This is a genomic window from Plantactinospora sp. KLBMP9567 (genome assembly GCF_033446045.1).
Lineage (GTDB): Bacteria > Actinomycetota > Actinomycetes > Mycobacteriales > Micromonosporaceae > Plantactinospora.
The window spans coordinates 55839-170248 of sequence record NZ_JAWQRR010000041.1 but is presented as its reverse complement, the minus strand read 5'-3'; the positions used below and the strand labels follow the sequence as shown (position 1 = coordinate 170248).

General features: G+C 72.0%; 94 protein-coding genes and 6 pseudogenes (1 of these 100 only partly in view). 50 read left to right on the top strand and 50 right to left on the bottom strand.

Going from position 1 to position 114410, the window contains the following annotated elements:
• Positions 1 to 516: 516 nt before the first annotated feature.
• Positions 517 to 888, top strand: a complete 372-nt coding sequence (locus tag R6Y94_RS31040; RefSeq protein ID WP_318399402.1) for a hypothetical protein — start codon at positions 517 to 519, stop codon at positions 886 to 888.
• A gap of 90 nt (positions 889 to 978) precedes the next feature.
• Here the strand turns inward: R6Y94_RS31040 and R6Y94_RS31035 are convergent.
• Positions 979 to 1250 (bottom strand): annotated as a pseudogene (locus R6Y94_RS31035) (hypothetical protein); the annotation flags it as partial.
• Between the two features lie 498 nt (positions 1251 to 1748).
• Here R6Y94_RS31035 and R6Y94_RS31030 point away from each other — a divergent pair.
• The 4 genes from R6Y94_RS31030 to R6Y94_RS31015 all read left to right on the top strand — a co-directional run bounded on the left by R6Y94_RS31030 (position 1749) and on the right by R6Y94_RS31015 (position 6040).
• The gene (locus R6Y94_RS31030) at positions 1749 to 2468 is read left to right on the top strand and encodes a VOC family protein (RefSeq protein ID WP_318399401.1); all 720 of its coding nucleotides are present in this window, start codon (positions 1749 to 1751) and stop codon (positions 2466 to 2468) included.
• A gap of 277 nt (positions 2469 to 2745) precedes the next feature.
• Positions 2746 to 3402 (top strand): hypothetical protein, encoded by a 657-nt coding sequence (locus tag R6Y94_RS31025; RefSeq protein WP_318399400.1) that lies wholly within the window; start codon positions 2746 to 2748, stop codon positions 3400 to 3402.
• 412 nt (positions 3403 to 3814) lie between these two features.
• On the top strand, positions 3815 to 4777 hold the full coding sequence (locus R6Y94_RS31020; RefSeq protein WP_318399399.1) for an aminoglycoside phosphotransferase family protein: 963 nt from the start codon (positions 3815 to 3817) through the stop codon (positions 4775 to 4777).
• A 606-nt stretch (positions 4778 to 5383) separates the two neighbouring features.
• Positions 5384 to 6040, top strand: a complete 657-nt coding sequence (locus R6Y94_RS31015) for a hypothetical protein (protein WP_318399398.1) — start codon at positions 5384 to 5386, stop codon at positions 6038 to 6040.
• A gap of 134 nt (positions 6041 to 6174) precedes the next feature.
• On the opposite strand, the gene R6Y94_RS31010 is transcribed toward R6Y94_RS31015, so the two are convergent.
• Positions 6175 to 8442, bottom strand: a complete 2268-nt coding sequence (locus R6Y94_RS31010; protein WP_318399397.1) for a S8 family serine peptidase — start codon at positions 8440 to 8442, stop codon at positions 6175 to 6177.
• Positions 8443 to 8613: 171 nt separating this feature from the next.
• Positions 8614 to 11274: an MGH1-like glycoside hydrolase domain-containing protein gene (locus R6Y94_RS31005; protein ID WP_318399396.1), complete on the bottom strand. Its 2661-nt coding sequence runs from the start codon at positions 11272 to 11274 to the stop codon at positions 8614 to 8616.
• 145 nt (positions 11275 to 11419) lie between these two features.
• Here R6Y94_RS31005 and R6Y94_RS31000 point away from each other — a divergent pair, with 145 nt between their 5' ends.
• From R6Y94_RS31000 to R6Y94_RS30985, 4 genes are all read left to right on the top strand, one after another.
• On the top strand, positions 11420 to 13354 hold the full coding sequence (locus tag R6Y94_RS31000; RefSeq protein ID WP_318399395.1) for an amylo-alpha-1,6-glucosidase: 1935 nt from the start codon (positions 11420 to 11422) through the stop codon (positions 13352 to 13354).
• Positions 13355 to 13500: 146 nt separating this feature from the next.
• Positions 13501 to 14817, top strand: coding sequence for a glycosyltransferase family 4 protein (locus R6Y94_RS30995; RefSeq protein WP_318399394.1), 1317 nt, complete (start codon positions 13501 to 13503; stop codon positions 14815 to 14817).
• Positions 14818 to 14985: 168 nt separating this feature from the next.
• Positions 14986 to 16932 carry a serine/threonine-protein kinase gene (locus tag R6Y94_RS30990; RefSeq protein ID WP_318399393.1) on the top strand — a complete coding sequence of 649 codons (1947 nt, stop codon included), beginning with the start codon at positions 14986 to 14988 and terminating at the stop codon, positions 16930 to 16932.
• Between the two features lie 287 nt (positions 16933 to 17219).
• Complete coding sequence (locus R6Y94_RS30985) at positions 17220 to 18029, top strand: metal-dependent hydrolase (RefSeq protein ID WP_318399392.1); 810 nt, start codon at positions 17220 to 17222, stop codon at positions 18027 to 18029.
• 46 nt (positions 18030 to 18075) lie between these two features.
• On the opposite strand, the gene R6Y94_RS30980 is transcribed toward R6Y94_RS30985, so the two are convergent.
• The gene (locus tag R6Y94_RS30980) at positions 18076 to 18939 is read right to left on the bottom strand and encodes an SDR family NAD(P)-dependent oxidoreductase (RefSeq protein WP_318399391.1); all 864 of its coding nucleotides are present in this window, start codon (positions 18937 to 18939) and stop codon (positions 18076 to 18078) included.
• 164 nt (positions 18940 to 19103) lie between these two features.
• Here R6Y94_RS30980 and R6Y94_RS30975 point away from each other — a divergent pair, with 164 nt between their 5' ends.
• Positions 19104 to 19691, top strand: a complete 588-nt coding sequence (locus tag R6Y94_RS30975; RefSeq protein WP_318399390.1) for a TetR/AcrR family transcriptional regulator — start codon at positions 19104 to 19106, stop codon at positions 19689 to 19691.
• A 146-nt stretch (positions 19692 to 19837) separates the two neighbouring features.
• On the opposite strand, the gene R6Y94_RS30970 is transcribed toward R6Y94_RS30975, so the two are convergent.
• Both R6Y94_RS30970 and R6Y94_RS30965 read right to left on the bottom strand, forming a co-directional pair.
• Positions 19838 to 20437: an NTP transferase domain-containing protein gene (locus R6Y94_RS30970; RefSeq protein ID WP_318399389.1), complete on the bottom strand. Its 600-nt coding sequence runs from the start codon at positions 20435 to 20437 to the stop codon at positions 19838 to 19840.
• A gap of 119 nt (positions 20438 to 20556) precedes the next feature.
• Positions 20557 to 22299 (bottom strand): bifunctional 3'-5' exonuclease/DNA polymerase, encoded by a 1743-nt coding sequence (locus R6Y94_RS30965; protein ID WP_318399388.1) that lies wholly within the window; start codon positions 22297 to 22299, stop codon positions 20557 to 20559.
• 534 nt (positions 22300 to 22833) lie between these two features.
• Between R6Y94_RS30965 and R6Y94_RS30960 the strand changes: the two genes are divergently transcribed.
• A complete protein-coding gene (locus R6Y94_RS30960) occupies positions 22834 to 23685 on the top strand; it encodes an alpha/beta hydrolase (RefSeq protein WP_318399387.1) in 852 nt (283 codons plus the stop codon).
• 109 nt (positions 23686 to 23794) lie between these two features.
• Here R6Y94_RS30960 and fxsT read toward each other — a convergent pair whose 3' ends face one another.
• The 11 genes from fxsT to R6Y94_RS30905 form a co-directional block, all read right to left on the bottom strand.
• Positions 23795 to 27685 (bottom strand): FxSxx-COOH system tetratricopeptide repeat protein, encoded by a 3891-nt coding sequence (gene fxsT, locus R6Y94_RS30955; protein ID WP_318399386.1) that lies wholly within the window; start codon positions 27683 to 27685, stop codon positions 23795 to 23797.
• Complete coding sequence (locus R6Y94_RS30950) at positions 27682 to 28920, bottom strand: TIR-like protein FxsC (RefSeq protein WP_318399385.1); 1239 nt, start codon at positions 28918 to 28920, stop codon at positions 27682 to 27684. The genes fxsT and R6Y94_RS30950 overlap by 4 nt, the downstream gene beginning before the upstream one ends.
• Positions 28917 to 29612, bottom strand: coding sequence for a TIR-like protein FxsC (locus R6Y94_RS30945; RefSeq protein ID WP_318399384.1), 696 nt, complete (start codon positions 29610 to 29612; stop codon positions 28917 to 28919). The genes R6Y94_RS30950 and R6Y94_RS30945 overlap by 4 nt, the downstream gene beginning before the upstream one ends.
• 46 nt (positions 29613 to 29658) lie before the next feature.
• Complete coding sequence (locus tag R6Y94_RS30940; RefSeq protein ID WP_318399383.1) at positions 29659 to 30498, bottom strand: AAC(3) family N-acetyltransferase; 840 nt, start codon at positions 30496 to 30498, stop codon at positions 29659 to 29661.
• Positions 30488 to 32854: an FxsB family cyclophane-forming radical SAM/SPASM peptide maturase gene (locus tag R6Y94_RS30935; RefSeq protein ID WP_318399382.1), complete on the bottom strand. Its 2367-nt coding sequence runs from the start codon at positions 32852 to 32854 to the stop codon at positions 30488 to 30490. The genes R6Y94_RS30940 and R6Y94_RS30935 overlap by 11 nt, the downstream gene beginning before the upstream one ends.
• Positions 32855 to 32858: 4 nt before the next feature.
• On the bottom strand, positions 32859 to 33035 hold the full coding sequence (locus R6Y94_RS30930) for a hypothetical protein (protein ID WP_318399381.1): 177 nt from the start codon (positions 33033 to 33035) through the stop codon (positions 32859 to 32861).
• A 155-nt stretch (positions 33036 to 33190) separates the two neighbouring features.
• Positions 33191 to 33787 carry a GNAT family N-acetyltransferase gene (locus R6Y94_RS30925; protein WP_318399380.1) on the bottom strand — a complete coding sequence of 199 codons (597 nt, stop codon included), beginning with the start codon at positions 33785 to 33787 and terminating at the stop codon, positions 33191 to 33193.
• 239 nt (positions 33788 to 34026) lie between these two features.
• Positions 34027 to 34947 (bottom strand): carbohydrate ABC transporter permease, encoded by a 921-nt coding sequence (locus R6Y94_RS30920; protein WP_318399379.1) that lies wholly within the window; start codon positions 34945 to 34947, stop codon positions 34027 to 34029.
• Positions 34948 to 34960: 13 nt separating this feature from the next.
• On the bottom strand, positions 34961 to 35869 hold the full coding sequence (locus R6Y94_RS30915; RefSeq protein ID WP_318399378.1) for a sugar ABC transporter permease: 909 nt from the start codon (positions 35867 to 35869) through the stop codon (positions 34961 to 34963).
• 20 nt (positions 35870 to 35889) lie between these two features.
• Positions 35890 to 37392, bottom strand: a complete 1503-nt coding sequence (gene ngcE / locus R6Y94_RS30910) for an N-acetylglucosamine/diacetylchitobiose ABC transporter substrate-binding protein (RefSeq protein WP_318399377.1) — start codon at positions 37390 to 37392, stop codon at positions 35890 to 35892.
• A gap of 249 nt (positions 37393 to 37641) precedes the next feature.
• Positions 37642 to 38604, bottom strand: coding sequence for a MurR/RpiR family transcriptional regulator (locus tag R6Y94_RS30905; RefSeq protein ID WP_318399376.1), 963 nt, complete (start codon positions 38602 to 38604; stop codon positions 37642 to 37644).
• A 304-nt stretch (positions 38605 to 38908) separates the two neighbouring features.
• Here R6Y94_RS30905 and R6Y94_RS30900 point away from each other — a divergent pair, with 304 nt between their 5' ends.
• Positions 38909 to 39901: an N-acetylglucosamine kinase gene (locus tag R6Y94_RS30900; protein WP_318399375.1), complete on the top strand. Its 993-nt coding sequence runs from the start codon at positions 38909 to 38911 to the stop codon at positions 39899 to 39901.
• A 123-nt stretch (positions 39902 to 40024) separates the two neighbouring features.
• Positions 40025 to 40193, top strand: a pseudogene (locus tag R6Y94_RS30895) (IS5/IS1182 family transposase); the annotation flags it as partial.
• Positions 40194 to 40281: 88 nt separating this feature from the next.
• Here the strand turns inward: R6Y94_RS30895 and R6Y94_RS30890 are convergent.
• From R6Y94_RS30890 to R6Y94_RS45360, 3 genes are all read right to left on the bottom strand, one after another.
• Entirely contained in the window at positions 40282 to 41091 is an 810-nt protein-coding gene (locus tag R6Y94_RS30890; RefSeq protein ID WP_318399374.1) for a permease prefix domain 1-containing protein, read from the bottom strand.
• Positions 41088 to 41420 carry a PadR family transcriptional regulator gene (locus tag R6Y94_RS30885; RefSeq protein ID WP_318399373.1) on the bottom strand — a complete coding sequence of 111 codons (333 nt, stop codon included), beginning with the start codon at positions 41418 to 41420 and terminating at the stop codon, positions 41088 to 41090. The genes R6Y94_RS30890 and R6Y94_RS30885 overlap by 4 nt, the downstream gene beginning before the upstream one ends.
• 98 nt (positions 41421 to 41518) lie before the next feature.
• The gene (locus tag R6Y94_RS45360; protein WP_412102926.1) at positions 41519 to 42136 is read right to left on the bottom strand and encodes an Imm21 family immunity protein; all 618 of its coding nucleotides are present in this window, start codon (positions 42134 to 42136) and stop codon (positions 41519 to 41521) included.
• Positions 42137 to 42249: 113 nt separating this feature from the next.
• Here R6Y94_RS45360 and R6Y94_RS30880 point away from each other — a divergent pair.
• A pseudogene (locus R6Y94_RS30880) lies at positions 42250 to 42790 on the top strand (alpha/beta hydrolase).
• 585 nt (positions 42791 to 43375) lie between these two features.
• Here the strand turns inward: R6Y94_RS30880 and R6Y94_RS30875 are convergent.
• The gene (locus tag R6Y94_RS30875; protein ID WP_318399372.1) at positions 43376 to 43867 is read right to left on the bottom strand and encodes a MarR family winged helix-turn-helix transcriptional regulator; all 492 of its coding nucleotides are present in this window, start codon (positions 43865 to 43867) and stop codon (positions 43376 to 43378) included.
• A 94-nt stretch (positions 43868 to 43961) separates the two neighbouring features.
• Here R6Y94_RS30875 and R6Y94_RS30870 point away from each other — a divergent pair, with 94 nt between their 5' ends.
• Positions 43962 to 44786: an SDR family oxidoreductase gene (locus R6Y94_RS30870; protein ID WP_318399371.1), complete on the top strand. Its 825-nt coding sequence runs from the start codon at positions 43962 to 43964 to the stop codon at positions 44784 to 44786.
• Between the two features lie 53 nt (positions 44787 to 44839).
• Positions 44840 to 45463 carry a flavodoxin family protein gene (locus R6Y94_RS30865; RefSeq protein WP_318399370.1) on the top strand — a complete coding sequence of 208 codons (624 nt, stop codon included), beginning with the start codon at positions 44840 to 44842 and terminating at the stop codon, positions 45461 to 45463.
• Between the two features lie 121 nt (positions 45464 to 45584).
• Here the strand turns inward: R6Y94_RS30865 and R6Y94_RS30860 are convergent, their stop codons facing one another.
• The 3 genes from R6Y94_RS30860 to ngcE (R6Y94_RS30850) form a co-directional block, all read right to left on the bottom strand.
• The gene (locus R6Y94_RS30860) at positions 45585 to 46499 is read right to left on the bottom strand and encodes a carbohydrate ABC transporter permease (protein WP_412102925.1); all 915 of its coding nucleotides are present in this window, start codon (positions 46497 to 46499) and stop codon (positions 45585 to 45587) included.
• Positions 46496 to 47404 carry a sugar ABC transporter permease gene (locus R6Y94_RS30855; RefSeq protein WP_318399369.1) on the bottom strand — a complete coding sequence of 303 codons (909 nt, stop codon included), beginning with the start codon at positions 47402 to 47404 and terminating at the stop codon, positions 46496 to 46498. Before R6Y94_RS30855 ends, R6Y94_RS30860 begins: the two co-directional genes overlap by 4 nt.
• A 102-nt stretch (positions 47405 to 47506) precedes the next feature.
• Positions 47507 to 48919: an N-acetylglucosamine/diacetylchitobiose ABC transporter substrate-binding protein gene (gene ngcE / locus R6Y94_RS30850; protein WP_318399368.1), complete on the bottom strand. Its 1413-nt coding sequence runs from the start codon at positions 48917 to 48919 to the stop codon at positions 47507 to 47509.
• A 343-nt stretch (positions 48920 to 49262) separates the two neighbouring features.
• Here ngcE (R6Y94_RS30850) and R6Y94_RS30845 point away from each other — a divergent pair, with 343 nt between their 5' ends.
• Positions 49263 to 50618, top strand: coding sequence for an acyltransferase (locus R6Y94_RS30845; RefSeq protein WP_318399367.1), 1356 nt, complete (start codon positions 49263 to 49265; stop codon positions 50616 to 50618).
• A 133-nt stretch (positions 50619 to 50751) separates the two neighbouring features.
• Here the strand turns inward: R6Y94_RS30845 and R6Y94_RS30840 are convergent, their stop codons facing one another.
• Positions 50752 to 52074, bottom strand: a complete 1323-nt coding sequence (locus R6Y94_RS30840; protein WP_318399366.1) for an aspartate aminotransferase family protein — start codon at positions 52072 to 52074, stop codon at positions 50752 to 50754.
• A gap of 138 nt (positions 52075 to 52212) precedes the next feature.
• On the opposite strand from R6Y94_RS30840, the gene R6Y94_RS30835 reads away from it, so the two are divergent.
• Complete coding sequence (locus R6Y94_RS30835; protein WP_318399365.1) at positions 52213 to 53562, top strand: hypothetical protein; 1350 nt, start codon at positions 52213 to 52215, stop codon at positions 53560 to 53562.
• A 22-nt stretch (positions 53563 to 53584) separates the two neighbouring features.
• Here the strand turns inward: R6Y94_RS30835 and R6Y94_RS30830 are convergent, their stop codons facing one another.
• Positions 53585 to 55273 carry a PucR family transcriptional regulator gene (locus tag R6Y94_RS30830; RefSeq protein WP_318399364.1) on the bottom strand — a complete coding sequence of 563 codons (1689 nt, stop codon included), beginning with the start codon at positions 55271 to 55273 and terminating at the stop codon, positions 53585 to 53587.
• A gap of 92 nt (positions 55274 to 55365) precedes the next feature.
• Positions 55366 to 56175: an RNA methyltransferase gene (locus R6Y94_RS30825; RefSeq protein ID WP_318399446.1), complete on the bottom strand. Its 810-nt coding sequence runs from the start codon at positions 56173 to 56175 to the stop codon at positions 55366 to 55368.
• Between the two features lie 127 nt (positions 56176 to 56302).
• Here R6Y94_RS30825 and R6Y94_RS30820 point away from each other — a divergent pair, with 127 nt between their 5' ends.
• Genes R6Y94_RS30820 through R6Y94_RS30810 form a run of 3 tightly spaced genes read left to right on the top strand, consistent with a single transcriptional unit; the run spans position 56303 to position 57532 of the window.
• Positions 56303 to 56680, top strand: coding sequence for a VOC family protein (locus R6Y94_RS30820; protein WP_318399363.1), 378 nt, complete (start codon positions 56303 to 56305; stop codon positions 56678 to 56680).
• Positions 56673 to 57077: a metalloregulator ArsR/SmtB family transcription factor gene (locus R6Y94_RS30815; RefSeq protein WP_318399362.1), complete on the top strand. Its 405-nt coding sequence runs from the start codon at positions 56673 to 56675 to the stop codon at positions 57075 to 57077. Before R6Y94_RS30820 ends, R6Y94_RS30815 begins: the two co-directional genes overlap by 8 nt.
• Entirely contained in the window at positions 57074 to 57532 is a 459-nt protein-coding gene (locus tag R6Y94_RS30810; RefSeq protein WP_318399361.1) for an SRPBCC domain-containing protein, read from the top strand. The genes R6Y94_RS30815 and R6Y94_RS30810 overlap by 4 nt, the downstream gene beginning before the upstream one ends.
• A gap of 223 nt (positions 57533 to 57755) precedes the next feature.
• Here the strand turns inward: R6Y94_RS30810 and R6Y94_RS30805 are convergent, their stop codons facing one another.
• From R6Y94_RS30805 to R6Y94_RS30795, 3 genes are all read right to left on the bottom strand, one after another.
• Entirely contained in the window at positions 57756 to 58535 is a 780-nt protein-coding gene (locus tag R6Y94_RS30805) for a hypothetical protein (protein ID WP_318399360.1), read from the bottom strand.
• A 285-nt stretch (positions 58536 to 58820) separates the two neighbouring features.
• On the bottom strand, positions 58821 to 59933 hold the full coding sequence (locus R6Y94_RS30800) for an SPFH domain-containing protein (RefSeq protein ID WP_318399359.1): 1113 nt from the start codon (positions 59931 to 59933) through the stop codon (positions 58821 to 58823).
• Positions 59934 to 59938: 5 nt separating this feature from the next.
• Positions 59939 to 60412, bottom strand: coding sequence for an NfeD family protein (locus R6Y94_RS30795; protein WP_318399358.1), 474 nt, complete (start codon positions 60410 to 60412; stop codon positions 59939 to 59941).
• A 181-nt stretch (positions 60413 to 60593) separates the two neighbouring features.
• On the opposite strand from R6Y94_RS30795, the gene R6Y94_RS30790 reads away from it, so the two are divergent.
• A complete protein-coding gene (locus R6Y94_RS30790) occupies positions 60594 to 61967 on the top strand; it encodes a serine hydrolase domain-containing protein (RefSeq protein WP_318399357.1) in 1374 nt (457 codons plus the stop codon).
• A gap of 73 nt (positions 61968 to 62040) precedes the next feature.
• Here the strand turns inward: R6Y94_RS30790 and R6Y94_RS30785 are convergent, their stop codons facing one another.
• Positions 62041 to 62859 (bottom strand): DUF3097 domain-containing protein, encoded by an 819-nt coding sequence (locus R6Y94_RS30785; protein ID WP_318399356.1) that lies wholly within the window; start codon positions 62857 to 62859, stop codon positions 62041 to 62043.
• A 100-nt stretch (positions 62860 to 62959) separates the two neighbouring features.
• Between R6Y94_RS30785 and R6Y94_RS30780 the strand changes: the two genes are divergently transcribed.
• A complete protein-coding gene (locus R6Y94_RS30780) occupies positions 62960 to 63751 on the top strand; it encodes a hypothetical protein (RefSeq protein WP_318399355.1) in 792 nt (263 codons plus the stop codon).
• Between the two features lie 46 nt (positions 63752 to 63797).
• On the opposite strand, the gene R6Y94_RS30775 is transcribed toward R6Y94_RS30780, so the two are convergent.
• From R6Y94_RS30775 to fabG, 4 genes are all read right to left on the bottom strand, one after another.
• The gene (locus R6Y94_RS30775; RefSeq protein WP_318399354.1) at positions 63798 to 64577 is read right to left on the bottom strand and encodes an HAD-IIA family hydrolase; all 780 of its coding nucleotides are present in this window, start codon (positions 64575 to 64577) and stop codon (positions 63798 to 63800) included.
• A 224-nt stretch (positions 64578 to 64801) separates the two neighbouring features.
• Entirely contained in the window at positions 64802 to 65830 is a 1029-nt protein-coding gene (locus R6Y94_RS30770; protein WP_318399353.1) for a ferrochelatase, read from the bottom strand.
• A 78-nt stretch (positions 65831 to 65908) separates the two neighbouring features.
• On the bottom strand, positions 65909 to 66682 hold the full coding sequence (gene fabI / locus R6Y94_RS30765; protein WP_318399352.1) for an enoyl-ACP reductase FabI: 774 nt from the start codon (positions 66680 to 66682) through the stop codon (positions 65909 to 65911).
• Between the two features lie 115 nt (positions 66683 to 66797).
• The gene (gene fabG, locus R6Y94_RS30760) at positions 66798 to 67502 is read right to left on the bottom strand and encodes a 3-oxoacyl-ACP reductase FabG (protein ID WP_318399351.1); all 705 of its coding nucleotides are present in this window, start codon (positions 67500 to 67502) and stop codon (positions 66798 to 66800) included.
• Between the two features lie 158 nt (positions 67503 to 67660).
• On the opposite strand from fabG, the gene R6Y94_RS30755 reads away from it, so the two are divergent.
• From R6Y94_RS30755 to R6Y94_RS30735, 5 genes are all read left to right on the top strand, one after another.
• Entirely contained in the window at positions 67661 to 68941 is a 1281-nt protein-coding gene (locus R6Y94_RS30755) for a sensor histidine kinase (RefSeq protein WP_318399350.1), read from the top strand.
• A gap of 130 nt (positions 68942 to 69071) precedes the next feature.
• Positions 69072 to 69737 carry a response regulator transcription factor gene (locus R6Y94_RS30750; RefSeq protein WP_318399349.1) on the top strand — a complete coding sequence of 222 codons (666 nt, stop codon included), beginning with the start codon at positions 69072 to 69074 and terminating at the stop codon, positions 69735 to 69737.
• Between the two features lie 186 nt (positions 69738 to 69923).
• Positions 69924 to 70871 carry an alpha/beta hydrolase gene (locus R6Y94_RS30745; protein ID WP_318399348.1) on the top strand — a complete coding sequence of 316 codons (948 nt, stop codon included), beginning with the start codon at positions 69924 to 69926 and terminating at the stop codon, positions 70869 to 70871.
• On the top strand, positions 70868 to 72148 hold the full coding sequence (locus tag R6Y94_RS30740) for an acyltransferase (RefSeq protein ID WP_318399347.1): 1281 nt from the start codon (positions 70868 to 70870) through the stop codon (positions 72146 to 72148). The genes R6Y94_RS30745 and R6Y94_RS30740 overlap by 4 nt, the downstream gene beginning before the upstream one ends.
• 368 nt (positions 72149 to 72516) lie before the next feature.
• A complete protein-coding gene (locus R6Y94_RS30735; protein ID WP_318399346.1) occupies positions 72517 to 72738 on the top strand; it encodes a hypothetical protein in 222 nt (73 codons plus the stop codon).
• 149 nt (positions 72739 to 72887) lie between these two features.
• Here the strand turns inward: R6Y94_RS30735 and R6Y94_RS30730 are convergent, their stop codons facing one another.
• Genes R6Y94_RS30730 through R6Y94_RS30720 form a run of 3 tightly spaced genes read right to left on the bottom strand, consistent with a single transcriptional unit; the run spans position 72888 to position 75933 of the window.
• Positions 72888 to 73838: a VWA domain-containing protein gene (locus R6Y94_RS30730; protein WP_318399345.1), complete on the bottom strand. Its 951-nt coding sequence runs from the start codon at positions 73836 to 73838 to the stop codon at positions 72888 to 72890.
• On the bottom strand, positions 73835 to 74791 hold the full coding sequence (locus R6Y94_RS30725) for a DUF58 domain-containing protein (protein ID WP_318399344.1): 957 nt from the start codon (positions 74789 to 74791) through the stop codon (positions 73835 to 73837). The genes R6Y94_RS30730 and R6Y94_RS30725 overlap by 4 nt, the downstream gene beginning before the upstream one ends.
• Positions 74788 to 75933: an AAA family ATPase gene (locus R6Y94_RS30720; protein ID WP_412102924.1), complete on the bottom strand. Its 1146-nt coding sequence runs from the start codon at positions 75931 to 75933 to the stop codon at positions 74788 to 74790. Before R6Y94_RS30720 ends, R6Y94_RS30725 begins: the two co-directional genes overlap by 4 nt.
• Before the next feature lie 283 nt (positions 75934 to 76216).
• Between R6Y94_RS30720 and R6Y94_RS30715 the strand changes: the two genes are divergently transcribed.
• The 3 genes from R6Y94_RS30715 (at position 76217) to R6Y94_RS30705 (ending at position 78491) form a co-directional block, all read left to right on the top strand.
• Complete coding sequence (locus R6Y94_RS30715; RefSeq protein ID WP_318399343.1) at positions 76217 to 76474, top strand: hypothetical protein; 258 nt, start codon at positions 76217 to 76219, stop codon at positions 76472 to 76474.
• A gap of 137 nt (positions 76475 to 76611) precedes the next feature.
• Positions 76612 to 77091, top strand: a complete 480-nt coding sequence (locus R6Y94_RS30710; protein WP_318399444.1) for a PH domain-containing protein — start codon at positions 76612 to 76614, stop codon at positions 77089 to 77091.
• On the top strand, positions 77088 to 78491 hold the full coding sequence (locus R6Y94_RS30705; protein WP_318399342.1) for a PH domain-containing protein: 1404 nt from the start codon (positions 77088 to 77090) through the stop codon (positions 78489 to 78491). Before R6Y94_RS30710 ends, R6Y94_RS30705 begins: the two co-directional genes overlap by 4 nt.
• Here the strand turns inward: R6Y94_RS30705 and R6Y94_RS30700 are convergent.
• Entirely contained in the window at positions 78475 to 79611 is a 1137-nt protein-coding gene (locus R6Y94_RS30700; RefSeq protein WP_318399341.1) for a phosphatase PAP2 family protein, read from the bottom strand. The two genes, R6Y94_RS30705 and R6Y94_RS30700, sit on opposite strands and share 17 nt — an antisense overlap.
• Positions 79612 to 79771: 160 nt before the next feature.
• On the opposite strand from R6Y94_RS30700, the gene R6Y94_RS30695 reads away from it, so the two are divergent.
• The 3 genes from R6Y94_RS30695 to R6Y94_RS30685 are packed head-to-tail and all read left to right on the top strand — an operon-like array spanning position 79772 to position 83288.
• Positions 79772 to 80326 (top strand): PadR family transcriptional regulator, encoded by a 555-nt coding sequence (locus R6Y94_RS30695; RefSeq protein ID WP_318399340.1) that lies wholly within the window; start codon positions 79772 to 79774, stop codon positions 80324 to 80326.
• Positions 80323 to 81000, top strand: coding sequence for an ABC transporter ATP-binding protein (locus tag R6Y94_RS30690; RefSeq protein ID WP_318399339.1), 678 nt, complete (start codon positions 80323 to 80325; stop codon positions 80998 to 81000). Before R6Y94_RS30695 ends, R6Y94_RS30690 begins: the two co-directional genes overlap by 4 nt.
• A complete protein-coding gene (locus R6Y94_RS30685) occupies positions 80997 to 83288 on the top strand; it encodes an FtsX-like permease family protein (RefSeq protein ID WP_318399338.1) in 2292 nt (763 codons plus the stop codon). Before R6Y94_RS30690 ends, R6Y94_RS30685 begins: the two co-directional genes overlap by 4 nt.
• Before the next feature lie 276 nt (positions 83289 to 83564).
• Here R6Y94_RS30685 and R6Y94_RS30680 read toward each other — a convergent pair.
• The 3 genes and pseudogenes from R6Y94_RS30680 to R6Y94_RS45355 form a co-directional block, all read right to left on the bottom strand.
• A pseudogene (locus R6Y94_RS30680) lies at positions 83565 to 83732 on the bottom strand (DUF397 domain-containing protein); the annotation flags it as partial.
• A 17-nt stretch (positions 83733 to 83749) separates the two neighbouring features.
• Positions 83750 to 83980: a Scr1 family TA system antitoxin-like transcriptional regulator gene (locus R6Y94_RS30675; RefSeq protein WP_318399442.1), complete on the bottom strand. Its 231-nt coding sequence runs from the start codon at positions 83978 to 83980 to the stop codon at positions 83750 to 83752.
• 91 nt (positions 83981 to 84071) lie between these two features.
• Positions 84072 to 84557 (bottom strand): annotated as a pseudogene (locus tag R6Y94_RS45355) (Scr1 family TA system antitoxin-like transcriptional regulator); the annotation flags it as partial.
• Positions 84558 to 84797: 240 nt separating this feature from the next.
• Between R6Y94_RS45355 and R6Y94_RS30665 the strand changes: the two are divergent.
• Genes R6Y94_RS30665 through R6Y94_RS30655 form a run of 3 tightly spaced genes read left to right on the top strand, consistent with a single transcriptional unit; the run spans position 84798 to position 87341 of the window.
• Positions 84798 to 85277: a thioesterase family protein gene (locus R6Y94_RS30665; protein WP_318399337.1), complete on the top strand. Its 480-nt coding sequence runs from the start codon at positions 84798 to 84800 to the stop codon at positions 85275 to 85277.
• An 8-nt stretch (positions 85278 to 85285) separates the two neighbouring features.
• A complete protein-coding gene (locus R6Y94_RS30660; RefSeq protein WP_318399441.1) occupies positions 85286 to 86116 on the top strand; it encodes an MBL fold metallo-hydrolase in 831 nt (276 codons plus the stop codon).
• A gap of 22 nt (positions 86117 to 86138) precedes the next feature.
• On the top strand, positions 86139 to 87341 hold the full coding sequence (locus tag R6Y94_RS30655) for a low temperature requirement protein A (protein ID WP_318399336.1): 1203 nt from the start codon (positions 86139 to 86141) through the stop codon (positions 87339 to 87341).
• A gap of 28 nt (positions 87342 to 87369) precedes the next feature.
• Here R6Y94_RS30655 and R6Y94_RS30650 read toward each other — a convergent pair whose 3' ends face one another.
• Positions 87370 to 88308: a carbohydrate kinase family protein gene (locus tag R6Y94_RS30650; protein ID WP_318399335.1), complete on the bottom strand. Its 939-nt coding sequence runs from the start codon at positions 88306 to 88308 to the stop codon at positions 87370 to 87372.
• A 596-nt stretch (positions 88309 to 88904) separates the two neighbouring features.
• Here R6Y94_RS30650 and R6Y94_RS30645 point away from each other — a divergent pair.
• Complete coding sequence (locus R6Y94_RS30645; RefSeq protein WP_412102923.1) at positions 88905 to 89990, top strand: lytic polysaccharide monooxygenase; 1086 nt, start codon at positions 88905 to 88907, stop codon at positions 89988 to 89990.
• Positions 89991 to 90070: 80 nt separating this feature from the next.
• Here the strand turns inward: R6Y94_RS30645 and asnB are convergent, their stop codons facing one another.
• Positions 90071 to 92029 carry an asparagine synthase (glutamine-hydrolyzing) gene (gene asnB / locus R6Y94_RS30640; protein ID WP_318399334.1) on the bottom strand — a complete coding sequence of 653 codons (1959 nt, stop codon included), beginning with the start codon at positions 92027 to 92029 and terminating at the stop codon, positions 90071 to 90073.
• A gap of 213 nt (positions 92030 to 92242) precedes the next feature.
• On the opposite strand from asnB, the gene R6Y94_RS30635 reads away from it, so the two are divergent.
• From R6Y94_RS30635 to R6Y94_RS30625, 3 genes are all read left to right on the top strand, one after another.
• Entirely contained in the window at positions 92243 to 93760 is a 1518-nt protein-coding gene (locus R6Y94_RS30635) for an aminopeptidase P family protein (RefSeq protein WP_318399333.1), read from the top strand.
• 154 nt (positions 93761 to 93914) lie between these two features.
• A complete protein-coding gene (locus tag R6Y94_RS30630) occupies positions 93915 to 95648 on the top strand; it encodes a RyR domain-containing protein (RefSeq protein WP_318399332.1) in 1734 nt (577 codons plus the stop codon).
• 20 nt (positions 95649 to 95668) lie between these two features.
• Positions 95669 to 96151, top strand: a complete 483-nt coding sequence (locus R6Y94_RS30625) for a hypothetical protein (protein WP_318399331.1) — start codon at positions 95669 to 95671, stop codon at positions 96149 to 96151.
• Between the two features lie 20 nt (positions 96152 to 96171).
• Here the strand turns inward: R6Y94_RS30625 and R6Y94_RS30620 are convergent, their stop codons facing one another.
• Positions 96172 to 97158, bottom strand: coding sequence for a winged helix-turn-helix domain-containing protein (locus tag R6Y94_RS30620; RefSeq protein ID WP_318399330.1), 987 nt, complete (start codon positions 97156 to 97158; stop codon positions 96172 to 96174).
• A gap of 230 nt (positions 97159 to 97388) precedes the next feature.
• Between R6Y94_RS30620 and R6Y94_RS30615 the strand changes: the two genes are divergently transcribed.
• The 3 genes from R6Y94_RS30615 to R6Y94_RS30605 all read left to right on the top strand — a co-directional run bounded on the left by R6Y94_RS30615 (position 97389) and on the right by R6Y94_RS30605 (position 100765).
• On the top strand, positions 97389 to 99023 hold the full coding sequence (locus R6Y94_RS30615; RefSeq protein ID WP_318399329.1) for an ABC transporter substrate-binding protein: 1635 nt from the start codon (positions 97389 to 97391) through the stop codon (positions 99021 to 99023).
• Between the two features lie 165 nt (positions 99024 to 99188).
• On the top strand, positions 99189 to 99653 hold the full coding sequence (locus R6Y94_RS30610) for a hypothetical protein (RefSeq protein WP_318399328.1): 465 nt from the start codon (positions 99189 to 99191) through the stop codon (positions 99651 to 99653).
• Positions 99654 to 99754: 101 nt separating this feature from the next.
• On the top strand, positions 99755 to 100765 hold the full coding sequence (locus tag R6Y94_RS30605; RefSeq protein ID WP_318399327.1) for a phosphotransferase: 1011 nt from the start codon (positions 99755 to 99757) through the stop codon (positions 100763 to 100765).
• Between the two features lie 153 nt (positions 100766 to 100918).
• Here R6Y94_RS30605 and R6Y94_RS30600 read toward each other — a convergent pair whose 3' ends face one another.
• From R6Y94_RS30600 to R6Y94_RS30590, 3 genes and pseudogenes are all read right to left on the bottom strand, one after another.
• Entirely contained in the window at positions 100919 to 102718 is a 1800-nt protein-coding gene (locus R6Y94_RS30600) for a glycoside hydrolase family 15 protein (protein WP_318399326.1), read from the bottom strand.
• A gap of 231 nt (positions 102719 to 102949) precedes the next feature.
• Positions 102950 to 105375: pseudogene (locus R6Y94_RS30595) on the bottom strand (alpha-1,6-glucosidase domain-containing protein).
• 162 nt (positions 105376 to 105537) lie between these two features.
• On the bottom strand, positions 105538 to 106434 hold the full coding sequence (locus tag R6Y94_RS30590; protein WP_318399325.1) for a dihydrodipicolinate synthase family protein: 897 nt from the start codon (positions 106432 to 106434) through the stop codon (positions 105538 to 105540).
• Between the two features lie 71 nt (positions 106435 to 106505).
• Between R6Y94_RS30590 and R6Y94_RS30585 the strand changes: the two genes are divergently transcribed.
• Together R6Y94_RS30585 and R6Y94_RS30580 are read left to right on the top strand one after the other, a co-directional pair.
• The gene (locus R6Y94_RS30585; protein WP_318399324.1) at positions 106506 to 107399 is read left to right on the top strand and encodes a LysR family transcriptional regulator; all 894 of its coding nucleotides are present in this window, start codon (positions 106506 to 106508) and stop codon (positions 107397 to 107399) included.
• A 308-nt stretch (positions 107400 to 107707) separates the two neighbouring features.
• Positions 107708 to 107968: an ankyrin repeat domain-containing protein gene (locus R6Y94_RS30580; RefSeq protein WP_318399323.1), complete on the top strand. Its 261-nt coding sequence runs from the start codon at positions 107708 to 107710 to the stop codon at positions 107966 to 107968.
• Here R6Y94_RS30580 and R6Y94_RS30575 read toward each other — a convergent pair.
• Positions 107928 to 108614, bottom strand: coding sequence for a hypothetical protein (locus R6Y94_RS30575; protein WP_318399322.1), 687 nt, complete (start codon positions 108612 to 108614; stop codon positions 107928 to 107930). The two genes, R6Y94_RS30580 and R6Y94_RS30575, sit on opposite strands and share 41 nt — an antisense overlap.
• The gene (locus tag R6Y94_RS30570) at positions 108611 to 109348 is read right to left on the bottom strand and encodes a hypothetical protein (RefSeq protein ID WP_318399321.1); all 738 of its coding nucleotides are present in this window, start codon (positions 109346 to 109348) and stop codon (positions 108611 to 108613) included. The genes R6Y94_RS30575 and R6Y94_RS30570 overlap by 4 nt, the downstream gene beginning before the upstream one ends.
• Before the next feature lie 54 nt (positions 109349 to 109402).
• Here R6Y94_RS30570 and R6Y94_RS30565 point away from each other — a divergent pair, with 54 nt between their 5' ends.
• The 4 genes from R6Y94_RS30565 to R6Y94_RS30550 form a co-directional block, all read left to right on the top strand.
• On the top strand, positions 109403 to 109615 hold the full coding sequence (locus R6Y94_RS30565) for a hypothetical protein (protein WP_318399320.1): 213 nt from the start codon (positions 109403 to 109405) through the stop codon (positions 109613 to 109615).
• Positions 109616 to 109931: 316 nt separating this feature from the next.
• Positions 109932 to 112736 (top strand): aconitate hydratase, encoded by a 2805-nt coding sequence (locus R6Y94_RS30560; protein WP_318399319.1) that lies wholly within the window; start codon positions 109932 to 109934, stop codon positions 112734 to 112736.
• A gap of 141 nt (positions 112737 to 112877) precedes the next feature.
• The gene (locus R6Y94_RS30555) at positions 112878 to 113789 is read left to right on the top strand and encodes an NADP-dependent oxidoreductase (RefSeq protein ID WP_318399318.1); all 912 of its coding nucleotides are present in this window, start codon (positions 112878 to 112880) and stop codon (positions 113787 to 113789) included.
• Between the two features lie 165 nt (positions 113790 to 113954).
• Positions 113955 to 114410: the 5' portion of a TIGR03089 family protein gene (locus R6Y94_RS30550; RefSeq protein WP_318399317.1), read on the top strand. 327 nt of this gene lie beyond the right edge of the window; the window shows 456 of its 783 coding nt (coding positions 1-456); the start codon lies at positions 113955 to 113957; its stop codon lies off the right edge, out of view.

The following is a 114410-nucleotide window of genomic DNA, read 5'->3' as shown; positions in this document are numbered from 1 at the left end:
CCACGCTCCCGGTCACCACCGGACGGCAGACCATGGCGGCGAGCCGACCCGCAGCCAGCCTGAGGGTGGCTCGATGCCGTCGAGGCCGGCGCGTGGCGCTGGTTGGTCTCGTGGTTGGATCCGCGCCGGCCTGACCTCCACGGTGGCCAACTTCGCGCGGACGCTGGCCAGCCCGGTGGCCAACTTGGGTGTCCGATCCGCGGCAACTGGCCAACCGTCACTTCGCTGAGCGGCGGCTGACTAAGTCGACGCGAACGGATGGTCCCGTCGGTGTCCGGAGCTAGTTGGCCACTTCTGCGGTGACTCCGGCTCAGGTGAACGACGGGTCGGAGTACTGCACTGAGTACCCGGACGGACGCACGGCGTCGGGGCCAGTGCTTCTCTGACATCATGCCACGACACATCGTCGCTGCCCAATGGACGCTCGTGCCGGCTCGACGCAGGGCGGCAGGCGTCGGCGGGCGGCTGGCCTGCCTCGTCTTGCTGTTGTCTACGGGTTGCTCTTACTCCCATAACGTGGCACGGAAGCAGGTGATGGCGCGGGCCGAGCAGATAGCCCACGAGACCGAGCCCTGGGCGACCGACTCGCACAACCTGGAGGGCTGGGCGAGCAACCAGGCGATGCTCAACCGGCTCGTCTCCCAGACCGAGGGCGAGCGGCTCACGTCCGTGGTCCACAACCCCGGCGAGCATGGGGTGGGTCTGTTGGCCACGGTAGAGGTCGTGATGGTGGGCGTGACGGGCAACCATTGGATGGGTGGGGAGCAGACGGACTACAACGTCTGCGTGCGCTTCGAGGTCCGTCGGGAGTCCAGCGGTCCTCGCGAGGTCACGGCTGAGGCCATCGACTGCCCGCCCGGGGTTCCAGCCACCCGGGCACCGAGGTGACGTCGACGGCGACTGGTGCGGTACGGCGCTTCTGGTCTGCCGGTAAAAGGCGAGCAGCCAAACCGTTCCCGAGCCGGGACCGTTGCGTCATCAACGCCCCGACCCAGCCGCCAGCCACTCCAAATTTGCGGCGCGCTCTCGACGCTGGGCGCAAGGACGTCTGGGTGGTGGGCTTTGGCGTTGCGCCAGCGCAGGTGGGCGTGAAGCGCCCGGGTCTGCGCGGGGTGGTTGCGGTGGTTGGAGTTGGCAACGGTGAACTGCCGCAGCGGCTCGAAACGGGCCTCGATCGGATTGGCCCAAGACGCGTAGGTCGGGGTGAAGCAGAGCTGGACCCGGTTCTTCTTCGCCCAGCGCCTGATGGTGTCGTAGCGCACCGAGTTGGTGCTGCCCCGGCGCACGATCTGCTCGAGTCTCTGCCCCTCCTGGTCGGTCAACCTACGCACACGGACAGGCTCTGCCACCACACCCCCAGCCATCGGACGGACGTCTCCGCACATCCAAGCGCCAGAACCGCCGACCCGGCCAAGGGGTTGCTGGTCTTGCTCGCGGGTTCCGGCGCCAGATGTCGCTGAGTTCGGGCGCCAGCGAGACCTCATCACTTTCGATGTCCGTGAGTTTCGGCGCCACCGTCCGGGTCGGCTGGCCACGCCTGTCACCGAAAAAAACCGCTTACCCAAGGTGATGAGCTACTGAGGCGCGCGTGCGTTGTCGGCGACAAATGAGGGTGACGCTGCGGAAGCATACGCGCCCCTGGCCGAGCCGCACGCCGACTGCGGTCGCATCGGCCGATCGGATGGGGCCAGGCGATGATCGGCTATTTCCATGTGCGACGGACCGTCCGCAACGCCTAGGAAAGAGCCATGACCAACGAGGTAACCGTCCCCCTGCTGCCCTGCGCGTCGATTGACGACATCGAAACCTTTTACGGGGTTCTCGGCTTCAGCACCACGTATAAGCAGCGCAAACCCAACCCCTGCGTGGCACTGCAACGTGAAGACCTGCACCTGCAATTCTTCGAAATTGCCGGGTTCGACCCAGAGCAGTCCTACGGCTCCTGTCTCGTGCTCACCTCGGACATCGCGGAACTGCACCGGGCTTTCGCCGCCGGCATGCGGGCCGCATACGGCAAAGTCCTGGTGTCCGGAATACCGCGGATGACCCGACCCAGGGTTCGAAAGAACGCCGACGGGCTGGGCGGATTCAGCGTCATCGACCCGGGCGGCAACTGGATCCGCGTCTTCCAGAACGCCGCCACGATGCCCACACCAGCACCCGCACCCGCCGGACGACTCGCCAAAGCGCTGGCGAACGCCATCGTGCTAGCCGACTCCAAGGGAGACGTCGGCCAGGCAGTCCGCATCCTCGACAGCGCGTTGGCTCGCCCGCAGGCCGACGATGACCCCGTCACACACGTAGAGGTTCTGGTGTACCGCGCAGAACTGGCGATGACGCTCCATGACCGGGAAACCGCAACGGAGATGCTGGCCCGCGTCGAGCACATCGCGCTGAACCCAGACGAGACCGGAAGGGCGGCACCGACCTTCGAGATCGCTGCCGACCTCACAGCGGCGCTGCGATGAGTTCGGGGTGCAGTTCAGGTGTAGGCGATGCTTTCTCATCGGCTAGAGGCGCGCCTCGACGTTTGGTCCAGCATCACGATCGGCGTCTACGCAGGGTGACGTAGCGGCCGACTGTGTCAATCTGGCCGCCGACTCCCGATGGTCAACAAGTGGCGCTCGTTCTGACGAACATCCGCGGGGACCGGGAGCGCGAGGTGGCGCCGAAGTGGCGAACATCTGGCTCCGGTGCTCGCGGACAAAATCAGGTTGCCCTCCTCCCTCGCGATACGGTGCTGCCATGTCTCGATCAGTCGAAACCGGATCAGTCTTGTCTCCCGTCACCGCGGACGACGTCGCACTTGCCGTGCGGCTCGCCGTGGGCATCCTTCGGGACGCACCCCCGGAGGGGTGGGGCGGTAAGGCCGGTTCGCTGGAGTGGGACTGCTGGGAGACCGCCGAGCACCTCGCCAACGACCTGTTCTACTACGCGGTGCAGCTGGGGCCGCAGAGCCCGCCGCTGGACACCCATGTGCCTTTCGCGTTGAGCCGGAAGAGGCCGGCCGGACCCGCGAAATTCCTCTTCGCGGACCGTGATGCGGGTCCGGCCGGCCTGGTGCAGGTGCTGGAGGCGTGCGGCGCGCTGCTGGTCGCCATGGTGCGTACCACGCCGCCCCGGGTCCGCGCCCACCACGCCGCCGGGGTGTCGGACCCCGAAGGCTTCGCGGCGCTGGGGATGCAAGAGACGCTGGTACACATGCACGATCTGGCGGAAGGCTTCGGGCTTGCCTGGACCCCGCCCTCCGCTCTCTGCTCGCGGGTGCTCGCCCGCCTGTTTCCCGAGGCTCCGGGCGGCGCGGATCCCTGGCTCACCCTGTTGTGGGCCACCGGCCGCGCCGAACTGCCGGGGCACCCTCGTCTCACCACGTGGCGCTCGGACAGCACACCGCGGTCATAGGAGGAGATCGGCTTCAGCCGCGGCGAGGCCGATGATCGTGCCCCTACCGCGGCGAGAGCGCACCGGGCCACCCGTCCCAACCGGCAACCCGGCGAACCTATGCGGTCACGGCACTACGTCCGGACGCTGGCCACACATTGGCCAACTCCCGTGGACTTGGCCAACTGGCCGTGGGCCGGACAACCGATATGTCGCGTCCGGTTCAAGGTTGCGGATGATCACGGCACCGGCCAGCGACTCGTAGGGTAGGTCCGGACGGCGCCGGGTGAGAGTGTCCGGATTTACCTTGAGGTTTCCGGGCTCGGCGGTGTCTGTGGGTTTCCCTCCGCGTCGAACGTCCTGCTGGCGAAGATGTAGTGGCGTGGCTTGACGGGCGTCGCGCGCGCCGCCCTCCGGATGATGAGGTGGCACGGTGACCAACCACGATGAGGCGGCGGATGTCCGACCGTTGACATTGGCTTGGGTGAGCCGGCATCTGGAGGTCGGCGAACGGATCGTCAGGATCGAGGTGCTGCACGGTGGTGTTACTGCCGAAATGCGTAGGCTGACCATCGGCACGCAGGATGGCACCACCCGTGACCTGGTGCTGCGGAGCTTCGTCGACCCGTTCTATTTGGGACACGCCGAGGACTGGCTGAACAGGGAGGCCGACGCCCTGTCCCTGCTCACGGGGACCGGCGTGCCGGCTCCTGGACTGGTCGCGGTTGATCCGACCGCTGGGCATTGCGAGTATCCATCGCTGCTGATGACACATCTGGCCGGCCGGACGGTCCTCGACGATGCGGGAGTGGAGACGCGCGTTCCTCTGCTGGCCCGTCAACTCGTGGCGATCCACGCGTTGCGACCCGCCGAGCGGCCCCGGGAGTATGTGGGGTTGACGACCGCCGACACCGTCGTGACTCCGAAGGGCGCCGACGAGGCGGCATGGGCCACGGCGATCGGCGTGATCCGCAGGTCCGCGCCGCCCTATGAAGGGCGATTCCTGCACCGGGACTTCCAACCCGGCAACGTGCTGTTCGACGTGCCGCCCCCGGTGCCGGCGGGTGCCCGGATCACCGGCGTCGTTGACTGGGCAGCGACCTGCTGGGGCCCAGCGGATCTCGATGTGGCGCACTGCTCCACCAATCTCGCGCTGCTGCACGGCCCGGCGTGGGGCCCGCGGTTCGCTCAGGCGTATGAGGAGGCCGGCGGAGGGCTGGCCGCGGCCGCGAGCGAGCGGCTGTACTGGCAGGTGCGGGACGCGCTGGCGTGCTCAGAAGAAGTGCAGTTGGTGGCGCAGCCATGGCGGAAGGCAGGCAGGACAGAGCTGACGACGCGAGCCGTGGAGGAGCGGCTGGATGCCTATGTCACCGCCCTGATGGACGCGCTGGGCTGAGCCAAGGCGGTCCGGGGCGCGGCTTTGACCTCATCGTTCACCGCTCAACCAAGCGAAGAATCGAGGTTCGGCAGCGGCGGCGTCATGATCGGCGGGCCACCTCGGCGGCATAGGCGGCTCTGACAGCGCCTTGCGGCGCCCGGTGCCGAACAGATCGGCCGGGCGTCGCCGGACACATGAGCCGGAGCAGCAGCGACCGCCGCCTCCCCGGCGTACCCGGGCGGTCTCAGCGCGGAACGGGCGGCGGCCGCCGCGATGTCGCGCCACTCCTCGCTCGTCAGCCGAACATGCACACGGTACGGCCGACCGGAGGTCCGTTCCCGGTTCCGAGCAACCGGCCGTACCACCCCTACATCCATCGAGGAGTCGACGGTCATGCCGCGGGATCTTTCACTCCGTCGATGCCCGCCTTGCGTTACCAACTCGGCACGTACCGGTGAACCCGCAGCCTGAATCCGGACTCCGCAAGATCATCCGCAAGGTAGGTCCTGACTCGCGAAGTTCGCGCGAACGCGACAACCGATACGACCCTTTTGGGCTGGGCGGAGCGGCAGCAATCAATTAGAATGTGTGTACTAAAACGGCTTCTGAACTGGGAGGACAGCCGTGCCAGAGTCTGTCGCCACCGCGCCTACTGCCGCCCCCCTCCCCTACGCCACCCTGCTCGCCTTCACCCGCTACGTCGACCGCACCGGCCCGGCCAAGGCGACGTTCGTCGGCGGCCTGCGCAAGCAGCGCGCGAGCCGCTCCGGCTTCAACCCGCACGGGCAGCTCGTCAAGGCGCTCAAGACCGACATCGCGTTCCGGACCGGCGGCCGTCACCTGGCCGAGATCGCCGGGGTGGTCAAGCCGCGCTGGCGCCCGCTCTACGAGGCGCTGGTCCCGGGCGCGGTGAGCTACCTGCACTCGCTCGGCGACCTGTCGACGGTCGAGCTCGCACAGACGCACGACGCGCTCGGGATGGTCGGCGACCTGCCGGTGAAGGTCAACCCGCACCTCGGCCTGCGCTACGACGACGGCCGGCGGGAGGCCGTCCGGCTGCACTTCGACGAGCAGCCGCCGAGCCAGGAGGCACTGCTGGCCACCCTGCACCTGATGGGTCGGCAGATGGACCAGGTGCTGCCCGGTGCCGAGCCGGTGTTGGTCGACGTACGCCGGGGCGTCGCACACCACTGGGACGCCGCCGTCCGCTCCGACCAGGTCGAACGCTGGCTTGCCGGCGAGGCGGCCGCCTTCACCGCCATCTGGTCCACCGCCGCCTGACCGAGGCGTGGATCGCGCTGTGTCCCGGAAGTAGCGCTGTCGGACAGCCGTGGATTCCGGTTCGCTGAAGTAGCGCGATCTTGAGGCCGGACCCTGCCCCGGCGTGCCCGGCACGCCGGGGCAGCTTCGTCCGGTCAGATCGTCAGTGACCAACCGTCCAGGCGACCGCCGTACGGGGCCGCGGCGTCCTGCACCCGCAGGCGCCAGTTGCCGTTGCGGGCCTCCGACGAGAGGTTCACCAGGTAGACCGCGTTCAGCGGCGACCCACCGATGACCCGGTTGCGCAGCAGGTAGGAGCTACCGTCCGGGGCGACCAGCCGCAGCACGAGGTCGGCGACCCGGCCGTGCGAGATCCGCACGGCGATCACGCTGGTCGTCGAGGCATTGCCCGAGCAGCCGGCGAGGATGATGGGGCTCTGCACCGTGCCGAGGTCCGGAATGGCCACCCCGGTGGCGTTGCTGCCGGCACAGGCCGTCGGCGTGCCGGCGGTCAGGTTCAGCGTCCAGATGTCGAGCTGGCCGACGTCCAGCGGTGCCGCGTCCTGCACCCGCAGCCGCCACCGGCCGTTCGCCGTCTCGCTGGACAGGTTGACCCGGAAGGTCTGGTCGATGTTGTCCTCGCCACCGCCCGTCCGGTTGTGCAGGACGTACGCGCTGCCGTCCGGCGCCACCAGGCTGACCACCAGGTCGGCGCGGAACGTGTGCAGGATCCGCACCCGCAGGGTGCTCGACGCCGACGCCCGGCCGGGGCAACCGGAGATGGTCACCGCGCTCTCCACCGTCGACAGGTCCGGGATCCCGACGTCGGTGTTGTTGGTGCCGGTGCAGCCGCCGGGGTTCGTGACGGTCAGCGTGTACCGGGCGGTCCGGGTCGCGTACGGTCCGGTGCCGGTGACCGTCACCGGGTAGCTTCCGGGCAGTACCGCCGGACCGACCCGGATCGTCAGCACCGACGACCGACCGGCGACGACGGAGGCCGGGCTGAACGTGGCGGTGGCACCCCTGGGCAGTCCGGCGGCGGTCAGCGCGACCGTCTGCGCCGAACCGGCCGTGACCCGGGTGCGCACCGTCGCGGTGACCGCGCCGCCCGGGCCGGCCGAGCCGCTGCCCGGGGTGACCGTGAGGGCGAAGTCGTGGGTGGGCGCCGGCACGTCGGCGACGTAGAGCAGGACGTTCGGCGAGCCGGGGCCGGGATTGGTGACCAGCCCGGGGGTGCCGCCGCCGACCAGCAGGTCACGCACCTGTTGCGGGGTGTACGACGGGTTCTGCGCCAGCACGAGCGCGGCGGCGCCGGCCACGTGTGGTGAGGCCATCGAGGTGCCGTCCGCCGGCCCGCTGGAGGTGTCGGTGGCGATGGTGGACGAGACGATCGCCACTCCGGGGGCGAAGATGTCGACGCAGGGGCCGTAGTTGGAGAAGCTGGCCCGGGCGTCGGTACGGCCCGGGCCGCCCTGGAGGCCGCCGGTGGCCGCCACGGTGATCGCGGCGGGGACGCTCGCCGGTGAGCCGCCGCAGGCGTCCACGTTCTCGTTGCCGGCCGCCACGGCGTAACTGACGCCGTCGGCGATCGAGTTCGCCACCGCCGTGTTGGCGGCGCTGTTCGCCGGCCCGCCGAGGCTCATGTTCGCCACCGCGCGCTCGCCGGGGTCGTGGTCGCCGGTGACCCAGTCGACGCCGGCGATCACCTGGGCGTAGGTGCCGCTGCCGGTGCAGTCCAGCACCCGTACCGCGACCAGGGTCACGCCCTTGGCGACCCCGTACTCGGCGCCGCCGACGGTGCCGGCGACGTGGGTGCCGTGCCCCTGGCAGTCGCTGGCTGGTCCGCCGTCGATCGCGTCGAAGCCGGAGACCGCCCGGCCGCCGAAGGTCTGGTGGGTGAGCCGGATCCCGGTGTCGATGACGTAGGCCCGGATCCCGCTGCCGGTGGTCGGGTAGGTGTAGCTGTTGTCCAGCGCCAGTGGGCGCCGGTCGATCCGGTCGAGACCCCAGGAGGGCGTCGGGGTCTGCGTACCGGTGAGCCGGACCCGGTGGTTCTGTTCGACGTACGCCACCGACGGGTCGGTGGCGAGCCGGCGGGCAGCCTCGGCGGAGCCGGTGAACTCGAACCCGCGCAGCGCATGCCGGTAGGTGCGGGCCACCTTGCCGCCGGCCCGCGCGGCGAGTACGCCCGCCCGGTCGGTCACCGAGTCTGCGCCGACGGACGCCTCCTCGAGGACCACCAGATAGCTTCCGGTGACCGCGGTGGCGCCACCGGAGTGCCGGATCGTGCCGCCGGCCGGTGCCGCGGCCGCAGGTGCCACCATCGCCGTGCCGAACAGCCCGGCGGTCACCGCGACGGCCAGTCCGGCGGCGAGTCTTCTCGTCCGCCGGTGACCTGATGTGCTGGCAATTCTCATCGCCATTCTTCTCCCCTCCTGCCGATGGCCGGGGCTCGCGCGACGGTGCCGCGACGCCGTCCCGGAAAACGGCTAACGGGACACTACGAGGGGTATTTGAATACTGGCGGACAGTAACCGACAGCAGGTCAGTCGGTATCTGGACCGGGCCCGGCCGTTACCTTCGGGCGGCCGGGACTATCGGCGGAGGGTCAGGATCAGGTCGGCGACCAGCGCCGTCCAGCCGGTCTGGTGCCAGGCACCCAGCCCGGCCCCGTTGTCGCCGTGGAAATACTCGGGAAAGGCGATCAGGTCCTTCCAGTCCGGATGGGTCTGGAAGAGTTCGGCGACGCCGTAGATCGGGCGGCGCCCCCAGGCGTCCGGCACGAAGAGCGCGATCAGCCGGGCGGAGAGATCGTCGGCGATCTCCGTCAGCGTGTGCTTGTTCCCGGACCGGGTCGGGTACTCGACCAGCAGATCGTCGCCGAAGAACGCCGCGTGGTCCCGGAGTGCGGAGATCAGCATGAAGTTGGTCGGCATCCAGATCGGGCCACGCCAGTTGGAGTTGCCGCCGAAGAGCCCGGAAGTCGACTCGGCCGGCTCGTAGCCGACGGTGAACTCCTGCCCGCCCAACTCCACCGCGAACGGCTGCTCCAGATGCCGGCGGGAGAGCGTACGCAGCCCGTACGGGGAGAGGAACTCCTCCTCGTCCAGCATTCGGGCGAGCAGCCGGACCACCTGGTCCGGGCCGACCATGGAGAGCAGCCGCTGCTGCCGCCCGTCACCACCGAGCCGGCGACCGCCGATCACCCGGGCGTACTCCGGCTTGTTGGCCAGGAACCAGCGGAGCCGGGCCGTCAACTCGGGCAGCCGGTTCAGCGTGACGGTGGTCAGCCGGGTGATCGCGGCCAGCGGCAGCAGGCCGACCACCGAACGCACCTTGAGCGGGGTGCTGGTCCCGTCCGGCAGCCGCAGCACGTCGTAGAAGAAGCAGTCCTCCTCGTCCCAGAGTCCCTGGTCGTAGGCGGCCGCCGCGATGTACGCGAAGTGCTCGAAGAACTTCGTCGCGATGTCCGAGTACGTCGGGTCGTGCACCGCCAGGATCAGCGCCATGTCGAGCAGGTTGAGCGCGTACATGGCCATCCAGCCGGTGCCGTCGGACTGCTCCAGCACCCCGGCCACCGGCAGCGCGGCCGACCGGTCGAACGGGCCGACGTTGTCCAGCCCGAGGAAGCCGCCCTCGAAGACGTTGTTGCCGCCGATGTCCTTGCGGTTGACCCACCAGGTGAAGTTCAGCAGCAGCTTGTGCATCATCCGGGCCAGGAAGTCGAAGTCCCGGCCACCGTCGATCTCGAAGACCTTCAGCGCCGCCCAGGCGTGCACCGGCGGGTTCACGTCACCGAACGCCCACTCGTACGCCGGGATCTGCCCGTTCGGGTGCAGATACCACTCGCGGAGCAGCAACAGCAGTTGCGCCTTGGCGAACCCGGGATCGACCCGGGCGATGGTGACGCAGTGGAACGCCAGGTCCCAGGCGGCGTACCAGGGATACTCCCAGGGATCCGGCATCGAGATGACGTCGAAGCTGTTCATGTGCCGCCAGGAGCTGTTCCGGCCGTACCGGTGCCCGTCCGGCGGCGGCGCGGCGGCCGGGTCGCCGGTCAGCCACTGCTGCACGTCGAAGTGGTAGAACTGCTTGCCCCACATCAGTCCGGCGATCGCCTGCCGGGCCACCAGCGCCTCCTGCGGGGAGGCGCCGCCCGGGATCAGCCGGGCGAAGAACTCGTCCGCCTCGGTGCGCCGGGCCGCCATGACCGCGTCGTGCTCCGCCCCGAGGTCGAGCGGGGGCGCAGGTTCGCTGGCCGGCGGCGGGGCGGTCCGGGTGAGCCGCAGCCTGATCGTCGCCTCCGCCCGGGCCGGTACGTCCAGCACGTAGTGCAGCGCCCCCTTGGTGCCCTCACCGGCCGGGTTGACCGTGTCGACGCCGTTCACCACGTGGTCGTTGATGCCGTCCTTCGGGTACGCGCTGCGTCCGGGCAGCCCCCACAGCCGCTCGGTGTTGGTCTCGTTGTCGCAGAGCAGCGCGGCCGGCTCGCCGTCGCCTTCCAGCACGAGCTGGCCGAGCACCCAGTGCTCGCCGACCAGCCGGCCCGGGGTGCCGTGCAGCTTCGGCACCTGGTCGCGGCCCGGCAGCCCCCAGGACCAGGTGTTCCGGAACCAGAGGGTGGGCAGCACGTGCAGGGTGGCCGGCTCGTCTCCCCGGTTCGCCACGGTGATCGAGACGCACATGTCGGTCGGGGACGCCTTGGCGTAGTCGACGGTCACCGCCCAGTACCGGTCGTCGTCGAAGATGCCGGTGTCGACCAGCTCGTACTCCGACTCGTCCCGGCCGCGGGCGGCGTTGACCGCGACCAGTTCGTCGTAGGGGAAGGCGGCCTGCGGATAGTGGTAGCGCCAGCGCATGAAGGAGTGCGTGGGCGTGGAGTCCAGGTACCACCAGTAGTCCTTGACGTCCTCGCCGTGGTTGCCGCCGTCGCCGCCGAGCCCGAACATCCGCTCCTTGAGGATCGGGTCCGCGCCGTTCCACAACGCCAGGCCGAAGCAGAAGGTCTGCCACTCGTCGCAGATCCCGGCCATCCCGTCCTCGTTCCAGCGGTAGGTCCGGGACCGGGCGTGGTCGTGCGGGAAGTAGTCCCAGGCGGTGCCGTGCTCGCTGTAGTCCTCCCGGACCGTGCCCCAGGCCCGCTCGGCCAGGTATGGCCCCCAGGCCCGCCACGGCTCCTCGCCGGCATCGGCCTCGGCCAGTCGAGCACGCTCCGGGTCCAGTCCGGCACGCTCCGCATCCCGCCCGTCAACCATTCGACTCCCGCCCGTCATCCGACCGATCCGTTACGGTCATCCTTCCGATCATTGTGATCGGTCCCGGCTCACCCGGCCAACGATCGCGGTGACCGTCACCACCGCCCGTGTGCGGCGGGTCACCAGAGCGGGCATCATGAGCGCCATGCTGCCGATCGAGTTCGGGCCGCGGGTCTGCGGTCACCTGGAGGCCGGCGTCGACCGGGAGTGGTTGGTCCCGGACGGCCTCGGTGGATACGCGATGGGCACGGTGAGCGGGCTGCGTACCCGGCGCTACCACGGGCTGCTGATGGTGGCCGGACAGACCCCGGCGGACCGCCGGCTCGGGCTGGTCAGCCTGGATCCGGAGCTGATCCTGCCGTCGGGCGCGGTGGTCCGGCTCGGCGCGCACGAGTGGCGCTCCGGCGACGTCGACCCGCGCGGCTTCGAGCTGCTGGAACGCTTCGACCTGGTCGACGGGCTGCCGCGGTGGCGGTGGCGGATCGGCGACCTGGTGCTGGAGCGCGAGCTGGCGATGGCGCACGGCCGGTCCTGCCTGGCGGTCCGGCACCGGCTGGTCGCCGGTGGCCCGGCCCGGCTCGGCCTGGCCGCGGCGGTGACCTGGCGGGACGGCCACGGCGAGCGGCGGGCGGACGGCCCGGCACCGACGGTGGAGCCGGCGGCCGGCGGAGCGGTGGTCGAGGACGCGTTCCGGCTGGTCGGGCCGGAGTGGGTGGCCGAGGGGCAGTGGTGGCACGGCGTGCATCACCGGGAGGAGGCGGCCCGGGGGCTCGCCCCGGACGAGGACCTCTGGTACGCGGGCCGGTTCACCGGCACGCTCGACCGCCCCGGAGACAGCGTCTCGGTGCTCGCCTGGGCCGGCGACCTGGCCGAACAGCCGCCGCCGGCCGACGAGCTGATCGAGGCGGCCCGGCGGCGCAACCGCCGGGTGGTGGCGGCCGGTAGACCGGCGGACGCGGTGGCGGCGACGCTGACCCTGGCGGCCGACGCGTTCGTGGTCGGTACCGGCTCGGGGCCGGACGTGGTGGCCGGATATCCGTGGTTCGGCGCCTGGTCCCGGGACACGATGATCGGGTACGAGGGGCTGTTCCTCGGCACCGGCCGCGCGGACGAGGGCCGAGAGCTGCTCCGGGCGTACGCGGGGACGCTCTCCGAGGGGATGCTGGCGAACACCGCCGACACCGGGCGGGTGGAGTACAACACCGTGGACGGGACGCTGTGGTTCCTGCACGCGGTGGCCCGGCACGTGGCGGTCGCCGAGGACACCGACCTCGCCGCCGAGCTGCTGCCGGCGCTGCGCGCGGTGGTCGACGACCACCTGCGGGGCACCCGGTACGGCATCGTGGCCGACCCGGCCGACGGGCTGCTCACCCAGGGCCGCCCCGGGGCGGCGCTGACCTGGATGGACGCCCGGGTGGACGGCGAACCGGTGACCCAGCGGGCGGGCAAGCCGGTCGAGGTGAACGCGCTCTGGGTCAACGGGCTGGCGGCGCTCGCCGAGTTGGCCGGGCGGCTCGGCCAGGACCCGGGTGCCGCCCCGGCCGCGCACCAGAGGGCCCGGGCGGCGTTCCGGCGCCGCTTCCCGGCCCCGAGCGGCTGGCTCTACGACGTGGTCGACGCCCCGCCGCCGGCCTATCCGCGCGGCGCGGGCGACCGGCACGACGACGACCTGCTCCGGCCGAACCAGCTCCTCGCCTGGTCGCTGCCGTACCCGCCGCTGGACCCCGATCCGGCGGTGCTGCGCCGGATCGGCGCGGCCCTGCTCACCCCGCTCGGCCCGCGCAGTCTGGCCCCGGAGAGCCCCGGCTACGTGCCGCAGCACCGGGGCGGCCCCGCCGAGCGGGACTCCGGCTACCACCAGGGCACCGTCTGGCCCTGGCTGATCGGCCCGTACGCCGACGCCTGCCGCCGGGCCGGGCTCGGTGTCGACGAGCTGTTCGCCGGGCTGGCGGCGCACCTGCCCGAGTACGGGCTCGGCTCGGTGAGCGAGACCGCCGACGCGGTAGCGCCGCACGGTGCCACCGGAGCGCCCTTCCAGGCCTGGTCGGTGGCGGAACTTCTACGGGTACGGCGGAACTGACCGGGCGGCGTTACATGCCCGCAACGGCCACGTCTTCGCCGGTTTTCCCGCCACCGGCAGTATTGGCACCAACCAATGACGCGTAGGCACCCGTAACAGGTGTCTCCACGCGCCTGCGTTGAAATCAACTAAAAGGGGGCTGGGCCATGTCACCGAACGCCGAGGTCATCAACTTCCCCGCGGCCCGCCCGCTCAAGGTGCTCATCCTCTCCTGGGAGTACCCGCCGGTGCTGGTCGGCGGGCTCGGCCGGCACGTGCACGCGCTGGCCACCGCACTCGCCGCCGCCGGGCACCAGGTCACGGTGGTCACCCGGCACGGCGAGGGTGCACCGGTGGAGGCATACGTCGATCGCGTGCACGTGCTGCGCGCCCCCGAGGACCCGGTCGGGTTCCCGCTGGCCACCCCGAGCCTGCTGGCCTGGACGATGGCGTTCAACCACACGCTGACCCGGACGGCGCTGCGGGCCGCCCGGACCGGCGACTACGACGTGATCCACGCCCACGACTGGCTGGTCGCGCACACCGCGATCAACATCGCCGATCACCTGGACATCCCGCTGGTCACCACGATCCACGCCACCGAGGCGGGCCGGCACCAGGGCTGGCTGCCGGACGAGATGAACCGCACCATCCACTCGGTCGAGCACTGGCTCAGCCACGAGTCGCACCGGGTGATCACCTGCTCCGGCTACATGCGCGACCAGGTGAACGCCCTGTTCGGTCTGCCGGCCGGGCACGTCGAGGTGGTGCCGAACGGGGTCGACGACCGGGCCTGGTCGGCCCAGCCCCGGGCGGTCGCCGCCGCCCGCAAGCGGTACGCCGGAGCCGGGCCGCTGATCGGGTTCGCCGGCCGGCTGGTCTACGAGAAGGGCGTACAGCACCTGGTGCACGCCGTGCCGAGGCTGCGGGAGCGGCACCCGGAACTGCGGGTGGTGATCGCCGGGGACGGGCCGTACCGGCAGGAGTTGCAGGACCAGGCGCAGCGGCTCGGGCTGGACCGCAGCGTACGGTTCGCCGGCTTCATGACCGAGCGGCAACTGCCGGCGGTGCTGGCCGCCACCGATGCCACGGTGGTGCCGAGCCTCTACGAGCCGTTCGGGATGGTTGCCCTGGAGGCGGCCGCCGCCGGGGCGCCGCTGGCGGTCGCCGCGACTGGTGGGCTGGCCGAGATCGTCGAGCCGGGGGTCACCGGGGTGACCTTCCCGCACAGCGACCCGGAGGCGCTGGCCGGTGCGGTCGACTCGCTCCTCGGCGACGAGGTCTTCGCCCGCCGGGTGGCCCGCCGGGCCCGGACCATGGTCGCCGAACGGTACGGCTGGACGAGCATCGCCGCCCGCACCGCCGCCGTGTACGCCAGCGCGGCGAACGCCGGCCCGGCGCCGCGTACCCGGGCCGGGAGCGGGGCGGGGCGGATCGTCGTACCCGAGGGGAACCTGCTGGCCCTCGACGGCGCCGCCTGCTGACCCGCGCCGGCACCGCCGGGCCCGCCGTCGGACGGGTCCGGCGTTCGGCGATTCGGTGAATTCTTTTCGGATCAAGGTTGCGAGCAGTGCCTGCGCCGCCGGATTTGATGCGGGAGGCGATGCCGGCTCGCTATCGTGTACCGCGGGTAGCAGAGAGGGACACCGCCGGTGCACCAGGGACGGATCGCTGATCGTTACCTGCTGCTGCACACCATCGGCACCGGCGGAATGGGGCGGGTCTGGCTGGCCCACGACGAGACACTGCGCCGCCCGGTCGCGGTCAAGCAGGTGGTGCCGCCGGGCTGGATGACCCCGGACGAACGCGACGAGTTGCGCTACCGGACGCTGCGCGAGGCGCGCACCGCCGCCCGGCTCAACCACCCCAACGTGGTCCGGGTCTACGACGTGGTGCACGACGACGACTCCCCGTGGATCGTGATGGAGTACGTCCCGTCCCGCTCGGTCCAGCAGATACTGGAGACGGACGGGCCGCTGTCGCCGGTGCGTACCGCCGAGGTCGGACTGGCGGTGCTGGCCGCGCTGCGCGCCGCGCACGCCTCCGGGGTACTGCACCGGGACGTCAAGCCGCACAACGTGCTGATCGCCGACGACGACGGCCGGGTGGTGCTCACCGACTTCGGGCTGGCCACCGTGGACGGCGGGGACGGTGCGCTGACCCGGGACGGCGTGGTGCTCGGCTCACCTCAGTACGTCTCGCCGGAGCGGGCCGCGGACGGCGCATCCACCGTCGAGTCCGACCTCTGGTCCCTGGGCGCCACCCTGTACGCCGCGGTGGAGGGCCGGTCGCCGTACCGCCGACCGACCACAATGGCCACCCTGACCGCGCTGGCGGTGGCGCCGCCGGATCCGACCCGACTGGCCGGTCCGCTCCGCCCCGTGCTGGCCGGGCTGCTCCGCCGCGACCCCCGCCAGCGGCTGACCGCCGACGAGGTCGAACGGCTGCTGCGCCGGATCACCCATCCGCCGCCCCGGTCCGGCCGGCATCCGTTCGCCCTGGCCCGCAGCCTCGCCCGGCGGCCACCGACCCCGCCGACCGCCGACCGGCCGGTTCCGGAGGAGGCCCCGGCCGACCCGCCGGTCGAGCGGCCGCAGCCGAGCCGGCGACGGCCGCCGAACCAGCGCCCGCAGCCCGACGAGCGACCGCAGCCGAACCAACGGGCTGCCGGGAACCAGTCGCCCCGACCGACCCACCGGGGCCGGCCGGACCAGTACGCCGCACCGGACCGTTCGACCACCCCGGCCGGACCGGCCGACCTCGCCGCTCCCGGTGACCCGTCGAGGCCGGCCGGCGCGGGGGTTCCGGGGCGGGCCGGGGCGCGTCCGCCGCACCCGGTGTCGGGTGCGCGGCGCGGCCCGGAGCGGCAGCCGGACCTCGACCGGCCGGAACCGCCGGGCCGGGACCGGCGCCGGCGGCGTCCCGGCGGGCGGGTCTGGCGGATCGCGGCCACCGCACTGGCCCTGACCCTGCTGGCCGGGCTCGGCACCGAGTTGACGCTGCGGGCCAAGCGGGCCGGCGAGAGCCCGCCCGACACACCGGGTAGCCGGCCGATGGCCGAGGTGGTCGGCGCGTTCCCGTGCGCGCCGCCGCCGGAGCGGACCGTACCGGTGACCGCCGCGCCGCGCCCGCCGGAGGAACGCTTCGGACTCGTCGACAACTGGACCTGGTACACCGACGCGTCCGGGTTCCGGATCGCCGTGCCGATCGGCTGGCACCGCTACACCGACGGCCGGGTGGTCTGCTTCCGGGAGCCGGTGGCCGGCACCGGGCGGATGCTCAGCATCGATCCGAGCACCCCGCCGACCCGGGACGGCGAGCGGTACTGGCTCGCGGAGGAGCGGCGGCTGACCGGCGCGGGCCTGCTGGCCGGGTACGAGCAGGTGGGCATCGGGCCACTGGACATCCGGGCCGGTGGGGCCATCTGGGAGTGCCGGTGGACCAACAAGCGCGGCGACCGGGTGCAGATCGCCCGGATGCTGATCAACACCTCGCCCGGCCGGGCGTACACCGTCTCCTGGCTGACCCGGGAGTTCGACTGGGGCGTGAACCAGAGCTACCTGCGGATGGTGCAGACCAGCTTCCGGCCGGTCGACTGAGCGGAGTTGGTGGCCGGGCCTGGCGACACGCCGGAGCCCACATGCCGACACGGTTTCCCGGTGCCGCCGTGCCACCCCGAGCGCCGCGGCACGCACCGGCGCACACCCCCGCCGACCTGCCCGGCGGTCCGTTCCGGGCACCCGTTCGCGCAAACCGGAACGAGGCGGTGGATCCGACCGTGACATCGGCGACACCACTGTGGATCAAACGGTGATTGCCTCGCGATCCCCGGTTTGGCACAGTGTCGCCAGCCGTGAGGGATGTACCCGGGGGAGGATGCACGACGATGATGGGACCATCCCATGCGCTGTCCGGTGCTGCGGTCTGGTTGGCCGGGTCCTGGGGGCTGGACTACTTCGCCGGCTACGAGCAGTCGCCGCTGGCGATCGCGGTCGGCACGGCGGTCTGCGCCGGCGGGGCGCTCTTCCCCGACCTCGACATGTCCGGCAAGGTCACCCGCAACCAGGGTGGCGCGACCGTCGCCCGTACGTTCGGCGTGGTGTCGCTCTTCTTCGCCGAGGTGATGGAGAAGATCTCGCTCGGCGTCTACCACGCCACCAAACTGAGCAAGGATCCGCACCGGAACAACGGCCACCGCACGTTGACCCACACGCTGCCGTTCACCTTCCTGGTCGGCTGGGGCACCACCGCGCTCTGCACCGCGTACGGCAAGTGGGCGGTGATCGGCATCCTCTTCTTCATGATCGGTCTGGCGCTGCGTGGGCTCTTCGACGAGTGGGCGAAGCGGGCCGGCTGGGTGATCGTGACGATCGTGTCGCTGGCGGCGGCGTACTTCACCTTCCTGCATCTGCCCGGCGATCGGGGCTATCCGATGCTGGGGCTGGCGGTCGGGGTCGGCTGCTTCGTGCACATCATGGGCGACATCATCACCAGCAACGGGGTGCCGATCCTCTGGCCGGTGCCGATCAAGCGGCGGATGTGGATGATGATCGGCATTCCGAACAAGATCGCCGTCAAGGTGGGCGGCAAGGTGGAGACGGTCGTGCTGCGCGGTGCCTTCACCGTGATCTCGATCCTCTCCACGCTCGGCCTGGTCGCACCCTCCGTACTCCGGCGGTTCAACATCGAGGTCTGAGCCGCCCGCGTCCGGTCTGGCTCCGCCGGGCGCTCGGACGCCTGGTTCAGAGTGCCGGGCCGAGCCCCACCAGGCGGGCGCTCTCGTCCCAGAGTCGGTCGCAGCGCGCGGCGTCGGTGGTGTGCGGTGCGGTGCCGACCCGCTGACGCTTGACGAAGAAGCTCCCGCTGATCCCCTCGACGTCCGGTGTGGTCGCCAGCCAGGCCGGCGTGTCCGCTCCGGCGTCCGGCCCGGGTGCCGCGGGGTTCAACCGCAACAGCAGGCTGTAGATCCTCAGGGTGCCGCGCAGCGCCCCCTTGCCGAGCCCGGTGTCCGTGACGACGCCCGGATGCGCGCCGTTCACCGTGATCCGTGTTCCCGCCAGCCTGCGGGCGAGCGCGTACCCGAACATCGCGTTCATGTTCTTGGTGCGTGCGTAGGCGACGAACGGACGGAAGCTGGGCAGCGGACCCAGCCCGCGTCCCGTCCGGCTCCCCAGGTCGTCCAGGTCGACCGGCACCCTGGCGAGCCCGCCGGGATGCCCGCCCACCAGGACGAACCGGGCCGCCCGCCGGCCGATGGGCCGCACCAGCGAGCGCAGCAGCAGGTACGGCGCGAGGTGGTTCGTGGCCAGGATTCGGGAGATTCCCTCCGAGGTGACCTCCCGGAAGTCCGTGATCACGGCGGCGTTGCTGACCACCACGTCCGGCGGGGGTTCGGCGCCGAGGCGCTTCGCGAGTTCCCGCACCTCCGCCAGCAACGACAGGTCCGCCCGTTCGAGCAGCAGCTCGGCGTCCGGCACGGCGGCGGCGATCCGCGCTCGCGCCCGGTCGAGGCGCTCGTCGCTGCGGCCGACCAGGACCACCGTCATGCCCGCCGCCGCCAGCCGGCGGGCTATCGCCTCGCCGATGCCGCCGGTCGCCCCGGTCACCACGGCCCGTTTCCCTCGATGCGACACCGCACTCCCCCGTCCCGTCGGCCGGCCGCACCGCGACCGGCCATCCTGGCCGCCGGTCGACCGACTCGACCGGCTAGGTTGACGTTGTCAACCTAGCCGGTCAGGTTGACAACGTCAACCACGGATAGCATGGTCCGGTGCCCCCTGGTACCCGTGACGCGCTGGTCGACGTGGCCGCCCGCCTCCTCGACGAGGGCGGCGTGCCAGCCGTCACGCTCCGCGAGGTCGGGCGGCTGGCGGGGGTGTCGCACAACGCCCCGTACAAGCACTTCGCCAGCAAGGAGAGGCTGCTCGCGGCGATCGCCGCCCGGGAACTCGCCCGGCAGGGCGCGGCCCTCGGCGCGACGATGGAACGCGAGCGGTCGCCGGAGGCGATCCTGCGGGCGACCCTGCGCCACTACGTCGCCTGGGCCCTCGACCATCCCGCACGCTTCAAGCTGACCTTCGGCAAGTGGTCGATCGACTCAGACGAACTCGACAGCGCCGCACGGGACGCACAGACGCTGCTGGTCCAGATCGTCACCAGTACCCAGGAGGCCGGCGCGTTGCCACCCGGCGACCCGGTACGGCTGGCGTCGCTGCTGCGGGCCCTCGCGCACGGGGCGGCCGACCTCGCCTCCACGGGTCATCTGGAGTCCGGCGGCAAGGGCCACGCCGGCCCCGAGGAACTGATCGACGACCTGCTGGGCTACCTGCGCGGCGCGGCGGCGCACCGGCCTCGATAGCGCCCCCGAGGTGGCCGGCGACGGCTGCCTGAGCGGATCGACCGGGGGCGGGTCCACCTGGCTCGGGAGGGTGCCGGGCCGCCGGTGCGTTCGCCCCGGCGGCCGCGCGGATTCCGGCCGCTCTGCACCCGGACGGCCGCCGAAACTCAGACGGCGACCCGCTGGGCCGGGACCGGGACGGTCAACCCCCAGGCGGCGAGCAGTTCCGGGGTGTTCGCCCGGCTGCCGTCCGCCACCGTGTCACAGGCGATGTCGACGATCTCGTCCTTGTGGGCCATCAGGTACGGGCGGGCACCGACGTCGGCGTTGGCCAGCGCCGCGATGCCGGGCCAGTGCCGGCGGCCGAAGAGCATCGGATAGCCGCGCAACCCCTCGTAGGTGGCGCAGACCAGGGCCTCCGGATAGGGCAGCGCCGCCACCCGGCGTACCGCCGCCTCGGTCAGCCCCGGCATGTCCACCGGGACCACCACCACCGCCTCGATCCGTCGGTCCGGTACGGCGTCCAGCCCGAGCCGGATCGACGAGCCGATCCCGGTGCCCCAGGAGCGGTTCACCACCACGGTCGCCCCGGAGAGGTCGGCGGTGGCGCGCACCTGTTCGGCCGCGGCCCCGAGGACCACGACCAACGGCCCGCAGCCGGCCGCACGCATCGTGTCGAGTACCTGGTTCACCAGGGGTCGCTCTCCCTGGTGCAGCAACGCCTCCGGGCCGCCGATCCGGCGTCCCCCGCCCGCGGCGATGATCATTCCTGCGATCCGACTCAGCGCCATCACCTTCCGCCGGTCGCGCGACCCCCGCCGCGCGCACAACGGTCCCAACGAGCGGGCACCGCCCAGGTATCGGCACTAATCGGACTAATTCGCAGCTATGCCGCATTTGCATAACAGTCCACCACCGAAACGTCCAGCGGGAACCGCACCGGGGTCTCGCCGAACAGCAGCCGCCCGGCCTGCGCCGCCGCCTCGTGCACCAGCGCGGTCACCTGGTCGGCCTGCTCCGCCGGACAGTGCACCAGCACCTCGTCGTGCTGGAAGAAGACCAGCTCGGCACGGCCCGCCCCGGGTTCGGCACCGAGCCCGGTCAACCCGTTGCGCAGCCCGGCGAGCAGGGTCAGCGCCCACTCCGCCGCCGTCGCCTGGATGACGAAGTTCCGGGTGAACCGGCCCCGAGCCCGCGCGGCGGCCCGGGCCCGCGGCCCGAACGGGTCGATCGCGGCCGACTCCACCACCGGCCCCTCGCCTTCCTCCGACTCCCGCACCGAGACCGAGGCGGGTGGACAGGTACGCCCCAGCCAGGAACGGACCAGCCCGCCACCCTCACCGGTCCGGGCCGCCGCCTCGACGTACTCGAAGGCCGTCGGATAGCTGCGGCGCAGCACCGCCAGCGCGGGGATCGCCTCGCCACCGGTCTGGCCGTACATCGCGCCGAGCAGGGCCAACTTGGCCCGGGCCCGGTCACCTCCGAAGCTCTCCCGGGCCAGCGCGGTGTAGAGGTCACCCGCACCACCGGCGGCGGCGAGCCGGGCGTCCCCGGAGACCGCCGCCAGCACCCGAGGCTCCAACTGGCCGGCGTCGGCGACCACGAACCGCCAGCCCGGATCCGCCAGCACCGCCCGCCGGACCACCTTCGGGATCTGCAACGCGCCGCCACCCCGGGTCGCCCACCGCCCGGAAACCACTCCGGCCGGCACGTACTCCGGACGGAACCGGCCGTCCCGGACCCAGGCATCCCGCCAGGCCCAGCCGTGCGCCGTCCAGATCCGGTAGAGCTCCTTGTATTCGAGCAGCAGCGGAACCGCCGGATGGTCGATCCCGCGCAGCACCCAGGCCCGGGTGCTGGGCAGGTCGTAGCCGGCCCGGGCGAAGGCCCGGAGCAGTTCGGCGGGCGACTCGGCGTGCAGTCGGCGTACCCCGAAGGCGGCCGCGATCCGCGCGGAGAGCTCCGCCAGCCGGCGTGGCGGCCCGCCCACCGGCGACGGCTCGCCGAGCAGGTCGACCAGGAGCGCGTCGTGCACGTCGGCCCGCCACGGCAACCCCGCCGCGCTCATCTCGACGGCGATCAGCGCACCCGCCGACTCGGCCGCGACCAGCAGCCGGAACCGCCCGGGATGCGGCGTCGCCGCGATCCGGGCCTGCTGGTCGGCGAAGACCCGGAGGAGCGCGTCGAGGCCGACCGGTGGTGGTCCGGGCGCCACGTCGAAGAGCGCGGCCTGGCCGTCGCCGGGCGGTGCGGCGGCCCGGGGCGGCGGATCGGCCGGCACCGGCGCACCGGTCAGCCGGGCGAACGCGGCGGGCAGACCGCGCGGCTCGCCCCAGCGCCCGTCCTGGCCGAGCAGCAGCGCCTCGGTCAGCTCGACGTCGTGACAGCGCTCCGCCCGGACGCCCCGGCGCAGCAGCGCCGGATAGATCGCGGCGGTAGAGGCCCAGACCCAGCGCGGCGGGTTGACCCGCTCCCGGGCCACCATCGCGACGCCGAGGTCGGGGACCAGTTCGGCAGGGCCGGCGGGACGCCCATCCGGATGCAGCGGCGCGAGCCGGCCTCCATCGCCCTCCTCGTCTCGAACCACCGCCACCAGCACGCCGACGATTCTGCCGGTCCCGACCGACATCCCCGCCGCCCAGGGTGAACTCGGGCCGGTCCGCCGCCACCTCGGCGGGCGTAGCCAGCGGCAGACGGCATGCCGGGATAGCGGCGATGGCACCCAAAGATTTGTTATGCCTGATTGCTCAGAAAGCGCATCGCCGAATGGTCCGGCTGCGGCCGGGAGTCCGCCGATCATGGGCCGGTCAGCGGCATCCCGGCGACCCGAGGGCACCGCGGGCCACGCTCCGGCGACTCACCGACGTGGCACGACTTCGCCGGTCAACCCGAACGGCATGCTGGCCGGGCTGACCCGAAACCTGCCGGTACGCCCCCTCCGGGCTGCTGGTGACCTACCTCATAAAGCGATACGCTGAGTCCTTCAGAATCAGCCCCATCGTGATTGGGCGGGGGAGCCTCAGCCGAGGCGGTGCGTGCTGGTGCCCTTAGACGCCGCCCTCCAGGAGGTTCGACAGGAGGGCACAGGGTGTCACAGGAGCGGCCGACTGAGTGGGACGTCCCACTGGGCGACCGAACCCTCGCCGTCGAGACTTCGGGGGACGTGAACGGATTTCCCGTCTTCCTGATGCACGGAATGCCCGGCAGCCGCAGTGGCCCGAAACCCCGGAGCATGATCCTCCATCTGCTCGGCATCCGGTTGATCTGCTATGACCGACCCGGCTACGGCAGATCCACCCGCAATCCCGGGCGCCGGGTCGTCGACGCCGCACTGGACGTGCAGGCGGTGGCCGATCATCTTGAGCTGGACGAGTTCGCCGTCGTGGGCCGGTCCGGCGGCGGACCGCACGCCCTCGCCTGCGCCGCCAGCGACCTCTTCACCGGCCGGCTGACCCGGGTCGCGGTCCTGGTCTCCCCGGCCCCCTCCGACGCGGCCGGCCTGGACTGGTACGACGGGATGGCCCCCTCCAACGTCCAGGCGTACCGGGAGGCGACGTCCGACCGACGCAGGCTGATCGAGTCGCTGACCATCCGGGCCGACCGCACCCGTCGGGACCCGTCGAGTGTCGTCAACTTCATCGACGGCGAGTTGAGCGCCGCCGACCGCAACGTGGTCGAGGATGTCGCACTGCGCCGCCTGCTGACCGAGAGCTACGCGGAGGCGGTGCGGTTCGGCGCCGACGGGTGGATCGACGACGCGCTGGCGCTCAGCCGGGACTGGGGCTTCGACCTCTCGTCGATCAAGGTGCCGGTCCGGCTCTGGCACGGTGCCGAGGACAACTTCTCGCCGGTCGCGCACACCCGGTGGCTCCAGTCGCAGATCCCGCACGCCGAGGTCGATGTGCAACCCGGGGTGGGACACTTCGCCGCCGTGCAGATCCTGCCGGACATCCTCGCTTGGCTCGCCCTCCCCGAGCCGGAACTGGTCGACCTCGGCCGGAGCGGCCCGGCCTGACCCGAACGGTCCACGGCTCGGCCGGGCGGGGTCCGACACACCCTCCCGGACCGGCGACCGGCGGATCAGGTCGGTGTCGGCCCCGCACGCCGTCGGGCAGGGCCGCCGATCAGAACGGGTGCGGATCCAGCACCCGGTCGAGCAGCGTCCGCCGCCCCAGCGTCCGCACGTCCGGATGGCTGCTGCCGAGCCGCTCGGTCAACTCCGCCAGAGCCGCCTCGAACTCCTCTGAGCCGGAGTCCGGCTCGCGCAGGTTGCGGATCAGGGCCAGGTTGGCCGCACCCCGCAGCGTGTCCGGGTGCTCTGGGAGGAGCGCCGTACGCATCACCTTGTGCAGGTTCTCCACCAACTCGAGCGCACCCGGAAGATCACCGGTCTCGGCCTTGCCGACCGCCAGGTTCATCTGGGCGGCGAACAGGAACGGATGCTGCGGGTGCAGCATCTCGGCCAGCCCGCTCACGGCCGCCTGTGCCGACCTGCGGGCAGCCTCCCGGTCGCCTCGGGCACGGGCCGCCACCGACAGGTTGTTCTCGCAGATCAGCATGTGCGGGTGGCGGATGTCGAGCAGTTCCTGGTAAGCCGCCTGCACCGCTCGCAACTCCTCCTCCGCCTCGGCGACCTGGTGCAACGCCAGCCGGTTCGTCGCCCGGCTCAGCCGGGCCGCCAGGGTGTCGGGACTGTCGTCGCCGAACGTCATCCGCAACATGTCGTACGCGGCGTCGAGCAGCCGGCCCGCCTCGACCGCCTGGCCGACGGTCCGCAGCGCCACCCCCAGGTTCACCTGTGCGGTCAGCGTGGCCAGCGCGTTCGGCCCGGACAGGCTCCGGTAGCCCGCCAGAGCCTCCTGCGACTGGCTGAGCGACCGCTGGTAGTCGCCGGTCTCCCTCAGGTCGCGGGCCAGGTTGACGGCGGAACCGAGCGTCCAGTGGTTGTTGCGGCCCAGCATCACCCGGCGCCGCTCGAACACCTGGTCGTCGAGGCGCTGCGCCTCCCTGATGTTGCCGGCCAGCCGCATCGAGGCGGCCAGGTTGTTCAGCGCGGTGAGCGTACGCGGAAAGTCCTCACCGAAGTCGCGCGACCACATCCGATGGGTCTGCTGGTCCAAGGCCAGCGCCTCGCCGTACCGGCCCAGACCACGCAGGTCACCGGCGAGGCCACCGGCGGTCATCAGCGCGTCGGCGTGCGTCTCGCCGAGCAGTTCCCGCTGCTCGGCGAGGGTCATCTCGTCGTACGCGTGCGCATCCTTGAAGTGGCCCTGGGAGCGCAGGATGTTGCCGAAGTTGAACCGCAACCGCAGCAGCGGCGGGCGGAGCATCTCGGATACGGCCGGATCGGCGCTCTCCTCGATCCGGTCGGTCCACGCCGCCAGGATCCGCTCGGCCAGCTCGCGGGCCTGGTGGAGTACGCCGCGCAGCCAGATGTAGCGGACCCGCTCGACCAGCAGATCCAGCACGGCCGGGTCGTCGGAGTCGAGCGCCGCCTGCATGGCCTCCTCGGACTCCTCCAGGTGCGGCCAGAGTAGCTGGAAGCGGTCCCAGTTCTCTGCCACGTCGACGTCGCTGTCCGGCCGGGCGGCGGCCAGCGCACTGATCACCTGCTGCCGGATGGTCTGCTGCTCCTCGCCGGTCATCCGTCGCTGGACGGCGTCCCGCAGCAACCGGTGCAGCTCGATCTGCTGCGCGCGGGTGTCGAGCCGCAGCAGCGCCAACCGGTTGGTCCGCTGGATCAGCTTCGCGGCGCCCGACCGGGTCGGCACCGACGGATCGGCCTGCCGCAGCAGCTCCCCGATGCCCTTGCTGTTGAGCAGCTCGATGGAGACCTTCACCGACAGCACCGAACAGATTTCCAGCAGCCGGTAGGCGCCCGGCGAGTCCTGCTTGAGCCGGTCCAGGGACGGGCCCCAGGTGTCCAGCGAGGCGCCCTGCTCGGCCAGCTGCACGAGGTAGTCGTCCACCGTGATGCCGCTGTCGGCGATGTAGGCGCCGGCGGGGGCCAGCGCGATCGGCAGGTCACCGAGCGCCTCGGCGACCCGGTCGGCGTCCCGGTGCGAGATGTCGGGCGCCCGGCGCTGGAGCTGCTCGATGCTCTCGGCCCGGCTGAACGGGCTGATCTCGATCGTCTCCGCGCCCTCCTCCCAGGTCTTCTCCCGGGCGGTGATGATGATGTGGCCCCGACCGCCCTGCGGCAGGAAGTCCTCGATCTCGCGGTAGTCGGCGACGTTGTCGAAGACCAGCAGCCAGCGCGGGTACCGGTCGCCGCGGACCAGCGTGTCGAGCACCTGGCGAATGGCGGCCGGGACGTTGGCCTGCTCCGGCAGGCCCATCCGCTCACCGAGCTCGACCAGTTGGGTGTCGATGAAGATCTGCGGATCGGCCTCGATCCAGAACACCAGGTCGTACGCCGTCCGGAACCGGTGGACGTACTCCAGGGCGATCTGGCTCTTGCCGACCCCGCCCATCCCGTGCAACGCGACCAGCGAGTAGCCCCGACTGGTGCCGGAACGGAGCAGTTGCCGCAGCGTACGCAGGTTCTCGTCCCGCCCGGTGAACTGCACGTTGGCGACCGGTGTCTTCTGCAACTCCGGCCCGGCGCCCGGATAGCGGGCCACGGTCGCCGCATTGGCGTCGTCGGCGGCCGACGCCACCCGCCCGACCAGCCGCAGCAGGCTCGCCACCGCGTCGCCCGCCTTCGTGACCCCGGTCAGGAAGACCGACGTTTCGGGCAGGAACTCGGGTAGTGACCTGACGTCGTCGACGTACACCGCGAGCGGGGCACCTGAACCGGGGGTCTCCGCCGGCGGCAGGGAGTCCAGCGCGCTCTCCGCGTAGGCGGTCGAGACGATGGTCAGCGTCCGGATCGGCGAGGTGTCCCGGCCCGGACTCCCCTCCCTCGACCAGACGTCGACGGCGCCGATCCCGGCCGGTCCGAGTACCCGCTCGATCCACTCCGCCCAGACCTGGTCCTTCGGCGAGTACCGCAGCAGGATCTCGCCCTGCGGCAGGAACCTCTTGCGCTCGAACTGGGACCGCAACTGGTCCCGCAGGACGTCCTCCATCCGGGGCAGCGACCGGACCTGGCCCTCCGTGATGGCCGCGGTCAGCCGCTCGTACGCCGAGAGCATCGCCCGGTCGGTGCCGAACGTCGCCAGCGTCTCCTCGTACGCGTAGTAGGCCACGTAGGGGACCTCGACCTCGGCCCAGTAGTCACGCCGGTCGGCCTCGGTCAGCCCGGCGGGCAGGCCCGCGAACCGGTGCATGGCGAGCGCGCGGCCGGCGTTGGCCTTGTCCTGTTCGGCCGGGTCGACCCGCATCGGGGCCGGCAGCACCCGGATCCGCCGGTTGACGTACCGCTTGGTGACGTCCCGGGCGACCCGCGCCGCGCCCTCGATTCCCTGGTCGCTGAGGGTGAAGCAGTCGACCAGCACGTCCGGCAGGTGGATGGTGCAGATGCTCGCCACGTCGCTCAGCCCGGTCCGGCTGTCGATCAGCGTGTAGTCGTAGTTGCGCCGCATGTCCTCGCGCAGCGCGTCGATGAACGCCGCCCCACCCAGTCCGTCGTAGAAGACGTCCCAGTCCAGGCCGCTGATCCCGGCGGCGTAGTCCTGGTTCTGCCGGCCCGCGGAGAGGAAGTCGAGGCTGCCCCCGCCGGGGAAGGTGTAGTTCAACGAGAAGGCGAAGTGTTGTACCCGGGCGAACTCCGCCTCCCAGCCCGCGGGCAGGAACCGGATCTTGGGTACGCCGGCGCCGTCCTTCGCCGAGGCCTGGGTCTCGAATCCGCGGATCATGTCGATGACCCCGCCGGTGCCGACCAGCACGCTCAGGTCGATGAACGGGTGATAGAACCGGTGCAGGCCGGGCGATTCCAGATCCCAGTCCGCGACCAGGACCTTCTTGCCGTTCGCGGCGAGGATCCAGGCCACGTTGGCCAGTGCCATGGTCCGGCCGGTGCCACCCTTGAACGAGTAGAACGTGACCACCTGGCCGTTGCGTTCGTCAGTCATCGTTCCTCTTCCGTGCCTGCGGGGATATCGCCGGACGGTTCGGGCCGGCCGAGCTGCGGGCGCCGGACCCGGGGCCGGTCCGGCGGGAGGACGGGAGCGTTCTTGAGGTACTGCCGGCGCGCCTCGGTCACCAGCTCCGGCATGATCTGCACGAACTCCGGGAGCTGCCCGACGCGCTTCGCGGGGGGCCGGTTCGCCGCACCGAGCATCCGGGCGACCCGGTCGGCGAACCGGGTGCCGACGGTCGCGGTGTGCGGATCGCTCTCGTTCAGCACCACCAGCGGGATCACCCACCGGGGCAGGCGCTTGAGGACGAGCGCCAGGTCGTGCTCACCGGCGCTGTCGCTGACCACCCACGGGTCGATGAGCAGGACCGATGGGCAGCGGACCATCGCGTCACCGGCGTCCGCGAAGCTGGTGACGTGGGTGGCCAGCCCCAGCCGCTCGGCGGTGCTGGCCACGTATTTCGCGGCGGGCAGCGCCTGGTCCTGCCCGAACGGGCGCCACTGCTCGCTCCGCTCGGTGTAGACCCCGGGCTCCCGGTCCGCCGGCGCCTCGGCCCGGGTCGGCGCCGCGACGACGACCACGAACTGGGCGTCCGCCAGGGAGGTGTGCTGCGCCTCGGCCACCCTGGGCACCCGGGAGGGCGGCAGCGGGTAGCGCTGCGCGATCTGCGTGACCTCCGTCGCGAGCCGGCCCAGGATCTCCTGGTACGCAGCGCGGTAGCTGGTCAGCATGCAGAGCGCCCGCAGGCCGTTCTCCGCGTACCCGGGGACGTCGCTGGCGAGTTCGAGCGCCTCGCGGGTCTCGGCGCTCTGGTCCCAGGACGGCAGCGGGATCCAGAGCACCGGAATGATGTGCCGGTATTTCTCGGCGATGGGGGACGCCTTCAACCGACGGCGGAACGACTCCAGTTCGCCGAGCGGCCAGGAGTTGCTGAGGTAGGCGGGCGAGTAGAGCGGCACGAAGACCTGCGTGTTGCCGAGGGCCGTGGTCAGCGCCTCCTCCCAGTCCGCGCCGGAGTGCAGTTGTGCGTCGAAGAACCCGACCTGCCGCTCGTCGGAGGTGGAGATCCGGCTGCGGATCGTCGCCGACAGGTCGTCGAAGAAGACCTTCACCCACTTGTCGGGATCGAGCCGGGGATCCTCGAGCATCGGAGCGGAGTGGGCGTAGCTGAGGAAGAAGTAGGTGCCGTCGTCGATCGCCGCCGCTGCCGCCGCGCCGCTCCCGGTCATGTGCCCCTCCTGGAGAACTTCCGGGCAATTCCGCCAGGTGTGGTCAGGACCCGCGGCTCGACCCAGTGCGATCGGGACAGTTCGACGATGCGCTGCGCGAGTTTCCAGAGCACCACGTCGCTGGCCGGGTCCTTCATCGAGAGCAGGCCGTAGAGGCCCTCCTGGTGATAGGTCGGCACCAGGTCCTCGTCGGGGGTGCCGTCCGGGGAGAACCGCTGGACGTAGTTCGGCGGCTCGCAGGAGTCCGCCGGGGTCCAACTCACCGGCAGTATGCAGGTCTCGTTGCTGGGCCGGCCGTCCCGGCGTACGACGGTGCGGCTGGCGAAGAGGTTCCACTCCCGCGCGCACCACTCACTGTCCAGATAGGCCGGAGACAGCAACGCGACGAAGACCTGGCAGGTGCCGACGGCCTCCAGCAGGTCCGGGGTCCACCGCTCGCCACCGCGCATGTTCCGGTCGATGTAACCGGGGTCCGCGCCGGTCGGCCGGCTCACCAGGGCGTTTACGTGAATCGACAGCTCGGAGAAGAGTCGCAGCGCATTGGTGTTGGCCTCCCGCCGGCCTCCGGGAGTGCGCCGCGGCGGCTTGATGACGGCGTAGCTGACAAAGAACAGTGGAGCGAGTGGATCGTCCACCACCCGGCCGTCGTCCAACTGCCGCTCTCCCGCCGTCGACCATGCGTCACCCCACACCCGTCGCCCAAGGTAAGCACACGGGTACCGGCCGGTCTATCCAGCTTTACGGTCGGCGGTGCTCCGCCATCCAGCTTGTCGCGAAATCGACCGCAGCGCGAAGATCCAGAAGTCGCGCCGTCACGGCACCGACCGGGCCCCGGCCGACCGGCAGGCTGCTCTCGATCGCCGCACCGATCCGGGGAAAGTCGCTCATGTCGAGCACCGGCGCGCGGAAGTCGCGCCGCTCCCGCCGGCCGTTCGCCAGCACGTAGCAGCGGTACGCCCGCTCCGGCGGCGGGCCCGCCGGCCGGCGGGCGTCGGGCCGGTACTCGGCCAGGTGCAGCGCGGTGCACCTGTCGTAACCGACACCGAGCAGCAGGACGGCGGCGCCGGCCCCGTAGAGGCGGCCGAGTGGGGAGCGTTCCCCGAGAAGGCAGTCGAGGTCGTGCGTCTGCGTGAACTCCACCGCGCGCCGGCCGAGGGCGGCGAAAGACGTGATCGGGTGTCCGCTGCGCGCCGCACCCGGCTGTCTGCGCAGGTGTTCGGCGAAGGCCCCCATCCCCTCCGAGGGCGTGCTCGCCGGGTCGAAGCCGGGCATCCGGGACTCGTAGGCGGCCCGCCCCGCCGCGTCCAGCCGCTCGGTGGCGGCCCGGAACGCGGGCCCGGTCGTGGAGTTGCCGGCCGTCTGCGCGGGTACCACCACCGTCGCCTCCGGGCCGACCACCCGGCGCAGCGCGGCCAGCAGGGTCGCCGGGCCGCCCGGGACCGGCCCGAGCCGCCGCATCGAACAGTGCACCAGCACGTCCCGGCCGGCCCGTACGCCGATCGCGGCCAGGTCGGCGGCGAGCCGCTCGGTCTCCTGGGGATCGGCGTACGCGGTGCGGGTCGCCGGATCAGCGCTCATCGGGCCAGGAGTGCAGGGTCTCAGCCATCTGCCGGACGAACCGCTGCCCGTGCCCGGTGAGTGCGCCGCTCGCGGCGAGCCCGTCGATCGCTCGTGCCGTCCACTCGTGGTACCGACGGTAGTGCTCCGCGGCCTCGGCGCCCGGCCGCGCCCGCCAGATGTCGGCGATGGCCAGATGGGCGTAGCTGCCCTGGAGCGCCCCCTCCAGCGGTCGCGGCGCGTCCCGCCACGGCACGCGCAGCCGCTCCGGGTACGCCGGGTCGAACAGGACGGTGAGGTCCAGCAGGGCGCCGAGCTTCACGTGCTGGAACTCGTGCACCAGCAGCACGGCCAGCGAGTCGGGATCGGCCGCGACGGTGCCGACCGCTCCGAACGCGTCCCGGGAGGTGGCGCTGCGCAACCCGCCGGTGGGATCGGTCCGCAACGGTGTGACGGCACGCAGGCCGGCACGCAGGCCCCGCGCCTGGCCCGGCACCTCCCGCTGGATCCGGACCCAGGCGGCGGCCAGCGACCGCCGCCAGGACGCCAGCGCCGCCAGGTCGAGCCGATCCGCCGCCGGCCACTCGTAGCAGTCCCGGTACGGGTCGAGATCCTCGACGAGGATCTCCCAACCGTCCAGCTCGGCCCGGCGTACCGGTCGCCAGGCGGCCGGCGGCGGCGCGTGCCCGGCCGGCGGCACGACGACGGCCGAGGGTCCGGCGCGGGCGGTGAAACCGCCAGCGGCGATGGACAGCAGTACGCCTCGCTCCCCCGGTTCGTCGAGTTCGAGCGCGCCGAGGCCCGGCAGGTGGACCAGGCCGGCCCGGACCGGCACCTCGAGGTCGGCCTCGACACCGGCCCGGGCCGCCACGGTCGCCGCCAACCCGGCCAGGTGGGCCGGGTCGGGGATCCCGCCGGGGCGGGAGGCAAGGCACTGCCGCGCCCAGCGCCGCAGGTAGGGGTGGGCGAGGGTCGCCGACACCACCTCGGGCGCCTCCTCGTCGAGCCGGGCGAGCAGCTCCCAGGCGCTGGCGGTCGGGGTACCGGCGACCCGGTCGGCCAGCTCGACCAACAGCCCCCGGACGTATCCGAGCTGGGCGGCGGCGAGCCGCCGCAGGCTGGCCACCGAACCGTGGCCGGCACCGAGGTCTTCGAGCAGGTCGCCGGTGGGCAGACCGTCGAGCAGCAGGTCCCCGCCCGCTCCGGCCGCGGCGGCCACCCCGGCCGATGTCGCACCGGTCGCCGTTTCCCGGTTGATCGAAATGATCAGCTCCTTCAGGTCGGCACAGTAGACGGACGGATTGTCGAATCCGCCGGCGTCGGAGTAGCGGTGCGCCCGGAGCCCGCCGCCGCACTGCGCGACGACGGGGCACTGCCGGCAGGTCCGGCAGAGCCCGGACAGACCCCGTTGGCTGTCGACGAACTCCGGATGGGAGAGCACGGCGTCCGCCGGATGCTGGAAGACGTCCAACCCGATCCCGGCAGCGCCGTCGTACGCGGTCTTCATCGAGTCGGCCAGTTCCCAGGCACCGTCCGTCTCGACCACCGCGAGGTCCGCCGGGTCGAGCCCGACCGACTCGGTGCCGCTGCGCCCGCCCGCCGCGGTGGCCAGCAGCGAGTCGAAGAGCCGGATCTCGACCGGCCTGCCGTCCTGGATCCACCGCCGGTAGATGCGCAGCAGCCAGCCGGCGTACGGGGTGGCGGCGCCGTCGGGCCGCGACGGCGGTGCGTTCCAGGTGGCGTGCGGAAGCAGGAAGTCGATCCGGGGCGGCGCCTCGGCCAGCAGCGCCTCGTACACCCGGATCGGATCGTTGCGCACGTCGATGGTGCAGAGGATGCCCGCGTAGCTGTGCCGGTACTCCGGGCGGCGCAGCAGGGCCAGCGCCCGGCGTACCGGCGGGTGGCTGCTCGCCCCGCCCGCGAAGCGCCGGTGCCGGTCGTTGGCGGCGGCGTCGCCGTCGAGCGAGATCCCGACCCGTACGCCGTGCGCCACGAACAGGTCGCACAGGCGCGGGGTCAGCAGCACCCCGTTGGACTGCATCCGCAGGTCGAGCTCGGCCACCGGCTCGATGGCGGCGCGCAGTCGGCTCAGCACCGCCGCCAGCCTGACCGGGCCGAGCAGCAGCGGCTCACCGCCGTGCAGCACCAGATGGATCCGGCGTAGCCCGTGCTCCCGGGCGTGCTCGGCCATCCGGGTGGCGGCGGCGTGCACGGTCTCCGGGGCGATCTCCCGGGGCCGCTCGCGCCAGCTCTGGTCCGCGTGCTGGTAGATGTAGCAGTGGTCGCAGGCCAGGTCACACCGGCTGTGTACTTTGAGGACAAACTGGCTCAGCGCGCGCGGCCGTACGTCGGAGTGGCCTCGCGCGGTGGGACTCACGCGATCAGATCGACGATTGGAACGCCGCCACGTCGACCGCCTCGGCCCGCTCGCGGTCTTCGACGATCCGCCGTACGACGGGGCGGACCTGGTCGGCGGAGAGCTGGCGCAGCGGGGTACGCAGGATCGCGGTCAGGTCGGTGGACGTCTGCTGGGCCTCGACGGGTGCGGCATGGGCCACGACGGTTTCCCCCTCAATGCCGGTGACGCGGGCGGTGCGGTCGCCGGAACGACGAACCTCACTCCATTCAGTAGCATAGGGGCCACCCGTCGTCATGTCACCGGCCGTCGCCACAGCGCACGCCAAGGCCGCGCCGCAGCCGGCAGCCGGCCGGGTCAGGCCGGGCGGTCGCCCTCCTCGCGCAGCCGGGCATGCAGGTGTACGTCGTGCCAGCCGTCCGCGTGCCGCCACGCACCGCGCAGCATGCCCTCCACCGCGAACCCGAGCTTGTCGGCCACCCGGCAGGACGCGCGGTTCGCCGACGAGTGCCGCAGTTCCAGCCGGTGCAGCCCGAGGCGGTCGAAGGCCCACGCCTGTAGTGCCCGTACCGCCCGGCCGGCGAGGCCCCGGCCGCGCGCGGCCGGCAGCACCCAGTACGAGATTTCGGCCGACGCCTGGTCCAGCCGGATCTCGCGCAGCCCCACCTGGCCGAGCGGCTCGCCGGTCCGCTCCGCCGTCACGGCCCAACTCGCGTCGGTCTGCGCCGCCCAGCGGGCCGGCCACTGCGCCGTCCACTCCCGCGCCTCGTCCTCGCCGTCCAGCCGGCGCAGATGCCACCGCTGGATTTCCGGGCACTCGAACGCGGCCCGCACGGTGGCGGCGTCGTCCACCCGCCACGGCCGCAGGGTCAGCCCGCCGGCGGCAGTGAGGCGGGGTTGGCGGATCGTGCGCAGCGAGTCGAGCGGCAGGACCGGCGGCACCAGCAGGGGCATCCGTCCATGATGGCCGGGCACCGGCCCGGTGCCGGCGTACCGGCTCCGATGCGCAGACTGCTACCCCGGCGCTACCGGCTCGGCCGGTCGGCCAGGTGCGCCGGCATCGGTCCGTGGCGCGCGACGGCCGGTCGTCCAGGAAGCGGGCCCCGATCTCCTCGTGAGAGATCGGGGCCCGGCTGGTAGGACGGCCCGCCGGTACGCGGCCGGCCGAGGAGTGTCGCGTCCGGTCGGCCGCGCTACTTGACCGCGCCGGCGGTGAGGCCGGACTGGATCTGCCGCTGGAAGATCGCGTAGACCAGGATCATCGGCAGGATCGCCATGGTCAGCGCGGCGAACAGCCCGGACCAGTCCGCCTCGTACCCGGCGTTGACCGAGATGTCGGCGATGCCCTGGGTGAGCACCCACTTGTCCTCGGCGTTGGAGAGCAGCACCAGCGGCAACTGGTACTGCGACCACTGCCCGATGATGTTGAAGATCCCGACGCTGATCAGGCCGGGCTTGGCCATCGGCAACATCACCTGGAAGAAGAGCCGGGTGTGCGAGCAACCGTCGATCATGCCCGCCTCGGCGACCGAGGTCGGCAGCGTCTTGAAGAACGCGGCCAGGAAGAAGACCGTGAACGGCAGCGAGTACGCGATGTAGACCAGGACCAGTCCGGTGTGCGAGTTGAGCAGGCCGAGGTTCTCCACCACGAAGAAGAGCGGCACCAGGGCCAGGAAGACCGGGAAGGCCAACCCGGAGACGAAGAGGTAGTAGATCACCCGGTTGCCGACGAACTTGTAGCGGGCCAGCACGTACGCGGCCATCGAGCCCAGCAGCATCGTGCCGAGGACGCCGCAGGAGACCACGATCACGCTGTTGACGAAGAACCTGCCGACCCGGGCCTGGGTCCAGGCACGGCCCCAGTTCTCCCAGCGCAGCTCGGCCGGGAGCGTCCACGGGCTGCTGAAGATCTCCGCCGTGTTCTTGAACGAGGCCAGGAAGGTCCAGAGGATCGGGACGATCACGATCACCGCCCAGACCACCAGGGCGACGTGGCCCAGGCTGGACAGCAGTCGTACCTCGGACCTGGCCTTACGGTCGCGGCCCTTGCCGGCCGTGGTGGCCGGCTTGCCTTCCCCCGGTCGGACCACCGGGCGCTCGGTCTGTGTCGTCATCTGGGGTCCCATCTCAATACTCGATGCTCTCCCGCTTGGACACCCGCAGCATCAGTGCCGCGAACGTGATGGTCAGGAAGAACAGCGCCACCCCCATCGCCGAGGCGTAGCCGGCCCGGCCGTAGGTGAAGGCGTTGCGGTAGATCTCCATCGCGAGCACCGTGGTGGCCCCGTCCGGGCCGCCGCTGTCGATGGAGAGCACCGCGACGATGGCGAAGCAGTCGAACGCCGCGATGCCCAGATAGACCCAGGCCACCTGGAGGGTGTCCCAGAGCAGCGGCAGGGTGACCCGGAAGAAGAGGGTGACCTTGGTGGCCCCGTCGATCTCGGCGGCCTCGTAGATCTCGGTCGGGATGGAGGCCATGCCGGCCGAGAAGAGCACCACGTAGAAGCCGACGCTCTGCCAGACCAGCACCGCGATGATCGACCAGAGGGCGAGGTTCGGGTTGATCATGAAGAAGATCGGCTCCAGTCCGATCTTCGTCAGCACGCCGTTGATCAGGCCGGACTCGTCCGGCCGGTAGACCATCTGGAACAGCACCGCGATGACCGCCACCGCCAGGACCTGGGGGAAGAAGAACACCACCCGGTAGAAGGCGGACCCCCGGACCCCGACCCGCTGCCCGCCCCTGCTGCCGCCGCCGACGTTCAGCATGAAGGCGAAGAACAGCGCGATGGCGATGGTGATCAGCGGCAGGGCGAGCAGGATTATCCCGTGGTGCTGGACCGCCTTCCAGAAGGCCGTGTCGTTGAACAGCCGCTGGAAGTTCTCGAACCCGATCCACTCCGGCGCGCCGATGCCCCGCCAGTTCGTCATCGCGAGCTGGAAGGCCTGGGCGTACGGCGCGATCACGAAGATCGAGTAGAGCGTGACCGGCAGGAAGAGAAAGCCGATCACGAACGGGTACTTGCCCTGCCGCATGATCACTCCCATCCGGTCAATCAGCGCGAGAACTTGGCGACGCTGCTGTCGGCCTTGATCGCGTCAGCGCGCTTCTGGATCCGCTCGGCCCACTGCTCGGCGGTGGCGCGGCCGAACATCAGTTCGTTGGTCGCCGTCCGGGCCTCAGTGTCCAGCTCCTTGTACCAGTTGTCGAACATCATGTTGAACACGTTCGCCCCGGCCGCCTTCAGCGCGGCCTGCGAGCTGGCCACGCCGGGCGGGAACGAGTAGCCCTCGCTGCCGGCCGGCACCACGGTGGCCGCCCCGACGGTCTCGGTGAAGCCCCGGGCACCTGCCTTGGAGAGCATCTGCCGCATGTACTCCATGCCACCGCGCGGGTTCTTGCTCTTGGCCGAGACGAAGTACCCCTCGCCGCCGGCCGCCCGGATCGCACCGGCCGGCAGCTTGTCCGCAGGCGTCAGGCTCGGCACCGGCATGAGCTGGTACTCGAAGCCGGCCGGCGTGTCCTTCTTCTGCTCGTTCTCCAGCCAGTCACCGCTGGGGTAGAAGGCGACCTTGTACTGGTTCTGCCGTAGCTGCACGTCGGTGTGCTTGAGGCCCTCGAAGCTCTTGTCGCCGTACTTGGCGCCGATCTCGGCCCAGGCCTTGGCGGACTGGATCACCGCGTCGGCCTTCCAGGCGTTCGGCTCCAGGTTGTCGATGCTCTTCAGCACGTCCGGGCCGCCCACCTTGGCGGCCTGGGTCAGGATCACGTTCCACATGTAGTACGCCGCGTTCGCCCCGGCGTAGCCGAACGGGGTGATGCCCTTGGCCTTGATCTGGTCGCAGAGCGCGGTGAACTGCTCCCAGGTGGTCGGTACGGTCCAGCCGTTGTCCTTGAAGAGCTTGCCGGAGTACCAGATGCCGTAGACGGTCGAGACGTAGTAGAGCACGAAGGGCTTGCGCGCCCCGTCCTTGGTGTTGAACATGCCCTGCTCGAGCACGCCCGGGATGACGGTGTCCCGGACCTTCTTGTTCGGGTCGTCGACCGACGGCGCGTCCCACAGCTCGGTCAGGTCCTGGAGCTGGTTGTCGTTGACCAGGGCACCGAAGTCGAGGAACTTCTCGCCCGAGTTGTTGACGAACTCCGGCGGGTCACCGGCGGTGAACCGCGGCTGGAGCACCGTGGAGACCGCCTGGGTCGCCTGGTGCTTGATCTGCGCCTTCGGGAAGGCGGTCTGGTAGAGCTTCTCGTGCACGTCGGTGGCGTACTTCTCGCCGTAGCCACCGTTGAAGATGATCACCTCCAGCGCGGCGTCCTCCTTGACGCCGAGCGGGTTGGTGGCGCTCTTCTCCCCGGTCTCCTGCTCGGTGTTGCCCTCGTCGTCGCCGCCGGTGGCGCAGGCGCCGAGCAGCCCGGCGGCCGGGGTCACGAGCAGCCCGGCGGCGGCGGCCCGGCGCAGCACCGTACGGCGGCTGGCGCCCAGTGCCGCCGGCAGGTCCGGCCCGGTCATGGTCGACGGATCAACGCGGTCCGACGTGCGGTCGGAGGTTGCGGACATCTTCATCTCCTCAGTTGAGAATCGGGTCGGGCCAGCCGGACGACTCCGGATGGCCGGGACCTGCCAGCGGTGCGGTTACTGAACCTCTTCCGACCTCCCCCTGTGCTCTGCGGCGATCGCAGGTGGAGGTCGGGGCGCAGGCAACGCGCCGTCCAGGTGGAAAAGGGTCCACTCGTCCCCGCCAGGGGGCGATCGGGCCGGAGGCGGACCCCGCCCCCTCCGTCCCGACGTGTCGGTGTCGGATGCGTGTCACGGCCGCGCCTCCTTGGTCGCCTTGTGCCCGCCCACCGCCCGGGCCGTCCGCTGGAACGCGGCGTGGGCCCGGTCGTGGGTGCGTTGGGCGACGGCGATGTAGAGCAGGTCGAGCACGACGAGTTGCGGGTGCCGGGCGGAGAGCGCGTCCGGCCGGAAGGTGGTCGCCTGGCTGGCGGTGAGCAGCACGATGTCGGCCAGTTCGGCCAGCGGCGAGCGGGGGAACCCGGTCAGCGCCACCGTGGTCGCGCCGTGACTGCCCGCCTCGGCGAGGGTCTCGATGGTCTCGCGGGTCTGGCCGGTGTGCGAGATGCCCAGGGCGACGTCACCCTTGCGGAGCAGCGCGGCCCCGGCCAACCCCTCGTGTACGTCGTTCCAGGCCCACGCCGCCACGCCGATGCGGTGCAGGCTGAACTGCATCTCCTCGCCGACCAGGGCACTGCCGCTGGCGCCGAAGATGTTCACCCGGGCGGCTCCGGCGATCGCCTCGGCGGCCCGCTCGACCTCGACCAGGTCCAGCAGCGTGGCGGTGTCGTGCATGGCCTGGGTGTCCGCCGCGATGATCTGGCCGAGCACCCGCTCCAGCGGGTCGGTCGGCTGGATCTCCCGGCCGATGTCCACGGTCCAGCCGGCGGTGTGCGCCCGGCCGGTCTCGGCGGCGATGCCGAGCCGCAGGTCGGCGTAGCCCTCGAACCCCAGTGCCCGGCAGAACCGCGTGACGGTGGCCGGGGACGTGCCGCTGCGCTCCGCCAGCTCGACGATGGTGGCCCGGGCGGCGGCGGACGGATCGCTGAGCACCTGCTCGGCCACCCGCTGCAGCGCACCGGTGAACTCGGTGAGTCGGGACCGGACCCGGACCAGCACGCTGTCCGCCGGTGAGAGCCCGGCGGCGGCCCGGCGGTCGCGCTCGGCGTCGACCACCGCGGTCCCCGCGATGGTGTCCGCCTCCTGCTCGACCATGGGCACGCCTTTCCGAAAAGGAAGTTAACTGTTAGTGGTAAAAGTTCTTACTAACCCCCCCTCCTTGTCAAGACGATGGGTGAAGTTTTCAAACTGTTACCTGGGCCGCCCTGGCGCCGGACGATCCACGCTTGCCCTCCCGGGCCACACCGAGCAGCATGGACGCCGATCAACGGACACGACGCGATCAACGGACACGACGCGATCAACGAACGCGGCGCAGCTCGACGAACGCGGCGCAGCTCGACGAACGCGGCGCAGGAGAGCGGGCGGAGTCCACGCGACAGGGAGGTAGCTGCCGGTCATGTCCGACGGCATAGTGGTGGGACTCGACGTCGGCGGCACTTCGACCCGGGCCACGGTGGTCTCGCTGTCCGGCGAACGGATCGGCACCGGCCGGGCCGGCGGCGGCAACCCGACCAGCCACGGCGCCGAGCAGGCGGCCGAACAGCTCCGGGTGGCGCTGACCGACGCCCTCGCCGAGATCGATCCGGGACTGGTCTGGGCCGGCGTCATCGGGCTGGCCGGAGCGGGCCGGCTGCTCGCCGATCCGGCCGGCCGGCTCGCCTTCGCCCGGGTTTGGCAGGAGGTTGGGCTGCGCTGCGAGTACGAGATCGTCGGCGACGCCCTCGTCGCGTACGCCTCGGGCACCGCCGAGCCGGACGGCACCATCCTGATCGCCGGCACCGGGGCGATCGCCGCCGAGGTACGCGACATGGCGCTGGACCGGGTCGCCGACGGACACGGCTGGCTGCTCGGCGACGCCGGCAGCGGCTTCTGGCTCGGCCGGGAGGCCGTCCGGCAGGCACTGGCCGACCTCGACCGGCACCAGCCACCCGGGCCGCTCTCCACGCTCGTGCTGACCGAGCTGCTCGGCTCGACGGAGGTCGCCGCCCGGCCCCGGGACACCGTGGACATCCTGGTGCAGACGGTGACCCGGCGACCTGCCGTCGAACTGGCCGCGCTCGCCCCGCTGGTGCTCAGGGCCGGCATCGCCGACGACCCGGCCGCCATCGCGATCCTCGACGAGGCCGCTCGGCTGCTCGCCGGCAACGTGGAGCGGATCCGGCCGGCGGACGCACGTACGCCCATCGTGCTCGGCGGCGGGCTGTTCTTCGTCGACACGCCGCTGGTGCACGCCGTACGTTCGGCCCTGGCTGCGCGCTGGCCGGACGCACCGCTGCGGTACGCCGACGACGGTTCGCTCGGCGCCGCCTGGCTGGCCGCCCGACGCCTGCCCGAGCTGACCGACCCGGCGGAACTGCACCGCCGGCTGTTCGACCCGCTCGGCAGCTGATGTCGGTACCAATCTGTCGATCCGAGCCCCCATTCCAGTCAAGGCGGGTGTGCCGTTCAATTACGACCACTCACCGCATGGTGGCCGGATAGTGCGGGTCGCGGTAGAAGCGGATGCCGTGTTGGCTTCGCTGTTGGCCAACCACCGCCTGGCGGCAGTACGCGAGGTGATCGTCCTGCTGGCCGTCGTCGCCGACGACCTGAACCCCGCCACCGGGTTGGCGTCGCGGCTGGCATACACGACCGTCGACGGCACCCTCATCCCGATCGATCGGATCGCGGACCAGAAGCCGCGCTCTGTCCGCTCGTTCCCATTTTGACGACAGAAGTATTTTGCCCGTACCCGGCGCTTATGCGGCAGGCAAGGCCGCGACCGACAGCTCAGGCTCGGCGCCCCTGGGCGACGTACCCGCAGACAATGGCGACCGACGTCAACAGCGCCAGCCCACTAACGGTGATCTGATGCCACGAACCCGTCCACCACAGAGGTGTGCCACCACTGGCGCCGAATAGAGGCCGCCCGGACGGGGTGACCGGGTACTGCAGGAACAGCACGACGCCTGCAACGGCGAACAGCGCGGCGGCGAGGAGCGGGCAGCGCTGAGGCGCCGGCGGCAGGGCGGTGTTACGGATGGTCAGCCAGCGAGCCGTCAGCACGACCACGGCCACAAGCAGCGCGATTAGACCTATCCGCGCATAGGTATGCGTGGCAGCGACGCCGGCACCGCACGGGGCGATGGCGTCGGAGATGTCGGCCGGCACCCCGGGTCGCTCGGCGCACGATGGCAGTTGCTCGGGGTGCGCGCGCCGCAGCATCGCCACATCCAGGGCCTTGAGCAGAAATGTTGCGGCGAACAACACAGTGGCAAGCCCGGTGAGAAGCCAGGCGCCGGAGACCACCGGGGCGACGGCGAGGCCGCGCCGAGCACGGCGCAGATCGCCGGCGATGCGGTCCGGCGGCCCGAACCGCGTGACCGCGTTGCGTTCGGCTCGCTCTGCCGGCACACCCTGCGCCATCTCGTCGGCGACGGCGTCTCGCAGGTGGTCCTCAACCTCCGCCAGCAGTCGCCGGCCAACTGCTCCAGTTCCGGCCAGTTGGTCGAACATCTCGTCGAGGTGACGGGCGACCACGCCGACTGCTGCCGGCTCGTCCTGGTCGGACGCTTCCACGCGCTCTCCGTCACCCGTCACGCCGGCACCTCCGTAACGTCCGGTCCCAGAATGGCCTGTACGGCCCGTGCGAACGTGCGCCACTCGCGCCGCTTGGTTGTCAGCGCCGATACCCCGGACGGCGTAAGGCGGTAGACCCGGCGACGTCGAGACGCACCTGCGTCCCACTCGCTACTGACCAAGCCGTCGCGTTCGAGGCGGTGCAGTGCCGGATAGACGGTGCCCTCCGGAAGATCAAAGGTGCCATCGGATTGATCCCGCAACGCGACGATCAGCGCGTAGCCATGTGCTGGCTCAGTTCGGCGCAAGGTCCCGAGTAGCAGCAAGTCCAGATGCCCGCGCAGCTCCATGCCTAGCTAACCTAGGCATAGCCAATCTAGGTGTCAACCGCCGTCTGGGGTCCCCCATGCGTACGCGCTACAGCTGACGTGTTGACCAGGCCTCGTGGCTACGGCAAGAGCTGCACCACACCCACTGAGGTCCTTTCGTCCACCCGAGTGTGTACGGCGCGCACCCGCCACCGGGCCGCTGCGATCGGAACGGGTGCCTGCTCGGGCGTTCCGCCCTCAGGGTATGGAACGTACAAGTCGCTCCCCGCATCGACGGAGTCCATGAGGAGTGCCGGGCCGTCTGTCTCCCAGAAACCGCATTCGTGCCACTCGACAGCAGGATCACGGAGAACAGTGACGGCGGCCTTGATCAAGGCAGCGGCAGAGTCGGCTCCGAGCCAGCGGACGAAGGCCCGGTGCTGCGGTAGATAGGAAGTCGTGGCGGGTTCGTCCGCCAGGACAAGTCCTTGCCGCCCCTTCCCCCCAATCTCGATCGCCCCTGCCAAACCGTCCACCGCGCAGGCGCGGTCATAGTCGTCCGGCACTTCCGCGTCGCCGGCGGCAGACCTCACGCCGGTGCTGCCAGCCCACTCTTCCAAGGCCGAGACCGGCACCACGATCAGAGGACCACCTATCGACTCGACCCAAATAGGGGGAGACGGAGCTGAACTGGCTGACCTACACGAGGCGGTATCCACGACACCAAGTCTCCTCCCTGACCCATCGGCGGTCGTCATCCCGGACACCGGCACTGGGGTCGGTCACGAGGCGTAGCGGCTTCCAGGTGGATGGCGCGCACGGACGGCGGCATGACGGTGAAGCGCTGCGTGCCGGTCGCTACAGTCATCGAATGATCGCTGGAGTCATCGTCCCCGGACGCGGCTACGGTCCGCAGGCCCCTCTGCTCGACCTTGCCAGTGAGGCGCTCTCCGACCGTGACGTACCAGTAGAGACGGTGAGCTGGAGCGTCCCGGACGGCCTGCTTGGACATCGGGCCGGAACCGTTCGTTCGGGCGCACGTCTCTGCGGCACTACACCGGTTGGCCAGCGCGGTGCCCGCCGCGCAGCCCGTGATCATCGCAAAGTCGCTCGGCACCTATGCCGCCATGCTCGCGGCCGAACAGCAACTCCCAGCGATCTGGCTGACGCCGCTTCTGCATATCGAGGTCATAGCCGAGGCCGTCGGCCGAAACCCGGCGCCCACACTTCTTGTCGGGGGGACCCGCGACCCCAGTTGGCTACCTGACATCGCCGCAGCAACGAGCAAGAGGGTCCTCACCATCACCGGCGGCGACCACGGCTTGCGGCCACCCGGACCGCTACGGGCCTACACGCAAGCCCTCGGCGACGTCGGTACAGCGATCGAAGAATTCCTGTCCCAGCTCCCGTAGCCAGCACCGCTCTCCCGACTGCCGACAGCATCGACAGCACCGAGGTCAGGGTAGAGAGCTCTCATCGTGACTACCTCAACGGCCGGCGCACCTTTATCGCGGCAGAGTCATACAGTTGATCTTGAGCGGAAGCGGATTTAAATCCTGGTCGGCGCACCAGGTCAGGAAGACGCGTAGGTCGGAGCCGGTGTGCGACCGCGCGTCGCCTCGGTACCGACCGAGGTAAGCGGAACCGCCGCACGAAGAACCCGGCGATCAGGAGAGACAGCAACGAGATCTGAAGAGGGAGAGGCAGTCATGCCTCACGGTGCATCACCGTCACAATCAGTGCCAGCATCCGCCGGGCGGCGGATCCGCATGGGTCAGAATGTGCCGATGACGATCTCCGCTGACGACTCCGGTCCGGGCGGTCACCTCCATCGTCGACCGCGCCCCGGACGAGCACTGCGGGGGCGGGTTGGCGGCCGTGGACTCGGGTGACAAGTTCGACGATCACTTGAGATGCCGGGTTCTCCGTTGGCGGGTCCGTGGAGGGGCGGCAGTCGTAGCCGAGTAGGCGGCCTCGGCGCCTCACCCGGCTGGCCGTCACTGCGACGGCCAGCCCATCGAGATGAGCTTCGGCATGTCGACGATGCCGGTGGCGAGTGCTTCGCTGATTTCCCGTAGGGCCGCTCGCTGGTCTCGGGTGAGGCGGTCGAACAGTAGCGACCGAACCTGCTCGACGTGACCGCGAGCGGCTTGTCGGACCTTCTCCATGCCCTCGTCGGTGAGTTCCGCCAGCTGGCCCCGCGCGTCGGAGCGGGACGGCACTCGGCGGACCCAGCCGTCGCGTACCAGACGGTCGATCGCATGGCTCAGCCTGCTGCGGTCGAAGACGCACGCGGCCGCGAGGTCGGCCATCCGCATCGAGCGCCCGGGCGCCTCCGAGAGCCGGGTGAGGATCTCGTAGTAGGCGAAGGAAAGATCCGCGTCCTGCTTCAGCCCCTGCTCCAGCCGGTCGGACAGCAGCCGGCTGGCGAGCAGAAAGCTGCGCCACGTCCGCTGTTCCTCGTCGTCCAGCCACCGGGTATCCGTCATCACAACCTCCCGCCGATTGTTGAAACTTCAGCACTCGATGCTACCCTGGCGACCAGATGCTGAAAATTCAACTATCTTGAGGGAGGGATCTTCGATGAACCGCCTGGAAGGCAAAGTGGCGATCGTCACCGGTGCGGCCGGCGCTCTGGGTTTGGCGGGAGTGCGGGCGATGGCGGCCGAGGATGCGCGAGTCGTGATGATGGACCTGTCCACGACCGTCCACGAGCGGGCGAAAGAGCTCACCGAGGATGGCTACGACGTCACGCCCTACGTCGGTGACGTCAGCGTCGAGGACGACATCGCAGGCGTCGTGGCGCTCGCCAAGAAGACCTACGGACGGCTCGACGTGCTGTGGAACAACGCCGGACTGGTGTCCGCCGAGTGGATTCTCCAGGACACCGACGTGGTCGGCATCAGCCGTGACTACCTGATGCGGACCCTGGAGGTGAACACCGGCAGCGTCTTGCTCGGCAGCAAGTACGCCATCCCAGTGATGGCCGAATCCGGCGGTGGATCCATCATCAACACCTCATCGGTCCAGGCCGCAGGCGGAGACCTCGCACTGGTCGCCTACGGCACGAGCAAAGCGGCGATCAACTACCTGACGAAATCCGTAGCCACCTCCTTCGGCCATCTCGGCATCCGCAGCAACGCGCTGGCTCCGGGGCTGATCCCACCGCCCCCGTCAGCAGGAGGACCCGGCGGACCACACCGGCTCGAGGACGTAGCGCCGACAAAGCTCGTCCTGGACTCCCAGATGCTCAACGCTGTCGGACAGCCAACCGACGTCGCCAACGCCGTCGTGTTCCTCGCGTCCGACGAGTCGAAGTTCCTCACCGGCCAGCTCATCTATGTCGACGGCGGGGTGACCGGTCATCTACCGACACTCGCCGACCGTCGCAGGCTGGCCAGTACCTGAGCGCTCGCCCGCACTGCCACCAGAACCGCATTCGTCAAGAGAGAGGCCCACCCATGTCCAACCTCGTCAACCTTGCCGTGATCTACTACTCCGCGACGGGCACCGGCACGGCGATCGCCAAAGAAATCGCCGGCGCGGCCGAATCCGTCGGCGCCGCGGTTCGCGTCCGCAAGGCCGCCGAACTGGCGCCGCAGACCGCGATCGACTCGAACCCGCACTGGGCGGCTCACCACGCGGCCACCGCCGACGTGCCGACACCGAGCCCCGAGGATCTTACCTGGGCCGATGCCGTCGTCTTCGGCTCACCGACCCGATTCGGCAACATCGCCGCCCAGCTGAAGCAGTTCTTCGACACATTGTCGCCGCTGTTCCAGGCAGGCAGGCTCGCCGACAAGGTCTACAGCGGCTTCACCTCGACCGGAACCCGACACGGTGGGCACGAGTCGACCCTGCTCGCCATGTACAACAGCATCCACCACTTCGGCGGAATCATCGTGCCGCCGGGATACACCGACCCGGTCAAGTGGGTCGACGGTAACCCCTACGGCACCTCCCACCACGCGGTGCTGGGCCCCGACCTCGGCTCGATCGACGAAGACACCCGCAACGCCGCCCGCCACCAAGCCGAACGGGTCGTGCGGATCGCGCGGGCGCTCAAGCAGGGAAGCCCCGCCTGAGACATGGCCTCCGACCGGCAACCACCGACCACACCGTGGAAGCCAGCTCAGAAAGAAATCACCATGGCACGCATCTGGCATACGAACGACTGGGGGAAGTGACGCGCGTGCTACCCCTCGCCTACTTGAGCTGCCCAGCCGTCAGCCCGGACTGGATCTGGCGCTGGAACAGCACGTAGACGGCCAGCACCGGCAGCATCCCGAGGGTGAGCCCGGCGAACAACCCGCTGAAGTCGCCCTGGTAGCCCTGGCTGACCGCCAGCGCCGCGAGCCCCTGCGCGAGCACCCATTTCGACTCGTCCCCCTGCATCAGCACCTGGGGCAGGATGAACTGGTTCCACTGGCTGAGGAAGTTGAAGATGCCGATGCTGACCAGGCCCGGGCGGGCCATCGGCAGCATCACCCGGAAGAAGAGCCGGAAGTGTCCACAGCCGTCGATCAGCGCCGCCTCGGCGACCGAGGTCGGCAGGGTCCGGAAGAACGCGGAGAGGAAGAAGACCGTGAACGGCAGCGAGTAGGCGGCGTAGACCAGGATCAGCCCGGTCCAGGTGTTGAAGAGCCCGGCGTTGCGGACCACGAAGAAGAGCGGCACCAGGGCGAGGAAGACCGGGAACATCATGCCGCCGACGAACAGGTAGTAGAACACCTGCCGGAACCGGAACTCGTAGCGGGCGAAGACGTACGCGGCGGTGGCGCCGAAGAGCATCGTCAGGGTCAGCGAGCCGGCCACCACGACCGCGCTGTTCAGGAAATATTGCCCGATCCTGGCCTCGGTCCAGGCCCGCGCCCAGTTCTCGAAGCGCAGCGCGCCGGGCAACCCCCACGGGTCGCTGAGGATCTCGCCGTCGCTCTTGAACGAGCTGAGGAAGACCCAGAGCAGCGGCAGCGTGGTCAGCAGCGCCCAGAGCAGCAGGAAGCCGTGCGAGAAGACGTTCACCACGCCCCACTCGCGGCGGGGTGCCCGGTCACCGGGCCCGGACCGGCCGTCGGCGCCGACGGTGGGCGGAGCCGACGCGGGGGTGTCGACGGTCGTCACGAGTACTCGATTCGGTCCCGGCGGCTGGCGCGCAGTGCCAGTACCGCCACCGACAGGGTCAGGAAGAACATCACCACGCCGATCGCCGAGGCGTACCCGAACTTGGTCTCGCTGCCGAACGCCGTGTTGTACATCCGCAGGCCGATCACGTCCGAGGAGTGGTTGGGCCCGCCGTCGGTCATCTGCTGGATCAGGATGAAGCCGTCCAGCGCGGCGATGGCCAGGTAGATCCAGGCGACCTGCACGGTATCCCAGAGCAGCGGGATGGTGACCTTGGTCAGCGTGGTCCACCGGGAGGCGCCGTCGAGCATCACCGCCTCGTAGATGTCCTTCGGGATGGCCTGCATGGCCGCGCCGAAGAGCACCACGTAGAAGCCGACGTTGCTCCAGACCATCACCGCCAGCACCGCCCAGAACGCGGTACGCGGGTCGCCGAGCCAGGTCGGCGCGGGCAGCCCGATGCCGCGCAGCGTGGCGTTGAGCAGCCCGTTGTTGGGGTGGTAGACCTCCTTCCAGAGCAGCGCGATGATCACCACGGAGAGCACCTGCGGGAAGAAGTAGACCAGCTTGTACGCGCCGGAGCCAGGTACCCCGACCACGCCGGCGGTGCCGCGCCGGCCGCCCATGTTGAGCATGCTGGCGAAGAAGATCCCCAGCCCGATGGTGAGCACCGGCAGCAGCACCAACAGGATCGCGTTGTTCTTGACCGCGTTCCACAGCGCGCCGTCGCGCAGCAGGGTGGCGAAGTTCTCCAGCCCGACGTAGTCGGCGCTGGCCGAGTAGCCCAGCCAGTTGGTGGTGGAGATCTGGAACGCCTGGAGGTACGGCGAGAGTACGAAGATGCCGTACAGCAGTAGCGGCGGCACCAGGAAGGTGATGATCAGCGGATACTTGCCATGTTTCACGGAACCGACATCCTGCCCACTCCACGCGGGAAGACCTTCCCCGCGACGATCGCGCCGGAGGGGCCGACCACACCGGCCGACCCCCACGACGTCACCGACGACCTACTGGCGCTTGTACTTCTTCATGCTGCTGTCCCCGGCGATCTGGTCGGCGCCCTTCTGGCACTGGTCCAGGAACTCGGCCGGGCTGGTCCGGCCGCTGAAGAACTCGCCGCAGGCCGCGTCGACCAACTCCCGCTCCAGTTTGCGGTAGTAGTTGTTGTAGACCCAGTTGAAGCCGTTGCTGCCGGAGGCGTCCAGCGCCTTGACCACGCTGGTCAGCCCGAACGGCAGCTCGGCACCCTGGGTGGCGCCGGCCACCACGCTCAGGCTGGAGACCTTCTTGGCGAAGTCCTGGGCGCCCTTCATCGAGAGCATGGTGCGCAGGTATTCCAGGCCACCGGTCCGGTTCTTGGCCTTGGCCGGCACGATGAACGGCTCGCTGGCGGTGCCGCGCATCGCCTCGAACGGCAGCTTGTCGCCCGCGCCGAGGCTGGGCGTCGGCGCGACGGTCATGTTGAAGCCGGCCGGGGTGACCTTGGCCTGCTCGCTCTCCAGCCAGGAACCGCAGGAGATGAAGGCGGCCTTGCCCCGGCACCACTCGGTCTGCGACTGCACGTGGTCGAGACCGGGGCTGCCGGGCATGATGAAGCCGTCCTTGACGATCTGGTACCAGGCGTCCGCCGCCATCTTCATCGGCTCGGACTTCCAGGCGTTCGGCTCCAGGTTGTCGATCGCCTTCGCCACGTCCGGGCCACCGAACTTGATCGCCATCGAGATGACCGGCCAGCTCATGTACCGGGGGTGCTTGCCGGCGTACGTCCAGGGGGCGATGCCGGCGGCCTTGATCTGCCGGCACAGCGCGATGTGGTCGTCCCAGGTCTTGCCGTACTGCCAGCCGCGGTCGGCGAAGAGCTTGCTGGAGTACCAGATGCCGTACGCGGTGTACGCGTAGCTGAGCACCAGGAACTTGCCGTCGTACGACCCGACGTCGACCACGCCCGGCAGCAGGGTGTCCCGGACCTTCTTGCCCGGGATGTCGAGGCTGGGCGCGTCGAGCAGCTCGCCGAGGTCGGCCAGGGCGCCCTGCGAGACCAGGCCGTTGAAGTCGATCTGACCGGCGCCGGAGTTGTTCACCACGTCCGGCGGAGTGCCGTCGACGAACCGGGGCTGGAGGGTCTTGTTGATCTCCTGCGTCGCGGAGTGCTTGATCGTCGCCTTTGGATATTTCTCGGTGTACATCGCCTGGTGGGCTTTGGCATACTCTTCACCAAAACCACCATTGAAGATGACCACCTCGAGCGGCGCATCCTCCTTGACGCCGAGTGGGTTCTGCTCACTCTTCGTGCCTTCGAGCGACTCGCCGCCGCTGTTGTCGTCGCCGCCGCCGAGGGCGCAACCGGTCAGCAGGCCGGTGGCGGGGACGGCCAGCAGGCCGGCCGCGGCGGTACGACGGAGGATGTCACGCCTCTTCATAGCTTCTCCTCGGATCCGGTCCAGGTGGACGCCGCCGCCGGTTGGGGCGGCGCCCGCCAACGAGGCTCGGGGTCATCGGGTCGGGTGGCGCTGGCGGTGCTGGTGCTGGTTGATGCTGTCGGCGGCGCGCCGTCGACCGGTGGTGCGGGGCGGTGCCGCGTCGACAGGTGCGAACGCTTCGGCACACTGGTGCTTGTCTTCACTTAACACAAAGTTACTGAAGGATTCTTACGGAAGAGGGTGCCGGCAGCAAGCCCCGGCGGCCGAACCGTTACGGACCGGCAATCCACCCGGGTTGGCGCATAGCGCGGCGGCGGGCCGACGGAGTAGATAACCTGGCCACATGCGCCGCCTGCGGGAGATCGCCGGCCGCACGCCCACCCAGCGCGAGCGCTACGTCGACCTGCTCCGCGCGGTGGCGATCACCCTGGTGGTGCTCGGGCACTGGCTGATCGCCGTCCTCGACAACGACGACGCGGGGCGGCTGCGCGGCCACAACGCCCTCGAGGACATCACCTGGGCCCGACCGGGCACCTGGCTCTTCCAGGTCATGCCGCTGTTCTTCCTGGTCGGCGGCTACGCCAACGCCGCCTCACTGGAGAACCACCGGCGGCGGGGCGGCGACGCCGGTGGCTGGCTGACCGGCCGCAGCGGGCGGCTGATCCGGCCCACCACGGTGCTGCTGGTGTTGCTCGCCCTCGCGGCCCTGGGCGCCCGGCTGCTCGGCGCCGGCCCGACCCAGGTCCGCGAGGTCGTCTGGTACGCCACAGTGCCGCTCTGGTTCCTCTCCGCGTACCTCTGCGTGGTGCTGCTGACCCCGGTGACGTACGCCCTGCACCAGCGGTACGGCCTGGCCGTGCCGGTGGTGCTGCTCGGGCTGCTCACCCTCGGTGACCTGGCCCGGTTGCTCGGCGAGAGCCGGCTCGGGTACGGCAACTTCCTGTTCGGCTGGCTCGCCATGCACCAGGTCGGGTTCGCCTGGCGGACCGGCAGCCTGCCGATGCGTCCCCGGGTGGGCTGGCCGCTGCTGGTGGCGGGACTGACCGCGCTGCTCCTGCTGACCCTGGTCGGCCCGTACCCGACCAGCATGATCAACCAGCCGGGCCAGCGGATCCAGAACATGTCCCCGCCGAGCCTGGCGCTGCTCGCCCTGGCCACCGCGCAGCTCGGACTGATCATGCTGCTCCGCGCCCCGGCCGAGCGCTGGCTGCACCGGACCCGCCCCTGGACGCTGGTCGTCGCGGTGAACTCGGTGGTGCTGACCATCTTCCTCTGGCACCTCACCGCCGTGATCCTGCTGGCCGGCGCGCTGGACGCGCTCGGTGCGCTGCCCACCCCGCAGGTCGGCAGCACCGCCTGGTGGCTCTGGCGGATCCCCTGGTGGATCATGCTCGCCGTGGTACTGGCCCTGCTGGTCGCCGTCTTCGGCCGAATCGAGCTACGCGGCTCCCGCCGCCCGGCCGGCCGGCCCCGCGCTCTGCCGGCGGCGCTGTGCCGGACGCTCGCCCGCCCGCTGCCCCGGCTGCTGGTCGTCGTGCTCGGCTTCGCCGCGGCCGTGGTCGGGCTGTTCAGCAACAACGTCGCCCCGAAGAGCGGCGACTACCTGCTCGGCCTGCCCACCGGCGCCCTCGTCGCGTACCTCTTCGGAGCGGGCCTGCTCCGACTGCTCCGCTCGGTGCCCGCCGCTGGTCCGGACTGACCGGCGGCCAGGCAGCTCCCGCGCCGGCTCGGCGACTGGCCAGCTACCGTACGCGCCCGGCGAGCGCCCCGCCTCGGCCGTCCAGCGTGAACGTCGCCGGCGGGACCCGCTTCGACGGGCGACAGCCGTCCCGCTAGTGCGCCGGGTCGGCGACCGCCCCCGCCTCGGCATCGGCGAGCGCGACGGCCTCGGCGAGGATTCCCAGCGCCTCCCGAGCCTCCTCCTCGGTCAGCGTCAGCGGCGGACCCATCCGCACCACGTTGCCGTAGAGGCCACCCTTGCCGACCAGCAGGCCGCCCCGCCGGCACTCCTCGAAGACGCGGGCGGTGGCCGCCGGGTCGGGCTCGGTGGCGCCGGGCCGGACGAACTCGACGCCGAGCATCAGCCCCCTGCCGCGTACCGCGCCGACGATCGCGTGCCGGTCGGCGAGCTCGCGCAGTCCGGCGAGCAGTACCGCGCCGACCCGGGCCGCGTTGGCCTGGAGGTCGTGCTCCAGCAGGTAGTCCAGCACGGCGTTGCCGGCCGCCGTCGAGATCGGGTTGCCGCCGAAGGTGGAGAACGAGACCGCGTGCACCTCGTTCAGCACCTCGGCCCGGCCGACCACCCCGGCCAGGGCGAAGCCGTTGCCGATGCCCTTGGCGAAGGTGAGCAGGTCCGGGGTGACCCCGTGCGCCTGGTAACCCCAGAAGTGCTCCCCGGTACGCCCCCAGCCGGTCTGCACCTCGTCCGAGATGAGCAGGATGCCGGACTCGTCGAGTACCTTCTTGAAGGCGCCGAAGAGCCCGTCCGGCGGGGCCACGAACCCGCCCACCCCCTGGATCGGCTCGGCGATCAGGCAGGCCACGTCCCCGCTGGTCTGGGTGGCCAGCACCTCGCGCAGGTCGTCGACGGCCGCCTCGACGTACTCGTCCGGGCCGAGCCGGGACAGCAGGCCGCGCAGCCGGTCGGCGGAGTGCAGCCAGCTCACCTGGAGCGGGTTGAGGCTGCTCGCCGACCAGCTCCGGTGGCCGGTGATCCCCATCGCCGCGTACGACCGGCCGTGGTAGCTGTTCCGCACCGCCAGGATCTGGTTCGACCGCCGGTGGTTGGTGGCGACCAGCAGCGCCGCCTCGTTCGCCTCCGTGCCGGAGTTGGTGAAGAAGACCCGGGCATCCGGGATGCCGGAGAGTGCGGCGATCTTCTCGGCCAGCTCGACCTGCTGCCGGATCAGATAGAGGGTCGAGGTGTGCACCACCCCGGTGCCGAGCTGGCGCCGCACCGCCTCGTTCACCTCGGCGACGTCGTAGCCGAGCATGTTCGTCAGCACCCCGCCGAAGAAGTCCAGGTAACTGCGCCCCTGCGCGTCGGTGACCCGGCGACCGGAGCCGGCGACGATCTCGATCGGCTCGGCGTAGTACAGCGGCATCCAGGACGGCATAACGGCCCGGTGCCGCGCCAGCAGCTCGTCGGTGGTCATGGTTCTCAACCCCTCACCGGTGGGAACGCGGACCCCTGCACGCTCCCACCGCGCGGGGACGCCGGACAACTGCCACTCTGTCGGGCACCGGGGTCCCGACATTGACATGCCGTCAACCCGGGCGGACTACTATTGCCTGTGCCCAACGGACAGCTCCGGCGGATGGACGCCTTCTCCTTTCCGGCCCACTCCTTCGACCCGGCCACCGGGGAGGCGGCCCTCGAATACGCGCTGACCGGCCCGGACGGCGAGCTGCGGTTCACCGAACGGATCACCTTCCCCCGGCCGGAGACCCCGCCGTCGCCGGCGGCCCTGGCCACCTTCGGCCGGGTGTTGGAGCTGCTGCACCTGGTCGCCGGGGTGAGCTACTACAAGGTCGCCGCACCGCCCCGGCTGGTCCTGCCGGCGCCGCTGGGCGAGCAGGCCGTCGCGCTGGTCACCGCCGTCTACACCGCCGGCCTCGCCGAGTACGCCTACCGTAACGACCTGCCGCACGTGCTGGAGCTGACCCCGGAGGTGCCGTCCGGGCGGGTCGCCGAGCCGGTCGGGTGGGACAACTCGGAGCGCCGGCCGCTCTCCACGGTGGGTGGTGGCAAGGACTCCATCGTCAGCCTGGAGGCGCTGCGCCGGGCCGGTTTCGACCCGGTGCCGTTCTCGGTCAACCCCAACCACATCATCGTCAGCGTCAACGACGCCTCCGGGCTCACCCCGCTGGCCGCCCGGCGCCGGCTCGACCCGGCGCTGATCGAGCTGAACGCGGCCGGGGCGCGCAACGGGCACATCCCGGTCACCGCGATCAACTCGCTGATCGCGGTGGCCACCGCCGTACTGCACGGGCTGGGCCCGGTGGTGATGTCGAACGAGCGCTCCGCCTCCGACCCCAACCTGGTCTGGCACGGCGTCGAGGTCAACCACCAGTGGTCCAAGGGGGTCGAGGCGGAAGGGCTGCTCCGGGCGGCGCTGGCCGGGCACGCCGGGCTGACCGAGCCGTACTTCTCGCTGCTGCGGCAGCTCTCCGAGCTGCACATCGCCCGGCTCTTCGCCCAGTTCAGCCGGTACGACGACGTGGTGACGAGCTGCAACGCGGCGTTCAAGCTGAGCGATCCCAGCGACCGGTGGTGCGGGAACTGCCCGAAGTGCCGGTTCATCTTCCTGGCGCTGGCCCCGTTCATGCCCCGGGCCCGGCTGGTGCAGATCTTCGGCGCCGACCTGCTGGCCGACCCGGCCCAGTCCGCCGGCTATCTCGAACTGCTCGGCATCGACGCGCACAAGCCGTTCGAGTGCGTCGGCGAGGTCGAGGAGTCGGTGGTGGCGCTCGGCCTGGTCGCCGAGCACCCGGACTGGCGGGACGCCACCGTGGTCCGCACCCTGCTCGATGCCGTCCCGGCCGAAGCCTGGACCGCCGCCAACGCCACCGACGTGTTCACCCCGGCCGGCCCGCACTTCGTCCCGCCGACGTACGCCAAGGCGCTGACCGTGATCTCCTGAACCACACGGCGGTCCGGGCGGTTCATCCGTCCCGGACGGCGTCCAGGGCGAGCAGGGCGACGTGCAGCGACAGACAGTCGTCCACCGAGTCCAGGTCGACCCGGAGGATCCGGGAGATCCGGGCCAGCCGCTCGTAGAAGGCCGGCCGGGACAGGTGCGCCGCCGCGGCGGCGGCCGACTTGTTCCGGCCGCTCTCCAGATAGCCGCGCAGCGTGCCGAGCAACTGCTCCCGGGGATGTTCGGCGTCGTGGGTCAGCAGCGGCCCGAGTTCGCGCTCGACGAAGGTCTGCAACCTCGGCTCGTCCCGGAGCAGGTGCAGCAGCCCGGCCAGCCCGACCTGGGGCAACCGGTACACCGGCAGGTCCCGTCGACCCCGGCGGGCGGCGTCGGCGACCTGGCGGGCCTCGATCAGCGACCGCCGGGCCTCCCGTACGGTGCCCACACCCGAGCCGGCTGCCACGATCACCGCACCCGGTGCGCCGTACGGCCGGACGGCGGTCGGGCCGGCGTCCAGGCGTACCCGGTCCAGGGCCGCCGCGAAGGCGGCCAGCGCGCGCTCCTCGTCCCCGGCGTCCCGCAGCGCCAGCACGGCACCGACCGCCTGGTCGTCCAGGGTGCTGGCCAGCCCGCTCAGCTCGGCGTCCCGGAGCGCCTGGCTGACCGCCTCGGCCAGGTCCCGCAGCCGGGCCTGCCCGGCCGGGCCGCCCGCCGCAGCGCCCGCGCCCGCCTCGTCGGCACGGTACCGGACCACGACCCCGACCAGGTGCCGCCGGTCCAGGGGTACGCCGAGGGCGCGGGACCGCAGCGCCACCTCGTCGACCGGCCGGGTGTGGTCGAGCAGCGCGGTGAGCAGGGTGCGATGGATCTGCCGCTCCAGCCCCTCGGCGTCCCGCCGGATCAGCCGGCCCAGTGCCAGGGTGGAGGCGGCCCGCTCGATCAGGATCGTCAACCGGGTCGACGGGCCGCTGGACGCCCCGGACGGCAGCTCACCGGTCGGCCAGCGCAGCAGCAGCCGCCCCCAGTCCTGCCCCCGGGCGCCGACGGTGGTGTAGAGCCAGCCGGCGTCCGGGTCGTAGCCGGTCCGGCCGGTCGAACGGATCCGCCGGGAGTGCTGCTCCCAGCCCCGCAGCAGCAGCTCGGCGCTCTCCCCCGCCGGGTCGTACGCCAGCACCTGCCGGGAGAGGTTTTCCAGGATCACCGGGTAGCCGGCCAGTACGGCGGCCTGCCGGACCACCTCGGCCGGCTCGGCACCCTCGACGGAGAGTTCGGTGAACCGCTGGTGGATCTCCTCCGTCGCCCGCAGCTCGGCGAGCTGGGCATCGACGATCAACCCGTGCACCGCCTCGGTGATCCGGACGAACGGCGTCACCCGGCATAGTTCGACCAGCGGCAGGTTGCGGCGCTCGGCCGCGGTGACCATCGCCCGGGGTACCGCCGCCGGATAGCGCCGGCCCAGCTCGACCAGGAGCCCGGAGACCCCGACGTCGGCCAGCTCGCCGATGAAGGCGCGCAGCCCGGCGTCGTCGCCGGGCAGGCCGATCCCGGTGGTGAGCACCAGTTCGCCCCCGCTGAGCAGGGCGGCGATGTCCGGCACCTCGGCGGCGTGCACCCACCGTACGAGCCGGTCCAGCCCGGCCGCGCCGGCGACCACCCGGGGGCCGCCGTGCCGGACCGGGTCGAGGGCCAGCACCTCACGCACGGTAGGAAACACGGGCTCGACGGTACCGCCCGGGGCGTGCCCGCCCGGCCCGCGCCGCCCGGCTACGGCGGATCGACTACGGCGGATCGGCTACGGGGGATCGGCTACGGGGGATCGTCCCGACCCAGTTCCCAGAACGCGACGGCGGCGGCCGCCGCGACGTTGAGCGAGTCGACGCCGCGCCGCATCGGGATGACCACCCGGGCGTCGCTGGCGGCCTGGGCGGCCGGGGTGAGACCGGCACCCTCGGCCCCGAGCAGCAGCGCGGCCCGGTGCCGCTGTGCCGGGGTGAGCCGCTGGATCGGCACCGCGTCCGGGGCCGGCGTCATGGCGAGTACGGCGAAGCCCGCCGCCCGCACCTCTGCCAGCCCGGCGGGCCAGCGGCCGAACCTCGCGTACGGCACCGCGAAGACCTCGCCCATGCTGACCCGGACACTGCGCCGGTAGAGCGGGTCGGCACAGGTCGGCGAGAGCAGCACGGCGTCCACCCCGAGCGCGGCGGCGCCCCGGAAGATCGCACCGAGGTTGGTGTGGTTGTTGACGTCCTCCAGCACCACCACCCGGCGGACGTCCCGGAGCACCTGCGCCACGGTGGGCAGCTCGCGACGGTGGAACGACCCGAGTACGCCCCGGTGCACGTGGAAGCCGGTGGCCCGCTCCAGCACGGCCTGGCTGGCGGCGTAGACCGGTGCGTCGCCGGTCACCAGGTCGCCGAGCTGGTCCACCCGTTTCGCGTCGACCAGGATGGAGCGGGGCCGGTAGCCGGCCCGCACCGCCCGGCGCAGCACGAGTTCGCCCTCGGCGATGAAGAGACCGTTCGGCGGTTCCCACCGGGTACGCAGCTCGACGTCGGTGAGCGCCCGGTAGTCGGCGATCCGGGGGTCCTCCGGATCGGTGATCACTTCGGCGGGCACGGTGGTCGGTGCGTCGGACACGGCGCTGATTCTTCCCCCGTCCCCACGCCACGGCTCGGGCGACCCCGACAGGTAGGAGATTTCCTACCCTTGACTGGTAGGGCATCGCCTACCTATTGTCTTCGGCATGGCTATCACGCAGATCCAGTTACTCTCGCTGCCGGTGACCGACCAGGACCGGGCCCGGGACTTCTACGTCGACACCCTCGGCTTCGAACTGCTCGGCGACAACCGGATGGCGCCGGACCAGCGCTGGGTGCAGGTGGGCCCGAAGGGCGCCCCGACCTCGATCACCCTGGTCACCTGGTTCGACACCATGCCGCCCGGCTCGGTCAAGGGACTGGTGCTGGAGACCGACGACCTCGACGGCGACGTGGCCGACCTGACCCGCCGGGGCGTGGCGATCTCCGGCGGCATCCAGGACGCGCCCTGGGGCCGGTTCGTCAGCTTCGACGACCCGGACGGCAACGGCATCGTGCTCCAGGCGACCGCCGCCCGTGGCTGAGGTCGACGTCTTCACCGCGGTCGCCAACCCGACCCGGCGGCAACTGCTCGGCCTGCTGCTGGACCGGGGCGAGCGGCCGGTGCAGGAGTTGGCCGACCACTTCGACATGCGCCGGCCGAGCCTGTCGGAGCACCTGCGGGTACTCAAGGACGCCGGCCTGGTGGTCGAGCACCGGGCCGGCCGGCAGCGGCTCTACTCGCTCCGCCCGGAGCCGCTGCGGGACGTGGCCGAGTGGCTGACGCCGTACGAGCGGTTCTGGCGGGAGAAGCTCGCCGGGCTCCGCGACCTGCTCGACGCGATGGGCGTCGAGGAGGGCACCGACGGCCCGCAGCAGACCGCGGCCGTGACATCCGAGCAGGGCCGGGCTTCCGGCGAGCAGGAGGGGAAACAACGATGACCGAGCGCGGTGTGGTCCGGGCCGACCAGTATCTCGCGCATCCACCCGGACGGGTCTGGCAGGCGCTCACCGAGCCCGACCTGCTGACCCGGTGGTTCATGCCGAACGACTTCAAACCGGTGCCGGGACACCGGTTCACCTTCCAGACCATGGCCCGGCCGGACCAGGACTTCGACGGCGTGGTGCACTGCGAGGTCCTGGAGGTCGAGCCGGAACACCGGCTCCGGCTCTCCTGGAGCGGCGGGCACCTGGAGACCACCGTCACCTGGACGCTGGCCGCCGAGGGGCGGGGCACCCGGCTCTTCGTCGAACACGCCGGGTTCGACCCCGACGACCCGGTCCAGCAGCACGCCTTCACCATCATGTCCGGCGGCTGGCGCGGTATGGTCTTCCGCCGCATCGCGGAACTGCTGACCGAACTGGACGGCCCGGCGGAGCGCGAGCCGGGCCGGTAGCGCCGCTGCGGGACGGGCGGACAATCCGACAGGGACGGGACAGGCCTCTCCGGCGGGTTTGGACAGGACTGCAGGTCCGGACAGGACGGTCGGGTTGTCCCGGCCGGACAGGACGGTCGGGTTCCCCGGCCGCCCAGGAGACGGTCGGGTTGTCCCGGCCGGACAGGATGGTGGTCGTCGGGTTCCCCGGCCGGCCAGGAGACGGTCGGGTTGTCCCGGCCGGTCAGGACGGGGCGGGGCCGGTCGTGGCGGGGCCGAGCCCGCCACCTGCCGGCGCGACACCGAGGCCGCCGCCGGAGACCCTCGCCGCCACCGCGCCGGCCGTACCTGGACGGGTCAGCGCGGCCCGGCCGACCGCCGGCACCAGCCGCCGGGCCCGCCAGGCGATCCCGATGCCGGCGGCGAGCACGAACATGGCGCCGAGGGCGTGCAGTGCCGAGGCCAGCATCCCGCCGACGCCGAGCAGCGGAGCCGCGATCATCAGCAGTACGCCGTCGGACTGGCTGAACACTCCGGACCGGTGCAGCGCCAGACCGGTCAGCCACCAGCCGAGGGAGTAGAGCACTCCGCCGCTGACGGCGATGACCTGGCCCGCCCTGCCGAACGCCGCCGTGGAATCCGGCAGCCCGCCGAACGGGAGTACCAGCATCGTTCCGGCGACCGCGACCAGCAGGCCGGCCGTACCGGCGCGCCGGGTGCGGGTGGTGACCAGCAGGCTGGCCAGCGCCATCAGTGCGAGCAGACCGAGCCAGAGCGCACCGATCCAGCCGAGCAGGTGGGCCGGACGCTGCTGGGCGAGGAACGGGGCGTTCCCGGCGCCGACCAGGGTCACCGAGCCGTACACAATGGCATAACCGGGCAGTGACCAGACGGCGAGCCGGGCCAGCCGGCGTAGCGACCAGGCCCAGCTCACGTCGCTGGCCGGTTCGCTGGTGCCACGCTCCACCACGAACGGCAGGAAGCCGAGGCCGCCGTACGGCCAGCGCCCGGAGACCGGGTCCACCGCGCCGCCGGCGCCCGGTCCGACGCCGGCTGTCCGCTTCGGCGCAGTCGGCGGCTCTACGGGCGCGGAATCACGCTTGGGGTTCGAGGGGTGGTTTTCCGGTTTCGAGGGGTGGATCACGCGCCGTCACCTCGCTCAACGTGCTGCGCGGGCGGGCGCGGGCGCGATCCGCTTCGACGCCCCGCTCCTTCACACCACCCGTCGCTAGACCGATCGTGTCAGGTGTCGGGGCGCCGCGCGGACGCTTTGCTGGAATAAGCCGGACAGGGCCGGGACGTGGGCCGGTCAGCCGCGCTCGGGCTGCTTATCCACAGTGGAGTCGCCGAGCAGGTTGGCCGGCGGGACCGGTTCCGGCGCCGGCAACTCCTGGATACCGGTGGGCCGGGACGTCACCTGCGCCTCGGCGGCGCGTACCTCGGCGTTGACCTCCTGGGCCGCCTCGGCCGCCGCCCGGGCCGCCTCCGCCGCCTCGCGCTCGACCGCACCGGCGTCGACCCTCGCCCGGGGCTCGTCGCCGACCATCTGGCTGAGTCCGCCCAACGCGCCGCCCAGCCCTTCGAGCGCCTTGTTCAACTCGGCGGGCACGATCCAGACCTTGTTGGCGGTCCCGTTGGCGATCTGCGGCAGCGCCTGGAGGTACTGGTACGCCAGCACCTTCTGGCTCGGGTTGGCCTGGTGGATCGCGTCGAAAACCGTACGGATCGCCTTGGCCTGGCCCTCCGCCTGGAGGATTCGGGCCTGCCGGTCACCGTCGGCGCGGAGCACCGCGGCCTGCTTCTCGCCCTCGGCGGAGAGGATCTGCGACTGCTTGTGCCCCTCGGCGTTCAGGATCGCTGCCCGGCGGTCCCGCTCGGCGCGCATCTGCTTCTCCATCGAGTCGCGGATGCTCGGCGGCGGCTCGATGGCCTTGATCTCCACCCGGGTCACCTTGATGCCCCACCGTCCGGTCGTCTCGTCGAGTACGCCGGAGAGGTGCCGGTTGATCTCCTCCCGGCTGGTCAGCGCCCGCTCCAGGTCGAGCGAGCCGATGACGTTCCGCAGGGTGGTCACCGTCAACTGCTCGATGGCCTGGAGGAAGTTCGAGATCTCGTAGGTCGCCTTCACCGAGTCGACGACCTTGAAGTAGAGCACCGTGTCGATCGAGACGACCAGGTTGTCCGAGGTGATCACGGGCTGCGGTGGGAAGCTGACCACCTGCTCCCGCATGTCGACCTTGGTGCGTACCGCGTCGATGAACGGCACCAGAAGGTTGAGGCCGGGGTGGAGCGTGCGCTTGTACTTCCCGAGCCGCTCGACCACATCCTGACGCTGCTGGGGGACGATCCGCACCGCCCGGATCAGCGTGACCACCACGATCAGGGCCACGGCAGCCAACAATATGCCCATCACAGTATCCATACCGCTCACCTCTTTGTATCGGGCTGCTCATCAGTAGCGTCGAAATCCTCGTGCCACACCAGCGCGGTCACACCCTTGACCTCGATCACCCGCACCCGGTCGCCGGGGCCGAACACCTGGGTCGCATCGTAGGAACGGGCGGTCCAGATCTCACCATCGATCTTCACCACCCCGCTGTTGGCGTCCACCCGTTCGAGCACCAGCGCGGTGCTCCCGGCGATCGCCTGCACGCCGAACGGCTGCTCGTCGCCGGTCAGCGCGGACTGGCGGTGCCGTTGGATGACCGGGCGGGCAAAGACCAGGGTCAACGCCGAGACGGCGGCGAAGACCACCGCCTGGAACGCCAGCGGGGCGCCGAGGGCGGCCGCCCCGGCCGCGGCGAACGCCCCGACCCCGAACATGACGAGGAAGAGGGTCGTCGTGAAGATCTCCGCAACGACCAGCACGACGCCCAATACGATCCACAGGAGCGGCTCCACACGTCGATCCTGGCACGCCCAGGCACCTAACGGCGACCCGCGATCGACGCACCTAGATCTCGCATGCCGAGATCCGGGCAATCGGCGTTCCCGACGCACAGGTCCAGCCCGGTTCCGCCCCGCACGGTCCGGTTCGGATAATTCAGTCCGGTTCCCGTACCCGAGTCCCAGGAGGCAGCCAATGGCCGCCCTGCCGCCGGAGTCCGGCCTACTGCCGGAGACCGCCCGCCGGATCGACGCGCTCGTCGCCCAGGCCCAGGCCGCCGGCCGGGCGCCCTCGCTGATCCTCGGGGTGCTCCGGGCCCCGGCCGCCGCCGGACCCGGTCCGGGCGGCGGGCTCGTGCACGTCGCCACGGCCGGCGAGACCCCACCGCCGGCCCCGGACGTCCAGTACCGGATCGGCTCGATCACCAAGACGATGACCGCGGTACTGCTGCTGCGCAAGCGTGACGAGGGACTGCTCGACCTGGACGATCCGCTGGACCGGTACCTGCCCGGCAACCCGGTCGGGGGCGTCCGGCTGCGTCAACTCCTCGGCCACGCCGCCGGCCTGCAACGCGAACCGGACGGCGAGTGGTGGGAACGCTCCGCCGGTGCCGGCCTGGACGCCCTGCTGGCCGGTCTGACCAGCGACAAGCTGGCCTTCCCGGCACACCGCACCTTCCACTACTCCAACCTGGCGTACGGGCTGCTCGGGGCGGTGCTGGAGCGGGTCACCGGGGAGTCGTGGTGGAAGCTCGTCCGGTCCCGGCTACTCGATCCACTGGGGATGGTCCGCACCTCCTACCAACCGGCCGAGCCGTACGCCCGCGGCTACGTCGTACATCCCTGGCACGGCACACTGCGCGAGGAGCCGCGTACCGACACCGGGGCGATGGCACCGGCCGGGCAGCTCTGGGCCAGCCTGGCCGACCTGGCCCGGTGGGCCGGCTTCCTCGCCGACCCGGATCCGGAGATCCTGGCCCCGGACACCCTGGCCGAGATGTGCGTTCCGGTGGCGATGGCCGATCTGGACGCCTGGACCGCCGGGTACGGGCTCGGCGTGGAACTGCACCGAATCGGCGAACGGGTGTACACCGGGCACGGCGGCTCGATGCCCGGCTACGTGGCCACGCTCTCGGTGCACCGGCCGTCCGGCACCGGCGTTGTCGGCTTCGCCAACGCGTACGGGCTGCGCGCCGGATCAGTGCCGGTGCTCGGCCGGCAGGTGCTCAGTACGGTGCTCGACGCCGAACCCCTGCCGGTCCGGCCCTGGCGTCCGGCGACCGCACCGCCGGCCCCGGAGATCGCCGAGTTGACCGGCCGCTGGTGGTGGATGGGCCGGGAGTTCGAGATCGCCTGGGAGCCGAACGCCGAGGAACTGGTGGTCACCCAACTGCCGGTCGGTGCCGCACCGCGCTGGCGGTTCGGCCGGGACGCCACCGGGCGCTGGCAGGGCCGCTCCGGCATGAACGACGGTGAGATCCTCGCCGTCCGGCGCGACCCGGCCGGTGCGGCCACGGCCCTGGACATCGCCACCTTCGTCTTCACCCGCGACCCCGACCGCCTCGACTGAGCCGGCACCGGAGGTTCGCGGAGAACGTCTCCGTCGCGCACCGGCACGCCGCCTTGCCGATGGCGGGTGGCGGTCAGGGCGCGGACGGTGCCGTGACGAAGTCGATGAGCCGTTCCATCGCGTTGATCAGGGGTGTCTCCACGTCGTGGAAGTTGTCCACCCGGGCGAGGATGCGCCGCCACATCTCGGCGGGCTCGGCAACCCCGAGGGCGGCACAGACGCCCTCCTTCCACGGCCGTCCCGGCGGCACCACGGGCCACGCCCGGATGCCGAGCGCCGACGGCTTCACGGCCTGCCACACGTCGACGTACGGGTGGCCGGTGACCAGCATGTCCGGCGAGGTGACCGCCGCGACGATCCGGCTCTCCTTCGAGCCGGGCACCAGGTGGTCGACGAGCACACCCAGCCGCCGTCCCGGCCCCGGGCCGAACTCGCGGACCCGAGACGCGAGCGCGTCGATGCCGTCCAACGGCTCCACCACCACGCCCTCGATCCGCAGGTCGTCGCCCCAGATCCGCTCCACCAGCGCCGCGTCGTGCACGCCCTCCACCCAGATCCGGCTGGCCTTGGCCACCTGGGCGGGTACCCCGGCGACCGCCACCGATCCGGAGGCGGTCCGCCGGCGCGGCGCCGGTGCCGCCGACGGTGCCGGCCGGCGCAACGTCACCGGCTGCCCGTCGAGCAGGAACGCCGCCGGCAGCAGCGGGAAGTTGCGCCGCCGGCCGTGCCGGTCCTCCAGCACCACCGCACCGGACTCGAAACCCACCACCGCGCCGCAAAACCCCGAATCGGCGTCCTCGACCACCAGGTCGGCCTCGGCCGGCACCTCCGGTATCACCTTGCGCCGCCGCCAGTCCCCGGCGAGCACGTCGTCGCCGTACATCCTCCCCATGGAAGGCGACGGTAGCCGCTCGCGGCCGGCCGGTCGGCGTTGACGCGCCGCCGGGCCCGCACCCGAGACAGCCGACACAGGAAGCACGTACCCTAGCCGCATGTCCCCCGCAACGGGCGCGGCGACTCTCGTGGCGCGCCGGTCCAGCCGCTTTGTGGCCTGGGTACGCGCATGGCGTGCCGGGCTGGTGCCGTACGACGAGATCGCCGACGAGATCGCCGCCGGTGAGGAGCACCTCGTCGCCGACGCCCCCGGCGCCTGGACCGACATCCCGCTGCGCGACGCGCTCTCCGCCTTCTCCAAGCTCTCGCCCGACGAGATCCGGCTGGTGCTGCCCGCTCCCGGCGATCCGCGCGGGCTCCCCGGCCCCGGCCCGTTCGCCTCGGCGGCCCTGCTGGCCGGCGAGGCGGTGGTGGCCCGCGGCCTGGGTGTGATTCCCGAGGTACGCACGCACACCAGCGGGTCCGGCGTGACGTTCGAGACGGTGCTCTGGCGGGTCTATCCGCTGCCGGAGACCGCTCCGGCCGCCTCGCTGGGCAATCCCGGTGCGGCCGAGGCCGAGGCCGAGCTGGCGGTGACCCTGGCCGAGGCGACCGCGGCGCTGACCCGGCTCGACGTCGCCCAGTGGCGTCCGGAGCTGGCCGGTGCGCTCGCCGCACTGCGCCGCCCGGACAACGGGATGGACCTGCCGCCCGGCTTCGACCCGCGCTCCCGCCGGCTGTTCGCCCGGGCCAGCGTGCTGGACCAGGTGCTCGCGCTGGCCGAGCACGCCGCACCCGGTGGTTCGGTCAACGGTTACGAGGCACAGCAGCGCGACGCCGCGCTGCGCCCGCTCACCGCCGCCTGCCGACGGGCGGTCGTGGCCGCCTGCAACGCCCCGCTCTCGGCCTGACCCCGCCGGCACCACTCGGTTGTCGGCGGACCGGCCGGGGCCGGACTCAGATCTCGTCGATCAGGTCGGCGACCGAGGAGATGATCCGGGACGGCAGGTACGGGTAGCGTTCCGCCTCGGCCCGGGTGCTGATCCCGGTCAGCACCAGCACGGTCTGCAACCCGGCCTCCAGCCCGCAGAGGATGTCGGTGTCCATCCGGTCACCGATCATCGCGGTCGTCTCGGAATGCGCGTCGATGGTGTTCAGCGCCGACCGCATCATCATCGGGTTCGGCTTGCCGACGAAGTACGGCTCCACCCCGGTCGCCTTCGAGATCATCGCCGCCACCGAACCGGCGGCCGGCAGGGCACCCTCGGCGGACGGGCCGGTCGGATCCGGATTGGTGCAGATGAACCGGGCCCCGCCGTCGATCAGCCGGACCGCCTTGGTGATCGCCTCGAAGCTGTACGTCCGGGTCTCGCCGAGCACCACGTAGTCGGGTGCGAAGTCGGTCAGCACGTACCCCACGGCGTGCATCGCGGTGGTCAGCCCGGCCTCCCCGATCACGTACGCCGTGCCGCCGGGGCGCTGGTCGGCCAGGAACTGTGCGGTGGCCAGCGCGGCGGTCCAGATCGCATACTCGGGGACGTCGAAGCCCATCCGGTTCAGCCGGGCCTGGAGGTCCCGGGCGGTGTAGATCGAGTTGTTGGTGAGGATCAGGAATGGCTTGCCCGAGGCGCGCAGTGCCCGGACGAACTCGGGCGCGCCCGGCACCGGCTGGCCCTCGTGCACCAACACCCCGTCCATGTCGGTGAGCCAGCTCTCCACCGGCTTCCTGTCACTCATGCCGGCACTCCGCTGCGCTCCGTGCCGCCATGAGGCACATCCACACCGAACTGGCCGATTCGCTCGCTACGCTCACTCATGCCGGCACTCCGCTGCGCTCCGTGCCGCCATGAGGCACATCCACACCGAACTGGCCGATTCGCTCGCTACGCTCACTCATGCCGGCACTCCGCTGCGAACGGCGTGCGGGCTGCTCTCGTTCATGACTCTCCTACCGGGTGGGGTCAGGGGCGCCGGACCGGCTGGCAGCAACCGGCCGGGCAGGTGTCCCAGGCGGGCAGCGTACCCAGCCGGCGTCGCGCCGCCGTGTCGGCCGGGTTAAGCCGCTCGGTCACCAACTCCCGGACCATCGCCACGAACCTCGGGTCGGTGCCCGGGGTACCGGCCCGGACGAAGTCGAGGCCGAGCTGCTTGGCCGTCGCCGCCGCCTCGGTGTCCAGGTCCCAGACCACCTCCAGATGGTCGGAGACGAAGCCGACCGGGCTGACCACCACCGAGGAGACTCCGTCGGCCGCGAGCGCCCGCAGGTGGTCGTTGACGTCCGGCTCCAGCCACGGCACCTGGGGAGGGCCGGAGCGGCTCTGCCAGACCAGGTCGTACGGCAGGCCGGGGGCGGCCCGCTCGGCCACCAGCGCGGCGGTCTCGCGGAGCTGGGCCTCGTACCGGCCGCCCTGCGGTCCGGCGGAGGCGGCCATCGAGACCGGGATCGAGTGGGCGGTGAAGACCAGCCGGGTGCTCTCCCGCCGGGCCGGGTCGAGGGTGGCCAGCGCGTTGGCCAGCGCGTCGGCGTGCGGCTCGACGAACCCGGGATGGTCCCAGTACTGCCGCAGCTTCTCGATCCGGGGCGCGTCCGGGCCCACCGCCGCGCGGGCGGTCGCGATGTCCTCCAGGTATTGCCGGCAGGAGGAGTAGCCGCCGTAGGCGCTGGTCACGAAGCCGAGAGCCGAGGTGACGCCGTCGTCGCGGAGCTGGGCCACAGTGTCGGCGAGCATCGGATGCCAGTTGCGGTTGCCCCAGTACACCGGAAGGTCGAGCCCGTGCGCGGCGAAGTCGGCGCGGATCGCGGCGAGCAGGTCCCGGCACTGCTGGTTGATCGGCGAGACGCCACCGAAGTGCTGGTAGTGCTCGGCGACCTCGGCCAGCCGGTCCGGTGGCACGTTCCGCCCCCGGGTGACATTGGCCAGGAACGGCAGGACGTCCTCCGGCCGTTCCGGGCCACCGAACGAGATCAACACAACGGCGTCGTACGACATGCCACCATTGTTCCCACCCCGGCCGAGCCGGCCGGCAGGGCCCCGCCCGCCGGCGGCGCCGGACGGACGGGACCTTCGTCACATCGCGGCGCCGAGCGCGTGGTAGCCGCCGTCGACGTGCACGATCTCACCGGTGGTGGCCGGGAACCAGTCGGAGAGCAGGGCCAGGCAGGCCCGCGCGGCCGGCTCCTGGTCGGTCAGTGCCCAGCCCAGCGGGGCCCGCTCGGCCCAGGCCTCCTCGAACTGCTGGAAGCCGGGAATCGACTTCGCCGCCATGGTGCGCAGCGGTCCGGCCGAGACCAGGTTGCTGCGGATCCCCTTCGGGCCCAGGTGCAGCGCCAGGTAGCGGGAGGCGGACTCCAGTCCGGCCTTGGCCACGCCCATCCAGTCGTACACCGGCCAGGCCTTGGTGGCGTCGAAGGTGAGCCCGACCACCGCGCCGCCCGCGCTCATCAGCGGCAGCGCCGCCACCGCGAGAGCCTTGTAGGAGTACGTCGAGACGTGCACCGCGGTCGCCACGTCCTCCCACGGCGCGTCGAGGAAGCCGCCGCCGAGGCAGCTCTGCGGCGCGAAGCCGATCGAGTGCACCACCCCGTCCAGCCCGTCGACGTGCTCGCGGACCCGGTCCGCCAGGCTGGCCAACTGCTCGGCGTCGGTGACGTCCAGCTCGATCACCGGGGCCGGCTCGGGCAGCCGCTTGGCGATCCGCTCGACCAGCGACATCCGGCCGAAGCCGGTGAGTACCACCGTCGCACCGTTCTCCTGGGCGAGCTTCGCGACCGAGAACGCGATCGACTGGTCGGTGATGACACCGGTGACGAGCAGCCGCTTGCCGGCCAGCAGTCCAGACACGTGAAGATCCTCCATACCCTCGTGGTCCCCCGCGTCCCGTGGCCGGTCCGGGTCCGTCCCGGCCGATCACGGCGCCTGGGCGATTGTGCCAGTCGGTGCCCCGGTCCCGGGCCGGTCAGTGCCCCATACCGAGGCCGCCGTCCACCGGGATGACCGCCCCGGAGACGTAACCGGCGGCGTCGGAGGCCAGCCAGGCCACCACCCCGGCCACCTCGTCCGGGCTGGCCATCCGGCCCGCCGGGATGGACTTGCGGATCTCCGCCTTGCGCTCCTCGGTGAGCACCGCCGTCATGTCGGTGTCGATGAACCCGGGCGCGACCACGTTCGCGGTGATGTTGCGGCTGCCCAGCTCGCGGGTGATCGACCGGGCCACCCCGACCAGGCCGGCCTTGCTCGCCGCGTAGTTCACCTGGCCGGCGCCGCCGGAGAGGCCGACCACCGAGGAGACGAAGACCATCCGGCCCCACCGGGCCCGGAGCATCTTGCCGGATGCCCGCTTGGCGCAGCGGAACGCGCCGGTCAGGTTGGCGTCGAGGACCCGGGTGAACTGCTCCTCGGACATCCGCAGCAACAGCGTGTCGTCGGTGATCCCGGCGTTGCACACCAGCACCTCGACCGGGCCCAGCTCCGCCTCGACCGCCGAGAACGCCTCGTCGACCTGGGCACTGTCGGTGATGTCACACCGGACGCCGAACAGGTCGGCGGGCGGGTTGCTGCCGCGGTGGGTGACCGCCACCCGGTCGCCCTGCTTGGCGAAGGCCTGCGCGATGGCCAGGCCGATGCCCCGGTTGCCTCCGGTCACCAGCACGGTTCGGGCCACGGATGTCCTCCTCACGGACGGTACGGACGTGCGGGTTGGAGACTAGGCGCTACCGGCAGGTAATCCGTAACCCGGGTGGGGTGCTACCCGGGTACTACCGGCGGAATCGTGCCACGGGGTGACGACGGTCCGGCTCCGGCACCCGTACCCTGCCCCTGATGGAGAACGGCACCGCTGCGGTCCTGCGCGTCGGCCGGGAGGACCTGCGCCGGCTGCTGGTCGGGGCGGACTTTCCGCTGTCCCCGCCGCTCGGCCCGCCCGGCAGGTGGCGGCGGTGGTGGCAGCGTGCCCGGCCGTTCCTGGCGCCGGTGCTGGTCTTCGCCCTGGTCGGCATCACCATCGCCGGCATCCAGTACCTGACCGACACCCGGGGGCTGCCGGAATGGGTGGCCATCCCGCTCGCTGTCGGCGGGACCCTGCCGGCGGTGCTGGCACCGGTCCGCCCGCTGTTCGCCTGGCGGTTCGGCTACCCGATGCTCTACCTCGGTGTGATCGACGCGCTGCCCGGCGAGTCCTGGCCGTGGAGCCCGGTGCAGATCATCGCCTTCCTAATCGTCCTGCTGGTGCTGGCCGCCCGGACCAGCCTGGGGATCGCCGCCTGGGCGGGGCTGCTCAGCGTGCTGCCGGCGTACCTGTTCGTGCCGACCCAGGCGAACGCGCACGGGGTCGCCGTCCTCTTTCTGGCGATCCTGATCGTCGGCGACCAGGTGCGGCGACGCCGGCAGAGCCAGCGGGCCCTGGCCGAGCAGGCCGAACGCAGCGAGCTGGAGCAGGCCCGCCGGGCGGTGCTGGAGGAACGGACCCGGATCGCCCGGGAGATGCACGACGTGGTCGCGCACCACATGTCGATGATCGCGGTGCAGGCGGAGACCGCGCCGTACCGGCTGACCGGGCTGCCCGAGCCGGCCCGGGCCGAGTTCACCGCGATCGCCGGCTCGGCCCGGGAGGCGCTGGTCGACATGCGCCGGCTGCTCGGCGTACTCCGCAGCGAGTCGGCGGCACCGGAGACCGCGCCGCAGCCGGGGCTGGCCGACGTACCGGAGCTGGTCGACGCGGCCCGCCGGGCCGGCATGGCGGTGACGGTCACCACCGGACCGGAGCCGGAGCAGCGCCGGGCGGTGCCGGAGGCGGTCGGGCTGGCCGCGTACCGGATCATCCAGGAGGCCCTCGCCAACGCGGCCCGGCACGCGCCCGGGACCGCCGTCCGGGTGTCGGTGGACGCGGACGACCGGGCGCTGACCGTCGGCGTCCGGAACGACCCGGCCGGTCCCGGCGCCGGCCGCCCGGGAGACGCCGCCGGCCCCGCCGGGCACGGACTGACCGGGATGCGGGAGCGGGTCCGGCTGCTCGGCGGCCGGCTGCGGGCCGGCCCGACCGACGACCAGGGGTACGCGGTCACCGCGCACCTGCCCTACGACCCGGAGCCGACCGAACGGTGAACCTTCGCCAACCTGAACCGCGCGAGGTGCGCGCCCCGACTGCCACCCCCAGCCGCGACGGACCGCAGGGGACGGTTGACAGCGGTCCGGTGCGGACGGCCGGCGCCGAGCACGACGGAGGTACGGCCCGATGATCCGGGTGCTGATCGCCGACGACCAGGCGATGGTCCGGCAGGGGTTCGGGGCGCTGCTGGCGGCCCAGCCCGACCTGCTGGTGGTCGGGGACGCGGCGAACGGCGCCGAGGCGGTCACCGCGGCCCGGCGGCTCGACCCGGACGTGGTGTTGATGGACGTCCGGATGCCCGTGCTGGACGGCCTGGCCGCGACCCGGCAGCTCCTCGGCGACCGGCCGGAGGCGGACCGGCCCCGGGTGCTCATCCTGACCACGTTCGACCTCGACGACTACGTCTACGAGGCGCTGCGGGCCGGCGCCAGCGGCTTCCTGCTCAAGGACGCCCCGGCCGCCGACCTGGTGCAGGCGGTCCGGGTGGTCGCGGCCGGGGACGCGCTGCTCGCCCCGGCGGTGACCCGCCGGCTGATCGCCGAGTTCGCCGCCCGGCCCGGCCGGGACCGGCCCCGCCCGGTCAGCCTGGCCGGGCTCACCCCCCGGGAGACCGAGGTGCTCCGGCTGATCGCCCGGGGCCGCTCCAACGGCGAGATCGCCGCCGATCTGGTGGTCGCCGAACAGACCGTGAAGACCCACGTCGGGCGGATCCTGAGCAAGCTCGACCTGCGCGACCGGGCCCAGGCGGTCGTCGTCGCGTACGAGTCCGGGCTGGTCACCGCCGGCGACTAGTACCCCGGTCCGCCGAGCCGGCGTGCTACACCTCCCGGCGGCGGGCGGCCCGCACCGGTCGGGTCGTCCTCCGGTAGCCCTGCGGTAGTCCCCGGGTAGCCCGCCGGAAGCCGTCCCGTGGCGTGACGCGGCACCCCATGCCGACCACGCATTCTCTGCTCCGGAGGCGATCGGAGGGAGATCGGGATGGTGTGGCGACCGGCGGTACGGGGAGCGGTGGCCGGGCTGCTCGCGCTGGGGCTGATGGTGCCGCCGCCGGCCGGGGCGAGCGAGGTGGCGGTGGCGCGGGCCGGGTTCGTCGAGGCGTACCCGGCGGTGGCGGCGGCGATGCGGACGGCCGGTACGCCGTACGCCGGCTGGGTGGCCGCCGGCCGCTCGTTCCTGGCGTTCGATCCGCACGGTGACGGGCTGGCCGTGGAGGTGCTCGGCGACCTCGGCACCGCCGACCGGATCGCGGTACTGGTGCCGGGGGTGGACAGCACGCTGCGGGACTTCGACCGTGGCCTGGGCGGGATACGTCGGCGTGCTCCGGCCGCCCAGGCCCGCGCCCTGTACGACGAGATCCGCGCCACCCGGCCCGGTGCCCGGGTGGCCGTGCTGGCCTGGCTCGGCTACGACCCGCCGAACGGGCTGGGCCGGGCGGCGGCCCGCTCGGAGCACGCACGGGCCGGGGCGGACGCCCTGGTCGAGCTGACCCGGACGCTGGCCCGGCACCGCCCCGACGCGACGGTGACGCTGGTCGGACACAGCTACGGCGCGCTGGTGGTCGGGCTGGCCGCACCGGAGGTGCCGCCGCAGGTGACCGACCTGGTGACGCTGGCCGGGGTCGGGATGGGCGTGGACCGGGCCGCCGATCTGGGCACCGGGGCCCAGGTCTGGGCGGCCGAGGCGCCGGACGACTGGATCCGCCGGCTGCCCCCGGTGCGGGTGTTCGGCTTCGGGCACGGCGTCCGGCCGGCCAGTCCGGAGTTCGGGGCCAGGCCGCTGCCGGTGGAGCGGGTGACCGGCCACGACGGCTACCTGGTGCCGGGCACCGCGACGCTGCACGCGGCGGCCCTGGTCACGCTCGGTGCCGCCGGCACGGCCACCGGGGCGGCCGGGACTGCTGCCCGGGCGGCGGTGACCTCCCGATGAGCCTCCTCGAACGGCGACCGACCGACGGCGCGGCCCCGCACCCGCCCTCCCGGGCCGGATCGGACGGTGGTGGCCGGGACCGGGGCGTCGACGGGCTGCGGGCGTACGCGATCGGCGGGGTGGTGTTCGGGCACTGGCTGGTCACCGCCCTGGTACTCGGCCCGGACGGCGCGCTGCGCCCGGCCAGTCCGCTGGCCGCGATGCCGGCGCTGGTCCCGGTGACCTGGCTGTTCCAGACGCTCGGGCTCTTCTTCTTCGTCAGCGGGTACGCCTCGGCCCGGTCGCTCCGCTCGGCCGCCGCCCGGGGCCTCGGCCCGGCACGGTGGCTGCGCCGGCGGCTCGGTCGGCTGGGCCGGCCGGTGCTGCTACTGCTCGGCGGCTGGCTGGCGGTGCTGGCCGTGGCCGCCCTGCTCGGCACTCCGGCAGGCACCCTGCGTACCGCCGCCACGCTGGTGGTCAGTCCACTGTGGTTCCTGCTGCCGCTGGTGGTGCTGATCGCGTCGACCGCCCCGCTGGCCCGGGCGCTGGACCGGTACGGGCCGGTCCGGCTGGCCGTACCGGCCGTGGCGCTGGTCACGCTGAGCGACCTGGCCGGGCGGAGCGGCGATCCGTCGGGCTGGCCGGTGCCGCTGCCCGGGGACGGGGTGTGGCGGGTACCGGTCGCGGTCCTGGCCGGCTGGCTGCTGCCGTACCTGCTCGGGATGGCCCTCGCCGACGGCCGGCTCGGCGGCCGGCGGACCGCCGTCGGACTGTTGCTGGCCGGTGCCGCCGGAATGGCCGGGCTGGGCGGGGCGGGCTATCCGCTCAGCGCCGTCGGGGTGCCCGGGGACGGCATGTCGAACCTGGACCCGCCGTCACTGTTCGCGGTCAGCCTGGCGCTGGCCCAGGTCGGCGCGGCGCTGCTGGTCCGGCCGGCGCTGGCCGGCGCGCTGGCCCGGCCGGGCCGGTGGGCCCCGGTGAGCCGGCTGAACACCGTGGCGATCAGCGTCTACCTGTGGCACCAGAGCACCCTGCTCGGGGTGACCGCGCTGGCCACGCTCGCGGCCCGGCTGGCCGGCACCGGTCCGGTACCCGGACTGCACACGGTGCCGGACGGGCCCGGCTGGGTGGCCGCCCGGCTGGCCTGGCTGCCGCTGCTGGTCCTGGTCCTGTCCGTGCTGGTCGGACGGGCCGGCGGCGACCGTCGGCGGCGGCGGCACCGCCACGCCAAGGGCCGGCGTCCGGGAGGCTTCCGGACGCCTCGGACCGGCACGGACAGTGAACCCTCTTCAACCTGAAGCGCCTGGTGCATGCGCCCCGACCTCCGCCTCCGGCCACGCCGGACCGCAAGGGGAGGTTGAAAGGGTTCAGTGACGAACGGAGCCTGTTCCGCGCCCGACAGCGGTCGGAGAGTCGACACCCGGGGACCCGGATGGCCGACTGCGGCCACCCGGCTCTCCGGGTGTACGATGACTCACGTTCCAGGTCCGGTCGACAGGTGGAGGTGATCGCTGTGCGAAATAGCGATCCTCCCAGTCGTGGCCGGGTCCTTGGTCAGTCCGCCTGAGCCGTGACATATCCCGCCGGCTGACCCAGTTCCGCTCCACACCGCATCCCCGGACCACTCCGGCATCTGCCGGCGTGCCGTCCCGGCTGTGCGAATCCGATGGCTGTCGCCGAGCCGAGGTGTGTGGAGCCGCCCGGTCACGACTTCGTGTGCGCGTCCACTGATCCCCGAGACACCCCGCCCCGCCCTGCGCCGGCCCGGGACGTCTCCAGTCGCCACCCGGAGAGCAGAATCATGCAGCGTTACGTCGCCCCGCTGGGCTTCACCCTCGCCGCCGCCTGGGTCGTGCTGGTCTTCATCCTGGTCCGCGCGACCCCGTGACGACCGCCACCCCAGGGCCGACCGTCGACCCCGCCACACCGACTCGTCCGAGCGGCAGTGGTTCGTCCGCAGGTACCCGGCCGGGCCGGTGACCGGCACCGACCGGGTACGGCCGCACACCTGTCCCCGCCCCGGTCGGCGCCCGTTCGTCAGACCAGGCGGGACGTCCAGAGCAGGCTCAGCCCTGCCGCACAGAGCGCGAAGAGCAGCGCGATCCCGGCGTACCACTGGGTGATCTCCCGGGCCTCGGTCCGGAACCCGATCGAGCTGCCCATGTCCTGGTAGACCTGCTTCAGCTCGTTGACCGAGGCCGCCTCGTAGAAGAAGCCCTGCGTCGTCTCGGCGAGTTCGGCCAGGGCCAGCCGGTCGACCGGCACCCGCTGCACCTGGCCACCGATGTCGACCTGGCCGGAGTCGGTGCCGAACGCGATGGTCGAGACCGGCACGTTCGCCGCCTGCGCCGCCGCACCGGCCTCCTCGATCGAACGCCCCGAGGTGCGGTAGCCGTCCGAGAGCAGCACGATCCGCGCCGGTGGAATGCCCTGGGCGCCGTCCGCCGGCACCGACCGGATCGCCTCCAGGCAGGTGAAGACGGCCTCGCCGGTCGCGGTCGCCTCGGCCAGTACCAGGCCGTCGATGGCCTGGGTCACCGCCGGGCGGTCCTTGCCCGGCGGCACCAGCACGTTGGCCGACTTGGCGAAGGCGACGAGCCCGAGGTTGTAGGTCGGCGGCAGCTCCGCGACAAACTGCTTCGCCGCCTCCTGGGCCGCCTCCAGCCGGTTCGGCTCCACGTCGTCGGCCTCCATCGACAGCGACACGTCGATCGCCAGCATGATGGTGGCCCGCTCCAGCGGCTCCTTGGTGTCGACCGCCGGCCGGGCCATCCCGGTGGCCAGGATCAGCAGGCTGAGTAGCATCACTCCGGCCGCGGCGTGCCGGCGCCAGCCGATTCCCTTCGGCGCGAGGGTGCGCAGCAGCTCGACGTTGGTGAACCGCATCGCGTACGTGCGGCGGTGCAGTTGCCGCCAGACGTACGCCCCGGCGAGCAGCAGCACGGGTAGCACGGCCAGCAGCCACCACGGTTGCAGAAAACGGATCATCGTGTCGTCCCCCGGGTACGGGCGTGCCGCTGCGCTGCGACGAAGCGCACCATGTCCAGCAGCCAGTCGGAGTCGGTACGCAGCCGCAGGTGCGCCGCCCCGGCGGCCCGCAGCTGATGGGCGATGGCGGCGCGCTGGGCGGCCGCCGCGGCGGCGTAGCGGCGCCGCAACCGTGGGTCGGCGGTCTGCACCTCGTGCAGCTCACCGGTCTCGGGGTCGACGACGGGCAGCACCCCGACGTCCGGCAGCTCCAGTTCGCGCGGGTCGACCACCTCGACGGCGAGCACCTCGTGCCGGACCCCGAGCTTGCGTACCGGGCGTCCCCACTGCTCCGGCGGGGCCAGAAAGTCGGAGATCACCACGGCCATCCCGCGCCGCCGGGGCGGACGGTTGAGCGCGTCCACCAGCAGACCGAGGTCGGTACGCCCCGGCCGGGTCGGCGTGCCGGCGATGGTCCGGAGCAGTCCCTGCGCCTCCTTGCGGCCCGGCCGGGCCGGCAGCCGCAGCACCCCCGGTGGCGTGGACGGGGATCCGGTCCGGCCGTCCCGGGGCGGGCCGGTGCCGATCACCGCGCCGATCCGGTTGCCACCCCGCACGGTCAGGTGGGTGATCGCCGCCGCCGCCGCGATCACGAGTTCCCGCTTGAGCCAGCGGCCGGTGCCGAAGTCGAGGCTGGCCGACAGGTCCACCGCCAGCCAGGTCTCCAGTTCCCGGTCGACCACCGTACGCCGGACGTGCGGCACGGTCGTCCGGGCCGTCACCGGCCAGTCCATCCGGCGTACGTCGTCGCCGGGGCGGTATTCCCGGGACTCCCCCGCCTCGGTGCCGGGCCCCGGCAGCAGGCCGAGGTAGTCGCCCTGGAGCAGCCCGTCGAGTTTGCGGGTGACCAGCAACTGCAGCCGGGAGAGTACGGCGTCGGCCCGGGCCGGACTGCTGTCGGTCGCCGACATCATGCCGGCGGGCGTCCCGGCCACGCCGGGCCGGCCGCCGGTATCCCGGACGCGGGCCCGAGGGCGGGTCCGGAACCGTTCGGCGGGGCGGGGGTGGCGTTCTGCCGGGGCGCGACCGAGGGGAGCGGGATGGTGGACATCACCCGGTCGACGACGTGGTCGGCGGGGATGTTGTCGGCCAGCGCGTCGTAGCTGAGCACCAGCCGGTGCCGGAGGATGTCCGGGGCGATGTCCTGGACGTCCTGCGGCAGCGCGTAGTCCCGGCCGCGCATCAGGGCGAGCGCCCGGGTGGCCCGGACGATGCCGAGCGAGGCGCGCGGGCTGGCGCCGTACTGGATGAGCTGCGCCACGTCCGGCATCCCGTGCTCGGCCGGTGCGCGGGTGGCCAGCACCAGGCGTACGGCGTAGTCGACCAGGGCGTTGTGCACGAAGACCTTGTCGGCCTTCTGTTGCAGCCCGACGAGTTCGAGCGGGGTGAAGACCGACGCCGGCTCGGGGGCGCTGACCCCCATCCGGTAGACGATCTCGCGCTCCTCGGCGTCGGTGGGATAGCCGACGATGATCTTCATTAGGAAGCGGTCCCGCTGCGCCTCGGGCAGCGGATAGACGCCCTCCTGCTCGATCGGGTTCTGGGTGGCCATCACCAGGAACGGGTTGGGCACCCGGTGGGTCTGCCCGCCGATCGACACCTGCTGCTCGGACATCACCTCGAGCAGCGCCGACTGCACCTTGGCCGGTGCCCGGTTGATCTCGTCGGCGAGCAGGAAATTCACGAAGACCGGCCCGAGCTCGACGTCGAACTTCTCGCTCGACTGCCGGTAGATCCGGGTGCCGACGATGTCCGCAGGTACCAGGTCCGGGGTGAACTGGACCCGGGCGAACGTACCGCCGACCACCCGGGCCAGGGTCTCCACCGCGAGCGTCTTGGCCACCCCCGGCACCCCTTCGAGCAGGCAGTGCCCGCGGGCCAGCAGGGCGACGAACATCCGTTCCACCATCCGGTCCTGCCCGACGATGACCCGCTTGACCTCGAAGAGGGCTCGCTCCAGCAGGGTGGCGTCCTCGGCCGGGGTGCTGCCCACAGTGGGGACGGCACCGCCGACGTCGGGCGGGGTCGGGATGTCGGGCGTCGTCGGCTGGGCCACCGGTCCTCCACAGCGGGGTCAGGAAATCAGGGGTCGGCGCGAGCCGACGCCCCCAAGCGTCGCACGTCGAGCTGAGAGACCGCGAAGGGAGAACCGGATTTGCGGTTTCATCCCGCGCATTTGCGTCTCGCCGAGGCGCGCAATCCGGAAAACGGTCGATGGTGGGTAGACATAGAGGGGTTTTCTCTGTGTACGATGCAGCGAATCGCCGGGCGGCTCCCCCCGTGGCCGCCCGGCGATCTCTTTCCTCCGGGCCCTCCTCCAGCGCCGTAGACTCGCCGCCGTGAGTGACGGGTCCGCAGCCGCGAGCGGTGGCTCTCCGCCGGCAGACAACCCGCCCCGGATCTGCTCGGCCCGGGGCTGCCGGGCAGTGGCCGTCTGGGCGTTGCACTGGAACAATCCCCGGCTGCACACCGCGCAGCGGCGCAAGACCTGGCTCGCCTGTGCCGAGCACCGGCGCTCGCTCGGCGACTTCCTCGGCGCGCGCGGGTTCCTTCGCGAGGTAACACCGGCCGAGGGATCGCCTACGCTCGACACGTGAGCGAGCGAGGCGGCGACCGAAGCGAGCACGGCAGCGCGGACCGAAGCGAGCACGGCGAGGACGACCGAAGCGAGCACGGCGCAGCGTCGACCGGTGGGCCGGCGGCCGGACGGCCCACAGCCGGGCCGACCGACCCGCTGGAGCCGTGGCCGGAGACCGTGCACTGGCAGCCGGTCTCCACCGACCTGATCAAGGTGGAGGCACTGCGGCTCGGGATCGGCATGCTGGCCCTCGCCGCCGGCGCCGGAGTCGGCCTCGCGCTCACCGGTCACTGGTTCTTCGGCCTCGCGCTCGGCGCGGTGGTCGTGCTGACCGGCTGGCGGCTGGCGGTGATCGTCCGGGCCGTCCGGGCCTGGGGGTACGCCGAGCGCGACCACGACCTGCTGGTCCGACACGGCCTGCTGGTCCGGCGGCTGTCGATCGTGCCGTACGCCCGGATGCAGTTCGTCGACGTCACCGCCGGGCCGCTGGAGCGAGCCTTCGACCTGGCCACCGTGCAACTGCACACCGCCGCCGCCGCGAGCGACGCCCGGGTGCCCGGCCTGCGTCCGGCCGAGGCGTCCCGGCTGCGCGACCGGCTCACCGCTCTCGGCGAGGACCGGGCGGAGGGCCTGTGACGCCCGAGGAGGTCGCCGAACCCCGCAAGCGGCTGCACCCGCTGAGTCCACTGCTGCAAGGGGCGAAGTCACTGGTGGTGATCGTCGCCGCGCTCTCCTGGTCGACCCTGTCCCGGGTCGGCCTCGGCTTCTTCGCCCTACTGGTGGCGGTACTGCTGATCGGCGCGCTCGCGCTCTCGGTGGTCAGTTGGTACAACACCGGCTACCACATCGTCGGGCGGGAGCTGCGGATCCACGAGGGGCTGCTGTGGCGGCGTACCCGGGCGATCCCGCTGGAGCGGTTGCAGTCCGTGGAGGTGGTCCGGCCGCTGCTGGCCCAGCTCAGCGGCCTGGCCGAGCTGCGACTGGAGGTGGTCGGCGGCGGCAAGACGGAGGCGCCGCTGGCGTACGTCACGGTGGCCGACGCGGTGGCACTGCGGGAACGCCTGCTGGTGCTCGCCGGCCGGGCGCCGTCCGGCCCGACCGGAGCGCCCGGCGAGGCCGCCGGCCCCGGCACGGTACCGCCCGGGCAGCCCGGTGCGCCGTGGCCGGGTCAACCCGGCGTGCCCGGCCTTCCGGGGCTGGTCGGCACCGCCGAGCCACCGGCCGGACGGCACCTGCACGCGGTCTCCAACCGCGACCTGCTGGTCAGCCAGCTCCTCACCCCGCAGGCGTTCCTGTTGCCGTTCGGCCTCGCCTTCGTGCTGACCCAGTTCTTCACCGAGGGCTCCTGGTCGTTCATCGCGGTCGCCAGCACCCTCACCGCGATGGCCGGGGTGGTGCTCCAGCCGATCCGGCGGGTACTGGACGACTGGAGTTTCCGGCTGGCCCGCGACGACGCCGCGCTGCGGGTCCGGCACGGCCTGCTGGAGACCCGGGCCCAGACCGTACCGCTGGACCGGCTCCAGGCGATCGGGGTCACCTGGCCGCTGCTCTGGCGGATGAAGGGGTGGCTGCGGATGCGGCTGTCGGTCGCCGGGATCGCCAGCGGTGAACTGGACAACCGGAGCCACCCGGACCGACTGCTGCCGGTCGGTGACCTGAGCACGGCACAGATGATCATGTCGGAGATCCTGCCCGGGGTGGCGATCACCGGCACCCTCACCCCGCCGCCGGCCCGGGCCCGCTGGGTGCACCCGCTGGCCCGTACCGCGCTCGGCGCCGGACTCTCCGCCCGGGTCTTCGCGGTCCGCTCCGGGCTGCTGACCCGGGAACTCCTCGTCGTGCCGTACGCCCGGATCCAGAGCGTACGGGTGGTGCAGGGTCCACTCCAGCGCCGGCTGCGACTGGCCACCGTCTACGCGGACACGGCCGGCGGGCCCGGCGCGGCAGCCCGGGACCGGGACCTGTACGAGGCGTGGGCGCTGGCGGCGGAACTGACCGTCCGGGCCCGGGCCGCCCGGGTCAGCGACCCGCGCTGACCGTCCGCTCCGGCGCCGGCCCCGACTCCGGCCAGCTGTCGGTACCGGCCCCGGCACCTGTCCTGGCCTTCGGGGCGCTGTCGACGTCCGGCCCGGGCTCCCCGGCCGGCCCGGTTCCGGCCTCGGAGGTCGCCGCCCCGGCCGTTTCCGGCTCGACCGGCCGGCGGCGGGCCCTGCGCGCCGCCCACCAGCGCTCGGCGAGCCCGACGACCAGGAAGGTCAGGCCGACGTACGCCCAGCCGACCAGGACGTCGATCACGTAGTGCTCGCCCGCGTAGACCAGGGTGAAGGTCATCGCCAGCGGATAGCAGAGCAGCAGCGGCCACCAGCGTCGCCGGGTCGCGCCGAGGAAGAAGACCACCACGAAGAGCGCCCAGGCGGTGTGCAGCGACGGCATCGCGGCGACCGGGTTGGAGGCGATCTGACCGGCGTTGAGCAGGTTGCCGGCGCCGTGCATGCCGAACTCCCGCCAACCCCGGGTGGAGATCCGGGCGACCTCCTCCAGCATCCCGTACTGCGCGGCCCACCAGGGCGGCGCGGCCGGGTAGAGGAAGTAGGTCACCAGGCCGCTGGCACAGAGGAAGCCCCAGCGCCGCATGAACGCCGCCCAGCGGGGTCGCGAGGTCAGCCAGAGCACCACCGCCGCGGCCAGGGTGACCACGAAGTGCGAGAAGTAGACCCAGCTCACCCCGACGTCCCACCAGTGGATGCCGTCCGGGTCGTAGAGGTGCTGTTGCAGCCAGACCGTCGGCACCTGGCCGTCCATCGCCCAGCCGAACATCCACCGGTCGGTGACGATCAGCTCGTAGGCGTGCGGTGTCGCCCCGTTGTCCGCGAACCCCCGGGAGAGGTTGTACGCGGCCAGCAGCACCACCACCGGCAGCCAGTCCCGGGCGAATCCCAGGTGCGTCCGCCAGGGCCGGTCACTACGCCAGGCAATGGTGGCGGCCCAGAGCCAGGCGAAGGCGTACAGCGGGTCGGTGGGCAGGCCGATCAGCAGCCAGGCGGCGACGAAGGCCACCGCCCAGACGGACATGGCGACGAACCGGCGGCGCCGGCCGTCCGGGGCCGCCGGACCGGGCGGCGGCACGGGTGGGGTGTCGGTGACGGTAACGAGCATCGCCGTCCAGGTTAACGGCGCCGGTACGGCGGGCTCCGGGAGGGACGACGGCGCGCGGTACGGCGCCGGCCCGGCCCGTCCCGGGTTCATCCGGCGACGGGCTGACCGCGACTAACAACTCGCTTGCTAGCGTAGCAACTCAGTTGCTAGTGTCCCGGCCATGTCCGTTTCCCGGATCCTGCTCGGTCTTCTCGAACCGCATTCCCAACACGGCTACGTGCTGCGTCGCCGCTACGACGAGTGGTTCGGCAACAGCCGTCCGCTCAAGTCGGCACAGGTCTACGCCACCCTCGGCCGGCTGGACCGGGACGGGTTGATCGACCTGGCCGGCGTGGCCAGCGGGGTCGGCCCGGACCGTCGGGTCTACGCCATCACCGAGGCGGGCGTCGGCGAACTCGACCGCTGGCTCGACGAGCCGGAGGTGCCCGAGGTGACCGGCAGCCGCCGAGTGCTCTTCGCCAAGGTGCTGATCGCGCTCTCCAGCGGCCGGCCCGCCGAGCCGATGCTCGACCGGCAACGCCAGGCGCACCTGGCCCGGATGCGCGAGCTGCGCGCCCAGCGGCAGGCCGGAGACCTGCTCACGCAGCTCGACGCCGACTTCGAGATGTACCACCTCGACGCCGATCTCAAGTGGATCGACGGCGCCGTCGCCCGGCTCGCCCGGCTGGCCGCGCTGGTATCCCGCGTCGACGACGCGGAGAAGGAGTACCGATGACATCCCAGGGCAGCACGATGACCCTCCAGGGCCGTGACCTGACCATCCGGTTCGGCCGGACCGTCGCGCTCGACGGCGCCGACGTGACCATCTCCCCCGGCGAGATCGTCGCCATCATGGGACCGTCCGGCTCCGGCAAGTCGACCCTGCTGCACGTGCTCGCCGGCATCCTCCGCCCCGAGCACGGCGAGGTACGCCTCGACACACAGCGGATCGACAACCTCTCCGACAGCCGGCGCAGCAGCCTTCGGCTCCGGTCGTTCGGCTTCGTGCTCCAGTTCGGCGACCTGGTGCCGGAGCTGTCCCTGCGGGAGAACGTCGAGCTGCCGTTGCGGCTGCTCGGCAGGCCCCGGGCCGAGGCCCGGCGCCGGGGTGCCGAACTGCTCGGACACCTGGCCGTGGCCGAACTGGCCGACCGCCGCCCGGGGCAGGTCTCCGGCGGCGAGGCGCAGCGCGCCGCCGTCGCCCGGGCACTGGCGCACCGGCCGTCGGTGATCTTCGCCGACGAGCCGACCGGGGCGCTGGACAGCGCGGCCGGCGAAGTGGTGCTGGACGCGCTGACCGGGCTGGCCCGCAAGGAGGGCAGCGCGGTCGTGATGGTCACCCACGAGGCCCGGGTGGCGGCGTACGCGGACCGCACGGTCTTCCTCCGCGACGGGCGGGTAGCCGCATGAGGCGGTGGATCTGGCTCGGACTGAGGCTGTCGATCGGCTCCGGGCGGGGCGGGCTGCTGCGTACCGCGCTGATGTCGTCCGGGGCGGCGCTCGGCGTACTGCTGGTGCTGGCGTCGCTGGCCACGGTCTCGGTCGCCGGGGAGCAGCACGGGCGGGCCGAGGCACGCACGCCGGTACGGGAGGAGAAACCGGCCAGCCCGTCGGCGCTGCGGATCTACGACATCGAGGACGCGGTCGGCGGCCGGGTGCTCCGGCGTACCGCCGTGGTGGGCGCCACCGCGACCAGCCCGCGCCCGCCCGGAGTGGCCGTGCTGCCCGCGCCCGGGGAGATGGTGGTCTCGCCGGCCCTGCGCGACCTGCTCGCTACCGACCCCCGAGCGGCCGGGCGCCTCCCGCAGCGGGTGGTCGGCACGGTCGGCCCGGCGGGGCTGCTCGCCCCGGACGAACTGCTGGCCTACGTGGGCGCTCCGGCGGCAGCGGTACCGGAGGTGGAACGGATGCTCGACGAGCACTGGCCGGTGACCGGCTTCGGCCATCCGCTGGAGTACGCCCTCGGCGAGGGGGCCGGACCGGACGTCTTCACCCCGGCCCGGCTCCTGGCCGGCGCCTTCGGGCTCTTCGTGCTGGTCCCGTTCGGGGTCTTCCTGGCCACCTGCGCCCGGCTCTCCGCCTCCACCCGGGACCGCCGGATCGCCGCCCTGCGACTGCTCGGCGTCTCGGCCCGGCAGGCGACCCTGGTCAACGCGGTGGAGACCGGGGTGGTCACCCTCGGCGGCGGGCTGCTCGGGCTGGCCGGCTTCGCGATCCTCGCCCCGCTGTCGGAGGGCTGGCGGATCGGCCGGCTGCGCTGGTACGCCGCCGACCTCGCCGTACCGGTGCCGGTGGTGGTCGGCATGGTCACGGTGACCGTGGCGTACGCGGTCACCATCGGCGTACTCGCCACCCGACCGGCCCGGGTCAACCCGCTGGCGGTACGCCGGGACGCGCCGCACCGCCGGCCCGGCGTCTGGCGGGTGCTCCCGCTGCTGGCCGGGCTCGCCGGAGTGGTGCTGGCCGGCTGGACCGGACGGCACGAACCCCACCAGTCCGACGCCCTGCTCTTCGCCGGCTCGATGCTGCTCACCGGGCTGGCCCTACCGCTGGCCCTGCCCACTCTCGGGTACGCCGCCGCCGCGCTGCTGACCCGGCTGCCGGGTACCCCGGTCTGGCTGGAACTGGCCACCGCCCGGCTGCGGCACGCGCCCAGGGTGGCCCCCCGGCTGGTCGCCGCCTTCACCGTGATGATCTACGTGGCCGGGGTGGGCTCGCTCGGCGTCGGACTGGTCACCGACGACCGGGGCCTCAGCCCGACCAACGACCCGGCCGGACGCCGGATGCACCAGGTCCTCGGCCCCGGTCCGCTGCCCGCCGCCGAGCTGCGCCAGGTCCCCGGCGTGCAGGTCGTCGACCTGGTCAGCGTGCCGGCGACCGTCTCCGGCGAGCAGGACCACCTGATCGTCGGCGACTGCGACAGCTTCACCGGCATGTTCACGCTCGACGCCGGGGAATCCTGCGTGGACGGCCGCACCTACCGGTTGGTTCACGAGTACTCCTTCGGCGGCGCGCCGCTGCCGGAACCGGGCGCCGAGGTGGTTGCGCAGGACGGCACCCGGATCCCGGCACCCGAGCAGATCCTGCACGCCCGGATGCGGTTCGACGTGGGCATGGGCGGACCGCTACTGGTCACCCGGCAGGCGGCGGTCGCCGCCGCGCTCGACGTCCCGCCCCCCTCCTCGGTGCACCTGGTGGCGACCGACCAGGCCGCCGCCGACCGGGCCGCCCAGGTGCTGGCCGCCCGGGTACCGACCCGCTACCTGGCGGGCGACCTCGGCGCCCGGCGCGGCTTCGACGCGGAACTGCTGGTGACCCTGCTGGTCACCGGGCTCATGCTGAGCTTCGTCCTCGGCATCGGGGCGTTCGCCGCCGCCGCGATCGACCGAACCGTGGAACGGCGCCGGGACAACGCCACCCTGGCCGTGGTCGGGACCAGCCCGCGCACCATCACCGCCGGAGAGGTCGGGTTCGGCACCCTGCCGCTGGTGATCGGGCTCGGCCTGGCCAGTGGGGCGACGGTCACCATCGCACTCGTCCTGGCCCGTCTCTTCCAGCTCGATTCGGGTCGGGTCCTCGACCGGGTGGCCCCGACGCTCTGGCTGGCCGGCGGGGCGCTGGCGGTCGGGCTGGTGCTGATCGCCGTACCGGCCTGGCTGACGCAGCGGATCACCGCCGAACAGCTCCGCCGGCCCTGACCGGGGCGAGGCGATCGGGGGCAGCCGGTATCCGGGGCGACGCTTCGGCCCCGGATACCGGCTGGGTCGCCGTTATGGGCGGGCCACCGGCACCGTGCCGGCAAGACCCGCCAGGGGTACGGTCGCCGTTCCAGTCACTTCGCGGACGGCGCTGCCCCGTCGGTCGCGGATCGCTCGGGCGGAGTCGACGGTGCCTGTCGCGCGGACTGTCGAGCTGCCCCGCTTGTGCACCCGCCCGACCCAGGCGGTCGTCCCGGTCGACCACGGCGTTCGTTGTTATGGGCGAGCCGCCGGCACCGCACCGACGAAGACCCGCCAGGCGTACGGGTCGAAGCGCAGCACCGGCCCGGCCGGATCCTTGCTGTCCCGCACCGCCACCAGGCCGGGCAGGTTGCCGGCGACCTCCACGCAGTTGCCGCCCGTACCGTTGCTCCGGCTGCTCTTGCGCCACCGCGCGCCGGTCAGCTCCATCGCTCCGCCACCTCTGAGATCAACTCGATCGACTGCTCGTGCGGCAGGGCCACGCTGCGGATCGCCTCCCACGCCCGGTGCAGTGCGCCGACGTCCTCCGGCTGGTCGACGACCATGCCCCGCCGGGAGTTGTCCAGGAAGGCTACGTCGTCGCCCTCCTGCGGAGTGGCGATCGTGAATGGCCCGTTCAGGCCAGCGTACGCGCCGGCCGAAGGCGGCACGACCTGCACGCGGACCCGGGGGGTGCTCGGCGCAGATCCGGACGATCGCGCGCAACTGCTCGCGCATCACCGCCGGTCCGCCGACGGCGCGGTGCAACACACCCGCGTCCATCACCGCGAAGAGATGCGGCGCCGGCTCCCGGGAGAGCACCTGCTGCCGGTCCAGCCGGGCGACCACCTGCTCGGCCACCTCCTCCGGAGTGAGCAGCGCACCGCCGGCCAGTACGGCGCGGGCGTAGTCCTCGGTCTGCAACAGGCCCGGCACCACCAACGGCTCGTAGCAGCGCAGGATCACCGCCTCCTGTTCGAGGTTGGCCCAGGCCTGGAACCACGGCAGCACCGCCGCCTCGTGGCCGGCCGCCCGGAGGATCCGCTCCAGCAACCCGCCGGTGTTGAGCACCTGCTCGCAGCGGAGCGTGAAGTCGCGGCTCGGCCGCCGCTCGCACAGCTCGATCTTGGCGATCAGCGCCGCCGAGTACTTGATCCGCTCGCTCAGCCCCTGCTGCGACAGTTCCGCCCCGGCCCGCGCCCGGCGCAACTCCTCGGCGTAGATGACCAGTGCCGTCGACCGTCCCACGTCCGTCTCTCCCGTCTACTCAGGCCAACCCTGTCCTCGCCTCCGCACGCAGCGACACCTACGCCTTTGATCGATGCCGACGGAGCCCGAGAGTAGCGGGGCGATCACCGCACGAAAAGCACCTGGTCACGTACGGTCTCGACGGTCCGGGAAGTGGGCCGGCTGTGGATTATCCGATAGCGGTACGGCGTGTCGTCGCGTGTCGGCAACGGCGGTCGGCGGAACATCTACGCTTTGCTGATGGATCAGGAACACCCGGCCGAACAGTCGCCGGAGTCAGCGTCGGATGATTCGACGCAACCGCAGGTCAGCGCAGCGGCGCCGGAGCCGCAGAGCGTATTCCCGCCGGGCCTGACCGCCCGGGTCGAGCTGACCGTCAGCGACGTCGACACCGCGCAGGCGGTCGGCTCCGGCGACGTGCCGGTGCTGGGCACGCCCCGGGTGCTGGCGCTGGCCGAGGCGGCCACCGTCGCCGCCACCGCGAGCCGGCTGCCGGCCGGGATGACCACGGTCGGGATGCGGGTGGAGCTCGACCACCGGGTGCCGACCCCGGTCGGCCGGACCGCCGTGGCGCAGGCCCGGCTCGCCAAGGTCGACGGGCGGCGGCTGCTCTTCGAGGTCGCCGTCACCGAGGGCGCGACCACAGTCGCCGAGGGGCGGGTGGAGCGGGTGCTGGTGGACCGGCACCGCTTCGTCGAGCGGGCCCAGGGCACGGCATGACCGCCACCGTGGGTGTCGCCTTCACCGAGATCGCCGACCGGGTGTACGTGCTGCGCCAGCCGCTGCTCGACGTCAACGTGACCCTGGTGGTCGGCGACGGCGCGGCGCTGGTGGTGGACACCCTCTCCACCGCCGGCCAGGCAGCCGAACTGCTCTCCGCCGTCCGGGGGCTCACCGCCGACCCGCTGGTCGTGGTCAACACGCACCACCACTTCGACCACTGCTTCGGCAACGCGGCGCTGGCCGCCGGTGGCCCGGTGCCGATCTACGCCCACGAGGAGGCCGCCCGGCTGCTCCGCGAACAGCCCGCGCTGGTGCGCCGGCAGGCGTACGACGAGGTGCTGCCGGCCGACCCCGGGCTCGCCGCCGAGCTGGCCCGGACCACGATCCTCGCCCCCACCCACCCGGTACGCCAGGAGGCCACGATCGACGTCGGCGGCCGGGCGGTGCTGCTGCGCCACCTCGGCCGGGGGCACACCGAGGGTGACCTGGTGGTGCAGGTGCCGGACGCCGACGTGCTGGTCGCCGGTGACCTGATCGAGCAGAGTGGCCCGCCGGCCTTCGAGGACGCCTTTCCGCTGGAGTGGGTGGAGACGGTCGCGGCACTGCTCCGCTGCCTCACCCCGGGCACGGTGGTGGTGCCGGGCCACGGCACGGTGGTCGACACCGAATTCGTCCGGGTCCAGCACGACGACCTGGCGACGATGAGCTGGCTGATCCGCAACGGGGACGCCGACCGCGCCCCCGCCGAACGGGTCGCCCAGCGCACGCCGTTCGGCCCGGAGGCCGGCCTCGCCGCCGTCCAGCGCGGGTACGCCGAACTGCGCGGCGACGCCTAGCAGCCCGACGTTCGAGGGACGGGTGACCGAGGAGGGTGGCCGCCGGCTGTTACGCAGCGCGGCCACCCCGCAGCGGGCCACCTTCCTGGAGCTGCTGCTCGATCTGGTCTTCGTCTTCGCACTCACCCGAATCTCGGCGCGGTTGATCGCGGACTTCACCGGCGACCAGCGCGGCGTACCGGCCGGCGTCGGCCAGTCCCTGCTGCTCTTCCTCGCCCTGTGGGCGCTCTGGTCGCTGACGGTCTGGTCGACCAGTTGGCTGGAGCCGGAGGCGCCGGTGGTCCAGACCGTCGTCGTGCTGACCACCATCGGTGCCATGGTGATGGCCGTCGCGGTACCCGACGGCTTCGGCGAGCGGGCCCCACTCTTCGCGGTCACCTTCGTGGTCCTCCAGATCGGCCGGGTGGTGTACTTCCACCTCGCCGAGCACGGCCAACCGGATCCGCGGCAGTCCGTCCGGATCCTGTTCTGGCTCGGCCTGAGCGCGCCGCTCTGGGTGACCGGCGGGCTGGTCGAGGAGGGCACGGTCCGTGGACCGCTCTGGACCGTCGCGGTACTCGTCGACTACACCGGGCTGCTCCTCGGCTGGCCGACCCCTCGGCTCGGTGCGCAACGGCTCGGCGTCCGACGGATCGCGGCCGAGCACCTGGCCGAGCGGTACCAGCAGTTTCTCCTCATCGCGCTCGGTGAGGCGATCTTCGTCATCGGGCTGGCCTTCAGCGGCAGCCGGTTCCACGCCGAGCAGACGGTCGGGTTCGCGCTGGCGCTGGCGAGCACCCTCCTGCTGTGGCGGATCTACTTCCATCTGGCCGGACGGGTGCTGGGCGCGGCGATCAGCCGCTCCCGGAACACCTCCCGGCTCACCACCGACCTGGCATTCGCCCACCTGGCGATGATCGCCGGGATCGTACTGACCGGCGTCGGCTTCGAACTGTTCATCACCGAGCCGCTCGACGACCTCCCGGCGACCTGGCTCGTCGCCATCCTCGGCGGCCCCGCGCTCTTCCTCGCCGGACGATCGGTCCTCGAATTCCAGGTCTTCGGCCGGATCTCCCGATCCCGGGCGGGCGGTCTGCTGGCCCTCGGGCTGCTGACCCCGGCAGCCCTGCACCTGCCGCCGCTCGCCGTCGGTGCCGCCGTCACCGTGGTGCTGCTCGGCGTCGTCGGCCTGGACGCGCGGCGCTCGTTCGGCAGGCCGGTGGAGGAACCGGCACCACCGGTCTAGGTCGTGCCCTCGCGTCCGGCGGGGCGGGTCAGCGGGGGAAACGCCGGGCGACCTGCGCCCGGGTCGGCATCGATACCGCGCCGCCCGGGGACTCGCAGACCAGCCCGGCGACCTGGAGCGCGTAGCCGACCCGGTCGGACCAGCCGGCCGGGTCCGCCGGGAGGCCGTCGGCGAGCAGGTCGGCGATCAGGGCCGCCATCACCGAGTCACCCGCACCGGTCGCGTCGACGGCGTCCACCACCGGCGCCGGCAGGCGTACTCCAGCGGTGTCGGCGGCGGTCGAGACCAGCGCGCCGCGCGGACCCAGGGTGACCACGACGGTCCCGGCGCCGAGGTCGTGCAGCCGCCCGGCGGCGGCCTCGGCGGAGGCGTCGCCGTAGAGCACCTCGGCGTCGGCCACGCTCAGCTTGACCAGGTCGGCGGAGGCGACGAACTCGGCCACCACGTCCCGGAGCCCGGCCACCGCGGCCTGGTCCGGCAGCAGCCGGGGTCGCACGTTCGGGTCGAAGACCCGCAGGCCGGTGGCGAGCGTCCAGGCCCGCCGGGCGGCGGCCAGCACCGGCGGGCAGAGCAGCACGATCGAGCCGGCATAGAGTACCGAGGCGCCCTCGACCAGGGGTACGTCGAGATCGTCCGGCCCGAGCAGCCCGTAGGAGAGCGGTTCGCCGTAGAACCGGAAGTCGGGTTCCGCCCCGGCGAAGGTGGCCACGGCCAGCGCGGTGGGCACGGGGCGGACCACCACGCCCCGACGGCCCACCCCGGCGACGGCCAGGAAGTCGGCGATCCGCCCGGCGAGTACGTCGTCGCCGAGCGAGCCGGCGAACTCCACCTCCGCGCCGAGCCGGGCCGCCCCGACGGCCACGTTCAGCGGGGCCCCGCCGATCGCCTGCCGGTAGACGGGCTGCCCGTCGTACTCGCCGTCCAGCAGGTCGACGAGGGCCTCGCCCAGCACCACCGCGTATCCCATCCGAACCCTCCCGCACCGCATCGCACCGGCCGAGTCCGGTGTTCCCCCCTGACCCTGGCACACCGGCGGTTCCGTCGAGCCCACCGGGCTGACTCGGCGGCGGCACCCGCCCGGAGAGCATGATCCGCGACGGTGAACCGGACGGATCGGCCGGACGTCCGATCCGGCGACCAGCCGTTCCGCCCGGAAACATTTCATCGAGGGATTCCTATTGCCTCGGGCCGGGTTCCGTGATGCGATTGCCCGTACCGAGCCAGTGCGGGGGCTGACGCGCTGTGCCGGGTGCCGGCAAGGGGCCACGCGAAGGGCACACATCCGTGATCGGACTGTGCGCCGTGTCGCCCGTCTGCCGTCCGGCAGATACCAGCCCACCACCTCTGGCGGGGCGGACCGGCGATACCGCAACCAGTGTCGGAAGCGGGCGCCCGCCGTGTCGCGGGTCCCCCGCAGATCGTCCGCAGCGTCGGTTACCAGCTGCGACACTGAACCTTTTTCAACCCGAACAGTGCGGCGAGTGCGCCCGTTTTCCACCTACGGCCGCCACGGACCGCAAGGGGAGGTTGCAGAAGGTTCACTGCCCCCAGAAGGAGAACTCGGTGAAACGTCTACGCAGGATCGCGGTACTCGGCGCCGTGGCCGCGCTCACCGCCGGTGTCATCACGGTGGTCAATCCCACTCCGGTCACCGCGCACGGTGCCGCCATGGCACCGGGCAGCCGTACCTTCCTCTGCTGGAAGGACGGGCTCAGCCCGCAGGGCGACATCAGGCCGAACAACCCGGCCTGTGCGGCCGCGGTGGCGCAGAGCGGGGCCAACTCGCTCTACAACTGGTTCAGCGTGCTGCGCTCGGACGCGGCGGGCCGGACCACCGGCTTCGTCCCGGACGGGCAGCTCTGCAGCGGCGGCAACAGCAGCTTCAGCGGCTACAACCTGGCCCGCAACGACTGGCCGCTGACCCACCTGACCGCCGGTGGCAACTTCAACTTCAAGTACAGCAACTGGGCACACCACCCCGGCACGTTCTACTTCTACGTGACCCGGGACGGCTTCAGCCCGACCCAGGCACTGAGCTGGGGCGACCTGGAGTCCACGCCGTTCCTCACGGTGACCAACCCGCCGCAGCAGGGCGCGGTCGGCAGCAACGAGGGCCACTACTACTTCAGCGGGCGGCTGCCGACCGGCAAGAGCGGCCGGCACATCATCTACTCCCGCTGGGTCCGCTCGGACAGCGCCGAGAACTTCTTCGGCTGCTCCGACGTGGTCTTCGACGGCGGCAACGGCGAGGTCACCGGGGCCGGCCCGGGCGGCAGCAACCCGACCAACCCGCCCACCAACCCGCCGACCGGCAACCCGACCAACCCGCCCACCAACAACCCGGGCACCGGCGCCTGCACCGCGACGTACCGGTCGACCGGTAGCTGGAGCGGTGGCTTCCAGGCCGAGGTGACGGTCCGGAACAGCGGCACCGCCACGCTGGGCGGCTGGACGGCCGGCTGGACCTGGGCGAACGGCGAGACCATCGGCAGCCTGTGGAACGGCACGCACACCCAGAGCGGCAGTACGGTGACCGTCCGGAACGTCGCTCACAACGGCAGCCTCGCCCCCGGTGCGAGCGCCACCTTCGGTTTCGTGGGCAGCGGCAACACCAGCGGTGCCCCGACGCTGACCTGCACCAGCTCGTAACCACCACCGCACCACGCAACGGGCCCGGCGTCGGCGGCGCCGGGCCCGTTCGCTGTCCGCTTCGGGAGTCGGCCGGGTGGTCAGCGGACCATCGAGCCGACCACCGGCTTGGTCAGCAGGGCCGACTGGTTGCGCTGGATGCCCGGGTCCAGGGTGCGGGCCACGAAGATCGCGTGCCAGACACAGAAGATCAGCACGGTCCAGATCTTGCGAGAGTGGTCGGCCTCGCCCCGCTTGTGCTCGTCGAGCAGCCGCATCGCGTACGACAGGTCGAGCAGGTCACCGGCGCCGGAGATCGAGAAGATGTGCCGGGCCCAGTCGTACATCTCGCCGGCCAGCCAGACCCGGGTCGGGGTCGGGAAGCCCAGCTTGCGCCGGTTGACGATGGCCGGCGGTACCACGCCCTGCAACGCCTGCCGCATCGCGTACTTCGTCGCGTCGGAGCGGGGCGGCAGCTTCAGGTCCACCGGGATGCCGGCGGCGACCTCGAACACCTCCCGGTCGAGGAACGGCACCCGCACCTCCAGCGAGTGCGCCATCGAGATCCGGTCCGCCTTGACCAGGATGTCGCCGCGCAGCCAGGTGTAGAGGTCGACGTACTGCATCTTGGTCACGTCGTCCAGCTCGGTGCACTCGGCGTAGATCGGCGCGGTGACGTCGGTGTAGCGCACCCCCGGGTCGTACCGGCGGAGCAGCTTCTGCTTCTCCTCCTCGGTGAACATCCGGGCGTTGCCGTAGTAGCGCTCCTCGATCGGGGTGGTGCCGCGCTCCAGGAAGCTCTTGCCCTTGACCCCCTGCGGGATCGCCTTGGAGACCGCGCGCAGGCCCTTCTGCACCCCGCCGGGCAGGCCGTTGACCGCGCCGAGCGAGAGCGGCTCCCGATAGATGGTGTAACCGCCGAAGAACTCGTCGGCGCCCTCGCCGGAGAGCACCACCGTGACGTGCTCGGCGGCCTTCTTGGCGACGAAGTAGAGCGGCACCAGGGCCGGGTCGGCGACCGGGTCGTCCAGGTGCCAGACGATCTTCGGCAGCGCCTCCATCATGTCCCGGGGGCCGATCTTGGTCGGGATGGTGGTCACCCCGAGGTGCCGGGCCGAGTCCTGGGCCACCTCGATCTCGGAGTAACCGGGCACGTCGTACCCGACGGTGAAGGTGAGGATGTTGGGGTTGAACTCCCGGGCCAGCGCCACCACGGCGGTCGAGTCGATGCCGCTGGAGAGGAAGCAGCCGACCGGCACGTCGGCCCGCATGTGCATCCGGACGCTCTCCCGCAGCGTCTCCCGGATCCGGTCGTAGAGCTTCTGCGGCTCCTGCACCGGTGCGGGCCGGAACACCGGCCGGTACCAGCGGCGCACCTCGATCTGCCGGCCCGGGCTCCAGGTGAGGTATTCCCCCGAGCCGATCCGGTTGATGCCCTGGTGCAGGGTGCCGGGCTCGGGGACGTACTGCAACGTCAGGTAGTGCGACAGGTTCGCGGTGTCCACCCCGGCGTCCCCGGCGTGCGCCGACGGCGCGAACGGCAGCAGCGCCTTCTTCTCCGAGGCGAGGTAGACCCCGTCCCGGGTCTGGAGGTAGTGCAGCGGCTTGATCCCGAAGTAGTCCCGGGCACCGAAGGCGCGGCGCTGCTGGCGGTCCCAGATCACGAACGCGAACATCCCGCGCAGCCGGGTGAGCACCTGCTCTCCCCAGTAGTGGAAGCCGGCGACGATCACCTCGCCGTCGCCGGCGGTGGCGAACTGGGCGCCGTAGTCCCGGGCCAGCTCCTCGCGCAGCTCGATGTAGTTGTAGATCTCGCCGTTGAAGGTCAGCAGGTAGCGGCCGCCCGCGTACGGCAGCGGCTCGTGGCTGAGCGCCACGTCGATGATCGAGAGCCGCTTGTGCGCGAAGACGGCGTCGGTGTACCCGTCCGGGGTGGAAATCACCTCTACACCGGTCTCGTCCGGTCCCCGGTGGTGCAGGCATTCCAACGCACCGGCCAGGGCGTCTCGATGTGCGCCGGCGTTGCCGTGCGCGCTGAAGAAGGCCAGGAGTCCGCACATGGCGGTCATCTTTCCACGCGGACCCGCCCGCTGTGCCGGCACCGCCACCGAGAACGACCCGTCCAGGCACGGTACGGTCGGGGCACGCCAGAAGCGCAGATCAGGTCAGCCGGACGAGGGACCGGGTCGCCGGCCGGCGGGGAGTCGGATCGATCCCCCGGCCGCGCGCCGATCACCCTCGCGCGGAACGGGCCGGACGAGGGAGGAGCGGCGATGTCAGACGAGCGCACCGACATCACGGCGGAGCCGGCCGAGGTGGACGGGACCCGGACCGAGTCACACGACCCGGACTTTCCGGAGAGGTTCCTTGAGTTCATGCGGCAGGGCTGGCGGGACACCACCCTGCCGGTCGGTCCCCGCCCCGAGGTACCCAACCACGCCAAGCGGCGGGCGGCGCTCTCGGCCGCGCTCCCCGGCGAGACCCTGGTGATCCCGACCGGGCCGGAGAAGGTACGTGCCAACGACACCGCCTACCGGTTCCGCCCCGGCAGCGACTTCGTCTATCTGACCGGCGACCACGACCCGGGCAGCGTGCTGGTGATGCGCCCGAACGGCTCCGGCCACGACGCGGTGCTCTACATGCGTCCCCGGTCGTCCCGGGAGAGCGACGAGTTCTTCCGCAGCCGGGACGGCGAACTCTGGGTAGGCCGCCGGCACACCCTGGCCGGGAAGGCGACCGAGCTGGGCGTCGAGACCGCGCCCCTGGCCGACCTGCCGGCGGCGCTGGCCGACTGCGCCCCCGGACGGACCCGGGTGCTGCGCGGGCTGGACCCGGCGGTGGACGGTGCGGTGCGGCCGTACGAGCCACCGAGGAGCGGGGCGGCCGAGGACTCCGAACCCCCGCTGGGCCGGGACCGCGAACTGGCCGCGCTGCTGTCGGAGCAGAAGCTGGTCAAGGACGAGTGGGAGATCGCCCAACTCCAGGAGGCGATCGACGCCACCGTACGGGGGTTCGAGGACGTCGCCCGGGTGCTGCCGGCCGACCGACCGGTCAGCGAGCGGCTGCTGGAGGGGGTCTTCGGGCTGCGGGCCCGGCACGACGGCTACGACGTCGGCTACAACTCGATCGTCGGCTCCGGCGAGCACGCCACGATCCTGCACTGGATCCACAACACCGGCATCACCCGCCCGGGTGAGCTGCTGCTGATGGACATGGGCGTGGAGGGGCGGCACCTCTACACCGCGGACGTGACCCGGGTGCTGCCGGTCTCCGGCACCTTCTCCCCGCTGCAACGCCAGGTCTACGACATCGTGTACGCGGCCCAGCAGGCCGGCATCGACTTCATCCGGCCCGGGGTGACCTTCAAGGACGTGCACCGGACCTGCATGAGGGTGCTCGCCGAGGGGCTCGCCGAGCTGGGCCTGCTGCCGGTCGGCGTCGACGAGGCGATGGACGAGACGTCGATGGTCTACCGCCGGTGGACGCTGCACGGTTTCGGGCACATGCTCGGGCTCGACGTGCACGACTGCGCCAACGCGCGCAAGGAGAGCTACCGGGACGGCACCCTCGGCGAGGGGTACGTGCTGACCGTCGAGCCGGGGCTCTACTTCCAGCCCGAGGACGACCTGGTCCCCGCGGAGCTGCGCGGAATCGGCATCCGGATCGAGGACGACGTACTGGTGACGGCGGACGGCGCGGTCAACCTCTCGGCGGGGCTGCCAAGGCGGGCCGACGAGGTGGAGGCGTGGCTGGCAGCCCAGCGCGCGGCCGGATTCCGGCTGCCGGGCTGACCCGAGCCGGCATGCGCCGCCGGCCGGGCACCTCCCCGGCGGGCGACGCGCCGGCACCAAGAAATCCCTCGATCGTTTCACGTTCGCTGCGGGCAAACCCCGACGGTACGATGGCGCTGCGTCGTCGCACGCACCGGACAGCAGGAGAGGTGTGGTGCCCGGAAACAGCCTCGGCGAGCCGCCCCGCGCACCGACCAAGAGTGTGCTCAGACTGGTGTTCGCGCTCGCCGGGGTGGTCGCCTTCGTCTGTGGCTACATCGGGCTCTACCAGCACATCAACCGGATCGGCGGGTACGGCGACACCCCGTACGACCTGATCTACTACGACCTCCAGCTCTTCGTACTCGGCTCTCCGCCGCTGGACGAGGGCGGGCCGTTTCCGGCGCTGCTGGACTTCGCCCGGTTCGCGGCACCGGCCGTCACCGCGTACGCCGTGGTGGAGGCCTGCCGGCTGCTCTTCGCCACCGAGCTGCGCCGGCTGCGCGACCGCAACGCCCGGGGGCACGTCATCGTCTGCGGCGACGGCCTGGTGGCGGACACCCTGGCCCGCCGGCTCCGGGCCGCCGGGCACCGGGTGGTGGCGGTCCGCTCGGACGACACGACGCCCTCCGGCACCGGCCAGGTGGCCCGGGCCGCCCGCGACCCGAACGTGCTGCGTGGTGCCGGCATCGGGCGGGCCAAGGCGGTCTACGCCTGCACCGACGACAGCGCGACCAACGCCGCGATCGGGCTGGCGGCCGCCCGGCACGGCCGGTCCCCGCTGGCCGTGTACGCCCAGGTCGCCGACCCCGAACTCTGCCTCGCCCTCCAGGCCCGGCACCTGGGGCTGGCCCGGCACCCCGGTGCCCGGCTGGACTTCTTCAACATCGACGACCTGGCCGCCCGGAAGCTCTTCGCCGAGGATCCGCTGACCGCGGTGGACGGCCGGCCGCCCCGGGTGGTGGTGCTCGGCGCCACCGCGTTCGGCCGGGCGGTGCTCGTCGAGCTGGCCCGGCGGTGGCGGGTACGCGACCCGCACGGCGCCCGGCTGGTCCCGCTGGTCCTGGTCGACGAGGCGGCGACCGAGGCGGCGGCCCAACTCACCCACCGCTATCCGTTCCTGTCCCGGGTCTGCCGGATCATCCCGCTCGACGGCGGGCTCCCTGAGCTGCTCGGCCAGCTTCCCCGGGCCGGCTTCCCGCTCCCGCCGGACCGGGTCTTCATCTGCTACGACGACGAGGAGCGGGCGTTGAAGACCGCGCTCACCGCCGAGCAGCTCTGGCACGGCGGGCCCGGCTCGATGGTGGTCCGGCTGGACCGGCTGGCCAACCTGCGGGAGGCGTTCGGCAGCGGGCACGGCCTCGGCGTCCTCGACGACCTCTCCGGCGCGCTCCGGCTCTACGGCGTGGTGCACGCCGCCTGCGACCCGGCGCTGATCGGAGACGACCTGGTCGAACGGCTGGCCCGGGTGATCCACGAGAGTTACGTGGTGGCCCGGCGCCGGCACGGTGATCGGCCCGGCGGCAGTCCCGCGCTGGTGCCCTGGGAGGAGTTGCCGGAGTCGCTGCGCCGGGCCAACCGGGCCCAGGCCAAGGACATCGGCCGGAAGCTCCGCGAGTTGGGCTGCGCCCTGTCGCCCCGGGTAGGGCCGGGCGACGAGCACGCCCTGGAGGAGCCGGAGATCGAACGGCTGGCCGTCCTGGAGCACCAGCGCTGGCTGGCGGAGCAGGTGGCGAGCGGGTGGCGGTACGCGCCACACCGCGACGACGAGCGACGACTGCATCCGGCGTTGAGCCCCTGGGAGGATCTACGGCAAGATCTCCGGGAGCGTAACCACGAGGCGGTCCGGGAACTTCCGGTCATCCTGGCCGACGCGGGCTTTCGGATCGTCCGCGTCGGGCACGCGTAACCACGAACGGACGGTGCTGGATGGCCCGCATCGGTGTCACCGGGCACGTAGTGCTCGCCGACGGCACGGCGGAGCTGGTCTACGCCCGGCTGACCGAGGAGCTTCGTCCGTACGCCGGGCCGGAGCTGCACGGCGTCACCTGCCTCGCCGACGGCGCCGACCAGCTCTTCGCCCGGGCGGTACTGGCCAGCGGCGGGAGCTACGAGGCGGTGATCCCGGCCCGGGACTACCGGCAGCGGGCGGTACGGGCGCACAACCTGTCCGCCTTCGACGAGCTGCTGTGCCGGGCCACCTCGGTGTCGTACATGCCGTTTCCGCGCTCCGGGCGGGAGGCGTACCTGGCGGCGAGCCTGGAGATGCTGTGCCGGTGCGAGCGGCTCTTCGCGGTCTGGGACGGCAACCCGTCGGCGGACGTGGGGGACACCGCGGACGTGGTCCGCGCGGCGCAGTCCCGGAACCTCCCGGTGACCGTGCTCTGGCCGGCCGGCGCCCGCCGCCGCTGACCGGTGGGCGGCGAGGCCCGTCAGCGGCGACTGACGGCGTCGTTGCCGGTGAGCAGGGCGCGGGCCAGCGGGGTGAGCGTGTGGTGGGCGGCCTTGCCGTGCCGGGTGGTGCGCAGCAGCCCGGCGTCGCGGAGCACGCTGGCATGCTGCGACGCGGACGGGGTACTGATGCCGGCCCGGCGGGCCAGGTCGGTGGTGTTCGCCCCGACCAGGGCGGCCCGGAGCACCGCCGCCCGGGAGCGCCCGAGCAGCGCGGTCAGCGGATCGCCGGTGGCCGCCGCGGCGCCGAGCGCGTACGCCGGAACGGGCCGGTGCCCGGGGGCACGACCGCCCGGGGTGCGGGGCCGGCGTACCGGATAGGCCAGCACGACCGAGTCCGGTTGACCGCCGATCCAGAGCTTCCGGGCGAAGACCGACGGCACCAGCAGCAGGCCGGCGCCGTTCGGCCGCAGGTCCAGGTCGACGGCGGAAGTCACCGAGAGCACCGGGTTGCGCCACGCCGCCCACGGGTCGAACATCGCCAGCAGCGCCTCCACCCCGCCGGTGGCCAGGGCACGGCTGCGCTCGTTGACGTCGAGCCGGACCACCGACTCCCAGGACGCCAGTTCGGCGGCGACCCGGCGGTCGTAGTAGCCGCGCACCGCCGCCGCAAGGCTCCGGGCCCGGCGTGCCGAGGTGGTGAGCAGCCAGGCGAGCGCACCCTCCAGGGTCCGGTCCGCGGAGAGCGGGGCGAGCAGGTCTGCCGAACCGGCCCGGCCGACCGGGACCGGCGCCGACCTGCTCCGGCCGCCCGGACCGGCACCGGTCGACTCGGCCAGCTCGCGCAGCCAGCCGGCGAGTTCCGGTCCGGCGAGCGGATCGGCCGGGCCGCCGGCCGGGGCTCCGGCGAGGCTGACGACGACCTCGTACAGCGGGAGGGGCGCGGGTGCGATCCGGGTCCGGGCGATGTCCTCGGGGCCCAGCCAGATCCGGATCATCACCACCTCCACGCCTCGGCCGAGCCGCACCGCCCGGCTGTTGTCTGCTGACGAGACGCGATCACCTCGCCGCCCAGTTGTCGGCTCTCCGGACGGTTTGGACCCAGTCAAAAGCATTGCCGGCACGGGCTGATCGGCTCGTAACTGGGAGGCAGGAGCCGGCCGGTGATGGCCCGGTCCGGCCGGACGGACGACCGTCGCGCCCGGCGAGGTCACGCCGCCCGGTGCTCGCGGTGCGGCGCCGATGTGAAGGAGTCCTCATGCCGGTGTCCAGACGGATGACCTGGAGCGCGGCGGCCCTGGCCGTCGTACTCGCCGCGACGGGGTGCAGTGGCGACGGCGAGGACTCGAGCACCCCGGACGCCGACGCCGTGGTGCGGATCGGGATCGCCGAGCCGCAGCACATGATTCCGTCGAACACGACCGAGAGCGCCGGGGCGCAGGTGCTGGCCGCCCTCTACACCCCGCTGGTCGAGTTCGACGAGAACAAGAAGCCGTTCGAGGTGGCGGCCGAGTCGATCGAGTCGACCGACAACACAGTGTGGACGGTGAAGCTGAAGGGCGGGTACACCTTCCACAACGGCGAGCCGGTCACCGCCGACAGCTACATCAACGCCTGGAACCACGCGGCGTACGGGCCGAACGGCAACGGCGGGGCGTACTTCTTCGGCCAGATCGAGGGGTACGACGACCTCCAGTCGACGGACCCGGACGGCGAGGGTCCGCAGAAGGGCCCGGAGCCGAAGGCCCGGAAGCTGACCGGCCTGAAGAAGGTCGACGACCTCACCTTCACCGTCACCCTCTCCGGGTCGTTCGCGGAGTTCGAGTCGGTGCTCGGCTACCACGTCTTCGCGCCGCTGCCGAACGCCGCCTGGGCCTCGGACGGGGTGTTGAAGGAGGGCTTCGAGGAGGCCCCGATCGGCAACGGCCCGTTCAAGATGAAGGGCACCTGGCAGCATGACAGCCGGATCGAGGTCGAGCGGTACGACGCCCACCCCGGCCCCAAGCCGAAGGTCGGCGGCGTGGTCTTCCAGATCTACCAGGTGCTGACCGCCGACTACGCCGACCTGCTCGCCGGGAACAACGACGTGACCCGGCAGGTGCCGATCGAGGCGCTGGGCACCGCGTCGGGCGACCTCGGTGACCGGTTCAAGAAGAGCCCGCTGTCGTCGTTCCAGTTCCTCGCCTTTCCCACCTTCCAGCCGGAATTCGCCAAGGCGGAGGTACGCAAGGCGATCTCGATGGCGATCGACCGGGACGAACTGGTAAAGACGATCTTCAAGGACTCGCAGACCTCGGCCCGGTCCTTCGTCTCCCCGCTGGTCGCCGGTGCCCGGCCGGACACCTGCGGCGAGGCGTGCCAGTTCGATCCGGCCCGGGCGAAGGCCGACTACCAGGCGGCCGGCGGGCCGGCGAAGTTGCAGATCTCCTACAACGGCGACGGCGGCCACAAGGAGTGGATCGAAGCCACCTGCAACCAGCTCTCCAACAACCTCGGCGTGGACTGCACCAGCACGCCCGAGACGAGGTTCACCGACCTGCTGAACAAGGTGGAGGTGAAGACCCCGGTCGGGATGTTCCGGATGGCCTGGTCGATGGACTACCCGTCGATGCAGAACTACCTCGGGCCGCTCTACACCACCGACGGGTCGTCGAACTACTACGGCTTCAGCAACGCCGAGTTCGACCGGCTGGTCGCCGACGGCGAGCGGGCGCCGAACCAGGAGGAGGCGATCAAGAAGTACCAGGAGGCGGAGCAGATCCTGGCCCGGGAGATGCCGGTGATCCCGCTCCGGTTCGGCCAGAACAACTTCGGCCACTCCACCCGGGTCCGCAGCGTCGAGCTGGACGCGTTCGGCCAGGTCGACCTGCTGAAGATCGAGGCGACCGGCTGAGCGGCACACTCGCGGCGGGCTGAGCGCTCCGTCGCAACCCGTACCCGCTGCCCTGTTCTCCGCCACCGGTGCCGGCCGGTGGCGGGGACGGGTGCAGCGGTTCGGTCGGCTCAGGAGCGGCAGGGTCGGGCCTCGGCGGTGGCGCGGAATCGGTAGCCTGCCGCCATGAGACCGGTGCGCCTCGCGCTCGCCGCCCTGCTCGGGCTGTCCGTCACCACCGCATGCCAGGGCGGCCCCACGGTGACGCCGGGTCGGCAGTACTCGTGCTGCGCGGACCGCGCACCGGAGACGCCGTACCGGGCCGGCGACACGGTCGCGTTGCGCTGGACGGTCCGGACGATCGGCACGCCGAGCGGCCTGCCGCAGGTGGAACTCAACGCGCGGCTGGTGGGCCCGTATCCGGACGTGTCCGCGCTCAAGGCCGCTCCGGACGCCCGGGAGGCCACCGGAAACATCACGGTGGCGGCCCCACCGGTCCGGCCGACCGGGGCGGCGGGGGAAGAACCGACCAGCGTCCTCCAGATTCCCGCCGACGCCGGGCCCGGCTACTACAGCCTAATCTGGTCGGCGGACGAGCCCGGTGGCTCGTTCAGCGCCGCGGGCATCGTCCAGGTGGTCGCCGGTTCCTGACCGCCCCGGGTATACCCCGGGAAGGCGATCCTCCTGCCCCGGGTAGACCCGGTTGGGCAAACCGGTTGCCCGCCGTACCGCCCCGGTAACAGGGTGGACGGGTGCTGACGCCGCCGGACGACCTTCCCGAGGACATGCTCCGGTCGGCGCTGGTCCGGGAGTGGGGGCTCGGGATCGCCTCGCTCGAATACCGCGCGGTGGGCCGGGGCAGCCACCACTGGGAGGTGGTCGGCGCCGAGGGCGGCCGGTGGTTCGTCTCCGTCGACGACCTGGCCACCAAGCGGCTCACCCTGGCCGACCCGCTGGACGCGGCGTACGCCCGGCTGTGGGCCGCGCTCGGCACCGCCCGGCGGCTCCACGAGCACGGCTGCGGGTTCGTGGTGGCCCCGATTCCGACCCGGGACGGCGAGCCACTGGTCCGGACGGGCGACCGGTTCGGCGTCGCGGTCTATCCGTACGTCGACGGGGAGAGCTTCCGGTGGGCCGAGTGGGCCTCCCCTGCGCACCGTCGGGGCGTACTCGATCGGGTGATCGCCGTGCACGCGGCGCCGGCGGCGGCCCGCGACGATGCCCCGGTCGACGACTTCGCCATCCCGCACCTCGACGAGTTGGAGGTCGGCCTGGCCGGCACCGGGGACGTCCCCGACACCGGCCCGTACGCCCGGCTCGCCGCCCGGCTGCTCGTCGCGCACGCGGCACCGGTACGCCGGCTGCTCGCCCGGCACGCCGAACTCGCGCTGGCCGCCCGTGCCCGACCGGGCCGGATGGTCCTCACCCACGGTGAGCCGCATCCCGGCAACACCATGCGGACCGCCGACGGCTGGCGGCTGATCGACTGGGACACCGTACGGGTCGCGCCGCCCGAGCGCGACCTCTGGCTGATGGAGTCCGGTGACGGCTCGGTGCTCGACGCCTACGCCGAGGCCACCGGCGTGCCGCCGCTGCCGGAGATGCTGGAGCTGCATCGCAGTTGGTGGCATCTTGCCGACGTTGCCGAGGAGACGAGCCGGTTCCGGGCGCCGCACACCGGGACCGAGGACGACGACGAGTCGTTCGCGATCCTCCGCTCGGTGCTGGAGCACATCAGCGCCCTGCCGGCCGCCCGGGTCTGAACCGTGTCGACCGCCCGCTGCGGCACCCTTGATCGATCAAGAAATGTCGGAACGCGCGGTGGCGGCGCAGTCGAGCTCTCGCGCGAGGTTCCGGCAAGGATGGTCACCGCCGACCCGGCGCGGACGACGGCCTGGCGGTGCGGACCGGGCACCTCAGATCACCGTGGTGATCGGCGTGGGCCGGCCCGTCTTGGCCGAGGTGAGCCGCCAGGCTGCCGAGATCAGCCCGATGTGCGAGAACGCCTGCGGAAAGTTGCCCAGTTGCTCACCGGTACGCAGGTCGATCTGTTCGGCAAAGATGCCGAGGTCGTTGGCGCGGGCCACCATCCGGGTGAAGAGCGCGTCGGCCCGATCCTGCTCGCCCAGGAGCGCGAGACAACCCACCAACCAGAACGAGCAGATGACGAAGCCGGCGGAGTCGCCGGACCAGCGCCGGACCAGCCCGTCGGTGGTCAACTCCCGTTCGATCCGCTCGATCGTCGCGCGCATCCGCGGATCGGTCGCGGAGATGAACCCGACCAGGGGAAGGACGAGAACCGACGCGTCCAGCCGGTCCGACCCGAACGCGGCGGTGAAGACACCGAGCCGGGGGTTCCAGCCGTACCGCAGGATCGCCTCCCGGATCTCTTCGCGGACAGCCGCCCACCGCGCCACCTCGGCCGGCTCGCCCAGCAGGGCGTCGAACCGTACGGCCCGGTCCAGTGCGATCCAACATCCCAGTTTGGCCGTGAGGTAATGCCGCTCCTCACCCCGCAGCTCCCACATGCCCGAATCCGGTAGCCGCCACGTCTCGACCGCGCGCTGGGTCAGGGACCGCAGCATCCGCCGTACCGGCTTGGGCATGGGGTCGAGGCGCTTGCGCAGCAACCACGCGGCGTCGAGCACCTGGCCGAGTACGTCCTGCTGGCGCTGGTGCCAGGCGTCGTTGCCGAGCAGCACCGGATCGTTCTCGCCCGGCTCGCCCAACGTCCCGAGTTCACGTTCGGCCAGATCCCGCTCTCCCTCCACGCCAAACATGATCGGTACGGACGCCAGCCGTGCGTCGCCGATCGACTCGGCCACCCAGCAGAACAGCCTGTCCGCCTCCTTCGGGCAGGCCGCGACGGACAGCATGCGCAGGGTGAGACTGAAGTCGCGCAGCCACACGTAGCGGTAGTCGTAGTTGTCGTGACCCTCCGGCCGCACCGGCACGGAGGTGGTCGCCGCCGCGACGACACCGCCGCTGGGCTGGTAGGTCAACCCCATCAGCAGCAACGTACTGCGCCGTACCAGCTCCGAATGCTCCCCTGTGTAGTCGTGCTCCGCCATCCAGGAGCGCCAGCTCTCGACCGTGTCGGACAGCGCCGCCGACACGTCGGGAGGTACCGGCGCGTCTTCGCGGTAGCTGGACCAGTGGGCCAGCGAGAAGGTCTCCCGCTGGCCCGGCCCGATGGTGAACGACGACGAGGCCGTGGTCTCGTGGCAGTCCACCGGCACGCTCGCGGTCATCCCGAGGGTGCCGCCGGTGGCGGTACCGATCACGGTCTGACCGCGCCGATCGAGATAGGCCCGCACGCGGCCGTACTCGAAGTGGGGTGCGTAGGACATCACCATCGGCACCTCCCCGGCAAGTCCCTCCACCAGCCGCAGGAGCAGACCGGGCGGGCTGCGGCCGATGTCGTGCCCCCGGCCGTGGCCCAGGGCCAGGGCATCGGTGACCGCCGCCGACCCGTCCTCGGTGTGGAAGACCGTACGCAGCACCAGCGTGTCGTCCAGGTAGCTCCGCTCGACCCGGTACTCGCCTGCCGGGCGGATCCACCAGTGCCCACCCCTCTCGTCGAGCAGTCGAGCGAAGACCGAGGGCGCGTCGAACCGGGGCGGGCACCACCAGTCCACCGACCCGTCCCGGCCGACCAACGCCCCGGACCGGCCGTCGGCGAGATAGCCGTAGTCGTCGATCCGACGGGCGCACATGGCACGCCACCCCCCGGCTGGTCGATGTCCGGCGACCCCGGTCGCCGCTGCCCACCCCTACGTCTCCGGGCGGTCGCTTACCCCCGCTCCGGCCGACCTAACCGACCGACGTCAACGCCCAACTCCGGCTGACCCAGGGCGAACCGGCCCCGGTGCATCAACAGCAGCCGATCCTGCTCGTCCAGTACGGCGACCATCGCCGAGCGAGTGTTTGCTCCCGGGTCGAGATGCTCAGCGCGACTCGACGTACACGGCGACGGTACGGGGCGGGACGGTGAAGGTGCCGGTGGAGCGGTCGAAGGAGGCCGTCCGGAGTACCGGGTCGGCCGACTCCCGCAGCACCGGATGCAGCGCCACCGCCGCGCCCCGGAGCCCGGCAACGGTCTGGGTCGCCGCCGTCGGCGTCGCGTTGAAGACCACCGTCACCGACCGCCAGCGCGGGTCCAGCCCCGTCGCGTCGAGCTGCATGGTCAACACCCCAGGTGTCTCGTCCACTCCGGAGAGTGGGAAGGAGACCCGCCGCTGCACCTGGGCGGCATCGGTGAGCCCGAAGACCGGCGACGACGCCCGTACCCGCAGCAGTTCCCGGTAGCGCGCCTCGGCCAGTTCGATCGCCGCGCAGGCCGGTACCAGTTTCGGGTCGGCCAGCAGCGGCCGGGCGTACGGCCACTTGTCGGCGTTGTCGGCGGCCGGCGGCAGCCCGACACCGAACCCGTTCCCGTCGGCGCAGTCCCAGCGGATCTGGTTGAACCAGTCCCCGCTGTTGTACGAGTTGCGGTCCAGCGACTTCGAGCGCAGCCGCTCACTTCCCGCCGTGGTGAACCCGGTCCCCTGGCTCAGCACCGTCGTACCCAGGGACAGCACCTGCATCCGCGCCCGGTCCACCGCTCCCGTCCCGACCGGCAGCTTGTACGCCAGCGCGTCGTACAGGATCTCGTTGTCGTGCGCGTCGACGTACGTGACCGCCTCGCCGGGAGCGGCGGTGTAGCCGGCCGGTGCGCCGTTGTAGTCGACGTCGGCCCCGGTCACCGGCTCGCCGGAAGAGTCGACGAACCGGTAGCCGGCGAGGTTGCCGGTCAGCCCGACCTTGATCTGGTCCTGCTGGTGCAGCAGCCGGGCCCGCTGTTCCGCCCGCGTGCCGTTCACCGGGTCGCCGTTCGGGTCGGTGAAGAGCCCCGAGCCGAAGCCCTGCACCCGGGGGTTGGCGTCGAACGGCCCGCCGCCGCGTACCGCGTCCCGCAGCCGGTCGTTGAAGGTGCCGATACCGGTGCCGGCCAGATTGGCCTGGGTCGCCTGGACGAACCGGACGTCGCCGGCCCCCGGCCCGGTGAAGCCCTGCTCGTCGCCGGAGTAGACGATCGGCTGTCCCCGGGTGAGGAACATCAGCTCGTGTGCGAGCTGGTCCCGGCGCAGGTGGCTGGCCGGGTCGGTGCCGCCGTTCGCGATGAACGACCCATCCGGCCCATGTCGTGGTTGCCGAGGAAGGTCGGCAGCCGACCCGCGTCGGTGTCCCGGGCGGTGTAGAGGTCGTCGGCGGCGAACCCGTCGGCCAGCGCCCTCGCCGAGCCGCCGCTCGCCACGTAGCTCCGGGCCGCGTTCTGGAAGGTGAAGTCCAGGGTGGCCGGCAGCCCGCCCCGGCGGACGTACGTCGAGGTGACCTCGGGGTTGGCGTCGTAGACCTCGCCGAACATGAAGAAATCCGGCTTGCCTGCCTGCCGCGCGGCCCGCTCGACGCCGGCCCGGAACTGCGGCCAGAACTCCAGGTTGACGTGCTTGGCGGTGTCCAGCCGGAAGCCGTCGACACCCAGCTCGGTGACCCAGTCGGCGAAGATCTTCGTCATGCCCCGGACCACCTCGGGTCGCTCGGTCCACAGGTCGTCCAGGCCCACGAAGTCGCCGTACTCGCTGTTCTCGCCGACGAAGGTCGAGTCGCCCCGGTTGTGGTACATGGTCGGGTCGTTCAGCCAGGCCGGCACCTTGACCCGGCGGTCCGCCTCGCTGGCGAACGTCGGCCGGTACGGGAAGGACTCCTGGTCCACCGCCGGGAAGCCACGGCTGCCGTCGGCGTGGTTGCGGTCCTCGAACGGCCGCCCCTGCGCGTCCCGGTACGGCCGGCTCGCCTTGTCCTGGTAGCCGGTCTGGCCGCCGGGGTACCGGATGACGTCGGCGGTGTGGTTGACGATGACGTCCAGATAGATCTTGATGCCCCGCCGGTGTGCCTCCCGGACCAGCCTGCGCAGGTCGTCGTTGGTGCCGAAGTGCGGGTCGACCCGGGTGAAGTCGGTGATCCAGTAGCCGTGGTAGCCGGCCGAGGCGTCCGCTCCGCTACCCTGCACCGGCCGGTTGGCGAAGACCGGGGCCAGCCAGATCGCGGTGGTGCCGAGTCCCTGGATGTAGTCCAGCCGGTCCAGCAGGCCGCGCAGGTCGCCACCGTGGTAGAAGCCCTTGTCGGTCGGGTCGTGCCCGGTGCGCAGCCGGTCGCCGGTCAGCCCGCCCCGGTCGTTGCGGGAGTCGCCGTTGGCGAACCGGTCCGGCAGCACGAAGTAGAACTGTTCGGCCCGTCCCCGGTCGGCGGCGGCCGCGTCGAGTAGCGAATCGGCCGACGGTTCCGCCGTCCACTGTGCGGCGACCGGCCGGGCTGAACTCCGGTCCGGCAACCACGCCGGCTCCGGCCAGCGGAAGCGTGAGCGCGGCGGCGAGGACCAGCAGGATGGTACGCGGCAGGACGGTGCGTGGCACGACGGTCGGCGGCAGCGGCTTCATCGACGGCCTTCCTCTGGTCGCTGAATTCGCCCGCACGCTAGTCCCTTGCGGAAAGTCTATGCAAGACCTTGCAACGAAAGCGTCCGCCATCCATCATCTTGCGCAAGCCGCACCGCCGCCCGTACGGTCTCCGAGCGGGGCGGCACCAGCGGCAGCCGTACCGACGGGGTCGGGATGCGGCCCTGCGCGTGCAGCACCGCCTTGATCACTGTGGGGTTCGGCTCGGCGAAGAGCGCGGCGGAGAGCGTGCCGAGGCGGTGCCCGAGCACCCGGGCCCGGGCCGTCCCGCCGGACCGCCATGCCTCGGCAAGCGCCACGAAGGCGGCGGTGCCGACGTGTGCCGAGGCCAGGATGCCACCGTGCGCGCCGAGCGCCAGCAAGGGCGAGATCAGCGCGTCGTCACCGCCCAGCACCGCGAAGTCGGGCGGCAGTTCGGCCAGCAACTCGACGGTGCCACTGTCGATGCCGCCGACCGAGTACTTGATCCCGGCCACCCCGGGCAACGCGGCCAGCCGCCGGATCGCACCCGTGGAGAGGTGCTGACCGGTCCGGTACGGCACGTGGTAGACGACCAGCGGCACCGGACTAGCGGCGGCCAGCGCCGCGAAGTGCGCGAGTACCCCCGCCTCGCCGGGGCGCAGGAACGGCGGCACCACGCTCAGCGCCGCCACCACCTCGGCCCGGCCGGGCAGCGCCGCCACCGCCTCCGCCGCGTTGGCTCCGACGATCAGCGGGGCGCTCCGCTCCCGGCACACCCGGGCGACGACGTCGACCACGGCCTGGCGCTCCCGGACGTTCAGCGACGCCGGTTCCGCCGTGGTGCCCAGGGCCACCACACCGGCCGCACCGGCCGCCAGCACCTGGTGGGTCAGGGCTTCGAGCGCACCGAGCGCCACCGCGCCGGTGCCGTCGAACGGGGTGATCAGCGGCACGTACACACCGGTTAACGTCATGATCACAGCGTCCGGTAGGCAGACCCGTAAGGTCTAGCATCGCTTTCTGAACAGAAGCGTAAGCTTTGCTGATGCTCGACGTACGTCGGCTCCGGCTGCTCTGCGACCTCGCCCGGCTCGGCACGATCGCGGCCGTCGCGCAGGCGCACACCTACACCCCGTCAGCGGTCTCCCAGCAACTGGCCGTGCTGGAGCGGGAGGCGGGCGTACCGCTACTGGAGCGCACCGGACGGCGGGTCACCCTCACCACGGCGGGCCGGGTGCTGGTCCGGCACGCCGAGACGGTGCTCACCGCGCTGGAGCAGACCACGGCCGCGCTCGCCGCGGTCGCCACCGGACCGACCGGCCCGCTGCGGATCGGTGCCTTCCCCACCGCGGTCCGTACGCTGCTCCCGGCCACCCTGGTCGCACAGGGACACCAGCAGCCGGGGCTGGAACTGCGGGTGACCGAGTGCGACCCGGTGGCGGTACCGGCCGGGCTGCGCGAACGCCGACTCGACGTGGGCCTGCTGCACGATTACGACGTCGTACCGGTGGAGCCCGATCCCGGGCTGGACACGGTGCCGCTGCTGGACGAGACGGTCTTCCTCGCCGTGCCCGCCGGCGCCCCCGAAGCCGCCGACCCGCTCCGGGACACCCGGGACGCCGCCTGGATCCTGGCCAGTCCCGGCACCCTGTGTCACACGGCGACCCTGCACGTCTGCCGGGCCGCCGGCTTCACCCCACTGGCCCGGCACCACGCCGACGACTTCGTCACCGTGCTGGCCCTGGTCGCCGCCGGGCAGGGCGTCTCGGTGATCCCGCAGCTCGCCGCCGCGCAGCCACCGGTCGGGGTCCGGCTGGTACCGCTGGACACCCGTCGACGGACCCGGATCGCGTACCGGCGCGGCGGCGCCAGCCATCCGGCGACCGCCGCCTTCGTCTCCGCGATCCGCGCCGCCACCAGTACCTTCCTCGGCCGCTGACCCGGCCGGGTCTCGCCGGCCCCACCCGCTCCGCGACGCCGCGCCCGTCCCGGCGCCGCCCCGGCTGTGCACCCAGCTCGACAGTCTGCGCAGCGACCACTCCCCCGTCACCCATCCGGGCCACTCCGGCCCCGGGCTCGTCCCGGCCCCGGGCTCGTCCCGACACCGCGCTCTCCCGACACCGCGCTCTCCCGACACCGCGCTCGTCCCGGCGCCGCGCTCGGTCCGACACCGCGCTATCGGCGGAATCGACGGTGGGCGCGCGAAATCCGGCGGCACCGGCTGGCCGGCGCTCCTACCCTGGCCCGGTGCGGAGACGACAGTGGACGAAGCTCGGGGCACGACGACGCAAGAAACTCGGCAAGCGGCTGGCGGCGGCGGTGCTCCGGGACGACGTGCCGCAGGTGGTGGCCCTGCTGGCGTACGGCGCCGACCCGGACCGCCGGGAGGACTCCGGCACCGGCGCCACACCGCTGGACCGGGCGGTACACGCTGGCCACCGGGAGACCGCCGAACTGCTCCGGGCGACTACTGGATCTCGCAGGCCCGACCGTTCACCGTGCAGCTGATCGGCCGCTCGCCGTCGCCCCAGCGCTCGAACTGGAACCGCAGCGGATCGGAACGTCCACTGGAGAGCGGCGCCCCGCTCCGGAAGATCCACCGCCCGTCGTCGCGGTCCACCGACGGCCGGGGCGCACCCTCGACCCAGAAGCCCCGCAGGTCGTCGACCTCGTCGCGGAACCGCAGCTCCACGGTCCAGGACTGCGCCGAGCCGGCCTCGTTCCGGACCAGCACCTCGGCGATGAACGAGTCGCGGTAGTCGGCGAGTACCCGATAGCGGCCGGTCAGCGGCTCGGGCGACCTCGGCGCGGAGGTCGTCGGCCGGGCCTGCGTCGGTGTGGTACGCGGCGGCGCGGCCCGGGACGCCGCCGGCTTGCCGCCGTTGGGCTTGGTCGAGGTCGGCGTCGGGCTCGGCGAACCGGCCGGGGGCGAACCGCCCGGACTCGCCGGGTCGGTGGCGGACGCCCCCGGTGCCGGGGTCGAGCCCGGGGCGAACGGCCAGGCCGGATCGGGTGCGCCGGAGGTGCGCCGGTCGCCGGGGAAGAGTCCGCTGGCGAACGCGAAGAGCACGATCATGACCAGGACGCCGGCCAGCACGACGATCCACGGCGCCGCCGCCAGCAACCGCGGCCGGGTCGGTTCGGGTGCGCTCACCGAGCCGGGATCCGCACCGAGATCTCGTTGCCGAGCCGCCGTCCGGCGGAGAGTTCGAGGTCGTCGCCGCTCCAGAACCGCCCGGGGTCGTACCAGTTCGGCCGGCGCCCGGCCGGGAGCAGCCCCATCGCCTGGTAGGTCGCCGCGACCACCTCGGCGCAGTACGCCGTCTCCAGTGAACCTTTCTCAACCTCCCCTTGCGGTCCGTCGGCGCGCGAGGTCGGACGCGGTGTGTGAGCGCCGCGCGGTTCAGGTTGGAAAAGGTTCAGTGTGCTGTCGCTCGGTCGGCGGCGCACGGCGGGCGCCCGGCCACGCAGCCACCGCCAGGCGAGCTGGGCGGTGGACGGGAACGGCGTTCCGTCCAGGCGGGCGATGGTACGCAGCACCCCGTTCTCCATCTCGTCGTCGGCCGGCGGTTCGAGTTGCCGCAGCCAGGCGCGCTGACCGTACCGGACCCCCCAGATCCGGACCGCGTCGCGCAGGTCGTGCAGTTGCACGCCCCGGTGATGGTTGCCCGACCACATGTCGGGCAACGACCGGCCGAGTTCGGCGTGCCACATTAACGGCGGCAGGTCCTCGATGACCACAGACATTCCGACATGGTTCACCGGACTGTTCGTGGTGAACTGGATCGCCCGATCCGGCACGCTGCGCCCCCGGAAGACCCAGACGTCGCCGGTACGGGTCAGCTCGACCGCCTCGTCGAGGCTGAGTTCGCTGCGCTCCTCGGCCATCGCTCCCACCTCGGTCCGCCCGTCCGCCCCGGGCCTGCCGACTACCCTAGGCGGATGCGCTGGTGGAAGGTAATCGGTGTGGCGAGCGTCGTCGGGGTGGCCGCCACCGGGGTGGTGCTGGCCCGGGCCGAGCGACGCCGCCGGGCGTACACCCCGGAACAGATCCGCGACCGGTTACGGGAACGGCACGCCGAGGCGGTCGGTGATGCAACTTCCACCGACAGTCGCCCGACCGACGGCCCGGACAAATCCGCAACCTTGCAGTAAGTACGGCGTACCGGGGAACTGGCCGACCGGGTCGGCGTCGACACCTCGCCGCCCATCCGCTCGCTGGCCAGCGAGCTTCGGCGCGGTCGAGCCCTGCCCCGAGGCCTCGGCGTCCCGGAATCCGGACAGACTTGCGTTTATAGCAAGACGGACGTACGGTTTTGTTAAATCGAACGAAGGTCGGTAAGCATTACCTGAGCCCGGTGCCCAGGTAATGGGTAGGAAAGACTCGGTACTACGCCCGGTCGCCCGCCGGCCGGGAGGCCGGCCGGACCCGCCCCCGGAGACCGACGGCACGGGCCGGGACGAAGACAGCGTGAAGGAGTACGACGTGGCGAGCCTCGACACCTTCGGTGCGAAGAGCCAGCTGCGCGTCGCAGACGCGAGCTACGAGATTTTCAAGATCAATACGGTACCCGGGCACGAGCGCCTGCCGTACAGCCTGAAGATCCTGCTGGAGAACCTGCTCCGCACCGAGGACGGCGCGAACATCACCGCCGAGCACATCCGGCAGCTCGGCGACTGGGACCCCACCGCCGACCCCAGCGTGGAGATCCAGTTCACCCCGGCCCGGGTGCTGATGCAGGACTTCACCGGCGTGCCCTGCGTGGTCGACCTGGCCACCATGCGGGAGGCGGTGCGCGAGCTGGGCGGCGACCCGACCAAGGTCAACCCGCTCGCACCGGCCGAGCTGGTGATCGACCACTCGGTGATCGCCGACCTCTTCGGCCGGCAGGACGCCTTCGCCCGCAACGTCGAGCTGGAGTACGGCCGCAACAAGGAGCGCTACCAGTTCCTCCGCTGGGGCCAGACCGCGTTCAACGAGTTCAAGGTCGTACCGCCCGGCACCGGCATCGTGCACCAGGTCAACATCGAGTACCTCGCCCGGACGGTGATGGAGCGCGACGGCCAGGCGTACCCGGACACGGTGGTCGGCACCGACTCGCACACCACCATGGTCAACGGGCTCGGCGTGCTCGGCTGGGGCGTCGGCGGCATCGAGGCCGAGGCCGCGATGCTCGGCCAGCCCGTCAGCATGCTCATCCCCCGGGTGGTCGGCTTCAAGCTGCACGGCGAGGCGCCGGCCGGCACCACCGCCACCGACCTGGTGCTGACCATCACCGAGATGCTGCGCAAGCACGGCGTGGTCGGCAAGTTCGTCGAGTTCTACGGCCCCGGCGTCAGCGCGGTGCCGCTGGCCAACCGGGCCACCATCGGCAACATGTCCCCGGAGTACGGCTCCACGGTGGCGATCTTCCCGATCGACGCCGAGACGATCCGGTACCTCCAGCTCACCGGCCGCCCCGAACAGCAGGTCGCGCTCGTCGAGGCGTACGCCAAGGAACAGGGCCTCTGGCACGACCCGGCCGCCGAGCCCGACTACAGCGAGCGGCTCGAACTCGACCTTTCCACCATCGAGCCGTCGCTGGCCGGCCCGAAGCGCCCGCAGGACCGGGTGCCGCTGGGCAACGCCAAGACGCTGTTCCGGTCCGCGCTGATCGACTACGTCGGCGACGGCAGCGTCGGCGCGCACGGCCACGCCGACGAGGCCAGCGAGGAGTCGTTCCCGGCCAGCGACCCGCCGGCCAACGCCGTCAACGACCCGGCCGACGCGCCGCGCGAGCTGGTCTCGGCCGCCACCGGGGCGAAGGGCCGGGCCAGCAACCCGATCCGGGTCACCGGCGACGACGGCGTGGAATACGAGCTGGACCACGGCGCGGTGGTGATCGCCGCGATCACCTCCTGCACCAACACCTCCAACCCGCAGGTGATGATCGGCGCCGCGCTGCTGGCCCGGAACGCCGTCGACCGGGGGCTGTCCCGCAAGCCGTGGGTGAAGACCACCCTGGCCCCGGGCTCCAAGGTAGTGATGGACTACTACGAGCGGGCCGGCCTCACCCCCTACCTGGAGAAGCTCGGCTTCCACCTGGTGGGCTACGGCTGCACCACCTGCATCGGCAACTCCGGCCCGCTGCCCGAGGAGGTCTCGGCGGCGGTCAACTCGCACGACCTGTCGGTGGTCTCGGTGCTGTCCGGCAACCGGAACTTCGAGGGCCGGATCAACCCGGACGTCAAGATGAACTACCTGGCGTCCCCGCCGCTGGTGGTGGCGTACGCGCTGGCCGGCACGATGGACATCGACCTGGCCAACGAGCCGATCGACACCGGCGCCGACGGGCAGCCGGTCTACCTACGGGACATCTGGCCCGGCGCCGCCGAGATCGACGAGGTCATCGCGAACGCGCTGCGCAGCGAGATGTTCACCAAGGACTACGCCGACGTCTTCGCCGGGGACGAGCAGTGGCGCTCGCTGCCCACCCCGGAGGGCGACACCTTCGCCTGGGCCGGCGAGTCGACGTACGTGCGCAAGCCCCCGTACTTCGAGGGAATGGACCGGGAACCGACCGCGGTCGGAGACATCTCCGGCGCACGGGTGCTGGCCAAGCTCGGTGACTCGGTCACCACCGACCACATCTCGCCGGCCGGCTCGATCAAGCCCGACTCCCCCGCCGGCAAATATCTGGCGGACCACGGCGTACCCCGGCACGAGTTCAACTCGTACGGGTCGCGGCGGGGCAACCACGAGGTGATGATCCGGGGCACCTTCGCCAACATCCGGCTGCGCAACCAGCTCGTGCCGGGTGTCGAGGGCGGTTTCACGGTCAACCACCTGACCGGCGAGCAGACCTCCATCTACGACGCCTCGGTGGCGTACCAGTCCGCCGGCATCCCGCTGGTGATCCTGGCCGGTACGGAGTACGGCTCCGGCTCGTCCCGGGACTGGGCGGCCAAGGGCACCATGCTGCTCGGCGTGCGGGCGGTGATCGCCCAGTCGTACGAGCGGATCCACCGGTCGAACCTGATCGGGATGGGCGTACTGCCGTTGCAGTACCCGGCCGACACCGACGCGGCCTCGCTCGGGCTGACCGGCACCGAGACGTTCTCGATCAGCGGGGTGACCGCGCTGAACGAGGGCCGGATCCCGGGTACCGTCCGGGTGACCACGGACACCGGTGTCGAGTTCGACGCGGTGGTCCGGATCGACACCCCGGGCGAGGCCGACTACTACCGGCACGGCGGCATCCTGCGGTACGTGCTGCGCAAGATGCTGGCCGCCTGAGTCGACCCACCAGCTCCGCGAGACCGGGCCGGTCACCTTCGTTCGAGGGTGGCCGGCCCGGCCCGTGTCCGGCGACTTGACCTCAATCGAGGTTGAGGGCACAGACTCGGCCCGTCGACACGACGACGGGGAGGATGTCTGATGCGAGCGGCGGGTTTCACCGAGTACGGCGGTCCGGAGGTGCTCCGGCTGCTGGAGCTGCCCATTCCGGTGCCGGGCCCCGGCCAGGTACGGATCCGGGTGAAGGCGGCCGGCGTCCAGCCGTACGACTGCGCGGTCCGGGCCGGCTGGACGCCGCCGGGGGTGACGGGCGGCCTGCCGAGGGTGCCCGGAAACGAGTTCGCCGGCATCGTCGACCAGCTCGGGCCGGACGTCACCGATGTCGGGCTCGGTGCCGAGGTGCTGGGCTTCGGACAGCTCAACTGCTATGCCGAATACCTGGTGATCCCGGCCGACCAGATCACGGCCAAGCCGCCGGGCATGCCCTGGGAGGTGGCCGGTGGCTTCACCGCCGGGGCGCAGACCGCGCACATCGCCCTCGGCGAGTTGGGCCTCGCCCGCGGCGAGACACTGCTGGTGCACGCCGCCGCCGGTGCGGTCGGCACGGTGGCGGTGCAGCTCGGCGTGGCGGCCGGCGTGACAGTGCTTGGCACCGCCAGCCCGGGCAACCACGACTACCTGCGGTCACTCGGCGCGACCCCGGTGGCGTACGGGCCGGGCCTGGCCGACCGGATCCGCGCGCTCGCGCCGAACGGGGTGGACGCGGCGCTGGACGGGGCCGGCGGCGACGCGCTGCGGGTCAGCCTGGAGCTGGTGCCGGACCGGACTCGGATCGTCACCCTGGTCGAGCACGACCGGGCCGAGGAACTCGGCGTCCGGCTCAGCCGCAACCTCCGGTCGGCGCGCCGGCTGGCCGAACTCGTCGACCGGCACACCCGGGGCGAGTTGCGGATCCACGTCCGCCGGACGCTGCCGCTGGAGCATGCCGCCGAGGCGCACCGCGAGGTCGAGACCGGCCACGGCCGGGGCAAGTTGGTGCTCAGCATCGACTGAATCCGCTCACCCTGCACAGCGCGGCGCATCCGCCCACGGCCGCGACGGACCACACCGGGAGGCTGGCGGGGCTTCCTGGGCGGGGCGCCCGGACCGGTATGGTCGGTACGGCGCCGGCCGGCTCCGGCGCGCGCCACCAGCGGAAACCACGGGCAGGGGGACTCCGTGCGGCAGAGTTCGGCCCGGGTGGGCGGGGTATCGGCGCCCTTCGCGTCCGCGCTGGCGACGGATCCGGTCCGGCCGTTGCTCACCTACTACGACGACGCGACCGGGGAACGCACCGAACTGACCGCCGAGGCGCTGGCCGAGTGGGTGGCCCGGACGGCGAACCTGCTGGTCCACGGCTGCGGGCTGGGCATCGGTGCCCGGGCCGCGGTGCTGTTGCCGCCGCACTGGCAGACCGCCGCCGTACTGCTCGGCACCTGGTCCGCCGGGGTGTCGGTGAGCTTCCACGGCACCGCCACCGCCGGGCTGCCCCGGCTCGGTCCGGGCGTCGAGGAGCCGTTCGACGTCACGTACGCCGCGCTGGGCCGGATCGACGACTGGCTCGACCACGTACCCGAGGCGGCGCACCGCTTCGTGCTCGGCTTCGCCCCGGACGCCGCCCCGCTGGGCGAGCCG

What these genes read in the sequence shown, in the direction of transcription:
- R6Y94_RS31030 (WP_318399401.1), top strand. Translation starts at nt 1,749, where the DNA reads ATGACCAACGAGGTAACCGTCCCCCTGCTGCCCTGCGCGTCGATTGAC.
- R6Y94_RS31025 (WP_318399400.1), top strand. Translation starts at nt 2,746, where the DNA reads ATGTCTCGATCAGTCGAAACCGGATCAGTCTTGTCTCCCGTCACCGCG.
- R6Y94_RS31010 (WP_318399397.1), bottom strand. Translation starts at nt 8,442, where the DNA reads ATGGCGATGAGAATTGCCAGCACATCAGGTCACCGGCGGACGAGAAGA.
- R6Y94_RS31005 (WP_318399396.1), bottom strand. Translation starts at nt 11,274, where the DNA reads ATGGTTGACGGGCGGGATGCGGAGCGTGCCGGACTGGACCCGGAGCGT.
- R6Y94_RS31000 (WP_318399395.1), top strand. Translation starts at nt 11,420, where the DNA reads ATGCTGCCGATCGAGTTCGGGCCGCGGGTCTGCGGTCACCTGGAGGCC.
- R6Y94_RS30995 (WP_318399394.1), top strand. Translation starts at nt 13,501, where the DNA reads ATGTCACCGAACGCCGAGGTCATCAACTTCCCCGCGGCCCGCCCGCTC.
- R6Y94_RS30985 (WP_318399392.1), top strand. Translation starts at nt 17,220, where the DNA reads ATGATGGGACCATCCCATGCGCTGTCCGGTGCTGCGGTCTGGTTGGCC.
- R6Y94_RS30970 (WP_318399389.1), bottom strand. Translation starts at nt 20,437, where the DNA reads ATGATCATCGCCGCGGGCGGGGGACGCCGGATCGGCGGCCCGGAGGCG.
- R6Y94_RS30965 (WP_318399388.1), bottom strand. Translation starts at nt 22,299, where the DNA reads ATGTCGGTCGGGACCGGCAGAATCGTCGGCGTGCTGGTGGCGGTGGTT.
- fxsT (WP_318399386.1), bottom strand. Translation starts at nt 27,685, where the DNA reads ATGACTGACGAACGCAACGGCCAGGTGGTCACGTTCTACTCGTTCAAG.
- R6Y94_RS30950 (WP_318399385.1), bottom strand. Translation starts at nt 28,920, where the DNA reads ATGACCGGGAGCGGCGCGGCGGCAGCGGCGGCGATCGACGACGGCACC.
- R6Y94_RS30940 (WP_318399383.1), bottom strand. Translation starts at nt 30,498, where the DNA reads ATGAGCGCTGATCCGGCGACCCGCACCGCGTACGCCGATCCCCAGGAG.
- R6Y94_RS30925 (WP_318399380.1), bottom strand. Translation starts at nt 33,787, where the DNA reads ATGCCCCTGCTGGTGCCGCCGGTCCTGCCGCTCGACTCGCTGCGCACG.
- R6Y94_RS30920 (WP_318399379.1), bottom strand. Translation starts at nt 34,947, where the DNA reads ATGACGACACAGACCGAGCGCCCGGTGGTCCGACCGGGGGAAGGCAAG.
- R6Y94_RS30915 (WP_318399378.1), bottom strand. Translation starts at nt 35,869, where the DNA reads ATGCGGCAGGGCAAGTACCCGTTCGTGATCGGCTTTCTCTTCCTGCCG.
- ngcE (WP_318399377.1), bottom strand. Translation starts at nt 37,392, where the DNA reads ATGTCCGCAACCTCCGACCGCACGTCGGACCGCGTTGATCCGTCGACC.
- R6Y94_RS30905 (WP_318399376.1), bottom strand. Translation starts at nt 38,604, where the DNA reads ATGGTCGAGCAGGAGGCGGACACCATCGCGGGGACCGCGGTGGTCGAC.
- R6Y94_RS30900 (WP_318399375.1), top strand. Translation starts at nt 38,909, where the DNA reads ATGTCCGACGGCATAGTGGTGGGACTCGACGTCGGCGGCACTTCGACC.
- R6Y94_RS30885 (WP_318399373.1), bottom strand. Translation starts at nt 41,420, where the DNA reads ATGGAGCTGCGCGGGCATCTGGACTTGCTGCTACTCGGGACCTTGCGC.
- R6Y94_RS45360 (WP_412102926.1), bottom strand. Translation starts at nt 42,136, where the DNA reads ATGACGACCGCCGATGGGTCAGGGAGGAGACTTGGTGTCGTGGATACC.
- R6Y94_RS30875 (WP_318399372.1), bottom strand. Translation starts at nt 43,867, where the DNA reads ATGACGGATACCCGGTGGCTGGACGACGAGGAACAGCGGACGTGGCGC.
- R6Y94_RS30870 (WP_318399371.1), top strand. Translation starts at nt 43,962, where the DNA reads ATGAACCGCCTGGAAGGCAAAGTGGCGATCGTCACCGGTGCGGCCGGC.
- R6Y94_RS30865 (WP_318399370.1), top strand. Translation starts at nt 44,840, where the DNA reads ATGTCCAACCTCGTCAACCTTGCCGTGATCTACTACTCCGCGACGGGC.
- ngcE (WP_318399368.1), bottom strand. Translation starts at nt 48,919, where the DNA reads ATGAAGAGGCGTGACATCCTCCGTCGTACCGCCGCGGCCGGCCTGCTG.
- R6Y94_RS30845 (WP_318399367.1), top strand. Translation starts at nt 49,263, where the DNA reads ATGCGCCGCCTGCGGGAGATCGCCGGCCGCACGCCCACCCAGCGCGAG.
- R6Y94_RS30840 (WP_318399366.1), bottom strand. Translation starts at nt 52,074, where the DNA reads ATGACCACCGACGAGCTGCTGGCGCGGCACCGGGCCGTTATGCCGTCC.
- R6Y94_RS30820 (WP_318399363.1), top strand. Translation starts at nt 56,303, where the DNA reads ATGGCTATCACGCAGATCCAGTTACTCTCGCTGCCGGTGACCGACCAG.
- R6Y94_RS30810 (WP_318399361.1), top strand. Translation starts at nt 57,074, where the DNA reads ATGACCGAGCGCGGTGTGGTCCGGGCCGACCAGTATCTCGCGCATCCA.
- R6Y94_RS30800 (WP_318399359.1), bottom strand. Translation starts at nt 59,933, where the DNA reads ATGGATACTGTGATGGGCATATTGTTGGCTGCCGTGGCCCTGATCGTG.
- R6Y94_RS30790 (WP_318399357.1), top strand. Translation starts at nt 60,594, where the DNA reads ATGGCCGCCCTGCCGCCGGAGTCCGGCCTACTGCCGGAGACCGCCCGC.
- R6Y94_RS30785 (WP_318399356.1), bottom strand. Translation starts at nt 62,859, where the DNA reads ATGGGGAGGATGTACGGCGACGACGTGCTCGCCGGGGACTGGCGGCGG.
- R6Y94_RS30780 (WP_318399355.1), top strand. Translation starts at nt 62,960, where the DNA reads ATGTCCCCCGCAACGGGCGCGGCGACTCTCGTGGCGCGCCGGTCCAGC.
- R6Y94_RS30775 (WP_318399354.1), bottom strand. Translation starts at nt 64,577, where the DNA reads ATGAGTGACAGGAAGCCGGTGGAGAGCTGGCTCACCGACATGGACGGG.
- R6Y94_RS30770 (WP_318399353.1), bottom strand. Translation starts at nt 65,830, where the DNA reads ATGTCGTACGACGCCGTTGTGTTGATCTCGTTCGGTGGCCCGGAACGG.
- R6Y94_RS30755 (WP_318399350.1), top strand. Translation starts at nt 67,661, where the DNA reads ATGGAGAACGGCACCGCTGCGGTCCTGCGCGTCGGCCGGGAGGACCTG.
- R6Y94_RS30750 (WP_318399349.1), top strand. Translation starts at nt 69,072, where the DNA reads ATGATCCGGGTGCTGATCGCCGACGACCAGGCGATGGTCCGGCAGGGG.
- R6Y94_RS30745 (WP_318399348.1), top strand. Translation starts at nt 69,924, where the DNA reads ATGGTGTGGCGACCGGCGGTACGGGGAGCGGTGGCCGGGCTGCTCGCG.
- R6Y94_RS30740 (WP_318399347.1), top strand. Translation starts at nt 70,868, where the DNA reads ATGAGCCTCCTCGAACGGCGACCGACCGACGGCGCGGCCCCGCACCCG.
- R6Y94_RS30735 (WP_318399346.1), top strand. Translation starts at nt 72,517, where the DNA reads ATGGCTGTCGCCGAGCCGAGGTGTGTGGAGCCGCCCGGTCACGACTTC.
- R6Y94_RS30730 (WP_318399345.1), bottom strand. Translation starts at nt 73,838, where the DNA reads ATGATCCGTTTTCTGCAACCGTGGTGGCTGCTGGCCGTGCTACCCGTG.
- R6Y94_RS30725 (WP_318399344.1), bottom strand. Translation starts at nt 74,791, where the DNA reads ATGATGTCGGCGACCGACAGCAGTCCGGCCCGGGCCGACGCCGTACTC.
- R6Y94_RS30700 (WP_318399341.1), bottom strand. Translation starts at nt 79,611, where the DNA reads ATGCTCGTTACCGTCACCGACACCCCACCCGTGCCGCCGCCCGGTCCG.
- R6Y94_RS30695 (WP_318399340.1), top strand. Translation starts at nt 79,772, where the DNA reads ATGTCCGTTTCCCGGATCCTGCTCGGTCTTCTCGAACCGCATTCCCAA.
- R6Y94_RS30690 (WP_318399339.1), top strand. Translation starts at nt 80,323, where the DNA reads ATGACATCCCAGGGCAGCACGATGACCCTCCAGGGCCGTGACCTGACC.
- R6Y94_RS30685 (WP_318399338.1), top strand. Translation starts at nt 80,997, where the DNA reads ATGAGGCGGTGGATCTGGCTCGGACTGAGGCTGTCGATCGGCTCCGGG.
- R6Y94_RS30665 (WP_318399337.1), top strand. Translation starts at nt 84,798, where the DNA reads ATGGATCAGGAACACCCGGCCGAACAGTCGCCGGAGTCAGCGTCGGAT.
- R6Y94_RS30650 (WP_318399335.1), bottom strand. Translation starts at nt 88,308, where the DNA reads ATGGGATACGCGGTGGTGCTGGGCGAGGCCCTCGTCGACCTGCTGGAC.
- asnB (WP_318399334.1), bottom strand. Translation starts at nt 92,029, where the DNA reads ATGTGCGGACTCCTGGCCTTCTTCAGCGCGCACGGCAACGCCGGCGCA.
- R6Y94_RS30635 (WP_318399333.1), top strand. Translation starts at nt 92,243, where the DNA reads ATGTCAGACGAGCGCACCGACATCACGGCGGAGCCGGCCGAGGTGGAC.
- R6Y94_RS30625 (WP_318399331.1), top strand. Translation starts at nt 95,669, where the DNA reads ATGGCCCGCATCGGTGTCACCGGGCACGTAGTGCTCGCCGACGGCACG.
- R6Y94_RS30615 (WP_318399329.1), top strand. Translation starts at nt 97,389, where the DNA reads ATGCCGGTGTCCAGACGGATGACCTGGAGCGCGGCGGCCCTGGCCGTC.
- R6Y94_RS30610 (WP_318399328.1), top strand. Translation starts at nt 99,189, where the DNA reads ATGAGACCGGTGCGCCTCGCGCTCGCCGCCCTGCTCGGGCTGTCCGTC.
- R6Y94_RS30600 (WP_318399326.1), bottom strand. Translation starts at nt 102,718, where the DNA reads ATGTGCGCCCGTCGGATCGACGACTACGGCTATCTCGCCGACGGCCGG.
- R6Y94_RS30590 (WP_318399325.1), bottom strand. Translation starts at nt 106,434, where the DNA reads ATGACGTTAACCGGTGTGTACGTGCCGCTGATCACCCCGTTCGACGGC.
- R6Y94_RS30585 (WP_318399324.1), top strand. Translation starts at nt 106,506, where the DNA reads ATGCTCGACGTACGTCGGCTCCGGCTGCTCTGCGACCTCGCCCGGCTC.
- R6Y94_RS30570 (WP_318399321.1), bottom strand. Translation starts at nt 109,348, where the DNA reads ATGGCCGAGGAGCGCAGCGAACTCAGCCTCGACGAGGCGGTCGAGCTG.
- R6Y94_RS30565 (WP_318399320.1), top strand. Translation starts at nt 109,403, where the DNA reads ATGCGCTGGTGGAAGGTAATCGGTGTGGCGAGCGTCGTCGGGGTGGCC.
- R6Y94_RS30555 (WP_318399318.1), top strand. Translation starts at nt 112,878, where the DNA reads ATGCGAGCGGCGGGTTTCACCGAGTACGGCGGTCCGGAGGTGCTCCGG.